This is a genomic window from Sphingomonas sediminicola (assembly GCF_049991885.1).
Lineage (GTDB): Bacteria > Pseudomonadota > Alphaproteobacteria > Sphingomonadales > Sphingomonadaceae > Sphingomicrobium > Sphingomicrobium sediminicola.
This window is the reverse complement of the sequence record NZ_CP178916.1, coordinates 1,165,690-1,279,197: the sequence shown is the minus strand read 5'-3', so window position 1 is coordinate 1,279,197 and position 113,508 is coordinate 1,165,690. Positions and strand designations below refer to the sequence as shown.

General features: G+C 61.3%; 110 protein-coding genes (2 of these 110 cut by a window edge). 47 read left to right on the top strand and 63 right to left on the bottom strand.

The annotated features are described in order from the left end of the window. Both ACMC5O_RS06605 and ACMC5O_RS06600 read left to right on the top strand, forming a co-directional pair. Positions 1-158, top strand: the 3' portion of a protein-coding gene (locus tag ACMC5O_RS06605; protein WP_187709429.1) for a Gfo/Idh/MocA family protein. 871 nt of this gene lie to the left of the window's left edge; 158 of the gene's 1,029 nt are visible here — the last part of the coding sequence; its start codon lies beyond the left edge, outside the window; the stop codon is at positions 156-158. Beyond that, on the top strand, positions 155-997 hold the full coding sequence (locus ACMC5O_RS06600; RefSeq protein WP_187709430.1) for a hypothetical protein: 843 nt from the start codon (positions 155-157) through the stop codon (positions 995-997). The genes ACMC5O_RS06605 and ACMC5O_RS06600 overlap by 4 nt, the downstream gene beginning before the upstream one ends. Here the strand turns inward: ACMC5O_RS06600 and ACMC5O_RS06595 are convergent. From ACMC5O_RS06595 to ACMC5O_RS06550, 10 genes are all read right to left on the bottom strand, one after another. Next, positions 994-2,046 carry a Gfo/Idh/MocA family protein gene (locus ACMC5O_RS06595; protein ID WP_187709431.1) on the bottom strand — a complete coding sequence of 351 codons (1,053 nt, stop codon included), beginning with the start codon at positions 2,044-2,046 and terminating at the stop codon, positions 994-996. The two genes, ACMC5O_RS06600 and ACMC5O_RS06595, sit on opposite strands and share 4 nt — an antisense overlap. Next, positions 2,043-3,050, bottom strand: a complete 1,008-nt coding sequence (locus ACMC5O_RS06590) for a methyltransferase domain-containing protein (RefSeq protein WP_222949925.1) — start codon at positions 3,048-3,050, stop codon at positions 2,043-2,045. The genes ACMC5O_RS06595 and ACMC5O_RS06590 overlap by 4 nt, the downstream gene beginning before the upstream one ends. Then, positions 3,047-3,961 (bottom strand): glycosyltransferase, encoded by a 915-nt coding sequence (locus ACMC5O_RS06585; RefSeq protein ID WP_426693469.1) that lies wholly within the window; start codon positions 3,959-3,961, stop codon positions 3,047-3,049. Before ACMC5O_RS06585 ends, ACMC5O_RS06590 begins: the two co-directional genes overlap by 4 nt. Next, positions 3,962-4,858, bottom strand: a complete 897-nt coding sequence (locus ACMC5O_RS06580) for a hypothetical protein (protein ID WP_187709433.1) — start codon at positions 4,856-4,858, stop codon at positions 3,962-3,964. It abuts the gene before it with no gap. Then, positions 4,858-5,577, bottom strand: coding sequence for a polysaccharide deacetylase family protein (locus ACMC5O_RS06575; protein WP_187709434.1), 720 nt, complete (start codon positions 5,575-5,577; stop codon positions 4,858-4,860). Before ACMC5O_RS06575 ends, ACMC5O_RS06580 begins: the two co-directional genes overlap by 1 nt. A gap of 1 nt (position 5,578) precedes the next feature. Next, the gene (locus ACMC5O_RS06570) at positions 5,579-6,781 is read right to left on the bottom strand and encodes a glycosyltransferase family 4 protein (protein ID WP_187709435.1); all 1,203 of its coding nucleotides are present in this window, start codon (positions 6,779-6,781) and stop codon (positions 5,579-5,581) included. Beyond that, a complete protein-coding gene (locus tag ACMC5O_RS06565) occupies positions 6,781-7,974 on the bottom strand; it encodes a glycosyltransferase family 4 protein (RefSeq protein WP_426693468.1) in 1,194 nt (397 codons plus the stop codon). The genes ACMC5O_RS06570 and ACMC5O_RS06565 overlap by 1 nt, the downstream gene beginning before the upstream one ends. Beyond that, positions 7,971-8,822, bottom strand: coding sequence for a hypothetical protein (locus ACMC5O_RS06560; RefSeq protein ID WP_187709437.1), 852 nt, complete (start codon positions 8,820-8,822; stop codon positions 7,971-7,973). The genes ACMC5O_RS06565 and ACMC5O_RS06560 overlap by 4 nt, the downstream gene beginning before the upstream one ends. After that, positions 8,815-9,843, bottom strand: coding sequence for a Gfo/Idh/MocA family protein (locus ACMC5O_RS06555; protein WP_281389429.1), 1,029 nt, complete (start codon positions 9,841-9,843; stop codon positions 8,815-8,817). Before ACMC5O_RS06555 ends, ACMC5O_RS06560 begins: the two co-directional genes overlap by 8 nt. Before the next feature lie 552 nt (positions 9,844-10,395). Continuing rightward, positions 10,396-11,178 (bottom strand): class I mannose-6-phosphate isomerase, encoded by a 783-nt coding sequence (locus tag ACMC5O_RS06550; protein WP_426693467.1) that lies wholly within the window; start codon positions 11,176-11,178, stop codon positions 10,396-10,398. A gap of 342 nt (positions 11,179-11,520) precedes the next feature. On the opposite strand from ACMC5O_RS06550, the gene ACMC5O_RS06545 reads away from it, so the two are divergent. The 3 genes from ACMC5O_RS06545 to ACMC5O_RS06535 all read left to right on the top strand — a co-directional run bounded on the left by ACMC5O_RS06545 (position 11,521) and on the right by ACMC5O_RS06535 (position 15,809). Beyond that, a complete protein-coding gene (locus ACMC5O_RS06545; protein WP_426693466.1) occupies positions 11,521-11,829 on the top strand; it encodes a hypothetical protein in 309 nt (102 codons plus the stop codon). Positions 11,830-11,935: 106 nt separating this feature from the next. Continuing rightward, a complete protein-coding gene (locus ACMC5O_RS06540; RefSeq protein WP_426693465.1) occupies positions 11,936-14,539 on the top strand; it encodes a M10 family metallopeptidase C-terminal domain-containing protein in 2,604 nt (867 codons plus the stop codon). A 253-nt stretch (positions 14,540-14,792) separates the two neighbouring features. Beyond that, positions 14,793-15,809 (top strand): glycosyltransferase family 4 protein, encoded by a 1,017-nt coding sequence (locus ACMC5O_RS06535; RefSeq protein ID WP_426693464.1) that lies wholly within the window; start codon positions 14,793-14,795, stop codon positions 15,807-15,809. Here the strand turns inward: ACMC5O_RS06535 and ACMC5O_RS06530 are convergent. The 20 genes from ACMC5O_RS06530 to ACMC5O_RS06435 form a co-directional block, all read right to left on the bottom strand. Next, a complete protein-coding gene (locus ACMC5O_RS06530; RefSeq protein WP_187709440.1) occupies positions 15,770-17,107 on the bottom strand; it encodes a capsule biosynthesis protein in 1,338 nt (445 codons plus the stop codon). The genes ACMC5O_RS06535 and ACMC5O_RS06530 overlap by 40 nt on opposite strands. Then, on the bottom strand, positions 17,104-18,699 hold the full coding sequence (locus ACMC5O_RS06525) for a capsule biosynthesis protein (protein WP_426693463.1): 1,596 nt from the start codon (positions 18,697-18,699) through the stop codon (positions 17,104-17,106). The genes ACMC5O_RS06530 and ACMC5O_RS06525 overlap by 4 nt, the downstream gene beginning before the upstream one ends. 384 nt (positions 18,700-19,083) lie before the next feature. Beyond that, positions 19,084-20,349: a polysaccharide biosynthesis/export family protein gene (locus tag ACMC5O_RS06520; RefSeq protein ID WP_426693462.1), complete on the bottom strand. Its 1,266-nt coding sequence runs from the start codon at positions 20,347-20,349 to the stop codon at positions 19,084-19,086. Next, on the bottom strand, positions 20,297-21,424 hold the full coding sequence (locus ACMC5O_RS06515; protein WP_426693461.1) for a glycosyltransferase family 4 protein: 1,128 nt from the start codon (positions 21,422-21,424) through the stop codon (positions 20,297-20,299). Before ACMC5O_RS06515 ends, ACMC5O_RS06520 begins: the two co-directional genes overlap by 53 nt. Further along, positions 21,414-22,313, bottom strand: a complete 900-nt coding sequence (locus ACMC5O_RS06510) for an NAD-dependent epimerase/dehydratase family protein (protein WP_187709442.1) — start codon at positions 22,311-22,313, stop codon at positions 21,414-21,416. The genes ACMC5O_RS06515 and ACMC5O_RS06510 overlap by 11 nt, the downstream gene beginning before the upstream one ends. Positions 22,314-22,364: 51 nt before the next feature. Next, positions 22,365-23,399 carry a GDP-mannose 4,6-dehydratase gene (gmd, locus tag ACMC5O_RS06505; RefSeq protein WP_187709443.1) on the bottom strand — a complete coding sequence of 345 codons (1,035 nt, stop codon included), beginning with the start codon at positions 23,397-23,399 and terminating at the stop codon, positions 22,365-22,367. Between the two features lie 166 nt (positions 23,400-23,565). Further along, entirely contained in the window at positions 23,566-24,228 is a 663-nt protein-coding gene (locus ACMC5O_RS06500) for an acetyltransferase (protein ID WP_426693460.1), read from the bottom strand. Between the two features lie 14 nt (positions 24,229-24,242). Then, on the bottom strand, positions 24,243-25,544 hold the full coding sequence (locus ACMC5O_RS06495; RefSeq protein ID WP_187709444.1) for a glycosyltransferase: 1,302 nt from the start codon (positions 25,542-25,544) through the stop codon (positions 24,243-24,245). Then, positions 25,544-26,842 carry a glycosyltransferase gene (locus tag ACMC5O_RS06490; RefSeq protein WP_426693459.1) on the bottom strand — a complete coding sequence of 433 codons (1,299 nt, stop codon included), beginning with the start codon at positions 26,840-26,842 and terminating at the stop codon, positions 25,544-25,546. Before ACMC5O_RS06490 ends, ACMC5O_RS06495 begins: the two co-directional genes overlap by 1 nt. Next, positions 26,832-28,037 (bottom strand): hypothetical protein, encoded by a 1,206-nt coding sequence (locus ACMC5O_RS06485; RefSeq protein ID WP_426693458.1) that lies wholly within the window; start codon positions 28,035-28,037, stop codon positions 26,832-26,834. The genes ACMC5O_RS06490 and ACMC5O_RS06485 overlap by 11 nt, the downstream gene beginning before the upstream one ends. Positions 28,038-28,070: 33 nt before the next feature. Continuing rightward, on the bottom strand, positions 28,071-29,171 hold the full coding sequence (locus ACMC5O_RS06480) for a DegT/DnrJ/EryC1/StrS family aminotransferase (RefSeq protein ID WP_187709447.1): 1,101 nt from the start codon (positions 29,169-29,171) through the stop codon (positions 28,071-28,073). Between the two features lie 82 nt (positions 29,172-29,253). After that, positions 29,254-30,045 (bottom strand): ABC transporter permease, encoded by a 792-nt coding sequence (locus tag ACMC5O_RS06475; RefSeq protein ID WP_426693457.1) that lies wholly within the window; start codon positions 30,043-30,045, stop codon positions 29,254-29,256. Positions 30,046-30,132: 87 nt separating this feature from the next. After that, entirely contained in the window at positions 30,133-30,768 is a 636-nt protein-coding gene (locus ACMC5O_RS06470; protein WP_187709448.1) for an FkbM family methyltransferase, read from the bottom strand. A 14-nt stretch (positions 30,769-30,782) separates the two neighbouring features. Beyond that, positions 30,783-32,159, bottom strand: a complete 1,377-nt coding sequence (locus tag ACMC5O_RS06465) for a glycosyltransferase (protein ID WP_187709449.1) — start codon at positions 32,157-32,159, stop codon at positions 30,783-30,785. Between the two features lie 47 nt (positions 32,160-32,206). Continuing rightward, positions 32,207-34,090: a glycosyltransferase gene (locus tag ACMC5O_RS06460; protein WP_187709450.1), complete on the bottom strand. Its 1,884-nt coding sequence runs from the start codon at positions 34,088-34,090 to the stop codon at positions 32,207-32,209. A 196-nt stretch (positions 34,091-34,286) separates the two neighbouring features. Continuing rightward, entirely contained in the window at positions 34,287-34,865 is a 579-nt protein-coding gene (locus ACMC5O_RS06455) for a DUF4214 domain-containing protein (protein ID WP_187709451.1), read from the bottom strand. Beyond that, positions 34,862-36,124, bottom strand: coding sequence for a glycosyltransferase family 4 protein (locus tag ACMC5O_RS06450; protein ID WP_187709452.1), 1,263 nt, complete (start codon positions 36,122-36,124; stop codon positions 34,862-34,864). Before ACMC5O_RS06450 ends, ACMC5O_RS06455 begins: the two co-directional genes overlap by 4 nt. Next, positions 36,121-36,774 carry an ABC transporter ATP-binding protein gene (locus ACMC5O_RS06445; RefSeq protein ID WP_187709453.1) on the bottom strand — a complete coding sequence of 218 codons (654 nt, stop codon included), beginning with the start codon at positions 36,772-36,774 and terminating at the stop codon, positions 36,121-36,123. Before ACMC5O_RS06445 ends, ACMC5O_RS06450 begins: the two co-directional genes overlap by 4 nt. Before the next feature lie 11 nt (positions 36,775-36,785). Then, positions 36,786-37,550, bottom strand: coding sequence for a hypothetical protein (locus ACMC5O_RS06440; protein WP_343070237.1), 765 nt, complete (start codon positions 37,548-37,550; stop codon positions 36,786-36,788). 433 nt (positions 37,551-37,983) lie between these two features. Continuing rightward, on the bottom strand, positions 37,984-39,018 hold the full coding sequence (locus ACMC5O_RS06435) for a mannose-1-phosphate guanylyltransferase (RefSeq protein ID WP_426693456.1): 1,035 nt from the start codon (positions 39,016-39,018) through the stop codon (positions 37,984-37,986). A 531-nt stretch (positions 39,019-39,549) separates the two neighbouring features. On the opposite strand from ACMC5O_RS06435, the gene ACMC5O_RS06430 reads away from it, so the two are divergent. From ACMC5O_RS06430 to amaB, 4 genes are all read left to right on the top strand, one after another. Then, the gene (locus tag ACMC5O_RS06430; protein WP_187709454.1) at positions 39,550-40,314 is read left to right on the top strand and encodes an outer membrane protein; all 765 of its coding nucleotides are present in this window, start codon (positions 39,550-39,552) and stop codon (positions 40,312-40,314) included. 169 nt (positions 40,315-40,483) lie between these two features. Further along, complete coding sequence (locus tag ACMC5O_RS06425; protein ID WP_187709455.1) at positions 40,484-41,572, top strand: CaiB/BaiF CoA transferase family protein; 1,089 nt, start codon at positions 40,484-40,486, stop codon at positions 41,570-41,572. A 17-nt stretch (positions 41,573-41,589) separates the two neighbouring features. After that, positions 41,590-42,723: an aminotransferase gene (locus tag ACMC5O_RS06420; RefSeq protein ID WP_426693455.1), complete on the top strand. Its 1,134-nt coding sequence runs from the start codon at positions 41,590-41,592 to the stop codon at positions 42,721-42,723. Next, positions 42,720-44,186: an L-piperidine-6-carboxylate dehydrogenase gene (amaB, locus tag ACMC5O_RS06415; protein ID WP_187709456.1), complete on the top strand. Its 1,467-nt coding sequence runs from the start codon at positions 42,720-42,722 to the stop codon at positions 44,184-44,186. Before ACMC5O_RS06420 ends, amaB begins: the two co-directional genes overlap by 4 nt. Here the strand turns inward: amaB and ACMC5O_RS06410 are convergent. Together ACMC5O_RS06410 and ACMC5O_RS06405 are read right to left on the bottom strand one after the other, a co-directional pair. Further along, on the bottom strand, positions 44,145-44,996 hold the full coding sequence (locus tag ACMC5O_RS06410; protein WP_187709457.1) for an EAL domain-containing protein: 852 nt from the start codon (positions 44,994-44,996) through the stop codon (positions 44,145-44,147). The two genes, amaB and ACMC5O_RS06410, sit on opposite strands and share 42 nt — an antisense overlap. Further along, positions 44,993-45,379, bottom strand: a complete 387-nt coding sequence (locus ACMC5O_RS06405; RefSeq protein ID WP_187709458.1) for a response regulator — start codon at positions 45,377-45,379, stop codon at positions 44,993-44,995. Before ACMC5O_RS06405 ends, ACMC5O_RS06410 begins: the two co-directional genes overlap by 4 nt. 135 nt (positions 45,380-45,514) lie before the next feature. On the opposite strand from ACMC5O_RS06405, the gene ACMC5O_RS06400 reads away from it, so the two are divergent. Next, positions 45,515-46,216, top strand: coding sequence for a PilZ domain-containing protein (locus ACMC5O_RS06400; RefSeq protein ID WP_426693454.1), 702 nt, complete (start codon positions 45,515-45,517; stop codon positions 46,214-46,216). A 40-nt stretch (positions 46,217-46,256) separates the two neighbouring features. Beyond that, complete coding sequence (gene msrA, locus ACMC5O_RS06395; protein ID WP_187709461.1) at positions 46,257-46,805, top strand: peptide-methionine (S)-S-oxide reductase MsrA; 549 nt, start codon at positions 46,257-46,259, stop codon at positions 46,803-46,805. Positions 46,806-46,808: 3 nt separating this feature from the next. On the opposite strand, the gene ACMC5O_RS06390 is transcribed toward msrA, so the two are convergent. The 3 genes from ACMC5O_RS06390 to ACMC5O_RS06380 all read right to left on the bottom strand — a co-directional run bounded on the left by ACMC5O_RS06390 (position 46,809) and on the right by ACMC5O_RS06380 (position 49,305). Continuing rightward, entirely contained in the window at positions 46,809-47,846 is a 1,038-nt protein-coding gene (locus ACMC5O_RS06390; protein ID WP_187709462.1) for an SDR family oxidoreductase, read from the bottom strand. A gap of 190 nt (positions 47,847-48,036) precedes the next feature. Further along, complete coding sequence (locus ACMC5O_RS06385) at positions 48,037-48,144, bottom strand: hypothetical protein (RefSeq protein WP_426693516.1); 108 nt, start codon at positions 48,142-48,144, stop codon at positions 48,037-48,039. 237 nt (positions 48,145-48,381) lie between these two features. Next, a complete protein-coding gene (locus ACMC5O_RS06380; RefSeq protein ID WP_426693453.1) occupies positions 48,382-49,305 on the bottom strand; it encodes an L-threonylcarbamoyladenylate synthase in 924 nt (307 codons plus the stop codon). Positions 49,306-49,352: 47 nt separating this feature from the next. On the opposite strand from ACMC5O_RS06380, the gene ACMC5O_RS06375 reads away from it, so the two are divergent. Further along, positions 49,353-51,044 (top strand): acyl-CoA dehydrogenase family protein, encoded by a 1,692-nt coding sequence (locus tag ACMC5O_RS06375; RefSeq protein ID WP_187709463.1) that lies wholly within the window; start codon positions 49,353-49,355, stop codon positions 51,042-51,044. Here the strand turns inward: ACMC5O_RS06375 and ACMC5O_RS06370 are convergent. Further along, complete coding sequence (locus ACMC5O_RS06370; RefSeq protein ID WP_187709464.1) at positions 51,041-51,397, bottom strand: GntR family transcriptional regulator; 357 nt, start codon at positions 51,395-51,397, stop codon at positions 51,041-51,043. The two genes, ACMC5O_RS06375 and ACMC5O_RS06370, sit on opposite strands and share 4 nt — an antisense overlap. 31 nt (positions 51,398-51,428) lie before the next feature. Continuing rightward, positions 51,429-52,016 carry a nitroreductase family protein gene (locus tag ACMC5O_RS06365; RefSeq protein WP_187709465.1) on the bottom strand — a complete coding sequence of 196 codons (588 nt, stop codon included), beginning with the start codon at positions 52,014-52,016 and terminating at the stop codon, positions 51,429-51,431. Between the two features lie 110 nt (positions 52,017-52,126). On the opposite strand from ACMC5O_RS06365, the gene ACMC5O_RS06360 reads away from it, so the two are divergent. From ACMC5O_RS06360 to ACMC5O_RS06305, 12 genes are all read left to right on the top strand, one after another. Beyond that, a complete protein-coding gene (locus ACMC5O_RS06360; protein WP_187709466.1) occupies positions 52,127-53,938 on the top strand; it encodes a peptide MFS transporter in 1,812 nt (603 codons plus the stop codon). A 37-nt stretch (positions 53,939-53,975) separates the two neighbouring features. Next, on the top strand, positions 53,976-55,325 hold the full coding sequence (locus tag ACMC5O_RS06355; protein WP_246444749.1) for an amidohydrolase: 1,350 nt from the start codon (positions 53,976-53,978) through the stop codon (positions 55,323-55,325). 11 nt (positions 55,326-55,336) lie between these two features. Further along, entirely contained in the window at positions 55,337-56,704 is a 1,368-nt protein-coding gene (locus ACMC5O_RS06350; RefSeq protein ID WP_426693515.1) for an amidohydrolase family protein, read from the top strand. Further along, positions 56,701-57,360, top strand: coding sequence for an NnrU family protein (locus ACMC5O_RS06345; protein WP_187709468.1), 660 nt, complete (start codon positions 56,701-56,703; stop codon positions 57,358-57,360). Before ACMC5O_RS06350 ends, ACMC5O_RS06345 begins: the two co-directional genes overlap by 4 nt. Before the next feature lie 40 nt (positions 57,361-57,400). Next, positions 57,401-58,741 (top strand): phosphoglucosamine mutase, encoded by a 1,341-nt coding sequence (gene glmM, locus ACMC5O_RS06340; protein WP_426693452.1) that lies wholly within the window; start codon positions 57,401-57,403, stop codon positions 58,739-58,741. Positions 58,742-58,784: 43 nt separating this feature from the next. After that, positions 58,785-60,005, top strand: a complete 1,221-nt coding sequence (thiD, locus tag ACMC5O_RS06335) for a bifunctional hydroxymethylpyrimidine kinase/phosphomethylpyrimidine kinase (RefSeq protein ID WP_426693451.1) — start codon at positions 58,785-58,787, stop codon at positions 60,003-60,005. 63 nt (positions 60,006-60,068) lie between these two features. After that, positions 60,069-60,740 carry a ribonuclease HII gene (locus ACMC5O_RS06330; RefSeq protein WP_426693450.1) on the top strand — a complete coding sequence of 224 codons (672 nt, stop codon included), beginning with the start codon at positions 60,069-60,071 and terminating at the stop codon, positions 60,738-60,740. A gap of 150 nt (positions 60,741-60,890) precedes the next feature. Continuing rightward, on the top strand, positions 60,891-62,033 hold the full coding sequence (locus ACMC5O_RS06325) for a site-specific DNA-methyltransferase (RefSeq protein WP_426693449.1): 1,143 nt from the start codon (positions 60,891-60,893) through the stop codon (positions 62,031-62,033). A 21-nt stretch (positions 62,034-62,054) separates the two neighbouring features. Beyond that, a complete protein-coding gene (glmU, locus tag ACMC5O_RS06320) occupies positions 62,055-63,413 on the top strand; it encodes a bifunctional UDP-N-acetylglucosamine diphosphorylase/glucosamine-1-phosphate N-acetyltransferase GlmU (protein WP_426693448.1) in 1,359 nt (452 codons plus the stop codon). Between the two features lie 105 nt (positions 63,414-63,518). Next, a complete protein-coding gene (gene glmS, locus ACMC5O_RS06315) occupies positions 63,519-65,342 on the top strand; it encodes a glutamine--fructose-6-phosphate transaminase (isomerizing) (protein ID WP_426693447.1) in 1,824 nt (607 codons plus the stop codon). A 2-nt stretch (positions 65,343-65,344) separates the two neighbouring features. Continuing rightward, positions 65,345-65,872: a YcxB family protein gene (locus tag ACMC5O_RS06310; RefSeq protein ID WP_187709469.1), complete on the top strand. Its 528-nt coding sequence runs from the start codon at positions 65,345-65,347 to the stop codon at positions 65,870-65,872. After that, a complete protein-coding gene (locus ACMC5O_RS06305) occupies positions 65,869-66,594 on the top strand; it encodes an aspartate/glutamate racemase family protein (RefSeq protein WP_187709470.1) in 726 nt (241 codons plus the stop codon). Before ACMC5O_RS06310 ends, ACMC5O_RS06305 begins: the two co-directional genes overlap by 4 nt. Here ACMC5O_RS06305 and ACMC5O_RS06300 read toward each other — a convergent pair whose 3' ends face one another. Continuing rightward, on the bottom strand, positions 66,595-67,509 hold the full coding sequence (locus ACMC5O_RS06300; RefSeq protein ID WP_187709471.1) for a LysR family transcriptional regulator: 915 nt from the start codon (positions 67,507-67,509) through the stop codon (positions 66,595-66,597). It lies immediately after the preceding gene. A 151-nt stretch (positions 67,510-67,660) separates the two neighbouring features. Here ACMC5O_RS06300 and ACMC5O_RS06295 point away from each other — a divergent pair, with 151 nt between their 5' ends. From ACMC5O_RS06295 to alr, 3 genes are all read left to right on the top strand, one after another. Beyond that, entirely contained in the window at positions 67,661-68,008 is a 348-nt protein-coding gene (locus ACMC5O_RS06295) for a UrcA family protein (RefSeq protein ID WP_187709472.1), read from the top strand. An 89-nt stretch (positions 68,009-68,097) separates the two neighbouring features. After that, complete coding sequence (locus tag ACMC5O_RS06290; RefSeq protein WP_187709473.1) at positions 68,098-68,484, top strand: GFA family protein; 387 nt, start codon at positions 68,098-68,100, stop codon at positions 68,482-68,484. Between the two features lie 9 nt (positions 68,485-68,493). Further along, entirely contained in the window at positions 68,494-69,522 is a 1,029-nt protein-coding gene (gene alr, locus ACMC5O_RS06285) for an alanine racemase (protein WP_426693446.1), read from the top strand. Here alr and nth read toward each other — a convergent pair. From nth to ACMC5O_RS06255, 6 genes are all read right to left on the bottom strand, one after another. Beyond that, entirely contained in the window at positions 69,440-70,162 is a 723-nt protein-coding gene (gene nth / locus ACMC5O_RS06280) for an endonuclease III (protein ID WP_187709474.1), read from the bottom strand. The genes alr and nth overlap by 83 nt on opposite strands. After that, on the bottom strand, positions 70,159-70,869 hold the full coding sequence (gene dapB / locus ACMC5O_RS06275; RefSeq protein ID WP_187709475.1) for a 4-hydroxy-tetrahydrodipicolinate reductase: 711 nt from the start codon (positions 70,867-70,869) through the stop codon (positions 70,159-70,161). Before dapB ends, nth begins: the two co-directional genes overlap by 4 nt. Before the next feature lie 60 nt (positions 70,870-70,929). Then, complete coding sequence (locus ACMC5O_RS06270) at positions 70,930-71,364, bottom strand: hypothetical protein (protein WP_187709476.1); 435 nt, start codon at positions 71,362-71,364, stop codon at positions 70,930-70,932. Positions 71,365-71,458: 94 nt separating this feature from the next. Continuing rightward, positions 71,459-71,899 (bottom strand): hypothetical protein, encoded by a 441-nt coding sequence (locus ACMC5O_RS06265; RefSeq protein ID WP_187709477.1) that lies wholly within the window; start codon positions 71,897-71,899, stop codon positions 71,459-71,461. A gap of 133 nt (positions 71,900-72,032) precedes the next feature. Then, positions 72,033-72,791, bottom strand: a complete 759-nt coding sequence (locus ACMC5O_RS06260) for a DUF72 domain-containing protein (RefSeq protein ID WP_187709478.1) — start codon at positions 72,789-72,791, stop codon at positions 72,033-72,035. 29 nt (positions 72,792-72,820) lie between these two features. Continuing rightward, positions 72,821-73,759, bottom strand: coding sequence for a sensor histidine kinase (locus tag ACMC5O_RS06255; protein WP_426693445.1), 939 nt, complete (start codon positions 73,757-73,759; stop codon positions 72,821-72,823). A gap of 206 nt (positions 73,760-73,965) precedes the next feature. On the opposite strand from ACMC5O_RS06255, the gene ACMC5O_RS06250 reads away from it, so the two are divergent. After that, positions 73,966-74,673 (top strand): NAD-dependent deacylase, encoded by a 708-nt coding sequence (locus ACMC5O_RS06250; RefSeq protein WP_187709481.1) that lies wholly within the window; start codon positions 73,966-73,968, stop codon positions 74,671-74,673. Here the strand turns inward: ACMC5O_RS06250 and era are convergent. Genes era through lepB form a run of 3 tightly spaced genes read right to left on the bottom strand, consistent with a single transcriptional unit; the run spans position 74,670 to position 77,013 of the window. Next, complete coding sequence (gene era, locus ACMC5O_RS06245) at positions 74,670-75,572, bottom strand: GTPase Era (protein ID WP_187709482.1); 903 nt, start codon at positions 75,570-75,572, stop codon at positions 74,670-74,672. The two genes, ACMC5O_RS06250 and era, sit on opposite strands and share 4 nt — an antisense overlap. Beyond that, entirely contained in the window at positions 75,569-76,231 is a 663-nt protein-coding gene (gene rnc / locus ACMC5O_RS06240) for a ribonuclease III (protein ID WP_426693444.1), read from the bottom strand. The genes era and rnc overlap by 4 nt, the downstream gene beginning before the upstream one ends. Beyond that, positions 76,228-77,013: a signal peptidase I gene (gene lepB / locus ACMC5O_RS06235; RefSeq protein WP_426693443.1), complete on the bottom strand. Its 786-nt coding sequence runs from the start codon at positions 77,011-77,013 to the stop codon at positions 76,228-76,230. The genes rnc and lepB overlap by 4 nt, the downstream gene beginning before the upstream one ends. Positions 77,014-77,155: 142 nt before the next feature. Here lepB and pgi point away from each other — a divergent pair, with 142 nt between their 5' ends. Together pgi and gorA are read left to right on the top strand one after the other, a co-directional pair. After that, positions 77,156-78,655: a glucose-6-phosphate isomerase gene (gene pgi, locus ACMC5O_RS06230; protein WP_246444486.1), complete on the top strand. Its 1,500-nt coding sequence runs from the start codon at positions 77,156-77,158 to the stop codon at positions 78,653-78,655. Positions 78,656-78,739: 84 nt separating this feature from the next. Continuing rightward, positions 78,740-80,080, top strand: a complete 1,341-nt coding sequence (gene gorA / locus ACMC5O_RS06225; protein WP_426693442.1) for a glutathione-disulfide reductase — start codon at positions 78,740-78,742, stop codon at positions 80,078-80,080. Here the strand turns inward: gorA and ACMC5O_RS06220 are convergent, their stop codons facing one another. Next, positions 80,081-81,412 (bottom strand): S41 family peptidase, encoded by a 1,332-nt coding sequence (locus ACMC5O_RS06220; protein ID WP_426693441.1) that lies wholly within the window; start codon positions 81,410-81,412, stop codon positions 80,081-80,083. It abuts the gene before it with no gap. A gap of 160 nt (positions 81,413-81,572) precedes the next feature. Between ACMC5O_RS06220 and ACMC5O_RS06215 the strand changes: the two genes are divergently transcribed. After that, a complete protein-coding gene (locus tag ACMC5O_RS06215) occupies positions 81,573-83,159 on the top strand; it encodes a phytoene desaturase family protein (RefSeq protein WP_187709484.1) in 1,587 nt (528 codons plus the stop codon). Then, positions 83,156-84,355, top strand: coding sequence for a CaiB/BaiF CoA transferase family protein (locus ACMC5O_RS06210; protein WP_426693440.1), 1,200 nt, complete (start codon positions 83,156-83,158; stop codon positions 84,353-84,355). The genes ACMC5O_RS06215 and ACMC5O_RS06210 overlap by 4 nt, the downstream gene beginning before the upstream one ends. A 1-nt stretch (position 84,356) precedes the next feature. On the opposite strand, the gene ACMC5O_RS06205 is transcribed toward ACMC5O_RS06210, so the two are convergent. The 6 genes from ACMC5O_RS06205 to ACMC5O_RS06180 form a co-directional block, all read right to left on the bottom strand. After that, the gene (locus ACMC5O_RS06205; RefSeq protein WP_187709485.1) at positions 84,357-85,046 is read right to left on the bottom strand and encodes a hypothetical protein; all 690 of its coding nucleotides are present in this window, start codon (positions 85,044-85,046) and stop codon (positions 84,357-84,359) included. A gap of 23 nt (positions 85,047-85,069) precedes the next feature. After that, complete coding sequence (locus tag ACMC5O_RS06200) at positions 85,070-85,774, bottom strand: hypothetical protein (RefSeq protein ID WP_426693439.1); 705 nt, start codon at positions 85,772-85,774, stop codon at positions 85,070-85,072. Position 85,775: 1 nt separating this feature from the next. Continuing rightward, positions 85,776-86,297 (bottom strand): hypothetical protein, encoded by a 522-nt coding sequence (locus ACMC5O_RS06195; RefSeq protein WP_426693438.1) that lies wholly within the window; start codon positions 86,295-86,297, stop codon positions 85,776-85,778. Positions 86,298-86,356: 59 nt separating this feature from the next. Next, positions 86,357-88,279, bottom strand: a complete 1,923-nt coding sequence (locus tag ACMC5O_RS06190) for a hypothetical protein (protein ID WP_426693437.1) — start codon at positions 88,277-88,279, stop codon at positions 86,357-86,359. 70 nt (positions 88,280-88,349) lie between these two features. Next, positions 88,350-89,075: a hypothetical protein gene (locus ACMC5O_RS06185; RefSeq protein WP_187709490.1), complete on the bottom strand. Its 726-nt coding sequence runs from the start codon at positions 89,073-89,075 to the stop codon at positions 88,350-88,352. Continuing rightward, positions 89,072-90,277: a toxic anion resistance protein gene (locus tag ACMC5O_RS06180; RefSeq protein WP_426693436.1), complete on the bottom strand. Its 1,206-nt coding sequence runs from the start codon at positions 90,275-90,277 to the stop codon at positions 89,072-89,074. Before ACMC5O_RS06180 ends, ACMC5O_RS06185 begins: the two co-directional genes overlap by 4 nt. A gap of 229 nt (positions 90,278-90,506) precedes the next feature. On the opposite strand from ACMC5O_RS06180, the gene ACMC5O_RS06175 reads away from it, so the two are divergent. From ACMC5O_RS06175 to ACMC5O_RS06165, 3 genes are read left to right on the top strand one after another with little or no spacing between them, the layout of a single operon-like run. Beyond that, positions 90,507-91,790, top strand: a complete 1,284-nt coding sequence (locus tag ACMC5O_RS06175) for a pilus assembly protein TadG-related protein (RefSeq protein ID WP_187709492.1) — start codon at positions 90,507-90,509, stop codon at positions 91,788-91,790. Continuing rightward, positions 91,787-92,245, top strand: coding sequence for a TadE/TadG family type IV pilus assembly protein (locus ACMC5O_RS06170; RefSeq protein WP_187709493.1), 459 nt, complete (start codon positions 91,787-91,789; stop codon positions 92,243-92,245). Before ACMC5O_RS06175 ends, ACMC5O_RS06170 begins: the two co-directional genes overlap by 4 nt. After that, on the top strand, positions 92,242-92,646 hold the full coding sequence (locus ACMC5O_RS06165; RefSeq protein ID WP_187709494.1) for a TadE/TadG family type IV pilus assembly protein: 405 nt from the start codon (positions 92,242-92,244) through the stop codon (positions 92,644-92,646). Before ACMC5O_RS06170 ends, ACMC5O_RS06165 begins: the two co-directional genes overlap by 4 nt. Here the strand turns inward: ACMC5O_RS06165 and ACMC5O_RS06160 are convergent. Next, complete coding sequence (locus ACMC5O_RS06160; protein ID WP_187709495.1) at positions 92,639-93,403, bottom strand: enoyl-CoA hydratase-related protein; 765 nt, start codon at positions 93,401-93,403, stop codon at positions 92,639-92,641. The genes ACMC5O_RS06165 and ACMC5O_RS06160 overlap by 8 nt on opposite strands. A gap of 93 nt (positions 93,404-93,496) precedes the next feature. On the opposite strand from ACMC5O_RS06160, the gene fsa reads away from it, so the two are divergent. The 4 genes from fsa to ACMC5O_RS06140 are packed head-to-tail and all read left to right on the top strand — an operon-like array spanning position 93,497 to position 97,369. After that, positions 93,497-94,150 (top strand): fructose-6-phosphate aldolase, encoded by a 654-nt coding sequence (gene fsa / locus ACMC5O_RS06155; protein ID WP_187709496.1) that lies wholly within the window; start codon positions 93,497-93,499, stop codon positions 94,148-94,150. Positions 94,151-94,203: 53 nt separating this feature from the next. Beyond that, positions 94,204-95,838: a tetratricopeptide repeat protein gene (locus tag ACMC5O_RS06150; protein ID WP_187709497.1), complete on the top strand. Its 1,635-nt coding sequence runs from the start codon at positions 94,204-94,206 to the stop codon at positions 95,836-95,838. A gap of 53 nt (positions 95,839-95,891) precedes the next feature. After that, positions 95,892-96,461: a DUF484 family protein gene (locus tag ACMC5O_RS06145; RefSeq protein WP_187709498.1), complete on the top strand. Its 570-nt coding sequence runs from the start codon at positions 95,892-95,894 to the stop codon at positions 96,459-96,461. Further along, positions 96,458-97,369, top strand: coding sequence for a tyrosine recombinase XerC (locus ACMC5O_RS06140; protein ID WP_187709871.1), 912 nt, complete (start codon positions 96,458-96,460; stop codon positions 97,367-97,369). Before ACMC5O_RS06145 ends, ACMC5O_RS06140 begins: the two co-directional genes overlap by 4 nt. Before the next feature lie 3 nt (positions 97,370-97,372). Here the strand turns inward: ACMC5O_RS06140 and ACMC5O_RS06135 are convergent, their stop codons facing one another. Beyond that, positions 97,373-97,699: a hypothetical protein gene (locus ACMC5O_RS06135; RefSeq protein WP_187709499.1), complete on the bottom strand. Its 327-nt coding sequence runs from the start codon at positions 97,697-97,699 to the stop codon at positions 97,373-97,375. Positions 97,700-97,747: 48 nt separating this feature from the next. Next, on the bottom strand, positions 97,748-98,149 hold the full coding sequence (locus ACMC5O_RS06130) for a DOPA 4,5-dioxygenase family protein (RefSeq protein WP_426693435.1): 402 nt from the start codon (positions 98,147-98,149) through the stop codon (positions 97,748-97,750). A gap of 25 nt (positions 98,150-98,174) precedes the next feature. Between ACMC5O_RS06130 and ACMC5O_RS06125 the strand changes: the two genes are divergently transcribed. Genes ACMC5O_RS06125 through ACMC5O_RS06115 form a run of 3 tightly spaced genes read left to right on the top strand, consistent with a single transcriptional unit; the run spans position 98,175 to position 100,852 of the window. Next, entirely contained in the window at positions 98,175-98,954 is a 780-nt protein-coding gene (locus ACMC5O_RS06125) for a type III pantothenate kinase (protein WP_426693434.1), read from the top strand. After that, positions 98,955-100,592 carry a ribonuclease J gene (locus tag ACMC5O_RS06120; protein WP_187709502.1) on the top strand — a complete coding sequence of 546 codons (1,638 nt, stop codon included), beginning with the start codon at positions 98,955-98,957 and terminating at the stop codon, positions 100,590-100,592. Further along, positions 100,592-100,852 carry a DUF1467 family protein gene (locus tag ACMC5O_RS06115; RefSeq protein ID WP_187709503.1) on the top strand — a complete coding sequence of 87 codons (261 nt, stop codon included), beginning with the start codon at positions 100,592-100,594 and terminating at the stop codon, positions 100,850-100,852. The genes ACMC5O_RS06120 and ACMC5O_RS06115 overlap by 1 nt, the downstream gene beginning before the upstream one ends. A 9-nt stretch (positions 100,853-100,861) precedes the next feature. Here the strand turns inward: ACMC5O_RS06115 and ACMC5O_RS06110 are convergent, their stop codons facing one another. Next, the gene (locus ACMC5O_RS06110) at positions 100,862-103,159 is read right to left on the bottom strand and encodes a hypothetical protein (RefSeq protein WP_187709504.1); all 2,298 of its coding nucleotides are present in this window, start codon (positions 103,157-103,159) and stop codon (positions 100,862-100,864) included. A gap of 44 nt (positions 103,160-103,203) precedes the next feature. Between ACMC5O_RS06110 and ACMC5O_RS06105 the strand changes: the two genes are divergently transcribed. Genes ACMC5O_RS06105 through ACMC5O_RS06095 form a run of 3 tightly spaced genes read left to right on the top strand, consistent with a single transcriptional unit; the run spans position 103,204 to position 106,852 of the window. Beyond that, entirely contained in the window at positions 103,204-104,457 is a 1,254-nt protein-coding gene (locus ACMC5O_RS06105) for a hypothetical protein (RefSeq protein WP_426693433.1), read from the top strand. Between the two features lie 24 nt (positions 104,458-104,481). After that, entirely contained in the window at positions 104,482-105,537 is a 1,056-nt protein-coding gene (locus tag ACMC5O_RS06100; RefSeq protein WP_187709506.1) for a DUF2336 domain-containing protein, read from the top strand. Further along, on the top strand, positions 105,518-106,852 hold the full coding sequence (locus ACMC5O_RS06095) for a PAS domain-containing sensor histidine kinase (RefSeq protein ID WP_426693432.1): 1,335 nt from the start codon (positions 105,518-105,520) through the stop codon (positions 106,850-106,852). The genes ACMC5O_RS06100 and ACMC5O_RS06095 overlap by 20 nt, the downstream gene beginning before the upstream one ends. 4 nt (positions 106,853-106,856) lie before the next feature. Here ACMC5O_RS06095 and ACMC5O_RS06090 read toward each other — a convergent pair whose 3' ends face one another. Together ACMC5O_RS06090 and gltX are read right to left on the bottom strand one after the other, a co-directional pair. Continuing rightward, the gene (locus ACMC5O_RS06090) at positions 106,857-108,143 is read right to left on the bottom strand and encodes a citrate synthase (RefSeq protein WP_187709509.1); all 1,287 of its coding nucleotides are present in this window, start codon (positions 108,141-108,143) and stop codon (positions 106,857-106,859) included. Then, positions 108,140-109,540: a glutamate--tRNA ligase gene (gltX, locus tag ACMC5O_RS06085; RefSeq protein WP_187709510.1), complete on the bottom strand. Its 1,401-nt coding sequence runs from the start codon at positions 109,538-109,540 to the stop codon at positions 108,140-108,142. The genes ACMC5O_RS06090 and gltX overlap by 4 nt, the downstream gene beginning before the upstream one ends. Positions 109,541-109,989: 449 nt before the next feature. On the opposite strand from gltX, the gene ACMC5O_RS06080 reads away from it, so the two are divergent. Further along, on the top strand, positions 109,990-110,262 hold the full coding sequence (locus tag ACMC5O_RS06080) for a DUF4242 domain-containing protein (RefSeq protein ID WP_187709512.1): 273 nt from the start codon (positions 109,990-109,992) through the stop codon (positions 110,260-110,262). A gap of 7 nt (positions 110,263-110,269) precedes the next feature. Here the strand turns inward: ACMC5O_RS06080 and ACMC5O_RS06075 are convergent, their stop codons facing one another. From ACMC5O_RS06075 to ACMC5O_RS06065, 3 genes are all read right to left on the bottom strand, one after another. Beyond that, entirely contained in the window at positions 110,270-110,620 is a 351-nt protein-coding gene (locus ACMC5O_RS06075; RefSeq protein ID WP_222949933.1) for a VOC family protein, read from the bottom strand. 2 nt (positions 110,621-110,622) lie between these two features. Then, positions 110,623-111,270, bottom strand: a complete 648-nt coding sequence (gene lexA / locus ACMC5O_RS06070) for a transcriptional repressor LexA (RefSeq protein ID WP_187709514.1) — start codon at positions 111,268-111,270, stop codon at positions 110,623-110,625. A gap of 77 nt (positions 111,271-111,347) precedes the next feature. After that, positions 111,348-113,279 carry a peptidylprolyl isomerase gene (locus ACMC5O_RS06065; RefSeq protein WP_187709515.1) on the bottom strand — a complete coding sequence of 644 codons (1,932 nt, stop codon included), beginning with the start codon at positions 113,277-113,279 and terminating at the stop codon, positions 111,348-111,350. 124 nt (positions 113,280-113,403) lie between these two features. Between ACMC5O_RS06065 and tpiA the strand changes: the two genes are divergently transcribed. Next, positions 113,404-113,508, top strand: partial view of a triose-phosphate isomerase gene (gene tpiA, locus ACMC5O_RS06060; protein WP_187709516.1) — the 5' end (the start) only. The gene runs 660 nt beyond the window's last position; the window shows 105 of its 765 coding nt (coding positions 1-105); it begins with the start codon at positions 113,404-113,406; its stop codon lies beyond the right edge, outside the window.

Below are 113,508 nucleotides of genomic sequence, written 5' to 3'. Positions count from 1 at the left end.
CGCTGGACCTCTTTGCCGACGCGACCGCACGCCTCTTTCGGGATTTCCTCGACGCGATCGGCGAAGGGCGAGAACCGCCCAACGGCATCGCGGAGGCGCGGAACACGCTTGATCTGGTCTATCGCTCCTATGCGGAGGCGGAGGCACGACGGTCTTGACCGACTTGGCCCTCGCGATCGCTACCAAAGGCGAGTGGGATCCGGACGCATTGCTGTCTGCCATTCGAAAGGCGGGAGTCCCGCCTTCCGTCGAAATCCATGTCGCATGCGATCCCAAATTTGTGCCTGCGACTTCTACAACAGGACTGACGATCCACTTGCGAGATGGCAAATCGCTGTTCGAGCTGTGGGGTGTGGCGATCGACCGAACCAAGGCCGGGTGGGTCGCCATCCTTCACGCTGATGCGCTCCCGGCACCTGGCTGGTTTGCCGCCATGGCAGAAGCGATCGAGCGGGAAGGTTGGAGCGACGGCTATTGGGGCCCCGTCGAGCCTGATTTCGGCCCAGATGATCCTCGTACGGTCGGGTACTTCACCGAGTACGTCCAGTTCCGCTGGCCGATCCCGATCGACATGAAAGAGGTCCCTGGAAGCAATCTCGTATTGCCTCGACAAAGACTGGGATTCCCGGGCGACGATTTTTCCAAGACCAAGCTGCTTGGCGAAGGCTTTGCACCGAAGCTCGTAGAACAGGCTCGCGTTCGATACGCCCGTTCCTACCGGTTCGCCGAATATTGCGGGCGCCGTTTCCGCCATGGCCGCGCCTATGCGGCCAAGCGCACGCCGAAGCTCTCGCTTCTGAAGACCATCCCGATGACCCTTGTCCTGCCGGCGGTACGGACGGACCGTATTCTTGCCCACGCTTTTCAGCATCGGCAGGGCGGCCTCTCCTGGCTGCGTTGGTTCCCTCGGATCTTGATCGCCGAGACCTGCTGGTCGGCGGGCGAGCTGGTCGGCTACGTCACCGGCCGCCCGGGCGATCCGTCCCAGCTCGACTAGGGTAGGGCGGGCAATTTGACGCAGTCGCGGGTGGCTTCGCTCGCATAGGTCGCCTGGGCGATCTGGACGGCGCGCAATCCATCGGCAGCGACCGCCAGTCGCCCACTGTGCGGCTTGCCATTCGCGGCTGCCACGAAGTCCGCGAGTTCCTCGACGAACGTCTGGATGACCGTGCTCTGCCAGCCCTTCACCTTCTCTCGAAGGATGGCCTTCGGATAGAAATGGCGCTGAACCGATTTGCTGCCGCCCGGTTTGTCGAGCTTCACGACGGTGGCCATCATCGGAGCATAATAAGCTCGCGCCAATCCGCGATCGCCGTAGGCTTCGATGTGGAAGCGGTAGCCGCGCCATTCGTGCCAGCTGGCTTCGATCGAAGCGGTCGTCCCTTCCGCAGTCCGAAGCAGTGCGATGCCCTCGTCCTCGACGCCCAGCTTCCAGACCTTGTTGGTAGCGAAACCGAAGACCTCGGTCGGATCTCCGATCATGTAACGGACGAGATCGATCACGTGCGTGCCATTGTCCATGAGCGCCCCGCCGCCCATGACTTCCTTGTCGTACATCCAGGGTGCTTTGAACTCAGCGAGCCCGCTGTGCCCGGTGTAGGCGCGGACATGAGAGAGCGTTCCGATGTCGCCGGATGCGACGACGTCCCTGACCAGCTTCAGCGCATCGAAGTAGCGGTGGTTGTATCCAACGGTGAGCAGCGTGCCAGCCTTGCGCGCCGCGAGGATCATGCGTTCGCAGGCATCGGGAGTGGCGGCCATCGGCTTTTCGACCAGCACGTGCTTCCCCGCTGAAGCCGCAGCGACCGCCAGGGGTTCGTGAAGTGGAGGAGGTGTGGAGATGATGATTGCGTCCACGTCCTTCGCGGCAACCAACTCGTTGGCGTCAGCGTAATAAATTGCCTCCGGCGCGGCCGAGCGGGCTCGGGCCCCATCAAGGTCACTGACCGCTACGAGCTCGCAAGAATTGGATTTTGTGAGGGCGTCCGCACGGATCTTTCCGATCGCCCCTGCTCCGATGAGCCCGAACCGCATGACTTCGCTCAACTGGCTTCTTCCTTCACGAACAGGGATTGGAACACGGGTCCGGCCACGACCAGGACTGTACGAAGCAGCGGCACTTTGGCGAGCCCGGAGTACAGGCCTGCTGCAAATCTGAAGAGCCTCGAGCGGCCTTTGAGCCCGGATGCGTCGAATTCCAATGGTCTTCGATCGACCTGCCGAAGCCCGGCTGACTTCGCCATCCGCCGAACCGAGCCGGGACTCACGAAGCTGACCGCGCGAAGGATATCGACGCCGTGGCGGCGATTGAGCATGTTTGAGCGCAATCCGGCGGGTACCAGGCCTGCCGCCCAAACGCCGGTCGCCGGATGGGGCCCGACCCACCGCCGGTTGCTCGACGAGACGTAGAGACGGCCACTCTGCTCCATTACACGACCAGACTCGCGCATGGCGGCGTCGGGGGAGCGCGTGTTTTCGAGAAGGTCGCTTGCCATCACATGGCTGAAAAGCTGATCGCGGAAGGGTAGGGCCTCGGCGTCGGCACAGACGAGCAGGGCTTCGAAGCCGAGATCTTTCAGCCTCTTCTGGGCGATGACTAGCCAGCGTAGCGCGATGTCGACGCCGGTTCGCCGTTCGAAACCGTCCTTTGCGGCAACGAGCGCGCCACCGCTCCCGCAACCGAGGTCGAGGAGCGAACGCCCTCCGGCCGGTGCGAGGAAGTGCATTGCGGGCGCAGCACGATCGGCCGCTCCCATGACGTAGTTTGTGAAATGCTGCGCGAGCCGGTCGGGGACATCGTCCGTGATTGAGTAATAGAAAGCGACCAGTGAGGCGAAGTCATGATCCAGAGCATAGGCGTGAAGCTTGCCGGCCTTCGCCCTTTCGTCCTCGAGCGACAGATACTGATCCCCGCCCAAGCGAAAATCGGGGATCCCGAACAACACCGGGAAGTCGCGATTGCACGGGCCGCAGCGGTAAGCGCCGTCCTTCGCTTCAACAGGCGAGCGGCACGCGGGGCAAATGAATTCGATCGGTGCCAGCGCGGTCATTCGATCATCGCGAGGGCGTCGCCCGGGCCGCGAAGCGCCCCGACGCTCTCGCCGAGGGCCCAGACGCAATAGAGCGTGAGGAGGTAGGGGGACGCCCGCAGCATTTCCTTGCCGAGACCCTTGGCCTTGGCGGCTTTAACGGCTCGCATGAGCAGTAGGGGCGGCAGCGCTAGCGACGCAAGCGAGGCCAAAGCCCGCTTGGGCAATGCCGCATGGCCGAACCGTAGGCCGGCGAAATAGCGCGAATAGATGAAGCGCTGGGACGCGAAGAGACGCCACGAGAACCGCTTCTTGTGTAACATCACCAGCTCGTTGAGTGACAGGAAGCGTCCGCCCTTTTCGAGCAGGAGCGGATGGACCGTCGTTTCCCAGAATCCGCTCGTCAGCAGCTCGCGCGGAATGCCTTCGAGCGCGCTGCGCCGGTAGGCGACGTTCATGCCCGGCAGAATCGCGCTGTCGCCCTGCGCAACGGGCGGAGAGAAGAAGCTGTATTCGCAAAGGTAGGTTGCCCAATCGAGGCCGGTGTCCGTGACGCCGTTGACGACGCTTCCCCCGACCGCGACGAGTTCGGGCCCGCCCTGGTCGAAAGCCTGCTTGATAGTACGCGCCCAGCCCGGAGTTGGAACACAATGGTCCTCGGTGACCGCGACGATCGGCGCGCTGCTCGCTTCGTAGGCCAGGGTTCGCATCTCGGTCAGCGTCATGCCGGGTGGGCAATCGATCAGCCGTACATGCGGATAGACTCGCCGGATGACGTCGGTGAGCTTGTCCTGCAATCGGTCGGCGATGACGATTTCGCAGCGCTCTCCGCTGACCACGGGATCGAGCGCTTCGATCGTCTCGATTACGCGGTCCGTGTCCTCGGTGCTGACGCGCCCGAGCACGACTGCGATGCTTTCCCCCGAACTCATTCAAGCGTGCCTTTTCGACGGGCCAGCGGCGTTGCCGCGCAGCTTTCTGGTCAATGTTGAAGCGTAACCGCCGGCTTCACCTGCCGACCAAGCTAGGGTGAACCAGAATAGCCACGGAAATCCGGCGAAAAGCTTGCCGCGATAAGCCCTCTTCTTCGCAATCCTGGAGATGATGCGCGCCAGCAGGAGAGGCGGCACCAGCAGGCTCGAAAGTAGCAGGAGCAAGTTGTGCGGGAAGCTCCCGCGCTCCGCGCGCTCGACCCCGTAGGCGCGTCCATGGAGGAAGCGCTGACGTGCAAAGCTAACGGTCGAAACCGTGCCATGGTGCACGACGACCAAACCAGGATCGATTGAAAGCTTCCGTCCCGCAGCATGGAAGCGGCGATGAAAGGATGGCTCCCAGAATCCTTCCTCCAGCAGGTCCGGATGCTCGAAGATGGCGGCGCGGTCATAGATAGCATTGTCGGCGGCGATCTCGTTCGTTTCGCCCGCCTTGAGAGGAGGTGCGAACGCGGAATAGCGCAGGAAGAAGATCGCCCAGTTGCGGGCGGACGACCGGGGATCATTATCGATCACTCCGCCCACTCCGGCCCAGCGATCGAGATCCGCCGACTGCAAATGATAGATCCAGCGAGGATCGGGGACGAACTGCGCGGTTGTAAGCGCGACCCGGCCGCCGCGGGCACGCTTGATCCCCTCGCTCCACAGCACTGGGACCAGCGTTTCTTCGGGAAACGCATGGCAACCTATTCCACTGCTGGCGTCTGGCATTGATCCGGCGCAGCAAAGGATTACTTCCGTCTCGTCACCGCGGGATTTGATGGCGTCGAGCAACGCCGGGACGTTTTCCGCTCCGTCCTTTACCGCCAGGACAATGCTGAGCGTTGGCTCGGTCATCAGTAGCCACGCAGTCGTCGGAGCGCACGCCGCAGTGCGATGTACGCGTGCGCAGGCCCGCCGGCCAACGCACGAACGAAGGTCGGAGACCGCAGATAATGTGTATCCAGCCGAGGCAGAGCGTCCGCGGCCGAGCGAGGATCGAGATAATCGAGCTTGGTCGTGAAGGAGCCGCGGTAACGCTTGCTGGCGATCGCTCGGACCCGGCCGTCATAATAACCGTAGGGATAAGCGAAATAGCGCGGGCACCTGCCCAAACGAGATTCGATAGCGGAATCCGCTTCCTCCATCTCGGCGTCGATCTGCGCATCGGTCAGTTTGCGCAGGTCAGGATGGCTTGCCGTATGCGCTTCTATCCTGAAACCGCCGCTCTGGATGGCCTCCAATTGGCTCCAGTCCATGAGGTTGAAGGGTGTCGCGCGATCGGGTTGACCTGGCCAGCGATTGTCGCCGCCAACCCAGTTCGTGATGACGAAGACATGCGCCGGCAGCTTGCGCTCGGCGAGGATCGGCATCGCCGTCTTGAAGACGGTCGAAATGCCATCGTCGAAGGTCAACGCGACGCCATTCGCGTCCGGATCGGCAAGGAGTTCGTCGAGATCGAGTACCGGCAATCTCGCCTCGTCCAGCGCATCGAGCATTCGTTCGAGGCCGGCTGGCGAATAGGATAGTGGGCCGGGCAGGTCGTCGATCGAGTGGAAGGTGAGAACTGCGCGCATCTCAGTTTCGCTTGCCCAGCACTTCTTCGACGTGCGCAAGATAGTCCGCGACGTGCCGTTCCCGAGTATAGCGCGTTTCGTAGCCAGCGCGTGCCAGGGCGCCCAGCCGATCGCGAAGTGGGCGGTCACTGACCATCTGGCGAATGGCCTCGGCGAGCTCCTCGTCTCCGTCGTAGAGTAGGCCGCCGCCGGTGACCTGGACGATCTCGGCCGCGCCTCCGGTTCCCTTGCCGACGATCGCGGGCGTTCCGCAGGCGGCCGCTTCGACGAGGGTTAGTCCGAAGGTTTCCGGCACGATGGACGGGATGACGATTGCTGCGGCACTCGCATAATGTTCGGCCAAGGCTTCCTGATCGATCTTGCCAACGAAGCGGATATTTGAATGGCCGGCGTATCTGGCCGCGAGGTCGGACCTCAACTCGCCTTCGCCGATTACTACCAACTCGATATCGGGCATGTCCGCGGCGACGCGGACCAGGCTGGCGATGCCCTTCAGGGTCATGACCCTGCCCGCGAAGACAATCCGGTTTGGTCGGACTTCGGGAGGTTTCGTCGGACGGTCGACGGAGGAAAAGAGCGGCAGGACCTCGATTGGTGCCCTGATGCCGTTTTCCCGGTGCATCTCCGACGTGAAGCGGCTGGGCGCGAGCAGTCGGTCCATTCGCTTGAGACACCGATCCCTCAGGCCCGTGTATCGCCAGAGTTGCGGCGGAAGCCCGGAGCGGATCGAGCATGAAAAGCAGGTCCGGCGATCGCAGGCGTGGCTCCGGTTTTTCCAGAGAACGTGGGTAGGACAGATCAGCCAGTGGTCGTGGAGGGAGAGAAGGCGGGCCCGAGCTTTGCCCATGCCGAGCACGCCCGGAGCGCCCATCAACGAGATGTTGTGGAAATGGAGGACGTCGAACGGCTCGGCGAAAAAGGACGCCAACGCCGGGGCGTTCAGCGCAGGACGGCCGGTCTGATGACTTACGAGCGGCGCAAGAATTCCCGCGGGATGGCGAAGCCGGTGTACGCTGATCCCATCCTCGACAGTCGTGTCGGGCTGACCCTGGTCCGAACTGCGAACGAAATAGGCGTCAGTGGAGGCGATGACTTCGACCTCGTGGCCCAGTGCGGCGACGCTCTTCGCGAGGCTGCGCACGTAGGTCGCGTCGCCGCCGTAGCTGAATGGCGGATAGAAGGTGGTGACCATCCCGAAGCGCATCAGGCTCTCCCCCTCGCGTGTGCTTCGAGGAGGTCCATCATTGCTGACGCGCTGTGGCTCCAACTCAGCTCGGCGGCACGCGGCAGGCACTCCATCTTGAGATGAGCAAGCAGTGCTGGGTCCCCGGCAATCTTCGCAATCGCTTCTGCAATGTCGTCCGGATTGCGAGGGTCGAAGAACAGCCCCGCTCGTCCGACGACTTCCGAAACTGCTCCGCCTTCGGTTGCGATCACGGGCGTTCCGCAGGCGATGGCTTCCGCCGCAGGAAGTCCGAAGCCCTCGCTGAACGCCGGCATGGCCACGGCGACAGCGCCGGAATAAAGCGCGGGCAACACCGGTTCGGGTACGAAGCCGGGAAAATGAACGCGGTCCTCCAGCCCGTGTTCGGCGATCAGGGCGCGCAATTCCTCAACATTGGAGTGAAAGCCGCCCCCCTTGGGATCGCCGGCGAGGACCAGGTCGAGATCGTCCAGCCCGCCGTTCCCGATCGCTCTGGCGAAACCTTCGATCAACCCGGCGAGATTCTTGTGAGGCGCTAGGCCGCCGACGTAGAGGAGGAGGCGTCGATCGAGCGGAAGCCCGAGGTTCGACCGCGCGGCTCGCAGCTCTTGCTCGTCCGTAATCGGATGGAACTGCTCATCGGCGGCCTCGAGGATGACGCTGATCTTCCGCCGCGGGATGTGGAGATAGCGGACGATCTCCTCGCGGGCCGCTTCGGAGACGGTCGCAATGTGCCGCGCAGATCGCTTCGCCAGCCAGACCTTCAGATTCCAGAACAGTCGTCCGCGCAGCGTGGGAAGGACGAGCCTCGTGAAATGCTCGGCGATCGCGTCGTGAAACGTCACAACGGTCGGAATTCTGCCGCTGACCGGGTACCAGGAATAGACGGCAGGAAACCAGAAGACGTCAAGCGGCCGGCTCGATGCCTCCCGCCGAAACGAGAGCAGGTCTCCGACACTGCGGCTACCGTCCGCAACCGCCGAGTCCGTGACGGTCGCGGACGTTTCCACTCGAACGATATCCACGTTCGGGCGGATCATCTCGTCGACTGGTTCCTGATCGACGAAGAGCACGAACCGGTGGCCGCGCGGATCGTCGAGCATCGCTCCAAGCTGGCCCCGCGTGAAGCGGCCAAACCCGCGCTTGTTCCACCACGTCGTCGCGTCGACGCCGATGGACAGGTGGCCGGTCACTGCCAATGCTCCAGACCCTTGTGGGACGGGCCCGCCAGAGCACCGGCGAACTCGCCCGCCGCCCAGGCTGTGTGCTGAAGCGCCAGCCAGCCGAGCGTTGGAAGGGAACGACGTTCGGCGGCGGTTGCGGTCTTAAGGCTGCGAAGCGTCAGGACGAGTGGAAGGAGGAAGGCCTTGCCGGCCCTGCCGATGCGGCCGGCGAGCTCCGCATGCTCTGCCTCTGCGCTGCCGTAGATGCGGCCGTGATCGAACCGCGTCCGGAGTCGGGCGCCTTCGGGGTACGCGTGGGCGTAGGTCACGGCCATATCCGACGACCAAACGACCCGACCGTCCTTGCGCAATTCGCGGAAGACGATTTGATCGACGAGACCCTCTGAACCCTTCATCGTTTTCAAAAGGGCATCGCGGCGGAACGCGAAGTTGCAACCGGGCAGGGTAAGTGTCTCGCCAGCCGCTTTGCGGTCGCTGAAGCTCCCGTATTCGGAGATCGCTAGAGCTCGCGTCGAAGCCGGAAGGCCGGCAGAGATTCGGACTGGTCCGCCGCAGGCCGCTGCTCGCTCGCCACCGAGCTTTTCGACCGCCGCGTTCGCCCAGCCCGGTGCGGCAATCACGGTGTCCTCGACCAGCGCGACCAGCCCGGTTGTCGCCAGCTCCACGGCCCGTCTGCGTTTCGATGGAATGTCTAGGCTGTCGGCTCGTCCGACCACGCGGCCGGACGCATCTGTGATCGTCCCGCCGCGCTGAATGATGAGTAGGGCAGGTGCCTGCGATCTCGCAGCTTCCACGCAGCGCGCGAGCGCCTCTCCTCCGACGAGAGCGACGATGATGACGGTGAGGTCGTCAGCCACTTCCGGACAACTCGATAAGGCGGTCGCGGGCGGTCGCCACGGCAATCGCCTGCTCGGCAGTGATCGGAGGCGCGACCGTCCGCGGTTCTCGAACTGCCCGGTAAAAGACATCGACCAAGTTCGTCAGTCCGGGATAGGCCAATTCCGACCGGATCGCGCGGAGGACGAGGTTTCGCCCGGCAGCGAACAGCCCCAGCCCGTCGCGGATGAATGGCGCGGCCATCTTCTGCGCCCTCGAGACATTTCCGGGCAGAAGGACTGCGTAATCGTGAAAGTTGTCGAGCTCGACCGTGCCCCGGTCTGCCGTCACTGTCGTTCGGAAGCGGGTTGGGCGTCCGCTCATGCTCATCGCGATCGTCAAAGCGACATCTCCGGACTGGGCAAACATCTGCCATTCGCCCGGGCCCGTCCGGAAACAGGACCATTCGAGCGCGCCGACATCGGAAGTCGGGAGGAGCGTCTGAATCATCGCTAGCGGATGCGGCAGAATTTCCCCGACCAGCTCGTCGAGATCCATTCCACCGCGATCTGCGCCGGCCGAGCAGATGTCGAAAGCGATGTGCCGAACCGGGCCGAGCCGCGGAAAGCTTTCGATCGCCGAACAGACGCTACGCTGGAACGCATATTGGTGGGTTGGGCAGGCGAAGCGCCCGGCCGAAGCGAAATTGTCGAGGACGAGCCGCGTGTCCTCGGCCGTTGCTGCGAGCGGCTTTTCGATGAGCGCGTGAAGTCTCGCGTCGGCAGCTAACTGGGCGAGTTCGACGTGTGTGCCAGCCGGCGTGCAGATGTGAACGACATCCGCCTCGCTGGCTCTGACGGACTTACGGAAGTCGGCAAACGGCCTGGCAGATCTGAATTGACTCGCAAGCGACGACGCAGCTTGCGCATCCCGATCGACGATGGCGACGATCGCTGCACCAGCGGCGGCCGCGGCGCGCGCGTGATAGCGTCCCATCAGCCCTGCACCGACGAGAATCGCGCGCGATGGCCTTTGGGGTTCGGAGCTCCCTTCCTTCGTCACGGCCCAACACTACTCCGCCTGCAGTCGCCTCGCACTCGTAACAAGTTGTTGCGCGTGCCTAAAGCAAGTCAGCAAGTCGCGGTGCTGGCACCGGTTTGTCCCAGAACGGAACTGCAAGCGCTTTACGCGGTTAGCCGTTTGTGGAGGGGAGAATGCCGTTGAACCGTTCAATGCCTTTGCAACTGTTGGCAGCGCATGCCTTCCGTCTCAGCCTGTATCTCGCCTACTGCTCAAGTCTCCTTGACTACCTTAAGACAACCGCCGCTGGTGAGCTCAACGCCCGCCGCCGGATCCTCGGTTAGCGGCCCGGCCGAGGAGTTGCGTCTCCTGTTTTCAACGCCTGTCCGCCTCATGGAAGTTGATCGTTAACGGCCCCGGAGGGGCAATGCTGGTCCTATTCGGTGAGATGGAGAGCGACTTCTCCAGGCCGGGAATTGAGCGGAAGCTATTCCTTCAAGGAGTTGTTCGACGTCCGAACGTTGGGTAAAGATTTCAGAGGCGGTCAGATTATCGCGGGAATGCATGCATTTACGGATTGATAGTGAATGAAACTCAGATCCGCCCCGCAACCGCGACCAAGACAAGCGCATCGGGCGACAACGATAGCGGCGCCCTCGGCTGAAGAAGCAGGCACTCGCCAATCGAGGCTCCTTCGGTACCGGAGGAAGCGGATCCGTGAAGCGGCATTACCCATCGTTGCCGCGATGCCAGCGATTGAGGAATGCCTTCGGTTGAACTGGCGCGAATCACACTGAAACTGGCCTCATCGACTAGAATACGATCATTGGAGGTGCTCGAGTTGATTATCGAGTGGCCGACGTACGGCTTCCGTTGCGAAACGCTGACAGCGTCGTCGAGGTGGAGCTCGCGCGGCCGTCCGTAATCGTAAAGTCGGTAGGTCACATCGGCGTTCTGCTGTATTTCCATGAGTGCGATTCCGGCGCCAATCGCGTGGATCGTGCCAGCAGGAACATAGAAGAAATCCCCGGCCTCGACGGGCCGCCAGTCCAGCATCTGTTCGATTGAGCCATTGATTGCGGCCGCCCGCAATTCATCCTCCGTGACCGCTGCCTTCAGCCCCAAGCCCAGTCGCGCGCCGTCATCGGCATTGAGGATGTACCAAGATTCGTTCTTGCCGCTGGCCAGGCCGCGAGCGCGGGCTTCATCATCGCTCGGGTGGACCTGAACCGAGAGGTTTTCGCTAGTGAAGATGTACTTCACGAGCAGCGGCGGGTCCGCGAGTTCCGCATGAGTGAACCATATTTCGCCAACTCTCTGCGCTGAGGATGTACCGAACACGGGATCGAGATCCGTTCGACCCCATGGCTTTTCCACTGCGCTTCTCTGTAGCTTCACAATAGGTCCTTCCAATGCTCGCTTGGCGGATGGCGATGAGACGAATCCGAGCCGCGGTCCAGATGTTAGCCCTTTCCGATCTGAAACGATTTGGGACAGCGCAATCAATCCGGATGCGCCGAGGCCTGTATCAGCATAAAAGTCTGCAATTCTAGGTTAATTTTACAGTGCATAAGTCATTGACAGAATTACGATTGTCGGCAATTTGAACAATGGGGACGAGGTCGCGGTGAGGGTGGAGGATCGATGCTCGGAAGGTTGGCAGCTTTGGCCAGCGCCGCGTTGCTCACGGGCGGAAGTGCCTGTGCGATGAGCACTTCCATGCCATCGACTGCCGGTTGCCGCGTGATCGATGGTGAGCTCCTCCCTCCCAATTCAGGCGGTGAGACCGCTCTCTGCGACGCAATTGCGGTCGCCGCGGCTAAGCACGCTCCAGGCGTGGGCTACACCGTCGAAGTTCGGGTTCTGCCGAGATCGCGTCTGTCGGCGGCGATCACGATGAGCGACGGTCGCAAACTCCCGGAGAAGAACTTCGTGAGGATGGACAGGCCCCTGTCGATGGGGGCTTTTCAAAGCTTTGCCTCGGCAATCGCGATGGAACTGGCGAAAGCCGGGTCCGGCAAATCATAGTTCCGGTGCTGAAGGAAACGGAAAGCACTTAGGAGCAATCTATTCGGAATTTGGTGTCGCCGAATAACCGGACAAATCCCGTCGGCGCTTGTGGGGAGCAGAGAACTTGGTCGATACTATCGCGGGCAATGCGTCGACGACCGCAACCATTTCGGTTGGCGGGTCAGTCACCAGCACGATTGACACGATCGGGGATCACGATTGGTTCCGGATAACCCTAACGGCAGGCCAAGCAATCACCGTTTCGCTGAACGGAGTGACGTTGAGCGATCCATACCTTCGAATTCTGGATGCTGGTGGGAATGTCGTCTTCAAAAACGATGATTTCGGGGGTCTCAACTCGCAGATAAGCTTTCAGGCGACGCAATCGGGGACTTACTACATAGATGCCGCTGCGTGGGCGGATCCGCAAAATCCAAATGCCAGTTATCCGGGCGTTACCGGCGACTATCAGCTGAACGTCACCGCTTGGACCCAACCTCCCGTTTGGACCAATGATCAGATCGCCCAGCAGTTGGTTTCAGGTTATTGGGGCGACGGCATGCATCGCTTCGTCCTAGACCAAACTAGGACGATTACAGTCAACATCAGTGGAATCTCAGACCTGAACGGTCAGAATCTCGCTCTGACAGCTCTTCAGCAATGGAGCAGCATCACTGGCATCAATTTCGTCCAGACTTCCGGTGCAGCGCAAATCACTTTCACCGATAATGATCCGGCAGGGGGCGCATTCACCGATTCCAACTACTCGGGCGCAGACATATCGGACTCGCACGTCAATATCGATGCTGGTTGGCTGTCGACGTACGGCTCAAGCGTGGGGGGCTACGCATATCAGGCCTATCTTCACGAAATCGGGCACGCACTCGGTCTTGGGCACGCCGGGAACTATAATACGACTGCAAATTATCCGTACGACGCGCTTTACCAGAACGACGCCTGGTCGACGTCGGTCATGTCGTACTTCAGCCAGACCGAGAACACCTACTTCGCGGGTCAAGGCTTCGACAGCGCGTACCTGGTTACGCCGATGGTAGCCGACATACTGGCTATGCAGCAGATGTACGGGTTGTCGACGACCACCCGAAATGGGGACACGACCTACGGCTTCAACTCAAATGCGGGCAATCCGTATAACGCTGCGGTTCTCTTCAATGTCGCCTACACCATCTTCGATACTGGCGGCACGGATACGATGGATTTCTCTGGGTACGACGTCGCCCAGGTACTCAATCTGAATGCCGAATCATTTTCGAGCGTCGGTACTCTCGATGGAAATGTCAGCATCGCCCGAGGGACGACCATCGAGAATGCGATCGGTGGCGGAGGCAATGACAGCATCATCGGCAATAGCGTCGCAAATGTACTGACTGGCGGCGATGGCAGCGATACGATCACCGGCGGCGCCGGCAACGACACCTTCCGGGATTTAAAGAGCGGCCTTAACGGCGATACGATCACGGACTTCGGGGTTGGTGATAAGATCGTGTTCACCGATGCGGTTCTGAACGGGTTCACTTTCAACCTCTCCGGCAACACGCTTACCTACTCGGGCGGCTCGCTGACGCTGTCCGCGCCGGTCAGCGGAACGATAGTTGCCAGCGCTGCACAGGGGGGTGGGGTTCAATTGGCCATCCAAGTGACGCCATTCAGCGCCGAGAATTTGGTACTGACCGCGTTTGGTTACAGTGCAGGCGGCTGGACTTCGGACGATCGCTATCCGCGCGAGATGGCCGATGTGAATGGTGACGGCCGCGCGGATATCGTCGGATTTGGCAACGACGGGGTCTTTGTCGCGCTCGCTAACAACAGCGGCTCATTCCTGCCGTCGCAAGTCGCTTCACTTAACTTCGGTTTCAACCCGGGTGCGGGAGGCTGGACTTCGGACAATACCTATCCGCGCGAGTTGGCCGATGTGAACGGCGATAATCGCGCCGACATCGTCGCTTTCGGTGAGGGTGGCACCTATGTCGCGCTGGGGCAGGCTAATGGTACGTTTGGGGCGACCTTCGTCGCAACGGGCCAGTTCGGACATTCGGTCGGAGCCGGGGGATGGGCTTCGGACGATCGGTACCATCGCGAATTGGCTGACGTGAACGGAGACAATCGGGACGATATCGTCGGATTTGGCAATGACGGCGTCTACGTTGCTTTGGCCAATTCCAACGGGACGTTCGGCGCTGCCCAGGTCGCTTCGGTAAACTTTGGTTACAACGTGGGTGCCGGAGGCTGGACCTCGGACAACATTTATCCACGTACGCTTGCCGACGTGAACGGCGATGGTCGAGCGGACGTCGTCGCGTTCGGTGAGGGAGGCACGTATGTTGCGTTGGGGCAGACAAACGGCACTTTCGGAGCGGCCTTCGTCGCGACTGGCGAATTTGGTCGGTCGGCGCCGGCTGGCGGCTGGACTTCGAACGAGGTCTATTATCGCGAACTTGCGGACGTAAACGGTGACGGCCGTGCCGACATTGTCGGCTTTGGCCAGAGCGCGGTCTATGTCGCTCTCGGCCAGCAGAACGGCACCTTCGCTGCTTCCCAGGTCGTTTCGGGGAACTTCGGGGCCGGTCCCGAGGCCGGAGGATGGGGAAGCCAAGACACCTTCCCGCGGCACCTCGCCGACGTCAACAACGACGGCTTCGTTGATATCGTCGGATTCGGGGCAAGTGGCGTTTATGTCGCGTTATCAAACTCGGACTACTGGCTCTAAGACTTTGCTGAAGGGGCGGGCTGCTTTTCGAGGCTCGGCTTTCACAGTGCCTTCAAACCTTCTTTGGAGTGGTGGGCGTCCGCTTCACACCACAAGCAACGCAAAGACTTAGTGAGGAAATCTGTTAAACGATGCCCCATTCTTGCTGGATGTAACGCGGCTTGTTTGGCGCCGATGGGTCGGCCGGCACCCCACGGGTGTCGACCGGGTTTGCCTAGCCTATCTCGAACACTTTGGGACCCAGGCCCAAGCCGTGGTTCAGCACAAATACTATCGCGGCATCCTTGACGTCGATGCGTCCAAAGCTCTGTTTTCCTTACTTTCCGAAGGGTCCGATAACTTTCGAGGCCGGCTTGCTTTGGGAGCTATTCGTCGTGGGATGTCAACGGCTTGCGGGGCGCGGCGGCGGCCCTATCTGAACATAGGGCATACAGGCCTCAACGACCCAGGCTTTCGGCGTTGGGTCGTCAGTTCCGATGTCAGGCCGATCTACTTCGTTCACGATCTGATACCGATTACGCATCCGGAATACTGCCGCGCCGGAGAGGCTCGACGCCATGCATTGCGGATGCAAACCGTCCTGGAAACTGGCGAAGGCATTATTGCGAACAGCCAGGCGACGCTCGATGAATTGTCCATCTTCGCCCGGCGGGAGAACCTGCCCAATCGACCGGAGATTGCCGCTTGGCTTGGGTCGACGAAACTACCGTGTAGCGAACCTAAGCTCTCCGCACGCCCCACGTTCGTCATGCTCGGGACGATCGAGGCTCGGAAGAATCATTTGCTACTGTTGCAGGTTTGGACGCGCTTGGCGCGGCAAATGGGGTCCGATTCACCTCGGTTGCTGGTGATCGGGCAGAGGGGCTGGGAAAGCGAGCAGGCAATTGATCTCCTCGAACGCGGCGCGTTCGGTGACTCTTTAGTCGAGATTGCCGGTTGCGGAGATGCGGAACTCGCAAGCCATCTTGCTTCGGCTCGCGCGTTGCTATTCCCAAGCCTGGCGGAGGGGTTCGGAATGCCGCTGATCGAGGCGCTTTCGGCAGGGGTGCCGGTAATCGCGAGCGATCTGGCCGTCTTCCGAGAAATTGGCCAGGGTATTCCCGAATTTGTCCATCCGCTGGATGGCCCAGCTTGGGAGCGTGCAATTCTATCTTATTCTGAGAAGACGAGCGTAGCCCGCCGCACTCAATTGGAGCGGCTGAGTAAATTCAAACCCCCGACATGGACGGATCACTTCGCGAAGGTCGAATCCTGGTTGGCAGGGCTCTGAAAAGGGGATCTCCCGCAAAGCTTTTCGATCATGCTTTGAACAAGCGTCTTCACCGCGGACTCGCTAGCCAATCCTCCGCGGACCAAGCAGCGATCCACGATCACTCGACGGAACGCGCCGTACAGACCGGGGCACGGCGGCTCTGGGTCATCCCAGAAATCGTCAAGATGCCCATCGAATGTCAGGCCCGGGACATTGTAGACTGCATCGCCTAACGTGCAGACTGGCGTCCCTGCTGCCAACGCCAGCGTCGCCGAGGTACTGTTTACGCAAACCATGCCTTCAGCACCTGCGGCAAGATTGTCGAGGTCGCCGCCGTCAATGTAATAGACGCGGTCAGCGATCCCAAGTCCGTGCGCTCTCTTCTGAACAAAACGACTCCAGTTAAAGAACGACGAGTCGAGCGGATGCGCCTTAATGACCAGCCTTGCTTCGGATGGGGCGTGCGCAGCGAAGCTTTCCAATACGTAGGCGGCCGCCGCCGGCATGTCCGGAAAGGGAGAATGATTCCGAATCTGATAATCGCCGGAGAGCTGAAGTGGCAGAAGGAAGAACGAATGGCCATTTAGCCGATCCAGGGTCATGTCCGTCGTATTCCTGCGGCGCTTGGACCTCAGATATTTCCAACCCCATCCAACAGCCTCAAGCAGCGGAGATTCGGGCCGATGAGTGCGATGGAATGGATAGGCAATCCTTCCCAAATGAACGGCGACATAGTGTCGGGCAGAATCGCGTACCCGACGACGAAAACTCGATGTCACCGGCGGCAGGAAAGGCTCTGGAGGAAGTAACTGGGCTTGTTCGAAAAACCAATCCTTGTCTCGGCGGAGCCGCGAATATCCGTTCACGCCTTCAAGTTCGAGAGTCATCCAGTGTGGACGCAGATAGCCTTCTTCGAGCACGTGGGTTCGAATGCCTCTAAGCGCCGCAATCCGCCGCGCGGATACGTGATATGGGCGGCAATCGCCGAAGAGGAGGACATCAGTAATCTGGTGCTTACGAAGGAAGTTGTCGAAAAAGACGGGCCAGTCGCGGAAACGACCGCGAAAATTGGTTGCCGCTTCGGGCCAGTCGACGCTGTCACCCGCGCAGATGTTGATCCGCTCAACGAAGATTCCTTTGCCGCGCATGGATTGAGCGAGTTGATGAAAGAGCGGACCTGGCGGACCTTGGAGAAATACAAACGCGCGGTGATCGATTAGCCGAGATGCAGGGCGCGGGCGGACACGTTCCGACTTCCGCTGCTCAACGATGGCATCACTGGCCGGGCCGTGGAAGTCGATCAGCGGCTTGTTCATCGCACCAGTTCCCGAAAACGGCGCATGACCTTGCCTTGGATACGACGCATCGAAACTACTAGGCTATCCTGCGCGGCTGAGCCATCGACGAGGCGGCGAACCACGGTTTCTGCCGGGCAAGGAAGACCCGTTACCGGATCAAGATAGCGCGGATACAAAAGAAGCACTGCGGCAACGAGTTCGTCGAGCGACAGTTCGGTGCTGCGGCGAGCGGGAACGGGGCCAAGGTCAGTTGTGAGGCCCCAACCCGCGTAAAACGGCACTCCGTATGTAGTGACCAGTTTCTCGCGCATCAAAGCCTCGAACCCGGCGAGCGAGGTGTTGACGTGAACCTCGTCACACATCTGGATAAGCGGTACGATCGGTTGATCGATCACTACTTCGTCCGCGAATTGCAGAACCATTCGTTCCGGAATGGAGCCATTTCGGTGACCGGCGATGACGTCGGGATGAGGCTTGTAGATGATGAAAGCATCGGGAGCATGCTTTCGAACCCGAACAAGCAAGTCGATATTCGAATTCAGTCCACAGCCGCCTAGCAAAACGGATCGATCGTCTTCGACTTGCCCCGGGACCAGAATATGGCGGCGGGCTCGAGCGGGGCGGTCCAGCGGAAGTCCGCCGGCCTCGTACTTGCCGAGACCTGCGTTGACGATAACCTCTCGAAGGGATCGAGCACGTCCGAGCAGCTCCTCGCTGAAGACGCCAAACTGCAGTAAGTTTTCGAGTTCACTCGGCTTTGAAGGGTCGAAGTGAGGTCCGAGGCGATCTACCGTGATCGACAGTGGCGGGACGCAATCGGCACCAAGACCTTTCGACCGTAGAAAGCCATCCTCGACCTCTATCAATGGTGTCTTGGAGTGCTCCAGCGCCGCGGCGCTTTCGTTGGGCACCTTGGAGCGCCAGATCGCAACTGGTTGCCCATTGGGGCCATCCTTGGGTTCGTCAAATCTTACGGGGCCGGAGCCACTCCAAAGAAGTGGAGCGACGTTCTCCCGCTTCCAAAACGCAAAGCCGAGGGCACAAGATATAGGCCTGTTTGAGTCAATCAAATTGCGCCAAAAGCTGCAAAGCTCGATCGCGTCTTCGATGCCAAGGTCCGTGCCCGTGAATGGATCGGTGAAGATCGTGTTCCGGAGCGCCAGTTGCAGCCTGGAAGCCGCATCCCGCCCCTCCAGTTCGAAGTCACGCGATTTGCCCCGGACGTAGGTAGGCACCCCTAAGATCGCTGCGATCGTCAGGATTTCGTTGTCCTCGTCGTTAGTGAACAAGCCCAGCGCCCCAGAGAGCATGTGCCAGGGATCACAATCGCCCGTTACGGTGAACCCGGTGTGTGGCGTTTTCTGGGTGCTCCAAAGCACGATAGGTGCATCGCTAAGAACACGTTTCGCAGTAGCGAGCGCGTCTGGCGTTCGTGCCAGCACATAGCTTGCTGAAAGTCGTGGTTGAGCTGCCCAGTACGTTCCGCCAACCCGCGCTTTACGGATGCGGTCCACGAGCGCTTCAACCCGACCACGTCCCAACTCAACATCCGCTGCCGGACGGGCGAGATTTGAAGTCATTGCGCCGGGAAAAGGCGGGATGCGCAGCAAGTGCCGGTTCTGGCTCCGCATTCGCCCCCCCTCAACCCCGTCTTGAGCGCCGGAAATTTGGTCAAGCAGGGCTGCCCCGCCCCCAGCACGAAGACGCTCACGTCGTAAATTATCGCGCACGCTCAAAGCGATAGCGGTGGCAAACGCAACCATGGTTCCCTCACCCGAGCCGCACCACCCCTAAAGCTCAAGTAGGTGCAGTCAAGGCCCTGCCCCGGACCGAGGGCTGACAACGCAAGCTAACAATAGGAATTACCAAAAGTTAAATGTGCAGATGTGTCCTCGATGCAACAAAATGAACGAAGCCACTAAAGATTTCCTGAACGGGCGGATCAAGGTCCGGAGATTTGCCAGTCTCAGTCAGATCGTTCCGTCGTCAGAACGTTATCGGGTGACCGACGTGCCCAAGTTCACGATAGTATAGGTCATCGATGAGATGATGTTCACGAACTTCACGAAGTCCGTGAGAGGTGCATTCGCAGTGTAAAGGACATCCTTGTTCTTGATCGGAAAGTTCTGCGCGACGAGGAAAGTCGCCGGATTCGTCATATCTACCCGATAGATCACTGGTACTCGACCATCAGGGGTCGTTCTGGCTCCGGCCAACAGCGAAGGATCAAGAGCTCGCGGATCTTCAAATCGGAAGACAAATACACCTTTTACATCGGCACGATTGTCTTGCAGGCCGCCAACGCGGCCGAGGGCCTGAGAGAGGCTTACTTCAGTGGCTTCGAGCGGAACTTCTGCATTGCTTCCAGTCGCACCGAGGGCGGTGAACGTATAAGGTTGGTAGAAGACGGTTACGACATCGCCCGGCTCGAGAATGACGTTCTGTCGTGAGTCGCTCACGACTGTTCGGAGGGGCAGTGCGAGGGTTCGATCGCCCCGCGTGACCTGGACTACACTCTTTGCGATGGGCTGGGTCGAGCCGCCGGCTGTCGCAAGGACGTCAAGCAGGCGTTCGCCCTTTGCCGATAACGGAACGCGCCCGCTTTGCGCTACTTCTCCAAGTACCGTCACCGTTGAAGTGGCGTTTGTGACTCGGCGGACGACCACCTGGGGGTCATGAGCCTTGCCGCGGAGCCGAGCTCTGATATCGCGCTCGATCTCTTGCGGGGTCCGTCCAGTGGCCTGAACCGATCCGGCGAAGGGAACGGTAAGCCGGCCGTTCTGATCAATCATTTGCTGCGGAAGCTGAAGGCCGCTCGATACGGTGGTTGGCCGAACGGCGTCGTTGGTGGACAGTTGAGTGCTCTGGAGCGTGCCGAGGAAAAGCACGGCTGGGGGCGCTTCGATGATGGAAATATCCACCACGTCGCCCGGCCCAATCACCGTCGGTTCGGCAACGCCTTCGCCGAGCGCTTGAGAGAAGAGGGGGGTCTGGTTTGCATTCAAAACTTGACGCGCGACGGTATCGTTCACGTCGACGATCTTGATGCCCGCGGACTCGATCGTCTGCTCGCCAGCCTTCATGATCTGGTTTCTGGACGGCCCGGAGGCACCAACGGAGGCGCAGGCCGTCAGCGAGACTCCCGCCATCAGAATCGATGCTCTTCGAAAGTTGCGAATCGAGAAATTCAAGGACGCTCTCATGAGTTCACCTGTCGGCCAATTTACCCATAACTTGTTGATAAACGCCGACAGTTTCATCGACACATCGCTCCCATGTGTAATCCTTCACAACCTGAATGCCAGCTGAAATCGCTCGCTGTCTCCAAGGCTCATCCTCCAGCGCCCGAGCAATATCGTCTGCAAATGCGTCTATATCGTCGGGCTGGCAAAGCATTGCTGCGCCCTTCGTCACTTCTTCCAGGCACGAGGATGAAGCAACCATCGTTGGAACGCCACTAGCCATGGCTTCAAGCGGCGGCAAACCGAAGCCCTCGTAAATGGATGGAAAGACGAACAGCGTCGAACCTGAATATAGTGCGGGAAGATCTTCGTCCGGGACGAAGCCAAGCGGAATTACCCATCCTTCCCGCGTTCCCTCCCGGATTTCATCATGAAGAGTCTCATTCTTCCAGCCACTTGCGCCTGCGATTGCCAGGGGGATCCGATCGCGCACGGGACGAGGCAGAAGTCGCCATGCGCGGAGGAGGCTTGCAATCCGCTTGCGAGGCTCGAAGCTGGAAAGAGTGAGGCCATAACCACCCGCCGGAAGACCGTGGCGCGCGAGGACCGCCTGCCGAACTTCCGCAGGCACGAGTTGAAAGTTGCTCGAAACCCCGAGCGGTATTGCGGTTACATGGTCGGGTGAAAATCCAGTAAAGTCGATGACCTCCCGGCGAATGGTTTCACAATCCGTGATAAGATGACTTGCCCTGTCGATGCTTGCGCGGAGGCCGCGTTCGAAAGCGGAAACTCGTTCGGTTGGATGAAGCTCGGGGAACCTGAAGACGGACAGGTCGTGGACCGTAACGACCCCCTGCTCCGCCCAATCCGGCAGGAAATAGTTAGGGCCGTGAAACAGGTTGATACGGTGTCTGGCTAAGGCTCGCGAGACCTGGCTGACGAGGCGATGACCCCGTCTGCGCCGTAGCTCCATACGCGTTAGCGTCTCGACATCGCTGAGGGTTTCGAGACCACGAAAAAGTGTCAAAGACCTGATCGAGCTGTGCCGCGGGAGCCGCCGCGCGAGCTCAAGCGAATATCGTCCGATGCCGGTAAGTTCAGGCTCAACGGCTTCGACTGAAAGACCTAATCGAATGGACAGGCTAGGCCTCAATCATCCACTTCAGCGTGGTTTCCAGTTGCGGCATTTCCAGATCGCCAATCGCCGCGACAAGCCGTTCGTTGTCTCCATAAAGGGTTTTAACCTCGTTGCCGCGAACCAGCGCGGGATCTGTCTCAATTTGTAGAGAATGGCCTGAGAGACGTTGCGCGAGCTCGATAACCTCGTTCAGCGTGCGCCCCTTGCCCGAGCAAACGTTGTATGTCTGGCCGATTGCTGCAGGGAGAGCGAGAAGACGCAGATAGCAATCCACCACGCCCCGGACATCCGAAAAGTCTCGCTCAACGTCCAAATTCCCGAGTTGGATCGTGGCTTCTCGGCGGCGGACATGATCAATGATTTTTGGGATTACGAAATCAGTCGATTGACCGACCCCAGTGTAATTGAACGGTCGCGTCACGATAATCGGCAGGCGGTCCATGAAAAGCTGAGCAACATATTCCATCGCCAGCTTGCTGATGCCATAGTCGTTCACTGGCTGCGGCGGAGTGTCCTCGCGCAATATGCCTTGTCGCTGATTGCCATAAACGTTCGCACTGCTGGCTAAGAGGACTGCGCCAGGCTGCACCTTTGCGTCGGTGAGGGCCTGGAGAAGATTGCGGCTACCAACCAGATTGGAATCGTAGATATCGCGGATGTTCGAGTGGGCGACGAACGAGATCCCGGCCAAATGAATGACCGTGTCAGGTTGCACCCGTTCCACAAGTCTAGTGAGCGTATGCAAGTCGGTCAGATCAACATCATGCAAATGCAGATTATCGGGAGACGGCCCAGCCACGCCGGGCCGGGCCGTACCATGAACCTCTACTCGCCGCTCGACCAGGCGAGGCACAAGGTAGCGCGCCGTGAAGCCATGGGCGCCAGTAACGAGCACGCGTTTCATCTGCGCTCTATGCTAGCGGGGCGATCAGGAATTCAACCGGCACGCGGACAATCAAAACGAATAGCCGGTCTGAACCCGCCTCAGGTCTGCCTCGACCATCATCCGGCAAAGTTCTTCTAGTGCGGTCTTCGGCTTCCAGCCTAGGGTTTCGGTCGCCTTGGACGGATCGCCGATCAACAGCTCAACTTCCGCTGGACGATAGAAACGTGGATCGATCCGAACTACGGTCTTGCCGCTCGCCGTGTCGATCGCTGTCTCTTCGCTCTCCTTGCCGGAGAATTCGATGCTGATGTCTGCGGCCTTGAACGCCATCGTGACAAAGTCGCGGACGGTCTCGGTGCGATTGGTCGCAAGCACGAACGTATCTGGTTCATCCGCCTGAAGCATTCGCCACATGCCGTCGACATATTCCTTAGCGAAACCCCAATCGCGCTGAGCGTCGAGGTTACCAAGCGCAAGGCTCTCGATCTTCCCGAGCTTGATCCTGGCGACGCCGTCCGTGATCTTGCGAGTCACGAACTCGCGACCACGAAGCGGGCTTTCGTGATTGAATAGAATGCCGCTGCTTCCAAAAATGTCGTAGCTCTCGCGGTAGTTGACCGTAATCCAGTGCGCGTAGAGCTTGGCGACGCCGTAAGGGCTGCGCGGATAGAAGGGCGTCGACTCGTTCTGCGGGACGGCCTGAACCTTCCCGAACATCTCAGACGTGCTTGCCTGATAGAAGCGGATGCCACGATCGACGATCCGAATTGCTTCAAGTAGGTTTAGTGCACCTACACCCGTTATTTTCGCCGTTGCCACAGGCTGGTCGAAGGAAACGCCTACGAAGCTTTGAGCTGCGAGATTGTAGACTTCCTTCGCGCCAGTTTGCTGCAGTAGTCGGATAGAGGACGCGAGATCGAGCAAATCATGTTCGACCAGGTGAAGATTCGCGTGATCGGCGATCCCAAGCTCCTGGATGCGCCAGAAATTAACCGAACTCGTACGGCGATAAGTGCCGTAGACCTGATAACCCTTTTCAAGAAGCAGTTCAGCAAGATACGCGCCATCCTGCCCAGTAATTCCAGTAATGACTGCCGTTTTCATTCGAACTGGACGCCTTTACTCAAAGATAAATGATAAATGAATGTGGATAAATACGCAGGCAGGAGCCAGCGACTTACATTCAATTTGAATTGAAGTAGGATTCATTCATCCTGCCGCGCGGCGATAGCAGATCGTCCCGGAACGTCAAAGCACTTCGTCCCCAACTTTAAGACGATCGGACGCGGGCGGGCACACCGAGAGCAGTGACTAGGTCGGGCAGGTCGCGAACGACGACGCTTCCCGCCCCGATCATGCAGTCTGCGCCAATGGTTACGCCCGGGATCACGGTCGTGCCGGCCCCCAGGAAAGTGCGATTTCCGATCTTGACGCAGCCCGCCAACGCGCTGCCCGGAGCCACATGCGCCGCCGTTCCAACCACGCAGTCATGATCCACCGACGCATTGGTGTTGATGATCGCAAGATCCTCGATTTGGGCGTCGGCATTTATGACTGCCCCGCCAAAAATGGCGACACCTCGACCTAACTTTGCAGTCGGAGATATCGAGCAATTGGGGCCAATAGCAGCCGGCAATTCGAAGCCTTCATTGAGCAAATCTTCCCCTCTGGCCTGGCGAAGATTGTTGTTACCAAGCGCAACGAATGCGTAACGAATTCCCGCTGACCTTAGGTCCGGAAGTATTTCATCTCCTCCCAACAATTCAGCGCCGACCACGGTTCGAGGAGAGGGGTCGAAGTCCGTGCAACCAATCACTCGCCAGCCGGAGAACCTAAGGGCCTCGATAGCAACCTTCGCGTGTCCTCCAGCGCCAATGACCACCACAGCACTGTCAAGGTCGGATCCCAGACTGTGAATCACTTCGGACTTCATTATTCCCTTCATTTCTATCGATGCGCCGAAGAAAGTGCTGCGCTCGCATAATTTCGGGCCACGTTCGACCAGTCCGTCCCCTGCAATCTGGAGTAGATGTCTTGCTGCGCCGTCAGCACGTCCACTCGGGACTCCATTGTCTTGCAAATCAAGTCTGCAAGCCCGTCACAATCATTCGAGTCAAAGCAAAACTGCGAGATCGAGGGCTCGCTCTCGACAAGTTCAGCGATGTGCGGGCCCAGGGCCATAATGCAGGGCGTACCTACGCTCACGGCTTCATAAAAAGGGAACGGAGCGTGCCCGCCCTCGTAAATCGATGGGTGCACAGCTAGCGACGCGCAATGCAGGAACGCCGCATGAGCCTGCCGCGGAAGGTCCGGGATGGAGACGACGTCAAACTGGGCTTGGGCTTCCTTCACTATTTTCGGAAGCACAGCCCATCGCTCAACGTACGACAAAGGGGCCGTAGTCAGGAGTTTCAAGCTCTTCCGGCGTTCCCTCACCAGAACCTGAATAGCGCGGCCTATCAGCTGGATGTTCTTCGTTACCCGATCCTGAGTTGAAACCGCGACATATGGAACTTCTTCGAACGGAAAGTCGCCCAAATACGAGTCATTGCGGTTTCGGCACTCCTCTCGGAGGATTTCGGCTGCCTGTCGGAGGCTTTCCTGGGTTCGCTGACGACCGTCCATGAAAGGAAGAAGCGGTTTCAGGTCCGGTGCTGCATGGGAGACCACTCTGAGGCGGTCGGCCGGGAAATTAAATATTCCGCCGACATGCTCGCGAGCTACGTGGTTCGAAAACGTGACCACGGCCCGGGCACGCGCAAGCAAGTGTCGAACGTCATTTTCCCACCGAAAATGAGCTCCTTCTTCACCCCACGCGTCATCGCCGAACTGGTGAAAAACCTTAGGAATTGCGTCGGGGAATATTACCGTAATCGGAGCGTTGAGTTCTCCCGCTTCGGCGAAATTTGGAAAGAGACTTAGCCAACCTTCGACATTGACGTATTGATTGGCAAAAGTCGGCAAGTCGGAGATATCTCCACCACGTGTCGAATAATCACGAGGTGAGTGGAGCGTAAAATCACGGCCGATTTTGGCATTCAAGGTACGGAGGTCCGATTCGGCCGCGTCGCGGATACTATCCGGCAGGACTATCCTAAATACGTGAGTCCCGGCTTGCGCAATTCCTTCGACGAGAAAACCTAGAAGCCTCGTCATCCCCTCATTGGTCCAACGACTTCCGTCCGGCCATTGGGCCCAGATACCAATCGCCGGCCGGTCGTTGTTCATGGAGATTCGATCGATCATCATCAGCAGGCCGACCTTGCGACAACGCCCGAGAGCGCTGCCTGAGCATATTCTGTCGCTACTTCCGACCAACTGCGTTGAACCAGTCGCCCGAATACCTCCGCCTGCGCTTTGACATAGGTCTCGCGGTTCGAAGCTACGTCCACGATCAAATCCGCCAATCGATCGATATCATAGGGGTCGTACACAAAAGGTTCGATCGTCGGCTCCGTTTCGAGCAGCTCATCGATGTGTGGCCCTCGAGCGAGAAGGCTGGGTGTACCGACGCTGGCCGCTTCATAGAAGGGAAGTGAGCCGATGATTCCTTCAAAGAAGCTGCTGTGAACAACAACAGTCGCGCAGTGGAAAAGCGCTGCGTGAACGTCTCGCGGCAGGTCTGGCAGTGACATTAGATCGTGGTGGAACTGACCACGCCGAACAATTTCCGGAAGCTTTGTCCACGTCGCCCCGACGTGAAGGTGTGCGGTCATGAACAACTTCAAATTCCCGCGCCGTTCGCGAACTACTCTCCGCACTGCTTCAGCGGTCAGCCCAAGATTCTTCGTCGGCCGGTCCTGCGTAGCAGCCGCAACGAAATTGACTTCCTCAAATGGAAAACCACGAAGGTAATCTAGACTCTGCTCGGTCGCATGCTTCCGCAAAATATCCGCGGCCCTTGAGCGGCTTTCGGCCGTCTGCTGTCGGTTTGTGACGAAAGGCAGAAGTGGAGCGAGATCCGGTGGCGCCAACGGTATCACGCGGACTTTCTTCAAAGGAACGTCGCAAAGGGGGCCAGCATGCCGTTCGGCGACGTGCCTGGAGAAGGTGATTACCGCAGCGCTCTCGGCCATGACGTTTGTGGCGGTGCGTCGCCACTTCGGCCAACTACCGTCCGGCCCCCACGCATTTTCTTCATTCCAGCCAAGCGGGAAGTCGTAGGGCAGGGCATCCGGATAAAGCGTCGCTTTGGGTTTGGTGAGGTGCAGGGAGCCGGAGAAATGAGGGAACGTAACGATCCAAGCCTCAACCGGCACGTTCCGATTCGCGAAATCGGCGAGCTCGGAAAGTGCTTCCCCATGCGCAGGTGCAGGCGGCTCCCAGACAACCCAGTCCCGGTCTTCAACCGCAGAGAGCTGCCGCAAGTCCTCCCTTACAGTTTCGCCCATCCCGTGCGGAACGAGGATGTGGAAAGTGTATTTGCGGCCCGCCGCTGCGCCTTCGATAAGGAAGCCTACGACGCGCGAGACGCCCTCGTTCGCCCAGCGCGCGCCCGGTCCGAGCTCAGACCAAATCCCGACCGGGACCCGCCCTTCAACCCCCACCGTGGGGATCCAGCAGGCGCTCAAGGAGTGCTCTGATTTCAGCACGCTTCGACGTGAGGTCCTGGGGCCTTGTGCCTACTGCCGGCGTATCGATTCGCTTCTCAATTTCATGCAAGGCGTCTGCTATCGCGAGCGGATTGTTCAGTTCATAAAGAACGGAAGGTATTATTTCGGACTGCAGGGGTTCTCGGTTCGCGCCGTAATTGGCGCCAACGAATGGAATGCCAATCTCCGTCGCGAGCGATGGTGCCTCGCCTTCGCCGCCAGCGAGGCGACTTGACCAGATTGCGGAGGTCCGCCGGAGTAATCTTATGAGTTCCCGCTCCGAGCCTACGGTTTCGCTCGGAAGGCCGTAGAGAAAATCCGCGACCGACTTGGGCAGCCCCTCTTCGTAGAACAAGGAGGCGTCAGCACCCTTCGTCCGAACCGCGTCGATTACGAGAAGAGGCTCAAGCCCGCCTCCCTCGGAAATATAGGTTCGCAATCCCTTGGCGGCATTCTCTACGTCACTGATCGCTGCAGATTGAATCAGCCACGCGAGGGCCTGGGATCGATTGCCGACAGGATCCGAAGGTTGAGCGATACCGGTGTCCAGAAGCTTCGGGAAGAGAGACACTTTCTCTCGGCGAACGCCCGCAAATCCGACGATGTCCTCGATCGTGAAAGGATCGGCGGTCGCGACACCGGCCTGTCGCCAGATTCGGAATGCATCGGTCTGCCTGGTCCAATATTCGTCGTCGATCGACTTGGCTGCGATCTTTGGAACGATCCGTACAGCCAGGTCTGGGCAGTAGAACAAGGTCGGAACGAGCGGCAGAACGGCGCCCAATCCAGGATCCGCGAAGACGATCTGGACATCGCAGTCCTGAAAATTCCAGCCCCAGTCGCGGGGAACGACGACGTCTTCGATACCGCTTAGATCGAGTGAGGGCGATAGTTTCGCGAACATACGCCGGGCGTTCTCAACCGGCACGGTCTCCCACTTGAGATGCCGGACAATCGCGCTCGGCTCGACTCCGCGTAGCTCACGCTCGATCGCGCGCCAGCCCTCCTCGGAGTCCTCCGGCACTCCGATCGCAACCGACCAGGATGTGCCGTCCGCATCCTCAATGCCGGCGATTATCCGCGACAACCGCTGGGCGCGGCGAAGGAGACCCAAGTCAACTGCCGACGGGAGCAGTACTCCGACTTTCATTCGTTATGGGTCCAACGTTGAGCGAGCGTGAGGCTAAGCGACTGCGACGTCGCGTTGCGCAAGAACTTTCAGCAAAGCGTCGGACACCTGCGCAACCTGATCGTCCGATAAGCCCGGATACGATGGCAAGGAAATTCCCCGGGCCGTGATGTCTTCGGCGACGGGGTAGGGCTTGTCCGAACGGTACATAGGCATCTGATGCGCACAGAAGAATACCGGGCGCGTGTCTATTCCAAGATCGGTAAGTCCGGCCATCACCTGATCGCGGTCGGCGCCCTTGGGAAGGAGCAGCGTGACGAGCCACTCGCTGCTCTTTACATAGGGCGCGACGCTCTGGAACTCGACGCCCGATCCTCCGAGTGCGTCGCGGTACATGCTCGCGATACGCGACTTGCGATCGAGGATTGAGTCGATGCGTTCCATCTGCGCTGTTCCAATCGCGGCGCAAATGTTCGTCATGCGATAGTTGAAGCCAAGCTCATCGTGCCAGTAGCGCCGTGTGAGCGACTGTCCCTGGCCTTTGACCTTGCGCAGCCGCAACGCGAGCGCGTCGTCGTTGGTTGCCACGGCTCCGCCTTCGCCCGTCGTAATGGTCTTGTTTCCAAAGAAAGAGAAGGTTGCGACATCGGCGGTGGTTCCGACATGATGATCGCCGATACGGGTGCCAAGAACCTCCGCACAATCCTCAACGATCTTGATCCCATTCGAACGTGCAATCTCGTTGATACGGGAATCGCAGACGCCGCTGTAGAGATGCACAGGCATTATGGCCTTCGTGCGCGGAGTGATCAGTGCTTCGACCTGATCGGGATCGAGAAGCCAGTCTTGCGGTCTCACGTCTGCCAACACCGGTGTGGCGCCCGTCTGCTTAATGGCGTTCACCGAGGCAATGTAGGTGAACGTCGGGACGATCACCTCGTCGCCCGGTCCCACATCGAGGCAATGGAGCGCCAGATGGAGAGCGACGGTACCATTTGAGACGGCGACCACATGCCGCGTGCCGATAGTATCGCGCAAGGCGGTCTCGAATCGATCGATGTAGGGACCAAGACTGCTGATCCAGCTCGTTGCGACAGCGTCATCGGCATAACGACGCTCGTTTCCTCTAAGATCAGGCGAATACACAGGAATCATGTCAATTATCCAACGCAGAAGAAGAGAAATCCGACCTGGTGCGGCTAACCAAAAGCTTTAGGCCTGGCAAACGCAATTGCCGTCATTCGGGGATGATTGTTCGGCTAATCTTACGAATTTGAGCCATGGCCATTAGAAGGATGACCGAATTGCAAAGCGCCATATATCCCATGTCGTAGTGCGCAATGACTCTCGATCCGAAAAACCCCTCTCTGAGATACTCCACGCCGTTCACCATCGGGAGGTAAAGGATTAAGTTCTGAGCCTGCGGTGGTAGGACATCCACAAGGAAGGCAGCGCCCGAAAGAGGGAACAAGAGGTAAGATGCGGGGTGCCACAGTTTTTCGACGATCTCTGAGTCTTCGGAAAGACTGCCCAGAAAGAGCGCGAGGGAGACACCGAACCATGCAAGCATGATCCACCCCCAGAACACCTGGAGTAAATCTTCAGGGGGCTGGATCAGACCGATTGCAATGAAGACAACCGAAAGAACCACGAAAGACGTGGTCGCGCCTCCGCCCTCCAGGATTAGGCGGGACACGTAGATGTCCATAACCTTGACGTTGCGATGATACATCAAGGCCAGGTTTGGCTCGACCGCTCCGATGCAGCGTGAAGGCATGTTTCGCCAGAGGAGCACACTGGAGTATCCACTTAGCGCGAATGCGGCGATCGGCAGGTTGGAGCCGTGAAGATTCTTGGTGATGGTCCAAAGCGCGGTAACGCCGAGCGTAAAGATCATCGGCTCGACGAACATCCACATGAAACCGATGTTGTGACGGCCGAAACGGGTCAGGATTTCGCGCATCAACAATGCGTGAATGATCCGCCCCTCGACCCGCATCGAGTGTCCGGTCCCATAGATGGCGCTCATCCTTCCGCGCCGTCCTTCTGTTGTCATTACAGTCTCTTACCAAAATTGGAGGAAGCGACTTCCAGTTGCTCGCTCGATATCTTTGTTTCAGAGTTTGAGCACGAAGAAGCTGTTCACGTGCAAACTCGACACGAATTCAAAGCCCAGCTCGAGAAGCTTGCCCTTCAGCAGTTCTATCCCAACCTGACCATGCTCAACACACAGGACCTTCGGAAGGACGGCCGCTCCTGCCATTCCGTCGATAACCGCGATCTCATGTCCTTCCACGTCGAGGACGAAAAGGTCAATGTTCCCAGCGGTCTGCAGAATTTCACAGTCGCGCCAGGCGCAGGTTTGGACCTGCCATTCTGTCACAAGCATCCTCTCTTGGGAGATTTCAGCTGCCTGAGCCGGCTGATGCTCTAGCGAGCCCCATCCCAGAAAATCCCCGTGAACAGCGTCGCTGACGTGTCGAAAAGTTGCGGTGCCAGAATTCCGTGACAGTGCGATTTGAAGATTCGTCGAGTTCGGCCTCTGTTTCTCCAGCAACGGAAATATGACCGGCGACGCCTCAATGTTCACGCCAGTCCACCCCAGCGATTCTTCAAACATCAGGCAGCTGCTGTCGTAGACACCGTCGAAGGCTCCGCACTCAACGAAGAATCCGGGATCCTTCTTCTCGATGAAAAACGTCTCCCAAAGGTATTGGTCGAGGGGAGGTTCGAACTGGCCGTGGAAGCGCACGACGTAATGCCCGATCAGCCGATCACCGCGGAACGCCCGGCCTTCTTCCTTGGCGACGGCTTTCTGGATGCAGCATTACCTTCGAACATCCGCTCAACAAGCTCCTTGAGCGACGCCCGAAACAATACGGTGTTCACGCCGCCAACCTTTCGAGCGGGCAATCTCTTGGACTTCAATTCCATGGCGCGGATTTTCGTCGCCGCCTCAATCGGGTCGCGGGCGTCAAAGAAGGTGCTGCCTACCTTGAACTGCTGGTCGATGAACTCAATCTGCGGATACGAACTAGATAGCACCGGCGTGCCGACACTCGATGCTTCGATGATCGAGAAGGTCCCGTTGTCGTAGATAACGTTGTGCCAGAGGAACTGAGCATCCTTCAGCAACGACAGATAAGTATGGTCGCTCAGATAGCCAAGAACCTTCACATTATCGTTGTACGAGGTCCACTGCCGGAGTTCCTTGTAGACCTTTGCATGATATGGGCTCTCGAGCTGGCCCGGAATCAGCATGTCCGTCACTGGGCCGCATATCAGACACTTTAGCTGTCCACCCAAGGATTCGTAGTAATGACGAAGCGCCCGAAAGGCAGCTACGTGGTTCTTATGGGCCGACGCATTCGTCACCCATAGGAAGTACCCGCGACGTTCGACCTTGAACGTCTTGTTCGAAATCAGGTCCATCAGCTCGTATGACTGCCGGGCGGGCTTCCCGGGGCCGCGTTCGGTGTCCTGGCGGTCGGCGATGTCCATCGCAAACATCGGGAACAACATGGTCTTGTCCGGGTCAGCGCCCGCGTAATGCAATGTGTCCTTGAGAGTTTGTTCCGTTGTCGAAAAAACGCACGCAGCTTCCTTGATGGCGGCGCGCTGATGCCGATCCATCTTCCAGGGCGGAGCCTGATAGTTGGCTCCGGCGTCGCTGTAGATCTCCGGCACGTATCGCTGGATCAAATCTGCGATGTAGACCGAGTAAGGTTTGCGGCTGACGAAGACCCCTTCGAAATAGAGAGCCGACAGCAACACATAGGCGTCGACCTCGCCGATCGTCCCCGTGTCTCCGTAAGGGAGGGTCTTGGCGGGCGTTACCAATGGTAGCCCGCTAAGGCGCTCGACCTTGTTGGGATCCACGTATCGAGTGTCGTACAGATCGACGGCCTCGTACCCGATTTGCTCCACAGTCACGCCTCTGTTGAGTAGATACGCCTCCGTGCACTCATACTCGGCAGGAACCCCCAGAATTACGCGGAAGCGCGAGCCATCGACTTCTATCTCATCGAGTGCGTTGCAGATCGCCGCCGCGACACGGAAGAACCCACCCTTCCACGGGTGGGGCATGACGACCATGATCGTCTTGTCGCGGTAGTCGATGTGGGTCGGTACGAAACTGGACACAAATCCATCCTTATTTGGAGGAACATTCGAGAGTGGGCCGGAGAAAATCAGCTTAGGCTCTGTTCGAAATCGGGATGCAATGTCGGGCTACGGAATAAACTCGCTGCCCTCGCACTGACTGCCGAGCCGCTCTTCAGCGCTTTGCCGCCGATTCTTAGTTCGGGAATGATGCCCTGGTTCCAGGTCAGCCTTACCCAGCCAATGCGCTGAGCGCCGCCCAAAGCCGCGACGACTCCCGTTTGCTGGGCGACTTCCCGGAATATTTGCGGCAAGCCTTCGAGTCCGTCGAAGCGGAAAGTATGGCTGTCTGCGACTCTATACTCATTGTTCAGCCACGACCCGACTTCCGCGAAGAGGCCCAGGTCCGCCGGATTGAGGGTCGGTCGACGCTCGCCGATCCCAGCCAGGAAGTAGGAATCCCCTTTCGGATGATTGGATCCGAGATATGCTGCCCAATGTAATGCGGGCGCGTCCTCTCCGTCAGCTTCCGCACTGCGCTCCAGCTCGAAAGAACTCCACAGACGGGTCTGAATCAGCGACCCTGTATCGGCGAAGGCCTCATTCGAAGGCGCGGCGAACAGACCTTTCAGCAATCCCTTGCGGATCGGCGCAAAACTGCTTTGTCGAGAAGTTACGACAAATTCGGCCGATTGCGGTTTGACTTCGCGCGCCTTGTCAAAGGCCTCCGCATGAAGCTTGAAGAAATCCTTCAGACTGTGCTTGCGAAGCTGGGAAAGCACGTCTCGTTGTGCGCTGATAAAGTCGCTGCGCCGTTCCTCAACCTCGGCGACCTTGTCGATGAGCCCGGTCTGCGTCGCATTGTAGAAAACCCAGGGATGCAGGGCCGGATCTAGATAGTCCGCGTAAGCGCGACTGTACGGCATAATACAAGGGGTTCCGACGGAAACGGACTCTGCAAAGGGCAGGGGCAAGTTTCCTTCGAAGGTCGACGGGTGGATCGTCAGCCTCGCAAATTTGTAAAGGAGCGCATGCGTCGTTTCGCTCACCTTGCCCACGCTCATGAAATCGCCGAGCAGAAGTTTGGCTCTTAGGAACTGCTCGAGCGCCGAGGAGCCAGCGACGTCGACTAGCGCCGTCGTGAAGATCGAATATTGGAAATACCGTTCACGAAGGAGTGCGGCGTGCGCCTGCGCAAGACGCAGAAAACCCTTGTGCTCGCGATTTTGCGACGAGACGAAGAAGTAAGGGACTTTTTCGAACGGATAGGACGAAATGTGATGGAAGAAGAGCTCCGCGTGGGCAGGGGAGCACCATCGCCTCAGGTTTCCCTTCAACTCGTCGCGGATAAAGTCGCCGGCATCGCGCGGATCGGCGGAAGCTCCTTCCAGTGCAGGTAGCCCATCGATCGGCGAATTGAGGATCAGGGCCGATTGTTCGCGAGGAATGCCACAGAATTCGTGGCCGTGCTTTTCCTTTACGTAGGGCGATGTGAATATGAAGAAGGCGCCGGCAGAGACGAAGTCCTTCACATTGCTTTGGAATTCCAGGAACAGCTTCCGCGGGTAGCTTTGCGGAAACTCGACGAGAAGGAAGTCGTGAAACCAAACCAGTTTAGGCCGTATCAGGTATTTGGCCGAGCTCCACATGGGATTCGGGACCAGCCAAGTATCAACTTCAATATTGTTGGCGAAGCTCGCTTGGCGAACCGCCTCGTTGGCGTCGTGAACATCGGACCGGCTGCCGAATTCGTCGATTTCAACCTTTTCGCATAGCTCAGGCGGTAGATCGGAGAGAAACTCTCGAATTTCGCTTGCGAACCGCGCCGGAGCAACAAATCGGAAGCGCGTCCTCGTGCCGTCAGACGAGATGATGAAGCGCTTTATAACACGCCAGATACCTTCGTACGCCGCACCAAGGCGATCGACACCTTCGATCCAGATGCCGACTGTTCCTATTGATCGAGACTTCATTGGGCTCGCTTTATCACCACTTGTCAGCAGCGTGCGGCTTTCAGCGCCCCTCGTTTCACTGCTCTGACTCTCAGTCCACATTAAATTCTCCGACGCGTTGACAAGGTTCTGGCTCAATGGACTTTGAGCGTTGACCGAAACGATTGAATTTCTGCAGCATAGCCAGTCGCCCTCTTTAAGCGCTCCGGCATTGACCTCAGCTTCGTCGAGCTACCTTCTCACTGCCCTTAGGAGGAGGGATTCGCTTAAGCCGGTCCTCGATGCGTTTAAGCGAGGCTTCAACCCGCACCATTCTCATCAGCAGATGGTCGACCATTCCGAATTCCGTTCGGGCACCGACACTCGCTGACGGGAAGTTTGCATGCCGGTCTCTCGCGTCGACATCCGTCATTGTCCCTGCTTCAGGATTGATTGCGGCGAGATGATTCACGATCGCGCGTCGCGTTCGTTCTTGTCCAGTGTCTCCAGCGCGACCGGTAATCATTCGAACGATACCACCTGTGAAGGGCCGTATAGCCTGCCGATGTTTTCTCAGGGCATCGTCCAAGCCATCGACCTGGTGGTCCTGAGCGCGACCTTCTTGAGACTCGCTAAGTCGAAGCAGGATTGTGAGCTTCGACACACCGGACCTGATTTGGTTTAGGTAGTGAGTTCCTCCGTCAGGATCAGGTGCGCGGCCCAGCAGGGTCCAATAAGCCTTCTCGACGAACTCGCTGTCCCAACTGGACAGGAGTTCGGCAAGGTTATTGGCGCCCGGCTTCCTCTTCTCACTCATCGACCAGGCCTTTCAGTTTCGGTCTGGGTACTTGGAGAAATAAGTAGATCGGATAGCATCGCGGCTGCTTCGGTCCAGCTTGCGGTGCGGCGCAGTACAGCGGTTCCATCACGAGCATTCTCTTCCAACCAATTTACGATCGCATTGCCCAGTTGCGCCCCGGTGCGGCCTTCGAAGAAACTGACGCCCGGACCTTCAAGCTCACGAAAGACCGCGAGATCACGCGCGAGAACTGGTTTGCCGTGCGAGAGTGCCTCAACAATTGGAAGTCCAAAGCCTTCGCCCTCGCTGGCGACGAGCAATCCCGACGCGCGGCGATAGATATGTTCCAGGAATTCGTCGCTGGCAGAATCGATCCATCGGAACTGTCTGTTGGCCTGAGATAACATTCGCATCTTCTGCTGCAGTTGTTCGGTTTTCCAGCCGCCTCGCCCGATCACCAGGAATTGAGTTGCTTTGTCTCCTTCGCGCTTTAGCCATTCGAACGCAGCGACTGCCTGCTCGTAACCTTTCCGAGGCTCGATGGTCCCGACCATCAACAGAGTGCGGCCCTGCCTCATCCATGACAGGACAGATTCACTGTCTCCCGGCAAGCCTTTGCTGGGTAGAGAGGCGGAGATATCGCTGCCCAATCGTGCCGTCGAAACAGGGATGTTGCGGCGCGCGCGAATGCGCGGACGGCGCTGCCAGGCAGCAAACTCATTCGCAACGGATTCCGAAATAGCCACGATTCGGTCTGCGCGACGCTCGACGAGATTGAGCCACCGGCGGAAATTGCGCCGCATCTTCATGGTGAACCACCGCCCATGCGTCAGCGGGAGCAGATCGTACAGGACCAGCCGGATCTCCACGCCCTCACTGCGCCACGCGGCCAGCCTGTCCTCGTGATGAGGAAGGATTGACGAAGTGAAATCGAGACCAAAGAATATATCGCCCCGGCGCACTCGAACTGGCGGGTGATCGAGTAGTCGGAGTTCCCGGCCGGGCCTTGCTTCTTGGAGCCAATTGTCGGGGAGGCGCCGGTAGAATGTTGTTTTATCCGCCGCGATTAGCCTAACGGAAATTCCTTGGAGGTCTACATGTTGGAGTGCGGCCACAACAGCTCTGACAACCCGCTGGATCCCGGTGCGAGCGTCGTTCTTCGCGATGTTCGAGACGTCTAGCAGTAGCTGACGGGACGGCGCTGGCGCCACCTTTGCGGCATCGCCCAAGCCCACCTTTTCGTCCGCGGGCCAGCGATTTTTGGCCGCGAGATTCACTGCTGATGTTCCCCGTAGAACTGATAGGCTTCTTCAACGCTCGCAAACTGATGAAGATGACCACCGGTCAGCACGGCCGCCTGCTCGCAATGCTGACGGATGAATTCGCGGTCGTGTGAAACGATTATCATTGCTCGGTCGCCGCGCTTTTCGAAGAGTTCGTGACGGCACTTCTCGGTGAACCGGGCATCGCCGACCGCAACGATTTCGTCGATGAGGAAGCAATCAAATTCGACAACCATCGAAATAGCGAACGCAAGGCGGGCGCGCATGCCCGAAGAATAGGTTCGAACAGGTTCGCGGAAATAGGTGCCAAGCTCTGAAAAGTCCTCGACGAAGCCGACTTTGTCTTCCGCGTTCGCCCCGTAGACACGCGAGATGAAGCGGAGATTATCAAGCCCGGTCAATGCGCCCTGAAACGCACCGCCGAATGCGAGTGGCCACGACACGCTCATACGTCGCTCGACGCGGCCCGAGGTCGGCATTTCCGCTCCGCTGATTAGGCGAATGATCGTTGATTTTCCGGCGCCGTTTCGACCTAGGACGCCGACCTTCTGGCCTGCAGTTACACTCAGATTCACATCACTGAAGATTGTGACGGGCCCGGTACGGGTCTCATAGGTCTTGCTGACGTTGGTAAGTTTGATCACGGCGGCTCGGACTAGTCCCGATGCTCGCGAATGCCGGCAAGCAACATCGACAGAATGCCCCAGGCAACGAGACCCAGGATGAAGGTCGCCAGAATTCCGCGAAGTCGTCGAGGCTCGGTCGCCTCGTCCGGAGTGTTCGGTCGGGAAATCCTCTCTACGTACGCTTGCTTTCGGCGAGCTTCATTCTGCGCCTCGAGCAGCGAACTCATTGCCGCGGCCAGGTTTTTGTCGGCGAACTGACTTTCGAGTGACAGACGCTGATACTGGGCAGCAGTCCCAGCCAGCGAGCGCTGGCTCCCAGCAACCTTGGCTGACTCTTCGCCGATTTGTCGCTGGAGACTTCCGATCCGGATTCGGAAGGATTCAACCTGCGGGTTCTCAGGCGCGTAGCGCTGCAATTCGGCAAGTTGAGTTCGCGTGGCAATGAGCTCGTCCTGAAGCTTCGAAACCATCTGCAATTGAACTGCCGCTTGCTTTTCCGGGTCGACCACACCGGATTGGTTGCGGAACGAGGCGAGCTTGGCAGCGGCCTCTCTGGATTCGATTTTGGCCTGATTGACCTCCGCCTGCGCGAACCCGATGAGGTCCTGCCGACCGCGCTCGTTCAGCCGATTGACCGTATGCTCGGCGAGCTGCAGCAGCTCTTCATTAAACCGGTACGCGTCTTCAGAATTATAGGCGCGTACGGTCAGCTTGGTGATCGAATTTGAACTGTCGAAGTTCACGTCGACCTTTTTGCGGAAATAGTCGAAGAGGTCCTCGAATGATCCACGCATTCCGGTCGGATTGAAACGATCGAAGACGGAAATGTCGGGCGCAGAGTAGGAAGCCTTGAAGGCGCCCCCCTTGTTTATTGCACGGAGGGCATCTCGCGAACGGATGAAATCCTGCGCGGCAAACACTTCATCATTTGCATTGCTGAATCCGGCGCTCTTCAAGAGCACGCCAAATCCGCTTGTCGAAGGTTTATCCGGGCTCCGCACGACGAAGCTGGATTCAGAAACGTAAACGTCCGAAGCAAGCAATCCGTAGTATGCGATCGCAACACCGGTCGGCACGACAACAGTGGCTAAGAATAGCCAGTTGATCTTCCGAATTCGTTCGCGAACTCGCAAGGTGGAAATCGACCACCTTGAGGTGAGGTCTTGATACACGTTTATTGAGGTGTCCTCCGCACCGATGCTCCGCAGCAAAATGCCACGCCTTTAGTTAGGCAGCTGTCGACTCCATCGCCGACAACAGCTGTTTGACTTCTTGCGAACGGCCTCGCGGAAGCACCAGCAGGCGCCGCCCCGAGGCCACGACGATCAAGTCTCGCAAGCCGAACGCCGCGATCTCTAGCCCGTCGCTGCGGATGTAACAATCATCACACTCCAGCGCCGTGACGTGCCCGGAAGTAGAATCGGAGCCTACGAGGTCCGCTAGTGCGTCCCAGCTTCCAAGGTCCGACCAACCAGGCGACATTGGAACAACCGCGACATTCGATGCGTGTTCCATGATTGCATAGTCGATGGAATCGCTCGGGCATTCCGACAAAATAGCGACGTCCGGCGTGATCCGGTGTCCTTCTCTGATCGCAGCGCCGATGGCACCTTTCGCGCACCGCGCGATCTCTGGTGCCACTCGCTCAGCCTCTTCCAGCAGAGTGCCCGCCCGAAAAAGAAAAATACCTGCGTTCCAGAGATGATCTCCGCTGGCGACCATCGATTCCGCGACATGGAGAGTCGGCTTTTCTACGAACCGCACGACCTCCATCACGCCTGGCTCGAGCTCGGCTCCCATATGCAAATAGCCAAAGCTGATATCCGGACCGGTAGGACGGATACCAAACGTTACCAGGCGGCCTGCAAGTGCAGCAGGAACTGCCTTTGAAATCGCATCATGGAAGGCGCCGACATCTTCGATCACGTGATCGCTCGGCATCACGAGCAGGAGCGCGTCCGGCCCATGCATCTCGTCGACCACCATCGCTGCCATAATGATTGCGGGCGCCGTATTTCGTGCACAAGGCTCCAGGACAAGTCTCGACTGTTCGAAGTCGGACAATTCCTGTTCGCAGTGCTCAGCGTGGCGAACACTTCCGACAACGATGGCTGACGCGAACCGGCCTTTATCGCTCACCCTCGCCAATGCCTGCTTGAAAAGGGAACTGTCGCCCACGAGCGGCAGGAATTGCTTGGGCATTTCGGCCGTCGAGAAAGGCCACAGCCGTGTTCCGCCCCCGCCGCTCAACACCACAGGCACGATGGGCGCCACGCGAGACGACGAGACGTCACCGCAAAGGGAACTCTCTTGCCTCTTGTCGGTATTCGCAACCATCCCATTAAGACTGTCGAAATTCATGCCCGTCCCAAAATCTTAACAACTCTGCATGCACAAGGCTGAAGCAGGTTAACGTGACAATGTCGCTGACCCGACACAGAACGCACCAGTTTACAAGGCCTTAAACATAAGATGGGCGGCTCATATCGCGGAACTTCGCATACTGCAATTAAGGGATATGCAGTTGTTGCGAACCCGCAACATACCCGTCTAAATCAAGCGCCACTCACGGAACCAAGCTTGACTACGGAGGGTCTATTCTGTTGCCATTTAGTTGTAAGGAGGTCCATTCTTCACGAGTTATCATCTTGAAGAAGTATTTCGTCAGTTGATCATTAAACTTCCGTTATCATATGATGAAAATTAACGCGACGGATAGGGAACATAGTGAACGTTCCCGATTTTCCGACGGGGAACTCCAATTAATACGTATCCACACAGAAAGGGGATAAGATGAAGCTAGTTCGCGTAGGCGCTTTCACGGCGCTAGCCTTATTCGCCGCTCAGCAGGCGAACGCGCAGTCTCTGCACGGTATTCGCGCTGAGGCGGATGTCGGCATTGATCGCTTCTATTCGGAAGGAAATCACGACAACCATGTCGGATGGGGAGGCGAAATCGGCGCCGACTTCGATCTCGGCGGGTTCATTGTGGGTCCGTATGGCAGCTTCTGGAATGCGCGCGGTGAGAACGTCACTCGTGACGGACCGGGAGTTGCGTACCGCAAGTCATTCGAAGAGTGGGGCGCAGGCCTTCGCGCCGGCACCCTGATCACTCCGTCGACCCTTCTTTATGTCAAGGGCGGCTGGGTCATCAACGAGCAGCGCAAGTATTTCAACGCCGATCCCGTCGCCACTCCGGGCATCCCGGTCAACGACGCATACGGTGATTACTACAACCACTACCGCACCCGCGGTTGGCAGGTTGGCGCTGGTATCGAACAAGACGTCAGCAACATGTTCTACCTGAAGGGCGAAGGCCGGTACTCAAACTACCGCACCAACTCCTCGCGTCTTGCGTTCCTGATTGGCGCGGGTGTCCGCTTCGGCGGTCAGGAAGCGGCTCCGCCGCCGCCGCCGCCGCCGCCGCCGCCGCCGCCGCCGCCGCCGCCGCCTGCTACTCAGACGTGCCCGGACGGTTCGGTAATCCTGGCGACCGAGGCCTGCCCGGCCCCGCCGCCGCCGCCGCCGCCGCCACCGCCTGCTCCAGAGCGCGGCTAAGCAGCAGCGAACTAACGGAGGGGAGCCGGCTTCTGCCGGCTCCCCTTTCGTTTGCCTACCTGACTTCAGTTCGAAGGCATTTCATCGTTGCATTGAGCAGAGGTGACGGACGGGAGGCGGCGTTCGTAGCCTTGCAAACGACACTATCTGACGTGCATGCACGCCAGCCATGGCAGGGCCGCTGAAGGGCGTCAGGATAGTCGAGCTGGGCGGTATCGGGCCGGCGCCCTTTGCCGCGATGATGCTCGCGGATCATGGTGCTGACGTGATCCGCGTCGAGCGTGCCGGGATGATCGGTTTCGAGAACGATCCCCTTCGACGGTCGCGCCGAAGCATTTCACTCGACCTCAAGCAGCCGGGAGGTTGCGAGATTGTGCGGCGGCTCGCTGCGAAGTCCGACGGTCTGATCGAAGGATATCGGCCAGGCGTAATGGAGCGGCTCGGCCTTGGCCCGGATGAGTTGCTTCGGACGAATCTAAAGCTGGTCTATGGCCGCGTCACGGGCTGGGGCCAGACCGGCCCTCTCGCTCAGACTGCCGGCCACGACATCAATTACATTGCACTGAGCGGGCTTCTTCACGGCATCGGCCCGCAAGAGCGGCCCGTACCGCCGATCAACTATCTCGGGGATTATGCCGGCGGCGGAATGATGCTGGCGTTCGGCATGGTCAGCGCGCTGCTAGCGGTTAAGGGCGGCGCTGACGGTCAGGTTGTCGACGCGGCAATGAGCGACGGAGCGGCCCTGATCGGGGCGATGACCTACGGCCTGCTCGCCGCTGGGCTCTGGAAAGACGAGCGGGAGGCGAACCTTCTGGATGGTGGGACCGCGACCTACGGGATTTATCGCTGCTCTGACGGTAAGTTCCTGGCGATCGGGGCGATTGAGCCCCAGTTCCAGCACGCCCTTTTCAAGGGACTGGCGCTCAATCCAGGCGCGACACGAGAAGAAATCTCAACCGTGATCAAGAGCCGGACGCGCGATGCCTGGGTGAACCACTTCGCCGGGACTGACGCCTGCGTCGCGCCCGTGCTCGATCTCGGCGAAGCGCCGGTTCATCCGCACAACATCGCCCGGCGCACCTTTCTTGACGTGGACGGCGTCTTCCAACCCGCGCCGGCGCCTCGATACTCGGCGACGCAGATCGACCGACCCGATCCGCCGAGGAGCGAGGGGCAGGACGGAGACGTCATTCTCGGCGAGCTGGGATATTCCGGGGACGAGATCGCGCGGTTGCGGACGGAGGGTGTGCTGCTTTGAACCCGCTCTATGAGAATATGAAAGTCAGCGTGTTCGAGCGCATGAGCCTCGCCGCCGCGAAGCACGGCGCGGTGAACCTGGGGCAGGGCTTTCCCGACTTCGGCTGGCCGGACGAAATCCTTGATGAAGCGGCGCGGGCACTGAAGGAGACCTCCAACCAATATGCCCCGTCGAGTGGGTTACCCCAGCTCAGGCAGGCAATCGCCGACCATTACGGGCGCCATTTCGCCCAGCAGCTCGACCCGGATCATGTTTGCGTGACCAGCGGCGCAACGGAGGCACTTGGCGCGATGATCCTGTCGACGGTCGAGCCGGGTGATGAAGTGATCATCTTCACGCCCGCGTACGACAGCTACGCTCCGATGATCCGGAGGGCAGGAGGGAAGCCTCGCGAAGTCGCGCTTCAGCCGCCCGGATGGAAGATCGACCGGGGCGCTCTTCGCGCGGCGGTCACCAGCAAGACGCGCGCAATCATCTTCAATAATCCTCAGAACCCCACTGGCCGGCTGTTTGGACCAGACGAACTCCAGATCGTCGCCGACATCGCGATCGAGCACGACCTGATGGTGATCAGCGATGAGGTCTGGGAGCACGTCCTGCTTCATGATGAGCGCTTCACGCCGCTCGCGACGCTTTCCGGGATGGCTGAGCGGACTTTGAAGGCGGGATCGGCCGGGAAGATCTTCTCGCTAACCGGTTGGAAAGTGGGCTGGATCATCGCCTCGCCGGAGAATGCGGCGGTTGCGGCGCGGGCGCACCAGTTTCTCACGTTCTCGACGGCTCCGAACCTACAGTCGGCCGTGGTTTTCGGTCTGCAAGGGGGTGATGCGTGGATTGAGCCCATGCGGCAGCGCTTCGCCCGAGCGCTTGCGCGGATGCGCACGGGATTGATCAACGAGGGCTATGCGGTTCTCGAGCCGGCTTCGACCTATTTCCTGTGCGTTGACCTAAAGGCGTCGGGCCTGAACGCGGACGACGAGACGTTCGCCACGGCAGCGGTCGAGCAAGCGCGCGTTGCCACGATACCCGTGTCTGCTTTCGCCGAGGACAATCCATCACGACATCTTGTCCGGCTCTGCTTTGCCAAGCGTGACGAAACGATCGACGCGGGCGTAGAAGCGATGGCGCGCGCAAGGGAGCTTTTCAAATGAGCCCGGCAGAGGAAGCCGCATCGATCCTGAAAGAATTGGGAGTGAATGCCGACGGCGGCGATCTTGTCAGCTCGTCGCCGATCGACGGGAGTGAAATCGGCCGAGTCCGCACTGCCGATCCGGCCGAGGCTGCACGTGCGGCCGTAGAGGCCTTCGAGCGGTGGCGAACCGTCCCAGCTCCGCGACGCGGTGAGCTCGTTCGCCTGCTGGGCGAGGAGCTTCGCGCGGCCAAGGAGCCGCTGGCCAAGCTCGTGACTCTTGAAAGTGGCAAGATCCTCCAGGAGGGCCTCGGCGAGGTCCAGGAGATGATCGACATCTGCGACTTCGCTGTCGGTCTTTCGCGCCAGCTCTACGGCCTCACCATCGCCAGCGAGCGTTCCAACCACCGGATGATGGAGCAGTGGCATCCGCTTGGGCCGGTGCTCGTCATCAGTGCATTCAACTTTCCTGTCGCCGTCTGGGCTTGGAATGCCGCACTTGCGTTGGTCTGCGGCAATCCGGTCATCTGGAAGCCGAGCGAGAAGACCCCGCTCACGGCCGAAGCTGTGACTGCGCTTATGAAACGTGCGCTCAAGCGGTTCGGCGATGCACCGGAGGGGCTGGTCCAGCTGGTTCAGGGCGGCCGGGAGATTGGCGAGCAGCTGGTCGACGATCCCCGCATCGCACTCGTCTCCGCGACCGGCTCAACGGCAATGGGCCGCGCCGTCGGGCCACGCGTCGCACAGCGGTTTGGGCGCGCGCTGCTCGAACTTGGCGGGAACAATGCGATGATTGTCTGCCCGTCGGCTGATCTAGCGCTGGCGGAGCGGGCAATTCTGTTCTCGGCGGCGGGAACGGCGGGACAACGTTGCACGACGCTCCGGCGCCTGATCGTCCATGAAAGGGTCGCAGACCAACTTGTCGCTCGGCTCAAGCAGCTTTTCGCCCATGTGAAGGTTGGCGACCCTCGCGAGCACGACACTCTTGTCGGACCGCTGATCGATGAATCCGCCTTCGACGGAATGAAGCGGGTGCTCGGAGAACGGATCGAGCGTGTCGACGCCATTTCGGGTGGTTATTACGTTCGCCCTGCACTCGTGGAGGCGGAAGCGCAGGCTGGGACGGTTCTCCAGGAGACCTTCGCGCCAATCCTCTATGCCTTGCGGTATCGAGAGTTCGATGAAGCGCTGAGGCTGAACAATGAGGTGCCGCAGGGCCTGTCGTCCGCGATCTTCACCAACGATCTGCGCGAGGCCGAGCGCTTCCTTTCGGCAGCCGGATCGGACTGCGGCATCGCCAATGTCAACATCGGCCCGTCAGGGGCCGAAATCGGAGGCGCGTTTGGCGGCGAGAAGGAGACGGGCGGGGGCCGAGAGAGTGGTTCGGACAGCTGGCGAGCCTACATGCGGCGGCAGACCAATACGGTGAACTACGGGACCGACTTACCTTTGGCGCAGGGTATCCGCTTCGACATCGCCCCATAGCTCGAGGCTTTCGTCGGAGAGAAGGGCTGGCCAGAGCTTCTTGAACTCGCGGTCCCACCCGATCAGGTCGTCAGGATCGAGCGGTGGCGCAACCAGAAAGCCCTGAACGACATCGCAGCCGAGCTCGCGGACGCAACGGAGCTGCTCGATCGTCTCGATGCCCTCTGCTGTGGCAACCAGGCCTAGTCCGTGTGCAAGGTCCACGATCGTCCGCACGATCAGCCGTGAATCATGCGCTGAGGGAAGGTCTTTGACGAAACAGCGGTCGATCTTCACTTCCGTGAACGGCAGTTGGCGAAGCTGCAGGAGCGATGAATAGCCTGTCCCAAAATCGTCGATCGCCAAGCCCATACCCTTGATCCGGAACCGGGTGAGCGTGTCCATCAGGCGAACGAGCGGCTGGGTTGCGCCCTCCGTCAGTTCGAGCACCAGCCGATCGGTCGGAACGCCCACTGCGCGGCACATTCGCTCGACAAGGTCGGGGAAATCGAGGCTCTGAAGGCTTACGGCGGAAATATTGAAGGCGAGGCGCGTCTCGAGACCCTGCTCGCGCCACTTTCGCCATTGCTTGAGTGTCGTCCTCAACCCCCACTCTGTCAGCGGGTCGATCAGTCCGTGCTGTTCGGCGAGAGGAACAAACCGGGAGGGTGAGACAGGACCGAGCTCGGGATCGTCCCATCGGACGAGCGCCTCAACTCGTGTAAGCCGACCATCCTTAAGACTGACTTTGGGCTGATAAACAAGGCGAAGTTTCTGGGTCGCCAGAGCGCGCCCGAAACTTTCAAGCAGCTTGCGGTCGGCTGCCGTCATGAAGGCACAACCGGCTTGAGGCGCTTGAGCAAGTCCTCAAGCTCCTCGAGCCGGACGGGTTTCTCGAGCGGTCCGGCCATGTTGAGGCCCTGGGCCTCTCCAAGCCGGAACGCAGACTCCAGGACGCGGCGGTCGAAGCCGCTGATGATGAGGACCGGACCTTGGAAGAGCTCGTCCGAAAGGAAGCGCAGAAGTTCGACTCCATCGACGGGCATGCCCAAATCCATCGCAACGGCGTCCGGCCGCCCGGCGCGGAATTCATCCCGGAAAGCCATGTCATTCGAGGTGACAGTAGGATCGAAGCCGCACTCGCGTGCCGCGTTCGCAACGAAATCGGCAAGCGCCGGCTCGTCATCAATAAGAAGCAGCTGAGGCCGCTTCATCGGCGAAAACTCCTGCCGACACCGTGACCGCAAGTGTGCGCTCGAATGCCCATGGACGTCAAACAAATGAAACCGGTTCTTAACCGCAAGTTAGTTACATTCGTCGCTCGAAATGTGCCGTTTGGAGGCGCTTGAATGTTCGGATCGCTCATTCGCCGGAAAGAAACCCGCCTTCCAAATCCGGAAGACGGCAGTTTCGATTCGACGACTTTCTCGCTTAGCACCGCCGTTCCGCGCCCAAGCGAGCGCCGCACTGAAGAGCGGGTGGCGCCCATGCTTCGCGTTGCCAAGCTCGATGGTCCTTCGGGTGTGCAGCTCATTCGCGTCCGTAACGTCTCAGCTGGCGGCCTGATGGCCGAAATCGGCCAACCGGTCTCGGTGGGCGACATAGTTACCGTCGAACTCTCTTCGCAGAAGATCCCCGGATCGGTTGTCTGGATTCGCGACGGAACGGTCGGCGTGAAGTTCGACCAGAATATCGACCTTGGGGAACTGCTCGCGGGCCGCAAGCCGCGTCATGGTTTCCGCGCCCGCCCGCCGCGGCTGGACGTCAGCTGCAAGGCGTCGCTCCGCGTCGACAAGACTTACTACACTGTGGACGTTCACGACATTTCGCTCGGCGGAATGAAGGTCGAGCCGATTGACGAATATTGTCTCGGCAAGAAGGTCGTCGTGGTCGTCGAGAGCCTCCGCCCTATCCGTGGCGAGGTCCGCTGGTACTCGAATCGCAAGGCAGGCATCGTCTTCGACGACGCGCTGTCGTTCGAGGATCTGGCCGAGTGGGTCGGAAAGCGGCTGGAGCTCGCCAGCCTGAAGGCGGCTTACCAAAACAGCTGACGCTTCCTATTTTAGACGCTCCAATCAGCAGGAGCGGATCATGGCCGAACAAGTCGCTGTCTTTGCAGGTGGGTGCTTCTGGTGCACCGAAGCCGTGTTCAACGATGTCGTTGGCGTGAAAAAGGTCGAGAGCGGCTACACGGGCGGATCCGTCCCGAGCCCCAGCTACAAACAGGTTTGCGGCGGAGACACGGGCCATGCCGAAGCCATCCGCATCACCTTCGATCCGGACGTGCTCAGCTACGCCGACCTGCTCGACATTTTCTTTGCGACCCATGATCCGACCCAGCTCAATCGCCAGGGCAATGACGTCGGAACCCAGTATCGCTCGGCGATCTTCCCGCAGGACGAGGAGCAGGAGCGGGAGGCCCGCGCGGGCCTCGATCGCGCAAATGCCGACCTCGATGGCCGCGTGGTGACGACGATCGAGCCGAAATCCGAATGGTGGCCTGCGGAGGACTATCACCAGCAATATTGGGAAGGCGAAGGCCAGCGGAATCCCTACTGCATCGCGACGATCCCGCCGAAGCTTCAGAAGCTCCGCAAGAGTTTCCAGGCGCGCGTGAAAGGCGCAGGCGCTCCCGCTTAACCTCTACGGCGCTGGCGACGCTTCAGATCGGAAGAAGTTGAGGTACCAGGGCAAAGCGTCATTGAGGCCCTGCGCGAGGTTGTGCGTAGGCGAATAGTCCAGGAGGCGCCGCGCCTTCTCGATCGAGGCCTGGGTGTCGCGGACGTCGCCGCGCCGGAACGGGCCCATCACCGGGTCGCGATGATAGTGAACCTGGTGCTGAGCAAGGCCGTGCTGCAACAGCTGGAACAGGTCGAGCAGGCTGGTGCGGTCACCGACCGCTACGTTGTAAACCTCTCCTTGCGCTTCGTCCGGCGCAAGCGCGGCCCGAATGTTCGCCTGAACCGCATTCGCGACGTAACAGAAATCCCGGGTCGTCAGTCCGTCGCCATTGATCGTGACGGTGTCGTCAGTGATCATCGCCGAGACCCATTTCGGGATGACTGCTGCATATGCGCCGTTCGGATCCTGCCTCGGACCGAAAACGTTGAAATAGCGGAGGCCCGTCGCCTTGAACCCATAGGTTCGGGCGTAAACGGCAGCGTATTGCTCGTTGACCAGCTTGGTCAGGGCGTACGGCGATAGGGGCTGGCCAATCCGGTCTTCTCGTTTCGGGAGCTCGGTGGAATCTCCATACGTCGAGCTCGAGGCTGCGTAGATGAAGCGCTTGACCTCCGCCTGACGCGCCGCGTCCAGCATGTTGACGAAACCGGTGACGTTCACGTTGTGTGACGTCACGGGATCGTCGATTGAGCGTGGTACGGAACCAAGCGCCGCCTGGTGGAGGATGAAGTCCACGCCTTCAACGATCGATCGGCAGGTCTCCCGGTCCCGTATGTCCCCTTCGACCATCCGAAAATTGCCAGCATAAACTTCGGGAAGCAGCCGTTGAAGCTCGTCGAGGTTGCGCTGATGCCCGGTCGCAAAATTGTCGAGGCCGACCACCTTCTGGCCGCCCCGCAAGAGGACTTCGACCAGGTTCGAACCGATGAAGCCGGCGGCGCCGGTTACGAGCCAGGTGGCGTTCTCGCGAGCCAGTAAGTTTTGCAGGGTTGCGTTCAAAACTGTCCCGCTCCGTTCTGGCCTCAAAGGCTCCAATAGGTGATGTCGGATCTGAGCGATGCCGGGTTAACGCACGATTTCACGTCGATGAACACTCCTCCATGTTCGATCATGCCTGATGCTCTCGCCCGTTATCGAATCAAATTTTGCATGCGGTACGGCAAGTATGAGCGCCGACAAGTCGGCAAATTCATCGATCGCCTCCATTTCGATGCCATACGCGATTGAGATCGTCCGGGTCGGCCGTCGGGTCGTGAACGATGGGCTCTGCACCGAGTTTGCGTAGCTCCGTGTGAATATCGATGACCTTCGAATTCCGGATATCGGGTACGTTCTCTTGAACGTGAAGCCGAGGATTCCGACGCGCGCCTGAGGTGGTGGCTTACCGCTCGCTGCAAGCAGCTTGGCGACGCCCTTCGCTCCAGCAGTGCCCATTCTGTCGTTCACCCGCCGCCCCGACAGGGTCACCTCCGGGAGGTAGCCGACCTCCTCGGTCGCTCATTGCCGCGATACCTCGCGACAGGACGACGCTCCGTCAACCACGTGGGGCCGCGGCGCGGCGCAGGCGGTCGTTGATCGCGGCGCCGAGACCTTCATCGGGAATCGGAGCGACCGCAATCCGCGGTTTGGCGGAGCCGTCCGCGACGTGAAGCAACTCAAACAGGCGTGCCGCGGCTTCGACCGGATCGCCATTCGCGCTGAGATTGACGTCTCCGCCCGCCTTTCCGAAGCCGATCATGAATTCGTCTTGCGTTGCTTCGGCCGCGTTCAGCCTCAGAGGCTTCGACGGCGCATAATGGCTGGCGAGTTGGCCGGGTGCTTCGATCTCAGCAGTTACCGCTTCAATCGCGCCCGCGACCGAGACCGGCCCGCGCCGCAGTAGCCTTATCTGCCCGTCCGTCGCTGCAACGATGGTGGACTCCAGCCCGCGCTCGGTCGGCCCCGCGTCGACGATCAGCGGAATGCGGCCTTCGAGGCTTTTTAGAACATGCTCTGCCCTCGTTGGACTGATCCTTCCGCTGGCGTTGGCAGAAGGGGCGGCGAGAGGTCTGCCAGTCCGTCGAAGCAGGGCCTGCATGGCGGGATGAGCAGGCACTCGAAGGGCGATGGTCGAAAGGCCGGCCGTGACGAGCGAGGAAATGCCGGCGTTGGCGCGGAGCGGAACGACCAAGGTCAGGGGCCCCGGCCAATATTGATCCGCAAGCGCCCGCGCCTCGTTGCTGAATTCGCCAATGCGCTCGGCAGCCGTGAGATCGGGCACGTGCACGATCAACGGGTTGAAGCTTGGCCTTCCCTTGGCTTCGTAGATGCGAGCGACTGCCTCAGCATTGGTGGCGTCGGCGGCAAGGCCGTAAACAGTCTCCGTCGCGATCGCGACTGGAAAACCTTCGCCGATCAGGCGTGCAGCGGCGTCGATGGCCTCGTCGCTGAACGTTAGTATGCGGGTGGCCTCGGGCATAGCGCCGCCGCTATAGACGCTGTGAGCCAACAGCCAAGGATGCGTGAATGAGCTTCGCCTGTCCCGTCAGCGACCAACGCCTCGTGTTGAACCATGTTGTTCGCGTTTCCGAGCTGGCGAAATCGAACCGGTTTGCCGAAGCGACGCCCGAGACGGTCGATGCCTTGCTCGAAGCTGCGGCGGAGTTTGCGGAGGGCGAACTTGCGCCACTCAATGAGATTGGTGACCGGACGGCATCGCGATGGTCGGACGGCATGGTCACCACACCTCCGGGTTTTCGGGAGGCCTATTCAAAGTTCGTCGAGGGCGGGTGGATGGGCCTGTCGGGGCCAGTCGAAGCTGGCGGGCAGGGACTTCCGAACAGCCTGTCGGCGGCGATGATGGAGGATTTCAACGCGGCCAACGTCGCGTTCGCGCTTTGCCCGATGCTGGGCCTCGGTGCGGTCGAGGCGATCGAGGCCCACGGCTCAGAGGAGCTGAAGCGCCAATATCTTCCCAGGATCGTCAGCGGCGAGTGGACGGCGACGATGAACCTCACAGAGTCGCAGGCGGGGAGCGACGTGGGAGCTCTCAAGTCACGCGCGACGCCTACGGGTGACGGCAGCTGGCGGATCACCGGCACGAAGATCTTCATTACGTACGGTGAGCATGACTTCACAGACAACATCATCCACCTGGTGCTTGCCAGAACGCCAGGCGCACCGGACGGGACGAAAGGCATCTCGCTCTTCCTCGTTCCGAAGATACTGCCGGATGGCGAGTCCAACGATCTCCATTGCGTGTCGATCGAGCACAAGATGGGCATTCACGCGTCGCCAACCTGCGTGATGGGCTACGGCGAGAATGGTGGAGCGACCGGCTGGCTCGTTGGCGAGGAACTTGGCGGCATGCGTGCGATGTTCACGATGATGAACCATGCGCGCCTCAACGTCGGGCTGCAGGGTGTCGGTCTGGCCGAGCGGGCGACGCAACGGGCGGTCGCCTATGCGCTGGAACGGAAGCAGGGGCAGCGCTCTGGTCTTCCGATCCGGATCGCCGACCATCCCGACGTGCGACGGATGCTGGTGCGAATGCGCGCGCTCACCATGGCCGCACGAGCGCTCGCTTACTACGCATTCGGCCAGCTCGATCGCGATATCCTCGGCGACCGCGAAGCTGGCCTTCGTGCGGATGTCCTGACGCCGCTGGTGAAAGCGTGGTGCACGGACGTTGGGTGCGAAGTCGCCAGCCTCGGAATCCAGGTCCACGGGGGAATGGGCTTCATCGAAGAAACTGGCGCTGCGCAGCACCTGCGCGATGCGCGCATTGCTCCGATCTATGAAGGAACCAACGGTATTCAGGCCGCCGACTTCGTCCAGCGGAAGATTGGCCTTGACGGTGGCGGTGCCTTCGACGCCCTGATGGCGGACATTCGAGCGGAATCTCTTCATGAAGAGCTTATCGCGCTTGCGGACGAGGTGGAAATCCTGGTCGCAACGGCCCGCAATGCGGAGCCCGGCGACCGGCTGGTCGCGAGCTATCCTCTCATGACGATGGCCGCAGTTCTTACGGCCGGATGGCTGATCGAACGACTGGGCCGAGCAATCGACGCTGGAGAAGCGGACGCCGGCAATGCGGGGCGCAGCGCAGCAGTCGCATATTTTCTGTCGATCGTTGTTCCCGAAGCTCTCGGACTTGGGGCGGGGGCGGCAGCCACGACGGAGCTTCTTTATCGCGCCCCGGCGGAAGAGCTCGCCTAAGCGCTCTCGCGGTCCAGCAGTTCGACGGGATTGATTCCGAGGCGAGCCATGCGGTCGCGGATCGCCGGCCATTCCGTTTCGACGAAGCGCTTGCGCTCGCCGTCGCGCAGGCGAGTGCGGGCGCCCGGCGCAACAAACAGGCCGACGCCGCGCCGTACAGTGACCAGACCTTCATCCTGGAATCCCTGATAGGCCTTCGCGACCGTGAGGGGATTGGCCTGCTCCTCCGCCGCAAGCGCACGAACCGACGGAAGCGGGTCCCCGTCCTTGTACTTTCCGGAGAGGATCGCGTCCGCAATCGTTTCGCGAAGGCGGACGTAAACCGGCTTTTCGTGGCTCGTCTTAAGCGTCATGCTGTTCTAATACAGCACTGCGCAGTTTGGGTCAATCGGAAGGTGGGTCCCATTTCCGAACAATTTCCGAGGGATCGGGCCTCGGCCGCTCCTCCAACTCGCGTCCGGGCGAGCCGAAATAGATGAAACCTGCGATACGCTCGCCGGGCTTCGCAAAGGCTGCATTGACCTTCGGCGAATAGGCCTCCCAGCCGGTAATCCAGCCACCGACGTAACCCATCGCATGCCCGGCGTGCAGCAGGTTCATGGCCGCGGCGCCGGCGGACAATTCCTGCTCCCAGACCGGGATTTTGTGCTCCGGGACCGGCGTGGAGACGAGCACGACGAGAGCCTCGCCCTGACGTGCAAACTGATCCGCCTTTTCGTGGTGCGCAGGGCCTGCGCAGGGGTCTTCCTCCTGGAGCGCCCGGCGCAGGAGTAGCGCGAACTGCTCACGCTGGTCCTTTCCGACGATCACGAAACGCCATGGCGCGAGTTTACCGTGATCGGGGACCCGCATTGCGATTTCGAGGATCTGGCGAAGCTCGTCGTCGGACGGGCCGGGGGCGACCATCTCACGCGGTCGGCCGGAGCGGCGGGTCTTGAGGAGCGACAAAGCTGAGGAACGGTCATTCAACATGTGGCCGGTCATCTAGGGGAGGGGCACGCCTGCAACAATCCGCTTCACAAGCCGTATTTGCCCGTTAGGGTCGCAAAAATTTTTTCGCATCCGCGAGGGGAGACAACCGGATGGTCGATACACCGGCCGTAGAAGAACCTTTTTCGCCCGCATCGGGCCGAACCAATCCCGCCGATAAGAAGACGTGGTTTGGTCATCCGCGCGAGCTCGCCCGCCTGTTCACCACGGAGATGTGGGAGCGCTTTGGCTACTACGGCATGCGGGCGTTGCTTACGCTCTATCTGACAAAGCACTTTCTCTTCTCGGATCAGCAAGCAACCGGTCTCTACGGTGGTTACACGGCGCTCGTTTACCTGACCCCGCTAGTCGGCGGCTTCATCGCCGACCAATATCTGGGCTCCAAGCGATCCATCAAGTTCGGCGCCATCCTGATGGCGATCGGCTATTTCACGCTCGCATTCGGAGGGTCCCCGGCAAAGCCGTACGCTGAGGTCAATGGCCACCGCTATGAAGTCGTCGTCGATAATTTCGTCGACCGGCCAACGAGCGATCCGAACGAGGCTCGCTTCCTCGTGGAGAACGGGCAGAAGCTGCAGATCCGTGGCAATGAAGACGGGTCGGTTTCTCTTCTGAACAGTGGGCAGGAGGCAAAGCGCCTTCCCAAGGGCTCGATCGAGTTCGGCGGCGAGCGCGATCAGATGACGTTGATCATAATGCTGGTTGCACTGTCGCTGGTGTCGGTCGGCAACGGCTTCTTCAAGCCGAATATCTCGACCATCGTCGGCGCGCTCTACGACCAGGGCGATCGCCGTCGCGATGCCGGCTTCACGATCTTTTACATGGGTATCAACCTGGGATCGATTGGCGGCCAGTTGCTCTGCCCATTCCTCGCGGACTGGTTTGGCTGGTGGGCTGGCCTCAGTCTCGCCGGTGTCGGCATGTTGATCAGCTATGCGCTCATCCAGTTCGATGGCGGACGCCTGGCCGGTTACGGCGAGCGGCCCGAGACCGCAAAGAATCGGGACATCACGATCTACATTTGCGCATTGCTCGCGGTGCCGGTGTTCGTGTTTCTGTTCAGCAACCTGATGAATGCCACCGAGGCGGAGGCTGGTTCGGGCTTCATCGGTTACATCGCCTCCCTGCCTTTGATGGGCAAACTGTTGTTCGGAACCTTCATCGTCGCAGTACCCGGCATCCTCGCTTGGTCCTTCGCCAAGGGGACCAAGCAGGAAGCGCAGATGATGACGGCGGCGATGATCCTCATCGTCTTCAACGTCTTCTTCTGGACGCTCTTCGAGCAGGCCGGTTCATCGCTGACCCTGTTCGCCGACCGTAACACGGATCGCGACGTGTTCGGGTTGTTCACTATGTCCGCGCCGCAGACGCAGAACTTCAATCCGATCTCGATCGTCGTCTTCGCTCCGCTAATGAGCCTGCTTTGGCTGGGCCTGGCCAAGCGCGGTCTCGAGCCGTCGATCCCGGTCAAGTTCTCGATCGCCTTGATGGGCGTGGGTGCTGGCTTCCTGTTCCTCGTTCTCGGAACCACTTTCGCCGGACCTGAGAACAATTGGCAGGTTGGCCTTTGGTGGCTCGCTGGGCTCTACCTGATCCATTCGCTCGCAGAATTGTGCATATCGCCTGTCGGATTGAGCATGATCACCAAGCTATCCATTGCCAGGGTCGTCGGCCTGATGATGGGCGTTTGGTTCCTCTCGATCTCTGTCGCGCAATATGTCGCGGGTGTCGTCGCTCAGTTCGCGAGCGTCGAAACGGTCGGTGGCCAGGTGACGAACTTGAAGGTCAGCCTGGATACCTACACTTCGACATTCACGACGATTGCGTGGATCGCTATTGGCGCGGGCGTCGTGCTGTTCCTGCTAAGCTGGCCGCTCCAGAAATGGATGCACGGTGTCAAATAAATGGGTGACGGCGGCGATTGCCGCCGTTTCCTTTTGTATTTCCGGGTGCGCGACCGAGGCGCCGAAAAAACTGGCGCCGCCGGTCCGCATCAACCAGGACCCGTATCCTTCAACCTATCATCGCTATCCGGGGGCAGTGACCGCCATCCTCGGCGCGACTGTATTCGATGGTGAAGGCGGCCGCGTTGATAACGGGACGGTCGTACTGGCCGACGGCGTCGTGCAGGCGGTTGGCGGACCGGACACGCCAATTCCCGCGGGTGCATATCAGATCGACGGCGCAGGCAAGTATGTAACGCCGGGCGTTATCGACGTGCACAGCCATCTTGGAGACTATCCCTCGCCCGGCACTCAGTCGCAGAGCGACGGCAACGAGGCGACCAGTCCGGTTCGTCCTGAAGTCTGGGCAGAGCATAGCGTTTGGCCGCAAGACCCGGGCTTCAGCCGAGCGCTGATGAATGGCGGAATCACGACGCTCCAGATCCTGCCCGGCTCCGCGAACCTCTTCGGCGGCCGGTCGGTGACGCTGAAGAATGTGCCCGCACGGACCATGCAGGGGATGAAATTCCCAGGGGCGCCCTACGGCTTGAAAATGGCCTGCGGCGAGAATCCGAAGCGTGTCTACGGCTCGAAGGGACAGATGCCGCAGACGCGCATGGGCAATATTGCGGTCACTCGCGCCACCTGGATCAAGGCGCAGGCCTACAAGCGCAAGTGGGACAAATATAACAAGATCGGCGGTGACATGCCGGAGCGCGATCTCGCGATGGACACGCTGATGGGCGTGCTCAACGGGCAGATCCTGGTTCACAACCACTGCTACCGCGCCGACGAGATGGCCATCATGCTCGATGTGGCCAAGGAGTTTGGTTACAAGATCACGGCCTTCCACCATGCCGTGGAGGCGTACAAGATTGCCGACCTGCTGGCCGCGAACGGGACGTGCGCGGCGATGTGGGCCGACTGGTGGGGCTTCAAGATGGAGGCCTATGACGGGATCAAGGAAAACATTCCGCTGGTCGACAAGGCGGGGGCCTGCGCAATCGTCCATTCGGACGATCCGAACGGCATCCAGCGATTGAACCAGGAAGCCGCAAAGGCGCTCGCGGACGGTCGCCGCATGGGCCTCAACATCAGCGAAGAGCACGCTTGGACTTGGCTAAGCTACAATCCGGCGAAGGCGCTCGGGATCGCCGACAAGACCGGCAGCCTGAAAGCCGGCAAGATGGCTGACGTGGTGCTGTGGAACGCGAATCCGTTCAGCACCTACGCACGGCCCGAACGCGTGTGGATCGACGGCGCGCTCATGTACTTCAGCGGCAATCCGCATTTGCGGCCGGTCAGCGACTTCGAGCTTGGCCAGCCCGGTGAAGGAGACGTGAAGTGATCCGCTCCTTCATGGCCGCACTGCTTTTTGCCACCGCTTTGCCGGCCGCAGCGCAGACGATCGCGATTACCGGCGGCACGGTTGCACTGGGCGATGGGTCGGACCCGATACCCGGCGGCACGGTCATCATCCGAAACGGCCGCATCACCGCTGCAGGTACCCATGTCAGCGTTCCTCCCGGCGCGCAGGTTATCGATGCGCGCGGCAAGTGGGTTACGCCAGGAATCGTCGCGGGATTCTCCCGGATCGGCCTTTCCGAGATCGATCTCGGGGACGACGGAGTCACGGACGACAAGGCAAGCGGCGGGCCGTTCGGAGCAGCAATCGACGTCGCTCCCGCGGTGAATCCCGCAAGCTCGACGATCGCAGTAAACCGCGCCGACGGCGTAACGCGTGCGGTCGTGGCCCCCAACGCCGCGAAGAGCATCTTCGCGGGGCAGGGCGCGGTCATCGACCTCGGTGCCGACATGGAACCGATTACGCACGCGCGTCTGTTCCAGTTCGTCGAGTTTGGCGAGACCGGCGCCGATACAGCGGGCGGCTCCCGAGCGTCTGCCTATGTCCTGTTCCGAAATGCGCTGAAGGAAGCATCGGAGCTGCGTCGCTACGCGCCGTCAATTTCCTCGACCCGTGGAGGCGAAAGCCGGCTTCCGCCGGAAGTCCGCAATCCAAACGAATCTCGCGAATACGGCCCTGACGCCCGGCGTAGCGAGGATGTCATGCTGACCCGGTTCGACGCTGCCGCGCTCGTGCCGGTGCTTCAGGGGCGCCAATATCTCGTGATTCATGCCGAGCGAGCCCGTGACATCCTCAACGTGCTCGACCTCAAGCGCACCTATCCTTCGCTGAAGCTGGTGCTGGTCGGCGCATCGGAAGGCTGGCTTGTCTCGGACAAGATCGCGGCGGCGCGAATTCCCGTGATAGCATCGGCTGTGAACGACCTTCCGGCGACATTCGAGCAGCTCGCAGCGACGCAGTCGAATGTAGGCCGCATGCGCGATGCCGGGGTGCATGTCGCGATCGGCATGATCGACGACAACGACACCCGCTATCTCTTCAACGAGCGCCAATATGCCGGAAACCTCGTCGCACTGACCGATGTACCGGGCGCAAGCGGAGTCCGCTGGGGTGAGGCGCTGGCGATGATCACTTCGCGACCTGCCGAGGTTCTTGGACTCGACCGGGAGATTGGCAGCCTCGCACCGGGCCGCCGTGCAGACGTCGTCATATGGTCCGGCGATCCGTTGCAGGTTACAAGCAACGCCGACGCTGTTTTCATCGACGGGGTTCAGCAGCCGTTGGATACCAGGCAGACCAAGCTTCGCGAGCGGTACAAGGACTTGAGCCGCGACGTGCTTCCGGAGGCCTATCAAAGGTGACTCCGCAGGCCGGCCTTTTCCTGTCGGCCATTGCCTTCGTCGGCCTGCATTTCCTCCTGTCCCATCCGCTCCGCGCTCCGCTCGTCGGAAGGCTGGGAGAAAAGGACTTCCAGGGATTCTATTCCGTACAGTCCCTGCTGACGTTCGGCTTGATGATCTATTTTTACCGGGCCATCGGGCGAGAGCAGCCGGTCTGGACGGCGGGTGAGTGGGTATGGGCAGTTGCCGTGCTCGTAATGTGGCTGGGCGCGATCCTGTTCGTCGGCTCTTTCCTTGGTAATCCTGCGCTCCCCGGCGCGAAACTGGACCGGGGCAAGGTGCCCGCCGGCGTTTTCGCAATCACGCGCCACCCGATGATGTGGGGCTTTGCGACCTGGGCCGCCGTGCACCTGGCGGTCATCGGGACCGCAAAAGCGATGGTCTTCGACGGCGCCCTCATCTTCCTCGCGATCGCCGGGTCGATCGGGCAGGACGCCAAGAAAGAAAAGCTGATGGGCGAGCGCTTCCACGAGTGGGCCGCCCAAACTGCGTTCGTGCCGTTCAGCCGGGGCGTAGCGTGGCCGGGAACGGCCGCCTTCATTGGCGGCACCCTCCTGTTCCTCGTTGCGACCTGGCTGCATCCTTTCCCTGTCGGCATTTGGCGTTGGATCGGCTGACCACTCGCGCTGCCGGCAGCGGCGCGCTAAACCGTCATCAATGACACGGAAATTCTTCGGCACGGACGGCATTCGCGGCCTCACCAACAGCGAGCCGATGACGGCGGAGACTGCGCTTCGCGTAGGGCAAGCGGCGGGCGCTCACTTCCTTCGTGGAGATCACCGCCATCGCGTTGTGATCGGCAAGGACACCCGCCTGTCTGGCTACATGATGGAATCGGCGATGGTCGCCGGGTTCACCTCGGTCGGCATGGACGTCGTATTGCTGGGTCCAATGCCGACGCCTGCAGTCGCGATGCTGACCCGGTCGATGCGTGCCGACATTGGCGTGATGATCTCCGCGTCGCACAATCCGTTTGCGGACAATGGCATCAAGCTGTTCGGGCCGGACGGTTACAAGCTCAGCGACAAGACCGAGCAGGCGATCGAGAGCAAGATCGAGAAGGGGGTAAAGCTCGTTTCGGCGGAGAAGATCGGTCGCGCCCGCCGCATCGACGACGCCCGCGGTCGCTACATCCACCATGTCAAGTCGACGTTCCCGGAGCAGCTACGCCTCGACGGCCTGAAGATCGTTGTCGATTGCGCAAATGGAGCGGCCTACCATGTCGCGCCCGAAGCGCTTTGGGAGCTCGGTGCGGACGTCATCCCGATCGGAGTGAAGCCGGATGGCCTCAACATCAATGCGGACTGCGGATCGACCAAGCCTCAGCTACTCCAGGAAACAGTCGTCGCGAGTGGGGCCCACATCGGCATCGCCCTCGACGGAGACGCGGACCGCCTGATCCTCGTCGACGAAAAGGGCCGCATCATCGACGGCGACCAGATGATGGCGCTGGTCGGGCTCGACCTGCAGCGGCGCGGCGAGCTTCGTGGTGGGGCGGTTGTGGCTACGGTCATGTCCAATCTCGGGCTAGAGCGGCGGCTTCAGCAGGAGGGGATCGGTCTGATCCGCACCGCGGTGGGCGACCGCTACGTGCTCGAGGCGATGCGCGAGAAGAAATGCAACGTCGGGGGCGAGCAGTCCGGCCACATCATTCTCAGCGATCACTCGACAACCGGCGATGGCCTCGTCGCCGCGCTTCAGGTGCTCGCGGCAATCGTCGATAGCGGCAAGCCTGCGAGCGAAGTGCTGCACCTGTTCGACCCGGTACCGCAGCTGTTGAAGAACGTCCGGTTCAACGGCGGTAACGCACCCCTTGAATCCGACAAGGTCCAGAAACGCATCGCTGCCGCCGAGGCAGAATTGAAAGGCCGCGGTCGCCTGGTGATCCGCAAGTCGGGCACCGAGCCGCTCATCCGCGTCATGGCCGAGGGCGATGATTCCAAGCTCGTCGAACGACTGGTCGACGACATCTGTGAGGCCGTGAAAAGCGCGGCGTGAACCCTTTGTTCGCAATTTGCCGCGAAACCCCAATGTTGTGCGCATGGACAATTTCGCCCCGTACGGCGCCCGAAGTGCCGCGATGACCGCGAAACCCGCGCGAGTCCTCGTCATCGCCGGTTCCGACTCCGGCGGCGGCGCAGGCATTCAGGCGGATATCAAGACGATCACCATGCTCGGCGGTCACGCGATGACCGCCGTCACCGCCGTCACCGCCCAGAACACGACTGGCGTCACGGCCGTGCATCCGGTCCCGGCCGAAGTGATCCTCGCGCAAATCGATGCGGTGGTCGACGACATCGGCGTAGACGCAGTGAAGATCGGGATGATCGGAAGCGTCTTCGCGGCCCGGCAGATCGCGCTGAGGCTTGAGAGGCTGAAGGCGGAGAATCCCGACCTTCCGATTGTCTTCGATCCCGTGATGGTCGCGACCAGTGGCTCCTTGCTCGCGGATGAAGCGACGATTGCCGCTTTCGGTCCGCTGATGGACCTTGCAACCATCACCACCCCAAACCTTCCGGAGCTCGCTCGGCTCAGCAACAAGGAAGACCCCGTGGCCGCTGCGCTCGGGCTTGTCGGAGAGCATGGCTGCGCGGTGCTCATCAAGGGCGGGCACGACGAGGGTGATACGCTTGCCGACGCCCTGATCGAGACAGACAATATCACCAGTTGGCAGGGACAGCGCATCGACACGAAGAGCACGCACGGAACCGGCTGCACTCTAGCGAGCGCGATCGCCTGCCTGCTCGGTCAGGGCGATAGCCTGACCTCGGCGGTAGAACGCGCGCGCACGTTTGTTCGCGTTTCCCTCTACGCTGCTCCGGACCTAGGGCATGGCGCCGGACCCGTTGGATCGACCAACGTCCGTCTCGATGTTGGTCCCGGACCGCGGCTGAATCAGGTCACGCTGACCGTGAAGGATTACGCCAAGTCCGTCGATTTTTACTCGAAGCTGGGTCTGAAGCAGATCGTCGATAGCCCCGAGAATTCGTACGCGCGTTTCGAGACGTACGGCGGTGCTACTTTGTCGATCCAGGCTGACCCGGAAGAGAAGATCTCGCCGACTACCGCAGTCTATCTCGAGTGCGACGACCTTGACGCGCGCGTCGAGCGGTTGGCGCGCCTTGGAATTTTGTTCGAACACGCGCCGCGTAACCAGCCGTGGATGTGGCGCGAGGCTCGCCTCCGTGACCCGTCGGGGAACATCATCTTCCTCTACAAAGCCGGGGAGGCACGGCGCTTCCCGCCCTGGCGCGTCGAATAAATCCACAGTTTTGTGAGTCGTCGTCTGGCGACTCACCGAGGGTCTCCATAGGCTTAGGCGCAAATGCCTCGCCGCTGTTCCTTCAAGATCGAGCTGGATTTCCCCCAGCCGCTGGCCGGCGTGGATGAGGCGGGCTGCGCGCCGCTGGCAGGGCCGGTGGTTGCGGCGGCCTGCATCCTCGACCGCAACAAATTCCCGCGCGGGATCGACGATTCCAAGAATTTGCCGCTTGAGAAGCGTGAGGCGCTCTACGCCAAGATCACCAAGGTAGCGGCGTTCGGAGTCGGCATCGCCAGCGTCGAGGAGATCGACAGCATCAATATCTACTGGGCACGCATGCTGGCGATGACCCGGGCGGTAGAGGCGCTTGGCATCGAGCCAGCCTGGGTTCTAGTCGACGGGAATGCCACGCCGAAGTGGCAGAGGCCGTCGAAGGCTATCGTCGACGGCGACGCCAAATGTCGCTCTATCGCTGCGGCATCGATCATCGCCAAGGTCACTCGCGACCGGATGATGGCAGCTCATGCCGAGACTTATCCTGGTTACGGATGGGAGCGAAATCGCGGCTATCCGACCCCCGATCACCGTCGCGCCTTGCGTGAGCTTGGACCGACGCCGCTGCACCGCCGGAGCTTTGGCCTGGTCCGTGACATGATCGCCGCAGCCGCCCAACCGGAGCTCGAGCTTCCGGAAATCGCCGTCGCGAGTCCTTTGAGTCACACCACCACAGGTTGAGTCTCGTGAGTCCGGGCGGACTCAACATCTTGTGGTCGAGTCTTCGCGGACTCTCTTCGTTCCGTCGTGTCCCCAAAGCGCGTTAACCTCTGTTCGCTTGACCGCGAGTCGGGCCTGACTCACCCTTCGACGCAAAGGGGGCACAGTCGCATGAATCTTATTGCCCGCATCGCGGAGACCAAGGGCGCTTTGCGCCCGCGTGCAAGTACAAAGCCGAAGCGCGAGCTTCCTTTCGACGAGATTTTGATGGGTGACTGCATCGCCGAAATGGCGCGCCTCCCCGACAAGTCCGTCGACATGATCTTCGCGGACCCGCCTTACAATTTGCAGCTTGGCGGCGACTTGTTCCGGCCGGAAGGAAGCCGCGTCGACGCTGTCGATGATGAGTGGGACAAGTTCGACAGCCTCGCCGCCTATGACAATTTCACCCGCGAATGGCTCGCCGAGGCGCGCCGTATCCTGAAGGACAATGGCACGATCTGGGTGATCGGCAGCTATCACAACATCTTCCGCGTGGGCTCACTGCTTCAGGATGCCGAATTTTGGATCCTGAATGACGTGATCTGGCGCAAGGCCAACCCGATGCCGAACTTCCGCGGCACTCGTTTCACCAACGCCCACGAGACTTTGATCTGGTGTGCGAAGGATGAGAAGGCGCGCTACACCTTCAACTATCGCGCGATGAAGGCGCTCAACGACGACCTTCAGATGCGGTCCGACTGGGTGCTGCCCATCTGCAGCGGCCAGGAGCGCGTTAAGGACGACGAAGGCATCAAGGCCCATCCGACGCAGAAGCCGGAGGCTTTGCTCTATCGCATCCTGCTCGCCTGCACGAAGCCGGGCGATATCGTGCTCGATCCATTCTTCGGGACCGGCACGACCGGCGCGGTTGCGCGGCGTCTCGGCCGCCGCTGGATAGGCATCGAGCGCGAGCCGTCCTATGTGAAGGTTGCTCGTGAACGGATCGCATCGACCCTGCCCCTTGACGAGAGCGCGATGCAGGTGGCTCCCGACAAGCGCTCTGCGCCGCGGGTCGCATTCGGACTTCTTGTTGAGTACGGCATGGTCGCACCCGGAACGGTGCTTACCGACAGCAAGCGCCGGTGGCAGGCGAAAGTCTGCGCCGACGGATCGATTGCCTGCGAGGCACATGCGGGCTCAATCCACAAGGTCGGCGCTGCATTGCAGGGCGCTCCCTCCTGCAATGGCTGGAGCTTTTGGCATGTCGAGGAAGCTGGGGCGCTTCAGCCGATCGACGCGCTTCGGCAAAGGCACTTGGCCGGTCTGGGCTAAGGTGCCATTGCTCCGACCCGCATGAGCGACACACCCAATTTCGCAGTCGTGATCCTCGCGGCGGGTCAAGGCACCCGCATGCGCTCGGACACGCACAAGGTCCTGCATCCGATCGCCGGCAAGGCGCTGCTGATGCACCTGCTCGACAGCGTCGACCGTCTGGGTGCCGAGAAACGCGTCGTCGTCGTCGGCAAGGGCCGGGACCAGGTCGAGAAGGCGCTGAAAGGTCGCGATGTCAGTATCGCGCATCAGGTGGAGCAGAAGGGCACCGCCCACGCTGTCCAGCAGGCGCAAGACGCGCTTGCAGGTTATGAGGGTGCGGTCCTCATCCTCTATGGCGACACGCCTTTTGTTGAGCCCGAGACGCTGAAGCGGATGCTTGACCGCCTTGATGGCGGAGGCGGGCCTGGCGTCGTCGTCCTGGCTTCCACGCCGGACGATCCGCTGAAATACGGACGCATCATCCTCGGCGAAGGCGATCACATCGCCAAGATGGTCGAGTTCAAGGACGCGACCGAAGAGGAGCGGACCGTCCGCCTCTGTAACAGCGGTATGATGGCGTTGCGTTCGAAGGATCTGTTCCGCTGGCTCGACCAGGTCGGGAACGACAATGCGGCGGGCGAATATTACCTGCCTGACGTCGTCAACATCGCCGCCGCGGAAGGCCGCGACGCGGTCGTCATCGAAGGCGATCCCTACGAGACTGCCGGCGTGAACAGTCGCGCCGAGCTCGCCCATCTCGAGCTCGATTGGCAGCGCCGCCGCCGTGAGCAAGCGCTTCAGGACGGCGCCACCCTGATTGATCCCGAGAGCGTCTGGTTCGCGGCCGACACCAAGCTCGGCCGCGACGTCACTGTCGAACCGCATGTCGTCTTTGGCCCGGGCGTCGAGGTCGCCGACGGAGCGACGATTAAGGCATTCAGCCACATCGAGGGGGCGACTATCGCGACCAAGGCGGTGATCGGGCCGTTTGCCCGCCTCCGCCCAGGCGCGAAGATCGGCGAGAAGGCGAAGGTCGGCAATTTCGTCGAGGTGAAGAAGGCGGTGCTGGGCCCCGGCGCGAAGGCCAACCACCTGTCCTACATCGGGGATGCGGACGTCGGCGCGGATGCGAACATCGGCGCTGGAACGATCACCTGCAATTACGACGGTTTCGGCAAGTACAATACGGTGATCGGCAAGGGCGCGTTCATTGGCTCAAACACCGCGCTTGTCGCACCGGTGACGATAGGTCCGGGCGCAATCGTTGGAGCTGGCTCGGTCATCACCAAGGACGTCGCGCCCGACAGCCTTGCCGTCGAACGCAGCGAGCAGAGGGGGATCGCCGGCTGGGCAAAACGCTTCCGCGATCGAATGCTGGCGAAAAGGGCCGCAGGCTAATGCCGAGCTTGGAATAATTTCAGGCTGCGCCCACTGGTTTACTTACAAGCCGAAAATACTAGGGCGGTGGCGACCGGGTCGGACGTGATCGTCCAGTGAGGGATTATGTGCGGAATCGTTGGAATTGTCGGCAAAAGTGAGGTCGCTCAGCGCCTGTTCGATGGCCTGAAGCGCCTCGAATATCGCGGTTATGACAGTGCCGGCATCTGCACGATTGACCATGGCGAGCTGGTTCGGCGTCGAGCCGAAGGAAAGCTCGAAAATCTTGCGCGCGAACTCGCGCAGGAGCCGCTCGGCGGGACCATCGGCATCGCCCACACGCGTTGGGCGACGCACGGCGCGCCCACAGTCGACAATGCCCACCCGCACATCGTTGGGCCTGTCGCGATCGTCCACAACGGGATCATCGAGAATTTCAAGCCACTCCGTGAGGAGCTCATTGCCGACGGTCGTGAGTTCAAGAGTGAGACCGACACGGAAGTCGTCGCGCACCTTGTAGCCCGCGAGGTCGAGGGCGGAGCCTCGCCGCAGGACTCAGTCGCGACCGTGCTGCCTCGCCTGCAGGGCGCCTTCGCGATCGCGTTCCTGTTCCGCGACCATCCCGACCTGATCATAGGCGCTCGCATGGGCGCGCCGCTGACCGTGGGTTACGGCGACGGCGAAAACTATCTTGGGTCTGACGCGCTTGCCGTAGCGCCCTGGACCCAGCGCATCGCCTATCTCGATGAGGGCGACTGGGCGGTTGTCCGTCGCGAGAACATCGAAATCTTCGACCGCGACAACGAGCCGGTCGAGCGCGAGATTGTCGAGTCCGGCGCATCTTCGGCCCCGGTCGAGAAGGGCAATTACCGCCACTACATGCAGAAGGAGATCTACGAGCAGCCGATCGTAGTTGCCCAGACTCTCCAGAGCTACGTCCGTCCCTTCGAAGGCGAAGTCGCGCTCCCCACCGGCGATCTCGACCTCGCAACCGTCGGCCGAGTCACGATCGTTGCCTGCGGAACCAGCTTCTACGCCGGAATGGTCGCCAAATACTGGATCGAGCAATTTGCTCGCGTTCCGGTCGACATCGATGTCGCAAGCGAGTTCCGGTACCGCCAACCGGTGCTGGAGCCGGGCGGCCTGGCGCTCTTCATAAGTCAGTCTGGCGAAACTGCAGACACACTGGCAGCGCTTCGTCATGCCCGTAGCGAGAAGCAGCGCATTGCGGTTGTGGTGAACGTGCCGACAAGCTCGATGGCTCGCGAGGCAGATCTTCTACTTCCAACGCACGCGGGGCCAGAAATCGGCGTCGCGTCGACCAAGGCCTTCACCTGTCAACTTGCGGTTCTTGCGGCCCTGTCCGCAAACCTGGCGCGGGCCAAGGGTCGCCTAACACGCGAAGAAGAGCAGGATATCGTTGCGCACCTGCAGGAGGCGCCGGCAGCGCTGAACGCCGCGCTTGGCCACGACGACGACATTGCGGCGATGGCCCACCTCATCGCGCCCGCCCGGGACGTGCTCTACCTTGGCCGCGGGCCCGACTATCCCCTGGCTCTGGAAGGCGCGCTGAAGCTCAAGGAGATCAGCTACATCCACGCCGAAGGCTATGCGGCCGGTGAGATGAAGCACGGCCCGATCGCCCTGATTGACGAAGCCGTGCCGGTGATCGTGCTCGCGCCGTCGGGGCCCCTTTTCGAGAAGACCGTCAGTAACATGCAGGAGGTCCGCGCGCGCGGCGGCAAGATCGTGCTGATCAGCGATGCCAAGGGCCTGGAGGATGCCGGGGAGGGGTGCATTGCGACGATCGAGATGCCGGAGGTCCATCCGCTGATCGCGCCGCTGGTTTACGCGGTTCCGGTGCAACTTCTCGCCTATCACACGGCGGTCCTGAAGGGCACGGACGTCGACCAGCCGCGCAATCTCGCGAAGAGCGTCACGGTCGAGTGAACATGGCCGGCGAGCCTCAGACGCTGCCGTTCAGATATGACCGTTCCGATTTCGTCGCGCTCGCGGAGCTCGGCCGGCCCCGCATCGTAAGCTGGCTCTTTCGTCTGGCGTGGGCGCTGTTTGCCCTGGCGGGCGTGCTGATCGCAATTTGCCTTCTTGCAGGCTCCTCGCGCGTCCTGATTTATCTGCCCGTTCTCGCAATTATCTTGGTCGCCTACCTGCTGCTCTATCGCTACGGGGCACACATCGGCGCCTGGGCGATCGATCGCGTCGCGAGGCGCGACGACCTGCTCCGTGAGCAACGACTGACGGTGGCCGACGACTGCTTCCGGGCGGAATCGACGCGCGGTAAGACTGAGCTTCGTTGGTCGGCCATTCCCCGCATCCACGTCGAAGAGCCGCGCCTCTTCGTCTATTCGACCCGCCGCCAGGCCTTCATCATCCCGCGACGCGCGTTCGCATCCAGCGCGGACTTCGATGCCTTCGTGCAGACAACACAGGAACTTTGGAAGAGGCACCACCGGCTGTGAAACATATCGGCATTCTGGCTCACAGCTTCGAAGGCGCGACCCTTTGTTTTCATTCCGCCTGCCTGGAGGGCGTCGCCCGGCTCGGGCCGCACATGCATCCCGAGATCATCATGACCTGCTCGCCGATGGCGCTGGTCCTCGATGCATGGGAAAGCGGCGACAATGAAACGCTCCGCTCATTCTTCATGAAGGATGCCAAGAAGCTCGCAGCGGCGGGCGCGGATTTCTTCGTTCTTCCGGACAATACGGCGCACATCGCGATGGAATCACCCGGAGATGCCTTCCCGATCCCCGGCCTCAATATCGGCGAGGTGGTGGCCGACCAAGCGCTGAGGGAAGGTCGCATTAAGGTCGGCATCCTTGGAACCAAATATACGATGAACGGTCCGGTCTATCCCGGTGCGTTCGGACGCCGCGGCATCGGCTGGGCCGTTCCCTCGGCGGAGGACCAGAAGCTCGTCAACGATGTCATCTTCGACGAGCTTTGCCTGGGCGTTTTCACCGAGCGCTCGCGCGACGCCTACGTCCGCATCATCGAGAAGCTGCGGCGGGATGGCTGCGATGCGGTTGCGCTTGTCTGCACGGAGATTCCGCTGCTGGTGACGAAGGACGTCTCGCCGCTCCCGACGCTGGAATCGACGCAATTGCTCGCGAAGGCCGCGGTGGAAGTCGCAATCGGTGAGCGGCCGATGCCGACCTGGCGCGGCGGACCGATCGAGTAGTCAGGCGGCTTGGCGCGTCGCCTCGAGCTTGCGGACGTGCTTGCTGAGTTTGTCGTAGAGAAAGTCGACAACGGCCCGAACCCGCGGCGTATGGCGTACCCGCTCATGCGTGAAGAGCCACAACAGGCGTCCGTGATCGCTGCGCGGCGTCAGGCATTGGACGAGGTCCGGATCGCCATCGGCGACTACGCAGGGCAGCACTGCTATTCCGAAGCCGGACCTCACTCCGGACAGGAGACCGCCCGAGGTCGCATGGTGCATGGCGACCTGTTGCTCCAGCCCAAGTTGCTGCAGCCAGTTCTGATAATGAATCCACAGATTGCCGCCGCCGCCGCCAATGAACGAGTGTTTCTTCAGCTGCGCCCTGTTCCGCGGGACGCCGTTTCGAGCCGCATAGTCACGGCTGCAGTAAAGCGCCCAGTCGTCGATGCAGAGCTGGCGGCCGACCAGGCCGGCTGACAGCTGAGACTCGGCCTTTGTGCTTCGTAGCGAGATGTCTGCCTCTCCAGCACCGAGATCGCGGACGGACTGCGACGTATCCAGTTCGATAACTATCTCCGGGAAGGCCTCGTGAAGCTCGCGAAGCAGGGGTGCGAGGATGGTAATCGCATAGACCTCCTCGGTCGTGATCTTCACGGTGCCGCTGACATCTCGCGAATGGGCCGAGGCGGCATCGGCGAAGCTGTTGAGGGCGGATTCGACCGTCTTGGCCTGGCCAAGCAGGCTCTGCCCTTCAGGCGTCAGAGTGTAGCCGGCTTGGCGCTTTTCGAAGAGCCTAACACCAAGCGCTTCCTCCAGCGCCGTGATCCGTCGGGCAACTGTCGTCTGGCTCACTCGCAGCGCCCGCGCTGCCGCAAGCGTGCTGCCGTCACGGGCAACAGCGAGGAAATAACGGAGGTCGTTCCAATCGAGCATGGGCTGCAATTTAGCGCCTAAAGGCGCTATTTCCGTTCTGCAATTTTGCAGAATCATAGCACGATATCGTTGCTTACACGAACCGGTTTTCGGGATTAGTTGAAGGGTCGCGCCGGTAAGCTCCGGTCCCAGACAAACAAGGGGTAGCGACATGAGAAACCCATTCGTTCTTGCGATTGCATCCGCGATCATCACCGCTGGTCTGATCAAGGCAGTTCCGGCCCTCGCCGAGACACCGGCAGTCGAGCAGACCTACGTCAGCTATGTGAAGACAGCCGACCTCAACCTCACCAGCGAGCGTGGTCAGCAGGCTCTCGATCGCCGGCTTGCCCAGGCGGCACGCGAAGTCTGCGGCGTTCCTTCAGACTCCGATCTCGTCGGCCAGAACAAGGTCCGCCAGTGCCGCGACGAAGCGATCCAGCGTGCCGCCGCCGAGCGAGAAGCGTTGCTCGCCGCCGCGAACCGCGGAGCGGTCATCGCGATCACTGCCAGCCGTTAAGTTTCACGAGCTCTCCAAGAAGGGCGTCCCGGCCTCCCCGGGGCGCCCTTCGCCTTGTCTGGTGCAGGCGCCACACTTAGAGCCGACACATGATCGAGGTTTCAGGCGGCTGTCATTGTGGCACGGTGCGTTTCACGGCGAGGATGCCCGACGCGCCGGTGCACGCACTCGACTGCAATTGCTCGATTTGCTCGATGACGGGCTTCCTGCACGTCATAGTCCCGCACTCGGAGTTCGAGTTGCTGACCGGACGCGACGCCTTGGCGAGCTACCGCTTCGGCACCGGCTCAGCGGAGCACCTCTTCTGCTCGAATTGCGGGGTGAAGAGCTTCTATCAGCCGCGGTCTCATCCTGATGCGTGGAGCGTCAACGCAAACTGCCTCGATGAAGCGGTCGAACTCGAAATCGAACAGTTCAACGGGAGGCATTGGGAGAACGCAAAGGCGCGCCTCGACGGCGAACAGGCGGGCGGCTAGGCGCGTCGGATGCATCGTCCGCTACGCCTGACCATCGATAGCTCGGCCCTTGTTCATAACTGGCGCTGGCTCGCCGATCGCGCCGGAGTTCCGGCGGGAGCGGCGATCAAGGCGGACGCCTATGGCCTTGGCGCGCGGGAGACGATGCGGGCGCTTCACGGTGCTGGATGCCGCGACTTCTTCGTGTCCGTCTGGCCGGAAGCGGAAGAGCTTGGAGCGGTTCCAGGCGACGCGAGCCTTGTAGTGCTGCACGGTGTTGGCCCTGACGACGTCGAGGCGGCTCTGGCCTCTACCGCGCGGCCAGTTCTCAACTCTGTCGAGCAAGTTTCGCGCTGGAAACAGGCTGCGCCTGGTCGCGTCTGTGACGTGATGATCGACACGGGCATGAACCGGCTCGGCCTTCGGCCGGATGAGATCGCAGCCCTGAACGGTCTCTCCATCGATACGCTGCACAGCCATCTCGCTTGTGCCGACGAGGATCACGACTTGAACGCGGCTCAGCTGCAGCGCTTTCGCGAGGTGGCCGCACAGGTGCCGGCCAAGCGTTACAGCCTGGCCAATTCTGCCGGTACCTGTATCGGCCCCGACTACAGCTTCGACCTCGTGAGGCCGGGCTTGGCCCTCTACGGCGGCATTCCTCGCCAGGAGGCCGAAGGACAGATCCAGCAAGTCGCGCACATCGAAGCGCAAATTGTGCAGCGGCGCACAATCCGGGCTGGCGAAAGCTGCGGCTATGGCGCGACCTTCGTCGCCGATGCGGACACCGAGGCCGCGATCCTGAACATTGGCTATGCTGACGGCTATCTCCGAGGCTTCTCCTCGAAGGGTACGGCATTTGCTGGCGAATTCGCGCTGCCTGTGCTCGGCCGGGTTTCGATGGACCTGATTGCAGTGCGTTGTGATGCGACCCCTGATATTAGGGAAGGCGAGTGGGTCGAGATCGATTACGACCTGCCTACGGCGTCCGAGGCTTCTGGGCTTTCCCAGTACGAACTGCTGACGACCTTGGGCTCGCGTTTCGAGAGGCGCTGGCCTTAGACCCCGGTTCGGGCGTTTTCGGCTTGTATCGGCAGAGGTCGATCACCGGGCACCGCCAGCATTCTGGCTTTCGTGCCTTGCAGATGTAGCGGCCGTGCAGGATCAGCCAGTGGTGCGCGTTAAGCCGGAAGGGTTGGGGGACAACCTTCTCGAGCTTCAGCTCGACCTTGAGCACGTCCTTGCCAGGCGCAAGGCCGGTTCGATTGCAGACTCGGAAAATGTGCGTGTCGACCGCGAAGGTCTCTTCATGGAAGGCCGTGTTGAGCACCACGTTAGCGGTCTTCCGGCCGACGCCGGGTAGCTTTTCCAGCTCTTCGCGACTGCCGGGCACTTTGCTCCCGTGGTCGCGGATCAGCGCTTCCGAAAGAGCGATGACGTTCTTCGCCTTGGTGTTGAACAAGCCGATCGTCTTGATCGCGTCACGGACCTTCGTTTCGCCCAGCGAAACCATCTGCTCCGGCGTCTTCACGTGTTCGAACAGCGGCCGGGTGGCGATGTTCACGCTGGCGTCGGTCGCCTGGGCGGACAAGACGACGGCGACGAGCAATGTGTACGGATTCTCGTACTCAAGTTCAGTGGTTGGCGAGGGGTTCTCCTCGGCAAGCCTGCGGAAAAACTCGAAAACCTGCTCGCGCGTCACAGTGCGTCGATGACGTCGCGCATCGAATAGATGCCTGCTGGCTTGCCGACGAGGAACTTCGCGGCAGCAAGCGCGCCCCGCGCGAAGATCATGCGATTCTCGGCCCGGTGCGAAAGAATCAGGCGCTCCTCGGGGCCGGCGAAAATGACATCGTGGTCGCCGGCGACCGTACCGCCGCGAAGCGAGGCGAAGCCGATCGCGCCTTCCTCCCGCTTGAGGTTGGTGCCCTTACGGCCACGTTCTGCATTCAGTTTCGTTCCGCGCCCGCGGGCCGCGGCGTCACCGAGTGCCAGTGCAGTCCCCGACGGTGCGTCGGTTTTTTGCCGATGGTGCATTTCTAGGATCTCGATGTCCCACTCGGGGCCAAGTACGCTCGCCGCGCGCTCGACGAGGTCGGAAAGCAGGGCGACGCCCAAGGAAGTGTTCGCTGCGCGGAGGACGGCAATGTCCTTTGCCGCCGCTGAAATCCTTCGGCTCGCGAAATCGTCTAGCCCAGTCGTTCCGACCAGGATCGGGACGGCCGCTGCGAGCGCGCGATCGAGGCTCGCCTGCAGCGCAGACGGAGCCGAAAAATCGACGATTACGTCGCCATGGTCAGCATCGATCTCGAAGCCAGGATCGTCGGCGACCGCGGTCGCAATGGCGCGGCCCATTCGGCCGTTCGGTGCGAAGAGGCTGATGCGGGTCGGCTGCTCGTCAGTGCGCATGCTGGCACTGATGGCTCAGCGCCGGTGCCCGCGCAACAGGCGCCGGCGCCGCGGTTCGGCTCAACGCTTGAGCATCTCCACGTAAAGAGCGCTGCCCATCAACTTGCGCATCTTTGTCCGGTCGCCGCTGGCGGCGTCGGCGCTCTTGTCCGTCTGCTGCATGCGCTGGTTCATCATCGCGTTGCGGCGCTCTGATTCCGCCGCGGACGGGACGTCGTTAAAGCGGGTGAGCAGGATGACGTTTGGCTCGCCGTCCCGTGGATTGACGCTGTTGAGAATATGATATTCCAGCAGCCAGCCCTGAGATTTCGCGTATTCTTGGTTGGCTGTCCAGGTCTTCGACAACCAGTCCATGTAATTTTCGAACTGCCCGTCTTCGACGTAGATGCGGTTTGCTTGCCAGAACGGACCGGCCTTGACCGCGCTGTCCTGAGCGAACGCAGGAAGCGACCAGGTTAGGGCCAACGCTGCAGCCCCGATAAGATATTTACGCATATTTGTAATCCCCTAAGTTGCCGGCAGATGACCGGCGCTCACGCTAGACAGGCTGTCCCGGACCCGACTGAAACCGGTTCCGGGCCCGCAAGACCTACTTCCGGTAGACCAGCTCCTGGAGCAGCATGTTGCCGCCGAGCTTGCGATACTTTGCGCGTTCGCCACTCTGGCTGTCCGACTGGCGTGCGCTTGATTGGAGATAAGCGTTGGTTTCTTTTGCGCGCGCGTCGTCTTCCGCCGGAGTGGTGGGCCGATCGGCGATCGTCACCAGGTAAAGGTCCGGCTCTCCGGCGCGCTTGTTGACGTTCGAAAGGATGTAGGAGGCCTTGATCCAGCCCTTGGACTTCTGGAAGTCGATGGACTTGCGATAGAGGCCGGCAAGGTGGTCGGCGTAATCGCCGAAATGGCCGTCATCGATGGTGATTTCGGCAACGGTCCAATAGTCGCCGCCCTTGACTGGGAAATCCTGCGATACGGCAGGGGTAGATAATAGCATTGCAGCCGCACCGAGTGCGGCAATCATAGTCTTACGCATTGAGATGCTCCCCGGTCCGGAAACCCGAGTGTTTCCGGCTAATGGGAGCGGCGTCGCCTATCGGCGGAACGCCTGGACGGCGTCGCTCCGGCGCGCCTCATAGACCTCGTTACCGAGTCGGTCCTAATGTAAATTAAACAACCAGGCGCTGCTGGAGGGCTGCGGCGGCGGCAGGTGCACGGACCTTGGCGCCGTTGATCATGAAGACATAGGCATCGTCGCCATTCGCGACCCAGTGCTGGACTCGTCCTGCAAAGCCGTCGAGCGCCTCGTCGTCGTACCCGGTCGGAAGCTCCTCGTGCATCCGCTGCAGGCGGGCGTATCGGAAGCTTGCCGTGTCCGCATCGATGCAGGGAAATTCGTCGTCGTCGCCGAATACGACTGCCACGTCGTGCTCGCGGCAGAGATCGAAGAAGCCGTCGTCCCGGAAGCTCTCGTGTCGCGGCTCAAGTGCGTGGCGCAACTGAATTCCGTCGAGCGCGCGGGGAATCAGCTTCAGAAATGCTGCGATGTCCTCGCGGTCGTACTTGCGGTGCTTCGCAAGCATCCAGAGGGTCGGGCCTAGCTTCGGTCCGAGCGCCGAAAGACCCTGGGCATAGAAGTTGCCGATCCCTTCGCCGGCATCACAGAGCTTCGGCCGGGTCACGCAGTAGCGGGACGCCTTCACCGCAAACTGGAAGTCGTCGGGCACCGCGGCCGCCCAGGCGGCCCAGCTTTTGGGGCTTTGGCGCGAGTAGAAGGTCGAGTTTATCTCGATCGCGCCGAGGTGCCGCGAGGCATATTCAAGTTCGCGCTTCTGCGGCAGGTCGGACGGATAGAATACGCCGCGCCAAGGCTCGTAGGTCCACCCGCCGATTCCAATCCTGATCCTACCTTGCTTCGCGCCAGCCATAATCGCCGGCTCTATAACGGCATGCCGGGCTAGGCGGCAGTGGGGATGGTGAAAGCGTGCGTAGTTCCCGTTTCGGTCGAGACCACCTCATGCCGGGCGCCGAGCTGTCGGGCGAAATTCTCGACGAGTTTCGTGCCGAGTCCGCCGCGCTTGCCCGTTGACCGACCTTTCATGCCGACGCCGTTGTCTGTGATCGTCAATTTGAGCTCACCGTTCATGCGGCCCTTCACGAAGACCTGACCCTCATCGCGGCCATCGAACGCGTGTTTGAGGGCGTTCGTGACGAGTTCATTAACGATGATGGCAATCGGGATTGCCTTGTCGGCGCTGGTCGTGATCTCCTCGACGTCGCAGCTGACGTTGACGTGCTGCCGGGAAAGTCCGCGTTCGATTTGCTCGCACAGGCCGCAAAGGTGGTCGTCCAGCCGGACGTGCTCGAGGTCCCCGCTGCGAAGGGCAAGGCGCTCGCTTGCATGAGCAATCGCCTGGATGCGATCGGCGACCTGGTGCAGCGCGGCCCTGACATTATCGTCGCTGGACCGTTGAGCCTGAAGCTGGACGAGCGCCAGGACGGTCTGGTGGTTGTTGCGGGTCCGGTGGTCGATTTCGTTGAGGGCGTGGTTCAACAGTTCCATGCGGCGTTCACGCTCCGCCGTGCCCTTGTCGACTTCGCGCTGATAAAGACCAATTACGAGGAGGACCAGGAGCTGGGAGAACGTGGCAATGATCAATCCCCCTGCACGTTCGGCGTCCGGAATGCTAAAACTCCAGGCCGGGGGAACGATCGCGTACCAGATGAGTAACTGACCCACGACCAAGGCAACCAGCCCGCTTCGCCAGCCGGCGAGCATGGCGGCGGTCACGACCGCGAGGAAGTTCAGTGCGTAAGGCGCACGATCGTTGGCGATGGGTTCGAGCTGAGCTCGGACCCAGACCATCAGAATGGCCGCGATGATTCCAATCGACAATTCGACGAGCAGCGGCGGGGCTCGATGGGCCCAGCGCTGCGGCAGACGCGAGTAAAGTATCTTGCGAATTGTCGCCCCCAGGAATGGCTCGAAGCCCGAACCGGAAAACGATTATTATCAGTCAGAAAGCGAATGTCACCGACGATCTCGTTAACTCTGCCGTCTAACCTATGTGAAAGTTCTGCCGCCGGAGATACGCCGCGATCATGAGCCGCGAAATACGCAACATCGTAATCCTGACCGGGGCCGGCGTGTCGGCGGAAAGCGGCCTCGCAACATTCCGGGCGGCGGACGGTCTGTGGGAAGATCACCGGGTCGAGGACGTTGCGACGCCAGAGGCCTATCGGCGCGACCCAGTCCTGGTGCATCGCTTCTACGATGCGCGGCGAGCGCGTCTCTGCGAGGTCGAACCGAACGCCGCGCACAAGGCGCTAGCGCGGCTCGATGCCGAATGGCCGGGGGAACTCCTGCTCGTTACCCAGAATGTCGACGACCTGCATGAGCGCGCGGGCTCGAAGCGCCTGCTGCACATGCACGGAGAGTTGACCAGCGGATGGTGCCTCGCGTGCGGCGAGCGTTTCGCCTGGGAAGGACCGATGGGCGAAGGCGCGTCGTGCCTGCAATGCGGAGAGGTGGGCCAAGTCCGTCCCGACATCGTGTGGTTCGGCGAGATGCCCTATGACATGGATCGCATCGACGAAGCGCTGCGGCGAGCCGACCTGTTCGTGTCGATTGGAACCTCAGGCGCGGTGTATCCGGCCGCCGGCTTCGTGCAGACCGCCCGCTGCTGCGGCGCCCGGACGCTCGAGATGAACCTGGATCCAAGCATCGGCAGCACGCTCTTCGACGAGAGCCGGCTTGGACCTGCCGGAAAGCTGGTGCCGACGTGGGTCGCGGAGATGATCGGACCCTAGTCAGACCACTCCAGGCCGATGTCTTCGTAGAGAGAGCGGTCCTCGCCCCAGCGTGGATTGACCTTAACGTGCAGGAACAGGTGGACCTTGCGGCCGAGATGCTCGCTAATCTCCGCGCGGGCCTTCTCGCCGATGGTCCGCAGCCGCGATCCGCCCTTGCCGATCACGATCGCCTTTTGGCTGTCGCGCTCGACGAAGATTTGCTGGTGGATGACGGTCGATCCGTCGGGACGGTCCTCCCAGCTCTCGGTCTCGATCGCAGACGAATAGGGCAATTCCTGATGGAGTTGGTTGAATATTTGCTCGCGGGTCATCTCCGCGGCAATCATTCGATCGGTCGCGTCGGAGACCTCGTCTTCCGGGTATAGCCAGGGGCCGTCCGGCATCGCTTCGGCGAGCGCTCCCTTAAGGTCGGGCACGCCATCTCCCTGCGCTGCGCTGATCATGAACACCTTATCGGGGTTCAGCCGCTCCGTGAGCGCAACCGACAAGGTCAGCAGGTTGGGCTTCTTGACGAGGTCGACCTTATTGAGCGCGATCCACAAGGGGTGGTCGCGATGCCCAAGATTGTCGATGATGCGCTCGACCTCACGATTGAGGCCGTCCGAGGCATCTATGACGAGCAGGATGAGATCCGCGTCCCCGGCACCGCCCCAGGCCGCGGCGACCATTGCCCGGTCGAGCCGTCGCCGTGGCTCGAAGATCCCGGGCGTGTCGACTAGCAGGATCTGGGACTGGTCCTGAATCGCGATGCCCATCAGCCGGGCGCGCGTCGTCTGAGCCTTGGCGCTGACGATCGCGACCTTCTGGCCGACAAGGGCATTCACCAGCGTCGATTTGCCGGCATTCGGGGCGCCGATCACGGCGACGAAGCCGGCGCGTGTGGTCTTCTCGGTCATTTCAGTTGGTCCAACAGTGCTGATGCGGCCGCGGTTTCCGCTTCCTGCTTGCTCGAGCCTTCGGCGGTCGCTTCGCCCACGTTCCGGATTCCGACCTTAACCGTGAAGCGGGGGGCATGGTGCGCGCCGCTCTTTCGGGCAATTTCATATTCGGGGGCAGCCCAGTTGCGCGCTGCAGCAAGCTCCTGGAGCGCCGACTTCGGGTGCTTCGGAGCCTTGCCCTGAGCGTCCACGAAAGGCGCCCAGGCCCGTCTTATGAACGCGTCCGCCTTCTTCAGTCCGCCGTCGATGAGGAGGGCTCCCACCAGGGACTCGACCGCGTCTCCCACGACATTCTCGCTCTGGTTCGCGCCGTCGTCGCGGGCCTGCTTGCCGAGCCTGATCCAGGCCGGAAGTCCCATTCCACGCCCGATCTCCGCGCAGGTTTCTCGCGACACGAGGACATTGTAGCGGCGGGAAAGCTTACCCTCGGGCTCTTTCTCAAAGCGCTCATAGAGCAGGCGAGCGATCACCAGCCCGACCACTCGATCGCCAAGGAATTCCAGCCGCTCGTAGCTATCCTTCCCGACGCTGGCATGCGTCAGCGCGCGCTCGAAAAGCGAGAGATCATCTGGATCGTGGCCCAGCGTCTCGCGCAGGAAGTCGCGAAGTTCGGTCATTGGGACTGTCCGTCGAGGGCGCTCGCGATGCGACCGCCGCGAAGTGCCGTGAACCAGGTCCACGGCTTTGCATATTCGGCAGTGCCGTCGGTGGACCAGAAGATGAATGCCGCCCGACCCACCAGATTTTCGATCGGGACGAAGCCGATGCCGCCTTCCTTGACGCTGAAGCGGCTGTCGAGGCTGTCGTCACGGTTGTCGCCCATCAGAAAGACGTGGCCGCCGGGAACCTTGATGGGCGCTACGTCGTCGCCGCGGGGGTTACTCACCTGGTCGATGACTTGATAGCTCCGCCCGCCCGGAAGCGTTTCCCGATAGACCGGATAAAGGCATGCCGAAGCGCCGCCGTCCGTTCGCCCGAACATCGGCGTCGCTCCCGCCACCACGCGGCAGGGGCTGTTTGCCGAAATCGGCATCGTGAAGGTCCCCGCCTGCTCACGGGGCACCGGCTTGCCGTTGACTATCAGCATGCCGCCCTGAACCTCCACCGTATCGCCGGGCAGGCCGACCACGCGCTTGATGAAGTCTTCCTCCGTGCCGGGGGCACGAAAGACGACGACGTCGCCCCGTTCCGGCAAGCTGCTGAAGATGCGGCCGTCGAAGGATGGGAAACCCCAGGGAAAGCTGTAGCGGGAGAAGCCATACGGCCACTTCGACACCATCACATAGTCACCGATGTAGAGGGCGGGCAGCATCGAACCGGAAGGGATATTGAACGGCGCGAAGATGAAGCTTCGGATCACCCAGGCCAGCAGAAGGACAGAGACGATAAGACGCGGCAAGCTGCCGCGGCGCTCCCTTCTGCTGGTTCTTGAGCCCGATCGCCGAGCATAGCTTAATGCCATCGCGCGTGCTTGTTTCCGCCTGTGGCCCAGCCGTCAAGCGGGGATGGTTTTTGTGGGTAGCCCGACTATGACGCCGGCCATGGCAGGCCAAGACTGGAACGCGATCGACGCGTACGAGGTGCAATCGCTCGAAGCTCTCTTCGAGCGCGATGAAGGAAGGCTTTCGGCGTTCTCGCTCGAACTCGGCGGTCTCTATTTCGACTGGTCGAAGACGCATCTCGACGCGGGATTGCTCGAACGCTTCGTCGCAATTGCCGAATCCAAGGACTTTGCCGCGGCCCGCGACTCCCTCTTTGCAGGGGAGATCGTGAACGCGACGGAGGGTCGGCCCGCCGAGCATGTGGCTGAGCGAGGAACCGGGGCGCCCGATGCGGTCGAGTTGGCGTCAGGCCGCCGCGGCCGGATGCGCGCCCTTCTCGATGCGATCGAAGCAGGCGCGTTCGGCGATATTACCGGCGTTCTTCACATTGGCATTGGCGGATCCGTTCTCGGGCCGGCTTTGCTCGTGGACGCGCTTGGCCGGAACGGTTCACGGGCCGAGGTTCGTTTTCTTTCAAACATCGATGGCGCGGCGTTCGACGATGCCGTCTCGACGCTTGATCCGGAAACGACGCTGATCGTCGCCGCCTCGAAGACGTTCACGACGGCCGAGACCATGTCCAACCTGAATGCCGCGATTGGCTGGCTTCGAGAGGGTGGCGTGGACGATCCCTTTGGCCGAGTGATTGCGGTGACTGCTCATCCCGAAGCCGCGGTCGAGGCGGGCGTCGACGAGACGCGCATTCTTCAGTTCAGCGAGGGGGTAGGGGGTCGCTATTCGCTTTGGAGCGCCGTCGGTTTCTCCGCCGCTCTCGCGCTGGGCTGGAGTTCGTTTGAGGAATTGCTTGAAGGCGCGGCCGAGATGGACCGGCATTTCCGATACGCCGAGCCCGCCAGCAATGCGCCGCTAGTTTCTGCATTCATCGACCGTCTCTACGTCCGCAAGTTCGAATGCCAGACGCGTGCCGCCTTCGCCTACGATGAGCGCCTGCGGCTGCTGCCGTCCTACCTCCAGCAACTCGAGATGGAATCGAACGGCAAGTCGGTGAGGCTCGACGGATCGCCGATCGGCCAACCGTCCGCGCCGGTGACCTGGGGCGGAACGGGCACGGACGCGCAGCACGCGGTCTTCCAGCTGTTGCACCAAGGCACAGTGCTCGTCCCCGTCGAATTCCTGGCGGTTACCGAGGCCGAGGATAGCCTGCCGCCCGATCACCACCGTCAGCTGTTGTTGAATGCCTTCGCGCAAGGCGCTGCGCTGATGCGGGGAAAGAAGAGCGACGATCCGCATCGCAGCTATCCCGGAAACCGCCCGAGCACGACCATCCTTCTCGATCGGCTGGATGCTCGGACGCTTGGCGCTTTGATTGCCTTCTACGAGCACCGCACGTTCGCGAACGCCATTTTGCTCGACATCAACCCGTTCGATCAGTTCGGGGTCGAGCTGGGCAAGGAAATCGCCCGCAAGCTCGACGAGTCCGCGGACGATGAAAGCTTCGACCCGTCAACAAAGACGCTCATCGAAAGAGCCGGGCTCTAGGTCGCAACGCATCGCACCGATGCATAGATGTCATTGGCGCGTCCGCTCGTTCTCCGCGAGAACGAGCCGCATCGGAGGAATGGAATGGCGGACTTTGACCTGTTCGTAATCGGGGCCGGATCGGGCGGCGTGCGTGCAGCGCGCGTGGCATCGAGCTACGGCGCGCGCGTCGCAATTGCCGAGGAGCACAAGGTCGGCGGGACCTGCGTCATTCGGGGCTGCGTCCCGAAGAAGCTGCTCGTCTACGGCGCGCACTTCGCTGAGGACCTCGACGACGCTGCCATGTTCGGCTGGGACGTGCCGGAAAAGCGCTTTGACTGGGCGGTGCTGCGCGACAACGTCCTCAGCGAGGTCGGCCGGCTGGAAGGCGCTTACACCGAAACGCTGACCAACCATGACGTGACGATCTTCAAGGAGCGCGCGACGTTGATCGGGTCGAATTCGGTTCGGCTCGCTTCCGGCAAGACGATCACCGCCGAGAAGATACTGATTGCGACCGGTGCGCGTCCGCTGATGCCTGAGCTTCCGGGCATCGAGCATGCGATCAGCTCGAACGAGACCTTTCATCTGGAGAAGCTGCCGAAGCGCATCATCATTGCCGGTGGGGGCTACATCGCGAACGAGTTCGCGGGGATATTCCATCAGTTCGGAAGCCATGTGACATTGGTGAACAGGACGGACGTCCTGCTTCGGGGCTACGACCAGCAGGTCGTCGACCGGCTGATCCAGATTTCCATCCGGAAGGGGATCGAGTTCAAGTTTCACGCGACGATCGAGGCGATCGAGAAGCGGAACGATGGCTCGCTCCACGTCCGCATGACCGGATGCGACGATATTCACACGGACCAAATATTGTTTGCGGTCGGACGGCAGCCGAACACCGAAGGCCTAGGCTGTGATGCGGCCGGAGTCGACGTTGGCGAGAAGGGCGAGATCAAGGTCGACGCAGACAATCGCACAAATGTGCCGTCTATCTTCGCGGTCGGCGACGTGACCAACCGGGTTCAGCTGACGCCAGTAGCGATCCGCGAGGGGCAGGCTTTCGCCGACACTTTCTTCGGCAAGAAGCCGCACCAGGTCGACTATGATTGCATTCCGAGCGCGGTGTTCAGCCATCCGCCGCTGGCAGGAGTTGGAATGACCGAGGGTCAGGCGCGCAACCGGCTGGGCACCGTAAAGACCTTCACCTCCGACTTTCGGCCTATGAAGAACGTTCTCGCCGGTCGGAACGAGCGCTCGCTCTACAAGCTCGTGCTCGACGGCGAGACCGACAGGGTCGTAGGCGTCCACATGATCGGCCCGGATGCTCCGGAAATCATGCAGGCCGCCGCGATCGCGGTGAAGGCAAGGCTCAAGAAGTCCGACTTCGACGCGACCGTGGCCCTGCACCCGACCATGTCGGAAGAGCTCGTCCTGATGAGATAATCAGGGGTTGCGGGCGGCAACCACCCTGCTGCCATCACCCCGGATCAGCTCCAGCTCGGTCGCGTTGTTTCCAGCGACCTTGAACTTCACGCGCTGCATCGGGTCTTCAGCGAAGGCGAATTCGTTGGGCCCAACCGCTACGAGCTTGCCCTTCGGTCCGCCTTCGCGCTGGAAAATGAGAGCACCGTCATCGTTCGTGATGTGGCGGACCCCATAGACGCCCACATATTGCGGCAGCGGCAAAGCGGTTGAGACAGGGGTGAGCTGCGCTTCGAGAACCTGGGCACTTCCCTCCAGCATGGTCTTGTCCGGTCCCGCCGCCTTTGCCGCGAGCTTCCGGAGGGCGTTCACCTGGGCGACTTCGAGCGCATTGTCCTGGCTCGCCTTGATCGTTGGAGCGATGCCGACCTTTTCCCAGTCCTTCCCCGTCGAGGCGAGCACGGCCCGTCCGACGGAAACGCTGATGACGTAGCCACCCGCGACCGGGAAGAACTCGTTCCGATAGCCTGCGCCGGCAGTGTTCTCGCCGACCAGTTCGCCGAGCTTAAAGCCGTTCACATGCCCGATGAATTCCTCCGCCGCGCTGGCGCTACGGCCGCCAGTCAGCACGTACAGCGGCTTCCCAGCCAGGCTGCCAGCCGGAAGCGAGCCGAGGCTCTTCCACGTGTCGCCTTTTTGGCCGCGCATGTAGAATGTCACGATCGGAGTGTTCGGCTGGAGGAAGTGGCTGATCATGTACTGGACCGCGTCGGGGCTTCCGCCGCCGTTCTTGCGCATGTCGATGATGATCGCGTCGCCCCCTTTGAGGAAGCGCATCGCATTGTCGTAGACTTCCTTGGTCTTATCGCCGCCCCAGAAGAAGCCGATCGTTTCCATGTAGCGGATGTTGCCGGGCAGCACTTTCAGCTGCAGAATTCCGTGATTGAGGCGGTCCGCGAACCGGATTTCCTCCGCGCTCGGCGGGGCGTCGTCCGCGCCGGCCCCGGCCGGGCGAGCGGCCAGCTCCGCCGATTGCTTGGGATCGAAGTGCATGCCAAGGTGATGGTCGTGCGCCACCGCCTCCAGGTCGGAGTTGATCCGTTCGGCCAGCGCCCCCGCGTCGGTCACGTCGTACCGGCCGTCGTCCAGGCCCTTCGCAAGGGCGGCATCGAGTTGAGGCCGAAGTTCGGGCAGGACGTAGTTTTCGTTGAGGATGCGCCGGACATCGGCGACGACCGCTTTCGCATCGATCGAGGGTTGCGTTGCGGTCGTCGCCTCCTGCGCCTGCGCGCCGGCGTTCGCTGGGATCAGTGCGAGCGCTGCCGCGCCGGCCAGTGCCGTCATAATCTTCATTTCCCGCTCCGAAATCGTGTCTGGCGTATTATTAGACTAATACGCCTGCGCGTGGTGCGCAAAGACAGGCCCGACCGTGCCAGATTTTGGCACGGAGACTTCGACTGGCGGCGGCGCGGGGGCCTCACTATAGGCTCTGGCGAACACCGGTGGGGATCTGATGCACGACGTTGTAATCATCGGCGCGGGCCACAACGGCCTGACCTGCGCTTACTATCTCGCAGCGAAGGGGCTGAAGGTTGCCGTCCTCGAGGCGTCCGACACGGTCGGTGGTGCGGCGGTCACGGACGAATTCCTGCCCGGCTTCCGCAACTCGGCCGCGAGTTACACCGTCAGCCTGCTGAACCCAAAGGTCATTCGCGACCTCGATCTGGAACGCCACGGCCTCAAGGTAGTGCTCCGCAAGACTGATAATTTCCTACCTGGCGACGGCGACTATCTGCTCTCCGGCCGAAATGGCCTGACCCGCAAGGAGATCGCCCGCCACTCGAGGAAGGATGCAGAAGGGTACGACCGCTACATTGCGGACCTAGATGCGGTCGTCGATCTTCTGAAGAAATGGCTCCTGCGTTCCCCGCCGAATGTTGGTGCAAGACTCAGTGCCATTCCGAAGATCCTGACGCTCGGCAAGGACATGGCCGGGCTGTCGCTTGGCGAGACGCGCGTCGTTCATGATTTCGCCCTTCGAAGCGCGGGCGAGGTCCTAGACCGCTATTTCGAGACCGACATCGTGAAGGCCCTGTTCGGTTTCGACGGTGTCGTCGGCAACTTCGCGTCTCCGTACGCGGCTGGCAGCGCCTACGTTCTGCTGCACCACCTTTTCGGCGAGGCCGCGGGCGTTCCAGGAGCATGGGGTCATGCGATCGGCGGCATGGGCTCGATCACCCAGGCCATGGCCCGTTCTGCGCGTGAGAAGGGCGCGGACATCCTGCTTGGCACGCCAGTCGAAGAGATCATTGTCGAGAACGGCAAGGCCGTCGGCGTCGTGGCGGGAGGCAAGGCCTGGCGCGCCGATACGGTCGTCGCCGGAGTCAACCCGAAGCTGCTGTTCGACAAGCTCGTTCCGCAGGGAGCGGTCGATGCGGACGTCCACAACCGCATGCATCACTGGAAGGGCGAAAGCGCGACTTTCCGGATGAACGTGGCCCTGTCGGAGCTGCCCAAGTTCACGGTGCTCCCGAAGAAGGGCGATCATTTGACCGCCGGCATCATCATGGCGCCGAGCCTCGGCTACATGCACAAGGCCTGGCTGGATGCCGAGAACAACGGCTGGACCAAGCAGCCGGTCGTGGAAATGCTGATCCCGTCGACGCTTGACTCCACGCTGACGCCGAAGGGAAAGCACGTCGCGTCGCTATTCTGCCAGCATTTTCGCTTCAACCTCGGCCCGGGCCGAAGCTGGGACAAAGAACGCGAAAAGGCGGCGGACGCGATCATCGCGACGGTCGATTCCCATGCGCCGGGCTTCGCCAAGTCGGTCATCGGAAGGCAAATCCACTCGCCGCTCGACCTAGAGCGCCGGTTCGGATTGGTCGGCGGCGACATCTTCCACGGCAAGATGAGCCTCGACCAGCTGTTCAGCGCTCGGCCGATGATCGGTGCGGCGGATTACCGCATGCCTCTGAAGGGCCTCTATCTCTGCGGATCGGGCGCGCACCCCGGGGGCGGCGTTACCGGGGCTCCCGGCCACAACGCCGCGCAGGCCGTTCTCGCCGACCGCAAGCCCTGGAGCAGACGGAAACCGTGACAGCGCCGCTTGCAGGCATCCGGGTCCTAGACCTCTCGCGCGTTCTCGCGGGGCCTTGGTGCACGCAGCTTCTCGCCGATCTCGGCGCGGAAGTGATCAAGATCGAGCGGCCGGGTGCAGGCGACGACACGCGGCATTGGGGTCCGCCGTGGCACGGTGAAGGCGAGGAGCGGGTCGCGGCTTACTTTCTGAGCGCCAATCGCGGGAAGAAGTCGGCTGCGATCGACTTCGCCAAGCCGGAGGGCGCCGCGCTCGTCCGCAAGCTCGCCGAGCGGAGCGATATCGTCGTCGAGAACTTCAAGGTCGGGGGCCTGAAGAAGTTCGGGCTCGACGCCGAAAGCCTTCGGGCAGCCAATCCGCGCCTGATCGTCGCGTCGATAACCGGCTTCGGTCAGGATGGGCCCTACGCCGACCGCGCCGGATACGATTTCATCATCCAGGGGATGGGCGGGATGATGAGCATTACCGGCCTTCCTGACGGGCAGCCGGGCGGCGGGCCGCTGCGCGTGGGCGTTGCGGTGGTCGACCTGTTCACCGGCATGTACACCGCGACCGCCATCCTGGCGTCCCTGTTTCGCCGCGAGCGCACGGGCGAGGGCGCGCATGTCGACATGGCTCTGTTCGACACGCAGATCGCAGTGCTCGCCAACCAGGTTTCGAACGCGCTGGTGTCTGGCAAGGACCCGCCGCGGCAGGGCAATACGCACCCGAATATCGTTCCGTATCAGCCGTTCGAGGCCGCCGACAAACCTTTGATCGTCGCCGTCGGAAATGATCGGCAATTCGGGAAATTGGCTGAACTGTGCGGCCATCCGGAATGGACGACGGACGAGCGTTTTTCGACCAACGCCGCCCGCGTCGGCAATCGCACCGAGATGGTGCGGCTGATCGGCGAGTGCATTCGCCAGAAGCCGGCGACCGAGTGGTTCGAGCAGCTCGACGCGGCGGGCATCCCCGCCGGTCCGATCAACACGATCAGCGAGGCTCTCGCGGACGTTCAGGCTCGGCACCGGCACATGATCCGTACCATGACGGGAATACCGCTCATTGGCTCACCCATGCGAATTGATGGAGACCGCACGGATACCGATCTGCCACCGCCCGCGCTCGGCGAGCACACAGAGGAAGTTCTTGAGTCGTTGGCGCTGGACGGCTCGGAGGTCGAGCGGCTCCGGTCGGCTGGAGTGGTCGGCTAGCCTATTCGCCGTCGCCGAGCTCGGCGACCAGAACGTCCAGCTGGTTCTGGCAGCCGCGCTGGATGAGCGCTTCGGCGGTATCCACTGCGTCGGACGGGAGGGCAGGCATCAGCGAAAATCGGACGCTCTCGGGGCTTGGACCGTCCTTCAGTGCCAGCTGATAATCCACGCCCTCGCTAATCGGCAGTGCAGCGGGCCAATCTATCGTCGACTTGCCGGCCGGCCAGTTGACCGTCGTTGCCTTGCCCGACGAAAGCGTGATGATGAGCTTCGCGGCGTCCTCCGACGACGGCCGCCACATCTTGAGCGGGCTGCCCTTGGCGATGCAGATCGTCCCGCTCTGGCTGATGTCGAGGTTCCACGGGCTCGGATTGAGAGCGAGGTCGCCGGAGCGCATGGCGCCGAAGCGCGTGCGGCGGGCGGCCGCCATCGCAAGCCCTTCCGCGCTCGATGAGGACGCCGGGAAAGTGCCGGGCCCACGAAGGGTCTTGGTGGCGTTCGGGCCGAGAATCGTGACGCTGTCGCCGGGCTTCAGCGAAATCTTGGCGCTGTCCGGCAATGCCTTGCCCGGCGGGTAGGCATTTGCTGACGGACCTGCCGAGCGGACGACCAACGCCTTCGACAGGGCAGGGGCCGCGATCGCCACGCAGCAACCCGTCGTCCAAGCAGTCAGAAGTGTTCGCCACGTCATCGTGCGCCTCCCCCCGCGACGCCTCACTGGGCGTTCGCGACATTGTACTTGATTGTTTCCTTGGCGGTCAGGCAGCGTCGGGTTGACCTGTCGGCGTCCGATGCGACCGCCTTCTGCTGGTACATCACTTCGGTCAGCAGTTTTCGCGACACGCCCATCTTGATGAGGAAGTCGTTGTCCTCGCTCGCGAGCATGGCCGAGTCCTGCTCGACATCGCCGATCAACGCCGTCGCTTTGTCGGCCCCCTGAGAGATCTCCGCATGGACCGCATCCTTGTCGGCGAGATGCGTGAACATGTGGACCACGAACAGGCCGCCGTCGTCGATGAAGCGGATCGGCCCGCCCATGAACATGAAATTGCAGGCCGAGAAGCAAGCCCACCCGGGTGGTATCCTGGTCGGTATGCCCTGCTTGCGGATGATCGTACCGGCCTTGTTGCCGACCCGCGCGTCACCGCCCGGCGATCTAAGCCAAATTTCATCGACCGGTTCATATTGCTTCAGCGCGTCCGCAAGCCGTGTCGCGGCATCCGCGTCGATCATGCCTTCCGCCCTCAGGATCCGACGTGCTTCCGTCTCGAACAGCGAAAAGCGCATCTGGCGATAGGTCGACCAGTCGAGAACCTTTGGGCAAGTCGGGTTGAGCGGATCGCGGGGCGTCGAACCCACCGCGGCCTCCGCGTTCGCACTTGCGAGCGCCGCCGCGATCAATAACGAAAGCGCTGCCAAGTCACGCCTTCCTGTAGCCGCTGTCGCCCTTTCCGCGGCACATCTTCTTCGGAACGGTGGTTTCTTCACCATCGATGATCACCACGTCCGTCACGGTCATGCACTGGCTACCGTCCGCCAGCTTTTGAGAACCCGTAACCTTGGATGAGCCGGTCACGTTCTTGCGTGACTCGCTCTTCCATTTGATTTCGGTGCCGACACCCCCCTCAATGGCCTGGTTGGTCGCGTCCGCGGCCTGTTTCTGCTCCTTGCAGTCGAGCAGCTTCAGCAATTCGTCCGCGACGATCGAGCTTACCGGGACCAGGCTGCTTGCTATGCCACCCGCACGGCCGAGAATGCCTCCGGCAATGCCTCCGAGGACGTTGCCGAACATAGACCTTTTGGCTTTTTTCTGCGGATTGTCGGCGCATTGCTCCTGGCCGGGCTCCTGCCCGTCGGCCTGGGCAATCGCGGCGCCGACTGGAATCGTCAGCGTCGCTGGGGCAGCCAGCAGCAGAGCCGCAATGATGGATACGCGAAACATGACTCGGGACCCCCAGAGCAGACGGCAAACTATGCCTCGGTTATAACCCGGTCAATCGATTAGCGATTAACGGTTTTTTCCCTTTTCGGAGCAAACCGGGGCGGCCCTTTCGAAAGCTGCGCTTCGATTGCCTCGATCCTCTCGATCAGCGATTTTTCACGCAGTTCACGTCGAGTGACGATCCGCACGGCCCTGGTGATCGGGGCCGCCACGTCGACCAGCGCATTCTGCTCGTCCTTGCTGAGCAGCGAGCCGTCCGGGCGCGGTCCGACGAGGAGCCATCCGATCCACTCGCCGTCGTCCGCTCGCGCCTGGAGTGGAACACGCACGGGAAAGGTCTTGTCCGACGTGCTGCACAGAGCATCGCGGCAGGAGTCCGGGTCGAATTCCTTGAGCCACTGCTTCACCGATTTGGCGTCTATCCCGCGCGCGGCAGCGACCGCGCCGTCGACAAGCACTGCAATGCGCGTCGTCCGAACCCCGGACTCGATCCGTTTAAGCGTGTCGTCGAGCAGTTCCTGGATCGAGGCGCTCTCGCGAAGTTCGCGCAGAAACGATGGGAGGTCTTCCCTAAGCCTGACGAGATTGCGCTGGAATCGCTGCTCGGACCAGCGCTGGATGCGCTCCTGCGCCGGGGTGACAAGGACAGTAGCGACGGCCGCCGCAAAGATGCCCGGAGACTGTCCCGCGTTCGGCCCGTAGAGGCCCTGGATAAAGACCTTCACGGCCTCGTTGCTCGCCGCAAAGATCCCGCCGATGAACACTGTCACCAGCGCGAACGTTGCCGACCGGCTGATCACGACCTCGGCGTCGTAGAGCCGGAACCTCAGCAGCGCGACCATTAGCCCGAGCTGAAGGCAAAGGAAGGCGAGGCCGAAGCTGAGGCCACCGAGGAGCTCCAGCAGGAGTTGGCTGCCAAACGATCCGACCTGGAGCTTGAAGGCGTCCGCGGCCAGGGCCGATGCAAGGAAGACCGCATAGCCGGAGAAGCCGAACAGGGCCCATTTGATCTGCTGACGGGCATCACCGGGTGGCGTCTCGCGGAGCCGGGCGAACAAGGTCGCTACGGCGACCGCCATGAACAGCATGAAGACCGCCCGGTACCATTCGCCTTCCAGCAGGAAGAGGACCGGCAATAGGGCAAGTGGAACGATCACGAAGCGCGGACGAAGCTGCCCGAAGGGGAACAGCAGCACGCCCGCGAGCAAACAGATGTTGCCCACGTCGTAGAGCGTGCGATGGGCCCATTCCGGCAGGTGTAGGACGAACGTCAGGAACCCGGCGCTTGGCTGTTCAGCGGCAATCGTCAGGAGGATCGCGAGGGACAGGACCGAACTGATCAGGTCCTCCGGCTTTCGCCGATGCAGGATCCACGCCGCAAACAGCAGGAATGGGTAGGTGAGCAGGTGCAGAAGGTCGACGACGCTCAGGAGGACCGGCGGAAAGCCGACGGAGCTGGCGGCCTGTCCAATGTGATCCTCACCCGGTCGAACCCGAAAGTTCTTTTCGCTACCGTCCCGGGATCGAAGCCGGATCGTATAGTCGGACTCATCTCCGCCCTCGATGATCGGGGTGAACAAGGCATAGTCCATGTCCGTCGCATCGTGCGGCTGAGCGAGCCCGCGCTTCGAGATGGGAACGACCCTCGCGACCGGCGTGCCGTCGATCGCAACGATGTCGTCTCCGGCCTTCACACCCGCGGCCTTCGCAGCCTTGCCGATCGGGAAGCGGACCTTGGTCAGGTCGTCTTCGGAAAGTCCAAGTCCAATGCGACTGCCGACTATCAGCGCGGAATTCTCGCCCGACTGGTCAAAGCGTAACCATATGCCGGCAAGTGGCCCAGCAACCGCCAGTAGCAGAGCCGGAATCCAGATCAGCTGGAAAAGAATAAGCCCACGACGGCTCAGATCCGGGATCTTGTCGGGCAGCCGCGCCGGGGAAAGGCGGACAGCGTCGGCGCTAGCTACCGAATCTGTCGCCATGCCAGTGTCATGCCCCCATTACCTGCCCCAGAACCTCAATAGCACGAGGCCCGCGGGGGAACAGCAGGCCTTAACTGTCGATGCGCTCCTGGCCGTAGCGGCTCTTGATGAAGCGGCCCTGCGTTTCGAGGGCTGCGACATCCGACCGGGCAAGCTTCTCGGAAATCTCCTCGAGCGCGCCGCGGCCCGCGTGCAAGCCCTCGACCAGACGTTCGTCGACGCTCACGTCTTCGCCATCGCGCTGGTTGCGGTAGGCGGGCGGCACGTTGACGTAGCGGTCGATCAGGCCCGGGAGGTGCATGGACATCAATCGCCGGGCGTCCTGCGCATCCGGGTTCAAATCGTCGATCCGCTCGAGTGTCTGTTTCAGCGATGGCAGGATGCGGCTGATCGCGTCCAACTCCGCGCGTGCGGGCGCAGGGAGAGCCGGACGCTGCCGGTAGATATAGGAATCGAAGCGCTGGACCATCTGGCCATTCGGCAGATCCGCCGTCGGTGCCGTCGCATTGCTCTTGCCGCTCGGCATGAAGGCCAGAAGTGCGGCAATTCCGATCGCGACGCCCACGGCCGCGAGAAAGCCGAACATTCCGATCGGAGTGATGATTCCAATGACAATAGTGAGGAGGCTGATCACGCCGATCGCGACGCCAACTCGCCCGATCCGGCGCATCATGTCGGCATTCACCCGCTCGCGCTCACGCCGCGCGGCTTCCCGTACGGCGCCGTCGCGCTCGTCGAGCTGCCGCATGACGCGGTCAGCGCGTGCGATGACCTTGTCGAAGCGTTCTGTGCTCATTTGCTTTCAATGGGCGTGAGCGGCGAGGGGGCACCCTCGAGCTTCGCCTGGTTCACTCCCTCTGCGCGGGCGATGTAACCCTTCGACTTCTCGACTTCTGACGAGAGCGTGTTGACCGTCTGCTTCATGTTGTCGAGCGCCTGGAGCTTGAACCGGTCGATCTGGTCCATTGTCTCGTAAATGTTCTGGAAGGCGCGCTGAAGGGTCTCGATCGGGATAGTCGACGAGGCTGCCTGCTCGTGGATCGCACCAGTCTGGGTGCGGAGCATCTCGCCGGTGGAATCGATCATTCCCGCGGTCGTCGTGTTCAGCGCCGTGATCTGCTGGAGGACGAGCTTCTGGTTCGTCATCGCCTGGGCGACGGTGACGGCCGTGCGAAGCGCGGAGACGGTCGTGGTGGACGCGCGGTCGACACCCTTCACCAGCTCGACATTGTTCTTCTTGACCAGGTCGAGAGCGAGGTAGCCCTGAACGGTGACCGCCGTCTGCGTCAGCAGGTCGGTCGTGCGCTGGCGCGTATAGAACAGCGCGCTTTCGCGAATGGCTTTCGCCTTGGCCGGATCGGTCGCGTCGAGCTCGTTGGCTTTCTCCTCGAGCTGTTTGTCGAGACTCTTGGAGATGTGAACCATCTGCTCGAGCTTGTGCATGGTCTTCCACAGGCCCGCGCGCTCGGTGTCGATCGCCGCATTGTCCATCAGCAGCTCGTCCTTGCCATTGGCGAGGCTGCCGAGGATCTTCGAGATGTGCGTCTGGGAGCTGCGATACTTGTCGAAATATCGATCGACGCTGTTGCCGAAGGGAATGATCCCGAGGAGCTTGCGGGTTTTGGTGGCTTCTTTCGGGTCCAGGGACTCGACGGTGCGGCGGAGCTCGGTCAGGTCCGCTCCAATGCCCGTGTCCTTGTCGATCGCCTTCACCGGCCGGTCGAGGAAACGGTTCGACGCGCCTGCCGCTTCGGAGATCTCCTTGCGGCCCATCGCCGTCAGCTGGTCGACCTTCTTGCCGAATTCGGGGCTGTTGGAGTCCAGCGCCGCCAGCTCGGCAACGAATTGCGCGACCCGCTTGTCGAGCTCGGTCGTCTCTTCAGCCTTTAGTGGAACGAGCCCCGCCGCCTCCGCTGGCGCAATCGGGTTTAACGCTTCCGGCGGATCGAGCTTCAGCGTCGTGTCCGTCTTGGTCTCGGTCGTGGGTTCCGTGGCCATCTCAAGTTCCTCGTCATCCAGTCGCCGGCGCGAGTGGGCAGGGTGTGAACATCTGCCCTACGCCGCGCAAGCGACAACTTCCACTGTATTATAGGCATAATACGCCGCTCTTCAAGCGACGCTGGAAGCACAACAGAGTTAGCTCTCGTTAACCGAAACTTTGAACGTTTCGATCACCGTGACGGTCGTAGAGGCGTGGAATGCGCACCGATTGCCTGAGGATCTTCGAATGATCTCGTCACTCAAGCGCCTTTGGCGCGACCGCCGCGGGAACACTCTGGCTATTGCAGGCGCTGCGCTCCCGCTCGTGCTGGGTTCCGCAGGTCTGGCGAGCGATACGATCCAGTGGACGCTCTGGAAGCGGCAGCTTCAGCGCGCGGCGGATTCCGCTGCTGCAGCGGGCGTCTATGCCATTGCCTCCGGAAAAGCGGTCGGCACCTGCGCGGACATTGCTGGTTCGACCTACGCAAATCCGGTTGCCTACGACCTGAAGAAGAACAATCAGGTCGGCATACCGACAACCTGCACGGTCACGAATCCTCCATCGGTCGGCGGCTACACGGCCGACGCAAATGCCGTCCGGGTCGCGCTCGCAATCCAGAAGAAGCTGAGCTTCTCCGGAATGTTCATGAACGCGGCTCCGACAATCACTGCAACGGCCACGGCGACGATCGTCCCGAGCGGCGACTACTGCGTGAAGAGCCTCGTGAACCTGCCGGTGACCGGAATCGATGCGACGGGCAGCACCGTAGTCAACCTGGGCTGCGGCATGATTACCAATTCGACATCAATGTCGGCCGCCGTTGCCACGGGCAATGCGAGCGTAGCAGCAAGTCCGATCGCGGCAGTTGGAGGCATTCCGGCCAGCGACAACTGGGGCACGGGCACGGTTCTTCAACCATTTACGCTGGCGCAGGATGATCCGTTCGCGAACGTGCCGGCGCCTTCGGCGTCAGATTTCCCGGCGGGCGCCTGTCCGAGCGTTACGGTAAATCCGAACAACAGTGCGACCTTGGACCCTGGCTGCTACAGCAGCTTGAACCTCAAGGGAAATGTGACTCTCAATCCGGGAGTCTACATTCTCGATGCCGGCTCAATCACGACAACCTCGCAAGCCAGCGTCAGCTGCACTGGTTGCACATTTGTTTTGACGAACCGCGACCCCAGCTCCACCGCCACCATCGGCGGCGTGCAAATGAACGGCGGGGCGAACATCAATATCGTGGCACCCACGTCAGGGACTTACAAAGGAATTCTATTCTACCAGGATCGGCGGGCCACGCTAAGTAACTCGCAGACCGTGAACGGTAACAGTGCGTCCAAGTTTGAAGGTGCATTGTACTTCCCGCGGGCGGACCTCACCTTCAACGGCACGTCCGGAATGAATACGAACTGCCTGCAGATCGTGTCCTGGACGGTCAAGTTCACGGGGAATAGCGCAGTTTCGAATACTTGCCCCGCCGGGTCCGGAGCATCCTCCTTCACCGGCAAAAAGATAAGGATGGTCGAATGATCCGCTTCGCACGTCTCGCGCGCGATGACCGCGGCGCCTCGATCATCGAACTTGCGCTTGTCGCACCCATTCTGGCCTCGCTGCTGATCGGCATGGTCGATCTCAGCCGCGCCTATTCCTACAAGCTCAAGCTGGAGCAGGCCGCGCAGCGTGCGATCGAGAAGGTCCAGGCTTACCAGACAAGTACGAGCACCTACGGCACACTGCAGAGTGAGGCTGCCACGGCCGCGGGCGTGCCAACGAGCAATGTCACCATCGACTTTTGGCTCGAGTGCGATGGAGCGCGCGCTTCGAACTACGAGTCGGTCTGCACGAGCGGCCAGACCTACGCCCGCTGGGTGACGGTCTCCGTGCGGGGCACCTTCACGCCAATGTTCCGGTCGAAATATTATCCGCGTGCGAACTCCGACGGGACGTTCACGATCACGGGCAAGACAGGAATGAGGACGCAATGATGAAGTTCTTGCGCCTGAAGCGGGACGACCGCGGTGCCGCTGCCATCGAGATGGCGCTGGCATTGCCCATCCTCGTCTCAATGATCTACGGCCTCTTTCAGGTCGGCCTGCTCTACCAGGCGAATGCCGGCATGCAGCACGCCCTTGGTGAAGGCGCGCGCATGGCAACGCTCTATGAGCGCTACACGGCGAATAACGTGCCGACCGACGCTGCGATCAAGTCGCGGATGACGACGAAGCTGTTCGGCAAGGGAGACGGCGCCTTCACCGTCGCCGATCCGGTTACCGGTGCGGGATACAAGGATTTGTCGATCACCTACACGAAGAAGATGAACTTCATTTTCTTCAACGGCCCGACGGTCACGCTGACCCGCTCGAAGCGCGCTTACACCGTCAGCTGACGGGCTTCGCCCTCGCGGCGAAGAAGGCGTTGATCGCGTCGCGGACTTCCGTCGAGGTCAGACGTTCCGAAAAATGACCGTTCTCGAGCTCCATTCGTTCGAGCAATTCGTCGGTATTCCCGCGCCGAAGTAGGCGCTGCGTCAGGCGGAGCGCTTCCGCCGGCTTGGCTTTCAGCTTTGCCACCAGTTTTTCGGTGATCGATTGCAGCTGACCGGCGGGAGCGACGTGGCTGACCAGGCCGAAGTCAAGCGCTTCCTCCGGTCCAAAGGGCTCGCCGAGCAGCAAGTAGCGCGCCGCCCTCCGACGTCCCGCCAGTCTCGGTAGGATCAGCGAGCTCGCGGCTTCCGGAACCAGACCCAGGTCCACGAACGGCATCAAGAAACGAGTGCCTTCCTCTGCGATGACGAAGTCGCAATGGAACAGCATCGTCGTGCCGATGCCCACCGCATTGCCGTGGACCGCCGCGACGATCGGCACCTGGTTCTTCGCCAGCGCCCGCAGCAGGCGCCAGACAGGAATGTCGGATCCGTCGCGGGGCAGCTCGGCCATGAAATCTCCGAGGTCGTTGCCGGCGGTGAAGTCCTGTCCTTCGCCACGAAGCGTGATCAGGCGAACATTGTCATCGCCAGCGGCGCTTTCGACGGCGTCGGCGAGTGCTGCATACATGGCAACGGTGATCGCGTTGCGCCGATCAGGCCGGGCGAGGATTATCGCGAGGACGTCGCCTTTTCGCTCGACCAGGACGTGCTCGCTCATTGGGCCCTCCCGCGCCGGTCCGAATCGGGTGACGGACCCGACTTCACCGGCTATGCGGCCCCAAATTCACTAAAGCCGGGATTGAAGCAAATCATGAAGTTCTTCGCCGACACCGCCGAGATTGCAGAAATCCGCGACCTTGCAGCCACGGGACTGCTCGACGGCGTGACGACGAACCCGTCGCTCATTCACAAGTCGGGGCGGGACTTCCTGGAAGTTGTGAAGGAAATCGCGGGCGTGGTCGAGGGCCCCGTCTCGGCCGAAGTTGTCGCGCTCGATCATCAGGGGATGATGCGCGAGGCTGAAGTCCTTCGGAAAATCGCGGACAATATCGCGATCAAGGTCCCGCTGACCGAGGACGGTCTCAAGACCTGCAAGGCGCTCACCAGTGATGGGACGATGGTCAACGTCACGCTCTGCTTCTCGGCGGCGCAGGCGCTGCTCGCGGCGAAGGCCGGCGCGACCTTCATTTCTCCATTCGTCGGCCGCCACGACGACGTCGGCTTCGACGGAATGGCGCTGATCGCCGATATCCGGCTGATCTACGACAATTACGATTATGCGACTCAGATTCTGGTCGCGAGCGTTCGTCACCCGATGCACGTTGTCGAAGCGGCAAAGATCGGCGCTGACGTCATGACGGCGCCTCCGAAGATTATCCACCAGCTGTTCAAGCACCCGCTGACCGACAGCGGAATCAAGAGCTTCCTCGCCGACTGGGAAAAGACCGGCCAGAAGATAGGCTAAGCACTGACGGCAAGGCCCGCGCTATGATATCGGCGGCGCGGGAGGTCTTGCCGATGAACGCGCTTCTTCTCATCTCCGCTTTGGCATTTGCTCAGGCGGTTCCGCACGATCACGAGCACCTCCATTCGGAGCAGATCGGCCGAGTTAGCTTCCAGACCAGCTGCAGCCCGCAAGCGCACGCAATCTTCGAGCGCGGCGTAACCTGGCTTCACTCCTTCGAGTACGAGCAGGCGGAAGCCGCGTTCAACGAGGCCGCGGCGGCCGATCCGTCCTGCTCGATCGCGCATTGGGGCGCCGCGATGAGCCTCTACCACCCGCTGTGGGCGCCTCCGACGAAGGCCGAGATGGAGCGGGGCCGTGCTGCAGTCGCCGCGGCACAGGCAACACCGGCAAAGACCGAGCGAGAGCGCGAATATGTCGCCGCGATCGCCAGCTTCTATCGGGATTCAGACAAGCCCGATCACAAGACACGGGCGCTTGCCTACAACGCTGCCATGGCGGAAGTGCATCGGCATTACCCCGCCGACCGCGAGGCGGCAGTCTTCTACGCCCTCTCGCAGATTGCTGCCGGAACGCTGGACAATGATCCCAATTTCACGCGCGAGAAGGATGCTGCGGCGATCCTGAACGCCGTGCTGAAGGAGGAGCCGGACCATCCCGGCGTCGCGCATTACTTGATCCACGGCTTCGACTATCCGCCGCTTGCTGAGTTGGCGGTCCCGGCGGCGAAGAGATACGCGAGCATCGCTCCGGACTCGCCTCACGCGCAGCACATGCCTTCCCATATCTTCACGAGGCTTGGGATGTGGGATGACTCGATTGCGTCGAACCTGAAGTCTGAAGCTGCCGCCCGCGAGCTCATGAAGAAGAAGGGGTTCGTCGGGGCGTCCCGGGAAGAGCTGCACGCGATGGATTATCTAGCCTACGCCTACCTTCAAACGGACCAAGAGGCGAAAGCCCAGCAAGTCCTTGGCGATCTGAGCCGGATGCAGAAGGTCGATGAGCCGATCTTTTCGGTCGCTTACGCCGCGACGGCCATTCCAGTCCGTATCCTGCTCGAGAATCGACGCTGGAAGGAAGCTGCGGCCCTGCAGATACCCGACAACGTCCTAAAGCTTTCTCCGCTCGAGAATTTCCGGTGGGGTCAGGCACATATTCATTTCGGCCGTGCGATTGGTGCGGCTCGAAGCGGAGATGTTGCGCTTGCTCGAGACGAAGTCGGCAAGCTCAAGGCAATCGAGGACACGCTCGTCGTTCCCTCCGGAACCTATGACTGGCGGAAGCAGGTTTCCATTGAGCGCCAGATCGCTGGAGCCTGGACGACATATGCCGACGGCAAAAAGGACGAGGCGCTTTCAGCCATGCGTGCCGCTGCAGACCTCGACGACGCCACCGAAAAGCATCCGGTGACGCCGGGGAACATCCTTCCTGCACGTGAGCAGCTCGGTGAAATGTTGATTGAAGCAGGCCGCCCGGCGGACGCCTTGGTCGAGTATGAGGCGTCGCTGAAGCGCGCTCCGCGCCGCCTTGCCGGTCTTTACGGCGCTGCGCACTCCGCGAAGCTTGCGGGCGATACGGCGAAAGCCAGCCGTTATTACGCCGAGCTTGCGGACGTGACCAAGGGAGGCGAGGGCAAGCGTGCCGAGGTCGTCGAGGCCCGGGAAGCAGCCAAGCTTGCCGCTCGCTGACCTTCAAGGGCGGGTTGTAGGAAATTAACCGTCCCCAGCGTACCATTATGGGTATGGCATCGGTGATCCCCTTCAAGGACCACGCGTTGGCGCGTCTGCGCGCCCGTCTTGGCGCGGTCGAGGAAGCCAATCAGGACCTGATCGCGTTCGCGCGTGGTCATTCGGGCGCCGTTTCCGCGATTCATGAGGCGGTTCTCGCAGCGATCGAAGCGGACAGCGTCGACGATCTTCTTCACGTCGTCACGCAGGAATGGCCGCTGATCCTCGGCATCGATGCTGTGGCGCTAGCCCTGATTGTAGGGGACAAGGCCTTTCGCGCCGATGGCAATGGCATTCATGAGGTAGAGCCACAGCTTCTTCTCCGTTCGATTGAACGGGTCGAGGGCGTCTCGATGCGTAAGGTGGAGCATGGGCATCCCTTGTTCGGCCCTGCCTGCGACCTGATCCGCTCTGAAGCCCTCATCCGCATCGAATGCGACCCGCCGCTTCCGGTCGGTCTGATCGCGCTGGGCCAGCGTTCCGAGCTGGATCTCGATGCGCGTCACGGGTCTGAACTACTGATGTTCCTAGGCCGGAGCCTTGCCGCTATCATCCGCCGGTGGCTGGTGAACCCGGACAATTGACCGATCATCCGGCGCGCGGCCTGGTCGTGCGCTGGGAAGGGTATCTCCTCCACGATCGCAGGCGCTCGCAGCACACCGGCCGCGCCTACGTCGCGACCGCGCATCGGCTGATCGAGTTTCTCGGTACTTACCGCGGCGATGCGATCGGCGAGGGCGATCTGTTGACGATCAATGCTCAGGACCTGCGCGCATTCCTTGCCGAACGCCGCCGACAGGGTTTAGGCGCGTCCTCCACCGCTCGAGAGCTGTCGGCAGTTCGCAACTTCCTGACTTACGCCGCAGAGCAGCAAGGCGAATTGCCGCAACTGCCGCGCACTCGCGCTCCGCGCCGTCCGAGAACCTTGCCTCGCCCGGTCGCACCCGACGAGGCGGTCGCGCTCGCAGAAGATGCATCGGAGGCCGCTTCGGAAGGGTGGATCGGGGCGCGTGACCTCGCGATCCTGCTGCTGCTCTACGGAGCCGGACTCCGTGTGGCCGAGGCGCTTTCGCTTACCGGCGGGGTGCGCCCCATCGGCCAGGCCCTGAGAGTGACCGGCAAGCGGTCCAAGACACGCGTGGTCCCGATCATGCCAGCCATTCGCGAGGCCATTGAGGACTATGTGAGGCAATGCCCTTGGCCAATCGAGCGTGACGCGCCTCTTTTTGTCGGCGCCCGCGGCGGGCCGCTCAATCCTGATCTAGTCCGCCGGGCGGTCGCGGCAGCGCGCAAGCGGCTGGGGCTACCGGACACGCTTACGCCGCACGCCTTGCGCCACAGCTTTGCGACGCATCTCCTCGCACGGGGAGCGGACCTTCGGGCCCTTCAGGAGCTGCTTGGACACGCCAGCCTGTCTTCGACACAGATTTACACTGCCGTTGACGCTGCACGGTTGCTCGACGTCTATCGCCACGCCCATCCGCGCGCTTGAGAGCTAAGTCAGATCGAATCTGTCCTTTCGATCCGACGGGATTGCAATCAGGTACGGATAATATCGATTGGCCGGCTCGGAGACCGGCAGGATCTCCGGGTTCAGGGCATGCTTGAGATAGAAGCGGATCTTTCCGGCCGAAATAAAGGCGGCCCTCCTGCTCGATGGTGCTGCCTCCCATCCGACTGGAACGCTGCGTGTTAGCCGGTTGCGGACGGTAATCAGATTCAGCGCGTAATACGCGGCGTGGCGAAACCAGCGCTTGCGAATTCGAGTATTAGTGCAGGTGTAGACTGAGATCTCGTCGGTTCCGGACCGTGTCGAGCGCATTGAGGGCGAAGCGCTGGACAGCACCTCCATCGACGATGACCGCAAGCCTCAAGCCGCGGATCCGAAACGTTCGATACCCTTGTTCATTCCGGGCGGATCGAGTGTCGTGAGATCGAGGTCGAGAGGTTCCCCAAACCATTCCGCAAGACTGGTATGGTCGGCGAGATCGTCTTCAGTAAGCGGATGGACCAACGCCCGCGAGCCCGACGCGAGGATCAGTTCCCGAACACGTGCAAGCGACTGTCTTCGGAAATGCACTTCGAACTGTGGAAGCGGGTGAGGCCCGGACTTGTCCTGGATGACGCCCACGAAGATTATGTCCGGCTCAGCCTCAAATCGGCCTTTCAGTTCCTCGGCCGTGCTTTGCTGATCCGGCTTGAAGTAGATATGCGCATGATAGGGCGCGTCGTCGGGCAGGTTCATCTCGATCCACCGCCAAGTTGTGAACAATAGCCGGTGCGGCTAGGGCGCAACCATGCTGCTAGCCATCGACGCGGGCAATACGAATGTCGTCTTCGCGCTCGTCGCTGGGCGCGAGATCAAGACGCGTTGGCGGATTGCGACCGACCCCCGGCGGACGGGTGACGAATATGCTGTCTGGCTTCATCAGTTGCTTGAGCTCGAAGGCTATTCGAAGGCTGACGTCACGGCGGCAATAATCGGGACGGTTGTTCCACGAGCGACCCACAATCTCGAGGTTCTCGCCAGCAAGTATTTTGGTGTCGAGGCGCTCATCGCGGGCGAGGGGAGGGCGGCTTGGCCGATTGCGCTCGACGTCGACGAGCCGCAGAACGTCGGTGCCGACCGCGCTCTCAATGCCATTGCCGTACACGACAAATGTCCGGGCGACGTGATTGTCATCGACTTCGGGACGGCCACGACCTTCGACATCGTCGACTATAACGGTGCCTACAAAGGCGGAATCATCGCTCCTGGTATCAACCTGTCTCTGGATGCACTGGTGAACGCTGCGGCCAAGCTTCCCCGCATTGCCATCGAGGTTCCGGCGGATGAGTTTGTCATCGGCCGAACTACGGACAGCCAGATGCTGATAGGCATCTACTGGGGCTATGTCGCGATGATGGAAGGGCTGGTGGAGCGCCTGAAGAGTGAAATCGGGCGGCCGGTAAGAGTCATTGCCACTGGCGGGCTTGCGACGCTGTTCGACAAGCAAACCGATCTCTTCGACGCGGTTGAGCCCGACCTGACCATCCAGGGGTTGAGCCTGCTGCATCAAAAGGTTGCGTCGGCTTAAATGACTCCAGGCGAAGAGCTGTTGTTCTGCGCGCTCGGCGGGTCGGGCGAGATTGGCATGAACGTCAATCTCTACGGTACGCAGGGCCAGTGGCTGATGGTCGATCTCGGCCTGACCTTCGCCGATCCCGATTATCCGGGCATCGACCTCATCTTGCCAGACCTCGATTTCATCGAGGAGCGGCGGGACATGCTGGCCGGCATCGTCCTCACGCACGGTCATGAGGACCATATTGGCGCGATCCCCTATCTCGCGGCCGACTTGAAGGCACCGCTCTACGCGACGCCCTTCACCGCTGGGCTGATCGCCGAAAAGCTGGAGGAAGAGGGCCTCACCGGGCAGGTGAAGCTCAATGTCATTGCCCGCGATGCGAGCTTCGAGATCGGCCCATTCAAGCTGACCTACATCGCGCTCGCTCACTCGATTCCCGAGGGCAACGGGCTGCTGATCGACACTCCGCACGGGCGCATCTTCCACACGGGCGACTGGAAGATCGACGAAACGCCTGTCCTTGGGGAGCCGTCAAGCCATGAGACGCTGGAGCGGGTTGGCGAGGAAGGCATTCTTGCCCTCGTCTGCGATTCCACGAACGTTTTTCAGGACGCTCCGTCGGGGTCCGAGGCAGGCGTGCACGAAGGACTTCGCAACGAGGTTGCCAGAGCGCGGGGACGCGTCGTCATCACCACGTTCGCGTCGAACGCCGCCCGCTTGCAGACGATTGGCCGGGTAGCGAACGAGACCGGCCGAAGAGTCTGCATGGCGGGGCGGTCATTGGACCGCATCGTGCGCGTAGCGAAGGCTACCGGCTATCTTCTCGATTTCCCGGAGATCATCGGGTTCGATGAGGCCATGCGGCTGCCCCGCAAGGAAGTGCTGATCATGGCGACTGGCGGCCAGGGCGAGCAGCGCGCAGCGCTCGGCCGCATTGCCCTCGGCAACCACGATATCAAGCTGACCGAGGGCGACACCGTGATCTTCTCGTCGAAGATCATTCCCGGGAACGAGGCGGCGATCGGCCGCATCATGAATGCGCTTTCCGACCTTGGCGTGATCATCGTCACCGACCGTCAGGCGCATGTGCACGTGTCTGGGCACCCCGGCCGGCCGGAACTGGCGCAGATGTATGACTGGATCCGCCCGGAAATTATCGTCCCGGTCCACGGCGAGCCACGGCACATGGCGGAGCATGCCCGTTTCGCGCTCTCCCATGGAGTACCGAAGGCGGCACTGCAGAAGAATGGCGACGTCGTCCGCCTCGCGCCGGATGGTCCCACAAAATTGAGCGAAGTTCGGGTCGGGCGCCTGGTCCTGGATGGCGACGTAATCCTGCCCGCCGATGGTTCCACTATTACCGAGCGCCGGCGGCTCGGATTCAGCGGATTGATTTCAGTAGCCGTTCCGGTTGGCTCGAATGGCGAGCTTGCCGGGAAGCCAATCATTCGGCCTTTCGGCGTTCCGATCGAGGAAGACCGCGAAGACTTCATCATCGATGCGACGGATTCCGCCGAACGCGCTTTCAATCCGTCGGCATCGGAAGATCAGCTTCGGGAAGCGGTACGGCTCGCGGTGCGCCGATGCGCGACGGCCTGGACTGGCAAGAAACCGGTCGTGGATGTGATGCTGGTGCGTTCCAACTGATGAAGTGGACGTCGATCTCCGCCATCTACTTCCTGTTCTTCGCGGCGAGTGCCTTCTTTCTGCTCCCGTTCGGAGTGAGAACTCACGAAGAGGTGGGAGCGAAGAAAGTGCCGGGGCAGGCGGATAGCGCGCCGCACAAGTTCGATCTCAAACGCCACTTGCTCAAGGCGGCGCTGCTCGCCTTGGTGCTGTTTGGGATCTACTACGTGAACTGGACGTACGGCTGGATCACAGCCGACGATCTGGACTTCTATAACTAAACCAACGGCTTAGCGCTTCTTGTCCACGACCTGCGAAAGCGCTGCGTAAAGCTTGCCGGTGTCCGACGACATGAGCGTCACCGCGATGATTCCGCCGTCCTTGTCGGAGACCACTCGGCGCATCATCGCTTCGAAATCATGCACGTAGCGATTAACCGACTGCTGGAACTCCGCATCCGTTTCGTAATGCGCCCGTATAGAGCGAGTTTCTGAGCCCTCGAGCAAGCGAACCGCCCGACGCGTAAACACCCCGCGGTTGCCCTTGAGGTAGGAATCCCACGCCTTGTCGTCGACCTCGTCGGACAGGATCTTCCCCACGTCGATCGATGCCGAGTGCATGGAGTCGATGAGCATCGCCACGCGCCGCGCAAAGGCCTCGCTGTCCTTCTCGCGCTGCTCCGAACTGATCTGCTCCATATGCTGTTCGAGCGCCGTGGCGCTGCGGCCGAGCGTAAGCATCTGCTCGGTCAGGCGATCGGATGCAGTGCGGGCAGCTTCCACGGCGAGCGCGGCGGTCGTCTGAACGTCGGCGAGCCGCTGTTCGATCTCTTCGTGGATGACCTTTTGAAGTGCATCGCGGGTCGCTTCGGACAGGCTTTGCGCGCTCTGCGGCACCACGCTGGCGATCGCTTCCCGGGCGCGTTCGGCGGCATGCGCAGCGGCTTCCTTCACCTGCACCATCGCATCGATCAAGGCAGGACCGGTTTCCTGGCTCAGGCGCGATGCTTCGGTCTGTGCCTCGGAAATTGACGAAGCAAGCGAAGTCAGACGCTCGCCGGCCGTTCCCACACCTTCGTCGAGAGTCGCGAGCAGGGTCGTGAACCGGTCCTGCTGCTCGGCAATGCTGGTTGCAGACGCCCGAATGCGGTCGCTAGCCTCGATCGCTGCCTCACGCATCCAGTCGAGCTCCGGCCGGATGGTCTCGGTCGCTCGCATCAACCGATTCGCGCCAGCTTCCGCGTCGCTAATTGCCAGCGACAATTGCTCCTTCACGTCGCTGGTCAACTGACCAACGTGGTTCTGCAGGGCGGCCGCTCGTTCGGCTAGCGCTTCGACCGCATTGTCCTGCGCGCCGGTTTCCTGCGAGAGCTGTTGCAACTCGCCGCGCGCACGGCCGATCGACTGGGTGAAAGCGATCGCGCGCTGGTCGCCAGATTCGGCAAGATCGGCGAAGTGACGATCGAGCTCGGCGAGGGCGCGGCTGGTTTCGGCGACGATCCGCCGGGACGAACGCTCCTGCTCGGCGATGCGCGCAGTCAGGCCGTCGATCGCAACGTTGGCGCCGGTGACATTGGTCGCCAGCGCCTCTGCCGCTTCGGCACCGGTGCGACCGATACCGGCAGAAGACTGCTCGACAAGCGAGGCAACGGCGGCAGCCTGGGCATCGATCCCTGAACGAATCTGCTCGAGGGTCGCAGCGGCTCGGCTCATCAGGTCGTCGGCCGTGGTCGACAGCTTTATATTGGCTTCTCCGATCGAAGCTGAAGCAGCGGAGCCGGAGCTTTCGACGCGACCCAGATGCTCGGTGAGGCGTTGCACCGCGGTCGCGACAATTTCCTCAGCGGCCTTCGTGCTCTCCGAGAGCGTCGAAACTTGCTCGGCGTAGGTCGCAGCGTGCTGCTGCGCTTCGGAACCGGCGGCCCGCAATTGCTCGGCCATGCTCAAGGCGGTGGCTTCGGCCCGCGGCAAATCGTCGAGCAACACGGCAATGTCGTTCCGGGCGGACTCCGCTGCGCGATCAAGGGCGACGCCCTGTTTCGTCAGCTTGTCTGTGCTCGAATCCAGTTCGCGCGTAATTCCGCCAAGCTTGCCCGTGGTCTCGTCGCCAAGCTGCATGAGGTGCTGGGCCATCATCGTCAATTCGGTCCGGCTGTCCTGGATCCGTTGTGTCAGGACCGCGAGGAGACCTTCCAGCGACCGCGCCTCGGCCCGCATTTCGATGACCGATCGGGTGAATCGCTCGGCTTCCTTCCGCCGGGTGCGGCCGAACATGATCCAGACGAGACCCAGCAGCGCCAGCGGCCCAGCAGCGAGCGCCAGCCATTGGGCAATGGCTGGAGACGAAAGCGGCTGGCCGGACAACGCCTTGCCCGCTGCCCATGCAATGTAGCCGAGCCATAGTGCCGCGAGTATGACCAGCGCGCTGCCGAGGACCTGACGACCACCCGCTCCGCGAAACTCGGATTGAGCTTCCGATTCCCTCCAGGTGTAGGGGTCGAACGCGCCCGAGATCTCCGGCTCGGCGGGCGGATCGACGTAATCCTTAAGGGTTGTGGTCGTTTCGGCGCGCTGCGGGCTCGGGTTCATACAAGCAGTTTATCATCTTTGTCCCGGCGCGAAAGCCGTTACAGATGCGGTTCGGCGCTGCATTCCTGGATGCTGGCGACGGAAAGACGGGGAGGGGACGTTTGGCGCTCGGCGCTTTGATCGGAGCTTATCAGGAAGATGATTCCGGCGGTCTCACCGCTTTGCTTCCGCTCGCCGGCCGAACACTCGTCGAATATCAGGTCCGTTGCGCCGCCGCCGCCGGGGCATCTCCGATCGTCGTTCTCGTCGAGCGCATACCGGCCGCGTTGAATCAGGCGTTCGAGCGCCTGCGGCAGGAGGGCCTCAACCTCATCCTCGTCAGCGATGCCAATGAGGCGGCGACCAGGTTCGAGGCTGGCGAGCTGATCCTGGTGGTCGGCGACGGTGTTGCTCCGCCTCTCGACCTCCTGTCCGGCCTCGCTGACGAGGCGGATCCCTTGGTGTTCACGGTGCCCGACGATGCAGAGCATGAAGCGAATGAACGCATCGACGGCGTCAGCCGCTGGAGCGGAATCGCGCTTGTAGATGGACGCACGCTCGGTTCGACCGCGGCCGTTCTGGGCGACTGGGATTTACCGTCGACCTTGCTGCGGCGAACCCTTCAGGCCGGCGCCCGCCAGGCGCCCGTGCCGCCCGAAAGGGAGCCGCTGCTGGTCCATAACCCCGGCGATCTCCAGCTTTTCGAGCGCTCGCTGATCGCAAATAGCCGGTCGGAGCGGACAGACCTGGCTAGCAAGTATATCCTTCCGCTCGTCGAAGATTTCGCGACGGAGAAGCTGATGGAGACGGCGGTCCGTCCCACCTGGCTCCTTCACCTTACGCTCGGCCTAACTCTGGCGGCCGCCTTTTCATTCACACGCGGCTGGTTGTGGGCCGGCGTCGTCATGCTCCTGCTGTCGACACCGCTGGACCTGGTTGCGCGGAGGCTCGGGATGCTTCGTCTTCGACCGATTCCGCCCAACAATTTTTCCCAGCTGCTGTTGTGGCCCGCGGCAGGCCTGGCCCTTGTGGCGTTGAGCTGGTGGGAAGCCCGGCATGGAGGGGGCTGGGGAGCCCTTGTTTGCGCGATCTGTGGGGCCGCGTTTGGGCAGGCGTACCAACTAGAACGAGCCCATACGAACGTCACGCTCCCGCCGTGGCTCGTATCACGCCGCAATTCGATCTTTCTTTTGCTCCCGTTCGCGATCGGAAATGCCTGGACCGGCTTTCTGATCGCGGTCCTCGCCTACGCCGCTATCTCCTTATTCTTTGTCCAATATTTGGTGCACCGAATACGCACAGAATTGACGCCACATTAACCTCAATCGGATAATGCAAATCCAATGGCGGCAGATGAATGGCCAGTCGAGGCTCCGTCTGAGGATGACGGAGGTTATCCTGCACGACCCGCGGGCCGACGGCGCTTGCCTACCGTCCGCAAGGATTTTTTCCTCGATCCGCGAGACCGCCTGACCGAACAGGAGCGGGCGCTCATGACGGCAATGCTTGCCGAATTGCTCGGCACGATCGCCGATGAAATTCGCGCAGCGCTTCCGGCGAACCTGGTTCCGGCGAATGACGAAGACAGTCAGCAATTGCTGCGTGAGCTGAGCTCGGCCGGCTTGCTCGATCATGCCGATCTGATCGCTCTCTTGCTCCGTCGTGCTGATGAGGAGCGGATCGCCAACGCCATTCGCGCCCGCTCGAACCCGCGCGGCGGATTCCTGCAGGCTCTGATTGCGGACGAGGACGAGACGATCTCCGCGGCAGCAATGGCGCTGATCCTGTCCCGCGGCCGCCGCCGTGACAGGCTTGGTCAGCCTCGCATCGAGTTCGAGGACCTGCCGGTATCGCTCGCGCGAACGCTTGCTTATTCGGTGGCTGCGGCCCTTCGCCAGCATGTCCCGGGTCTCGCAGCCAAGGACGGACATTTGCCCTTTGGCAAAGCGGCGGCGGTGCTCGTGCAATCGCGGGCGGAAGCCAAGGCGATCGACCGGCTGACTTCGTCGCTCGTAAAGATTCTCAATCAGGCCGGCCTTCTCGACGAGCGCCTGTTGGAGGCCGCTGCGGACGAAGGCGACGTCGCTTTCCTCGCGAACGCCCTGGGAGAGCGGGCGGGAATCGGTGGGAGCGGCGCGTGGGATTATCTCGCCGATGGCGACGATGGCCGGCTCGTCCTCCTGCTGAGGCTCTCGGGAGTCTCGAGAGAGTTTGCAGCCAGGCTTCTCGCACTTCTCGGCGACCTCGTCGGGATTGCGGACCTTGGCACCGAGATTGGGCGCTTCGATGCACTGGACGAGGCGCAAGCGCGATCGGTTAACGAGTGGTTGATTCTGGATCAGGGGTATCGCGCAGCACTGCGGACCTTGGAGGGCGGCGGTGGCGACGGCACCCTCTGATCGCGGCCCAGTGAACGGGCGGCTTGACGCGATGGACCGGCTGATCTCCGCCGATCCGGATCTCGTTGCGCTGCAAACGGAGGCGGGATCGCACATCGGGTCGCAGCTTGCGCTGCCGCAGATCCTCTCGATTGCCCGGCTCTCCCGGAAGCTCGGCGTGCCGATCTATCGCAACGCCATTGCGGCCGGCGCGGATCATGATGTCGAGCTGTGGGTCCGGGCTTCTCCCGATGGCGATGAGATCGCTCTGACGCTGGAGCGCTGGATCTACCGTCCAGCCGCATCGCCGCGTCTCAACACTTTGGTCCCGCATGAGCAGCAGATCGATTTGGGAAGCGCACCGGAGGAATGGGCGGCAAACGAAGACCTCTCGATCGTTTCGATCTCCTCCGGGTTGGCGGAAAAGCTCGGCACGACGCCCGAGGAAGCGATCGGCAAGCCGCTGACACGTTTCCTGAAGCTCGAAGAAAATGAAGACGGAGAGCTGCCGCTTCTGGTCGCCGCGACTTCACGAAATGAGTTCGATGGTCAGCGGGCTCGGCCTCGTAGAGGCAGTGAGGAGGTCCTGATTCTTCGTGGGACGCCGGTGTTGTCACAGGACGGCCGGTTCGCCGGCTTTCAGGGGGAAGCGATCGGTGAATCCGGAGCGTCCCAGGCAATGCCGGGCGACATGACTGCCCAGCTCGACCAGATCATCGACGAAGCGCTGCGCTCGCCGCTGGACCGCATCATCGAAAGCGCGGACCGGATCGTCCAACAGTCCGACGGACCGCTGCGCACCGACTATGCCGATTATGCGAGCGACATCGCGGCCGCCGCGCGGCATCTCCTCTCCGTCATCCGATCGATGAACAATGAGGGTGAGCAGGACCAGGATCGCGTCGACCTGGTCGCTTTGGCGACGGAAGCGATTGGGCTCTTGGAATCCACTGCCCGAAATCAAAAAGTCACAATCGTTTCGGAACCGAGCCGCCAGGTCTCCGCGCATGGCGATGCTCGCGGTGTGATCCAGATCCTAGTGAACCTTTTGGGCAATGCGGTCCGTCACTCACCGCCGGGTGGGACGGTCACCATTACTTTCGATCGAACGGATGGATTCGCCCGCGCACACGTCGCCGATCAAGGACCCGGAATCGCCGCGGAGGACCAGCAGCGCATTTTCGAGCGGTTCGAGCGCGCGAAGGGTGCAGAAGGCGGCACCGGTCTCGGCCTGGCGATTGCTCGCCGGCTCGCTCACTCCATGGGTGGCGACATCAGCTTGGTCAGTGAGCCGGGGCAGGGCGCGCGCTTCACGCTTTCCCTGCCGTCAGCCTGACCCCTTAGCGCTCGTTGCAGGGGACATAGTCCCGCTGCGTTGCGCCGGTGTAGAGCTGGCGCGGGCGGCCGATCTTCTGCTCGGGATCGGAAATCATTTCGTTCCACTGGGCGACCCAGCCGACGGTCCGGGCGAGCGCGAACAATGCCGTGAACATGTCGGTCGGGAAGCCGATCGCGTTGAGGATCACGCCCGAATAGAAATCCACGTTCGGGTAGAGCTTCTTCTCGATGAAATATTCGTCGTTGAGCGCAATATGTTCAAGCTCTTGGGCAACGTCGAGGACCGGATCGGAGATGTTGAGTTCCTTGAGGACCTCCTCCGCCGTCTCCTTCATGACCTTCGCGCGCGGGTCGAAGTTCTTGTAGACGCGGTGGCCGAAGCCCATCAGCCGGAACGGATCGTCCTTGTCCTTGGCCCGGGCGATATATTCCGGGATCCGCTTCACGTCGCCAATCTCGCGCAGCATGTTCAAGGCTGCTTCATTGGCTCCGCCATGCGCCGGGCCCCACAGGCAGGCGATGCCCGCGGCAATGCACGCAAACGGGTTTGCTCCCGACGATCCGGCGAGGCGGACGGTCGAGGTCGACGCATTCTGCTCGTGGTCGGCGTGGAGGATGAAGATCCGGCGCATCGCATTCTCGATGATCGGATTGACCTCGTATGGCTCGGCAGGGACGCCGAACGTCATGCGCAGGAAATTGCCGGTGTAGGACAAGGAGTTGTCCGGGTAGAGGAACGGCTGGCCGATGGAATACTTGAAGGCCATCGCCGCGATCGTCGGCATCTTCGCAATCAGTCGGTGCGAGGCGATCATCCGCTGCTGCGGATCGGTGATGTCCGTGCTGTCGTGATAGAAGGCCGAAAGCGCGCCGACGACCCCGCACATGATCGCCATCGGATGCGCGTCACGGCGGAAGCCGCGATAAAACGTCGCCAGCTGCTCGTGCAGCATGGTGTGGCGGCTGATCGTGTAGACGAAGGTGTCCAGCTCGTCCTTCTTCGGAAGCTCGCCATGAAGGAGCAGGTAGGCGACCTCCATGAAGGTCGACTTCTCGGCCAGCTGATCGATCGGATAGCCGCGGTGGAGGAGGACACCCTTCTCGCCGTCGATATAGGTAATCGCGCTCTGGCAACTCCCGGTCGACGTAAAGCCGGGATCGTAGGTGAACATGCCCGTCTGGCCGTAGAGCTTGCGGATGTCGATGACGTCAGGCCCGACCGTGCCTTCCAGCACCGGATAGTTGAAGTCTCCGGCGGAGGTCTTCAGGGTTACGGACGTATCGCTCATTCGTTCGGCTCCAATATTTGATCTTCAATTCGCGCCAGGCTTTCGCCCTTACCGAGCAGCGCCAGCACGTCAAAAATTCCCGGGCTTGTGGTCCGGCCGGTCAACGCGGCACGCAGCGGCTGGGCAAGCTTTCCGAGCTTCACGCCCTGCGCTTCAGCCACCTCGCGCACAGACTGCTCGAGCGCGTCATGGTTCCATTCGACGGTTCCGAGCGCCTTGTGCGCGTGCGTAAGAAGCGCGCGGCTTTCCGGCGTCAGCAATGCGGACGCGGCCTCGTCGACGTCGAGGGGTCGCCTTGAAAAAAGGAAACGGGCGCCTTCCGCGAGCTGGTTCAGGTCGTGCGCTCGCGCCTTCAGCTCCGGCATTGCGCGCTGGAGAAGGCCCTTCTGCCCGGCGTCTAGGCCGAGCTTGGGAGCGACGAGCTCAGCGAGCCGCGCATCGTCCGCCTCGCGTATGTAGTGCCCGTTGAGGTTCTCGAGCTTCTTGAAGTCGAATCGCGACGGCGACTTGCCAACGTGGGCGAGGTCGAACCATTCGATCGCCTGCTCGCGGCTGATGATCTCGTCGTCACCATGGCCCCAGCCGAGGCGGAGCAGGTAATTTGATACCGCTTCCGGGAGCAGGCCCAGTTCGTCCCGGTAGGCGTCGACTCCCAAGGCGCCGTGACGCTTCGAAAGCTTCGCTCCGTCCTGACCGTGGATCAGCGGGACGTGTGCGTAGATCGGCTCGGGCCAACCCATCGCGCGGATGATGGCGAGCTGACGGAAAGCGTTATTGAGGTGATCGTCGCCGCGGATGACGTGGGTAACGCCCATGTCATGGTCGTCGACAACGACGGCCAGCATGTAGGTGGGTGTTCCGTCGGAACGGAGCAGGACGAAATCGTCGAGCTCCACATTCTGCACTGCAACACGGCCCTGGACCTTGTCCTCGATCACCGTCTCGCCGTCTCGAGGCGCCTTAAGGCGGATGACAAAGGGCTTGTCGCCCTGATCGTCGGTCACGTCGCGCCATGGACTTTCGATGCGGAAAGGACGGCGCTCCGCCTGTGCTTTCTCGCGCTGAGCTGCGAGCTCCTCCTGCGTCATGTAGCAGCGATAGGCATGCCCGCGCTCAAGAAGCTTGTGGGCGACCTCGGCATGGCGAGACCAGAACTGCGACTGGTAATATTCGTGGCCGTCCCAATCGAGGTCCAGCCAGCGCATCCCGTCCAGGATCGCGTCGATCGCCTCCGTGGTCGAACGCGCCTTGTCCGTATCTTCGATGCGCAACAGGAACTTGCCGCCGTGATGGCGGGCAAAGAGCCAGTTAAACAATGCGGTGCGCGCTCCGCCGATGTGCAGGAAGCCGGTCGGCGACGGGGCAAAGCGGGTGACTACAGAACTGCTTGCGCTCAAGCGCGCTTTCCTCTTTTTTCAATTGTGCAATGCAACGGACGAGCGCCCCTAACATAGCGGGTGCGCTTCTTCCACAGCGCGCTCGGGGCTATTGGACGGTACGTTTTCACGCAACGCGCGATGCTCGCATTAGACGAATTAGCGAGGACGGGCGCGAATATCGGCTTCTGGCAATGCGCTCGATGGCGCGGATCGACTGGCAGTCGCTCGTGAAAGCCTGTGCGGATGCCGACATCGTGGTGTCCGAGCGCTGGTTAGCCAAGGCCTGTGCACCCCGTTGGCTTAAGCTAGACCGCAAGGCGCTCGAGCAAACTGGCGGCGTCGCTATCCGCCTTGGGCAATACTCTCGCGTTGACAAGGTGTCCGAACATCTTGGCCGACATCCGTGGGCACTGACGCCGAAAGGAAAATCGGCTATGCCGCTTGGCCTCGTAAAGGGGAGACGGTGAATGCCTCAGTATGTAATTGAGCGGGACATGCCCGGCGTTGGGTCACTCGGGCAAAATGAACTCAAGGGCGCATCGCAGACCAGCTGTTCAGTGCTTCGTGAGCTTGGGCCGGAAATCCAGTGGGTGCAGAGCTACGTGACCGACGACAAGATCTACTGCATCTATCGGGCGCCCAACGAAGACATCATTCGCGAGCATGCTCAGCGTGGCGGCTTCCCGGCGAACAAGATCAGCCAGGTAAGGAACATGATCGATCCGACTACGGCGGAGTAGGGCGTCCTTACTCTTCCGCGGATTGCCAGACGGCGAGCTCGCTTCCTGACGGGTCGATGAAGTGAAATCGACGGCCGCCCGGGAACGAGAAAATCGGCTTCGCGATGATTCCGCCGGCTTTGGTGACAGCGTCGAACACTGCTTCGAGATCGTTGACGCGGATGACGGGGAGTGGCGCAGCAAGCGCTTCCTCCCGCTGCCCGTTCAACCCGACGTCTACGTCGCCAGTTGTCATCGCCGAATAGTCAGGGCCGAAATCGGTGAAGCTCCAGCCGAACGCCCTGGAGTAGAAGCCCCGCGTCAGCTCGTGCGCGGTCACGCTCGGCAATTCGACATAATCGATGCGTGGTCCGGCCATTCTCAATAGCGACGGATCAGGCCCGCCAGGCGACCCTGGATTGCGACACGGCTCTCGTCGTAACGCTGAGCCTCGTAGCGGGCGTTCGCCGGATCCAGTCGGACGGTCCTTCCTTCGCGCCGATAAGTTTTCAGCGTGGCTTCTTCATTGTCGATCAGCGCCACCACGATCTCACCATCACGTGCCGTGTCGGCCTTGCGGATGAGGGCGAAGTCGCCGTCGAGAATGCCTTCCTCGACCATCGAGTCACCGGAAACCTCGAGCGCATAATGTTCCCCCGGGCCGAGCAAGGCAGCGGGAACGGCAAATCCGTCCGTGCCCTGCAAGGCCTCGATTGGCGTTCCGGCAGCAATGCGGCCATGCAAGGGAATTTCGATCGTGTCGTTCGCCGCGGCGGGAACGACCGGACGCGGCACTGCGGGAGCAGGAGCAGCGGATTCCGGAAGCTTCAGCACCTCGAGCGCCCTCGCCCGATTGGGCAGCCGCCGAATGAATCCACGCTCCTCCAGCGCAGAGATCAGCCGATGCACGCCCGACTTGGACTTGAGGTCCAGCGCCTCGCGCATTTCATCGAAGCTTGGCGAAACCCCTGATTCATTCAGCCGCTGGTTGATGAACAGGAGCAATTCGTGCTGCTTGGCGGTGAGCATGTTGCTGCCAATCCCCCGTTAGAACATACGGGGAACGTGTAGGCAACAAAATGCCGCCAGTCAAGCGGCGCCCGGCCTTAGCTTCCGATGCCCGAAATGCGCGCCTTCGCGGCCTGGATGGCCTTTTCATTCCGCTTCACGCCAATCATGCCGCGCATCGCATTGAGGAACTGCTGGCCATATTCCTGCGAGAGCGGATCCGACATCTGCTGCTGGGTCTGACCGATGATGCTCGGTTGGTTCAGCGCATTGCCCGGGATGACCCTGTTCACCTTGACGACGTAAAAGCCCTCGCCCTGGCTGCCCGCCACCATGCGCGCTTTCCCTTGGCCGAGGCTGAACAGCATCGCGATCGGCGCCGGAACATTGCCTTGGAACTGGCTCAGCTGAATCCTGCGCGCGCTTACCGGTTCGACCCGGACCTGGGCTGAGCCCTTCGCAGCTTCGGTCAGCGCAACAGTGCCCGCCTTGTTGGCGATGTTCTGTGCCAGCTGCTGGGCGCGCTTCGAGGCCTGGCTGGCGATCCAATCCTCCGTGACTTTCTCGCGGATGCTCGCAAGCGGGGCGGGGGCCGCCGCAATGATGCGCGCCGGCGCGACCAGCACGTAGCCGGCATTGTTCGGCAGAGGATCCACGACCGGGGCGTCGTTCTCCGCAAGCTCGAAGCCACCCTTGAGCGCAGGGGCAAGATCGGCAGGCAGGCGATAATTCGGATCGGTCCGCGACGTTCCGCTACTGGTGAGGGGCGGGGTCTCGATCGGGGTGAGCTTTGCCGCGGCCGCCGCCTCGCTGAAGCTCGAACCTTCGTCGATCGCATTCTGCACAGTGTCGACGAGCGATTCAATCGCTTCCTTGCGTTTGTCGGCGACGAGCTTGGCGGAAATCTCCGCCCGAGCCGCATCGAGCGACTTGCCGCCTTCACGCAAGATGTCGTCGACCTTTATGACCCGCCATCCGAGATCGGTGTTCACCGGTCCGATGACCGCGCCCTTGCTGGCGGCGTAGGCGGCGTTGGCAATCTGCGATCCGGCAAGCTCGGTCAGCTCGGCCTTGGTCTGCGGGCCCACCGAAATGTCCTCGGCGCTCAGTCCGGCTGGAGCTGCCGCAGCGACGAAGCTCTGACCGCTTTTTACCCGCTGGGCGATCGCGTTGGCGACCGTCTGCGTTGGAACGACGGCCTGCGTGATGACCCTTGATTCCTTGGCTGCATAGGTCGGCTGGTTCGCCTTGTAATAGTCGGCGATTTCCTTGTCAGTCGGCTGGACGTTCGCGACCTGCTCGGGCCCGATCTTGGCAATCCGGATGATGCGTTGCTCGGGGACCATATAACGCCGCTGGTTCGCGGCGTAGTACGCCTGGATATCCCCCGGCGTGGGGTTCAGCCCGGCGCGGAATGCCGCAGTCGGAACGAACGCAACCTCGCCTTGGCGAGCCTCGAGCAGGATCGATGCGTAGGGCGTCGCCATGCCAACCGGAGCACGTGCGTTCACAACGGCCGGAGCGATCAACAACTGCTGGAGAAGGCCGTTGCGAACGATCATCCGAACTTCCTCGTCGGTGATCCGCTGTTGCTGGAGGAAGGAACGGTAGGATTGCTCGCTGAACTGTCCGTTCAGACCTTTGGCTCCTGGGATATTCGCAATTTGCGCATCGACGAGGCGCTTCGACAGGTTGAGCCCCAGCTTGGCGGCAAATGCCTCAAGCGTCTTCGCGTCGACAAGCGCGCTAAGCAGCTGGTCGAAATCGCCCATGATGGTCGGGTAATCTGCCTCGGGATTCTGCTGCCTGGCTTGCGAGAGCCGGCGCTCCATCGCCTTGCTGATTTCCCGGTCGGTGACCTTGTCGGAGCCGACCTTGACCAGTGTGTCGCTGCTGCCGCCGAAACCGCCGCCCGAAAGCACGCTCTGGATGTCGCCCATGGCGAAACCGACGAGGATCAGAATCAAGATAATCGCCATGATGGCGGTGCCGACGGTCGACTTTGACAGCCGGCGGAATGAAGCAAGCATTGAGGTCTCGCCTGAGGCCGATGTGGAAGTGCCGCTTTAGGTGCGGCTTTCCAGACCATCAAGCGTCGCTTCCCACAAGCTTTCGCCGCCGCTAGGTGCGACGGCTCGCAAGAAGGGGTGATGAATGGCTCGGCGGAAGTATGTCGTTGGCAATTGGAAGATGCATGGCGTCTCGGCCGACATCTTGGAGATTTCGGGCATTGCATCGGCTGCAGCCGAATCATCAAAT

What these genes read in the sequence shown, in the direction of transcription:
- ACMC5O_RS06290 (WP_187709473.1), top strand. Translation starts at nt 68,098, where the DNA reads ATGATCGAGGTTTCAGGCGGCTGTCATTGTGGCACGGTGCGTTTCACG.
- ACMC5O_RS06460 (WP_187709450.1), bottom strand. Translation starts at nt 34,090, where the DNA reads ATGAAGTCTCGATCAATAGGAACAGTCGGCATCTGGATCGAAGGTGTC.
- ACMC5O_RS06425 (WP_187709455.1), top strand. Translation starts at nt 40,484, where the DNA reads ATGGCAGGGCCGCTGAAGGGCGTCAGGATAGTCGAGCTGGGCGGTATC.
- ACMC5O_RS06475 (WP_426693457.1), bottom strand. Translation starts at nt 30,045, where the DNA reads ATGAGCGCCATCTATGGGACCGGACACTCGATGCGGGTCGAGGGGCGG.
- ACMC5O_RS06065 (WP_187709515.1), bottom strand. Translation starts at nt 113,279, where the DNA reads ATGCTTGCTTCATTCCGCCGGCTGTCAAAGTCGACCGTCGGCACCGCC.
- ACMC5O_RS06300 (WP_187709471.1), bottom strand. Translation starts at nt 67,509, where the DNA reads ATGCTCGATTGGAACGACCTCCGTTATTTCCTCGCTGTTGCCCGTGAC.
- ACMC5O_RS06400 (WP_426693454.1), top strand. Translation starts at nt 45,515, where the DNA reads ATGTTCGGATCGCTCATTCGCCGGAAAGAAACCCGCCTTCCAAATCCG.
- ACMC5O_RS06265 (WP_187709477.1), bottom strand. Translation starts at nt 71,899, where the DNA reads ATGCGTAAGACTATGATTGCCGCACTCGGTGCGGCTGCAATGCTATTA.
- dapB (WP_187709475.1), bottom strand. Translation starts at nt 70,869, where the DNA reads ATGCGCACTGACGAGCAGCCGACCCGCATCAGCCTCTTCGCACCGAAC.
- ACMC5O_RS06350 (WP_426693515.1), top strand. Translation starts at nt 55,337, where the DNA reads ATGGCCGCACTGCTTTTTGCCACCGCTTTGCCGGCCGCAGCGCAGACG.
- ACMC5O_RS06410 (WP_187709457.1), bottom strand. Translation starts at nt 44,996, where the DNA reads ATGACGGCAGCCGACCGCAAGCTGCTTGAAAGTTTCGGGCGCGCTCTG.
- ACMC5O_RS06375 (WP_187709463.1), top strand. Translation starts at nt 49,353, where the DNA reads ATGAGCTTCGCCTGTCCCGTCAGCGACCAACGCCTCGTGTTGAACCAT.
- ACMC5O_RS06325 (WP_426693449.1), top strand. Translation starts at nt 60,891, where the DNA reads ATGAATCTTATTGCCCGCATCGCGGAGACCAAGGGCGCTTTGCGCCCG.
- ACMC5O_RS06145 (WP_187709498.1), top strand. Translation starts at nt 95,892, where the DNA reads ATGGCATCGGTGATCCCCTTCAAGGACCACGCGTTGGCGCGTCTGCGC.
- ACMC5O_RS06495 (WP_187709444.1), bottom strand. Translation starts at nt 25,544, where the DNA reads ATGATGATCGATCGAATCTCCATGAACAACGACCGGCCGGCGATTGGT.
- lexA (WP_187709514.1), bottom strand. Translation starts at nt 111,270, where the DNA reads ATGCTCACCGCCAAGCAGCACGAATTGCTCCTGTTCATCAACCAGCGG.
- ACMC5O_RS06430 (WP_187709454.1), top strand. Translation starts at nt 39,550, where the DNA reads ATGAAGCTAGTTCGCGTAGGCGCTTTCACGGCGCTAGCCTTATTCGCC.
- ACMC5O_RS06360 (WP_187709466.1), top strand. Translation starts at nt 52,127, where the DNA reads ATGGTCGATACACCGGCCGTAGAAGAACCTTTTTCGCCCGCATCGGGC.
- ACMC5O_RS06110 (WP_187709504.1), bottom strand. Translation starts at nt 103,159, where the DNA reads ATGAACCCGAGCCCGCAGCGCGCCGAAACGACCACAACCCTTAAGGAT.
- ACMC5O_RS06190 (WP_426693437.1), bottom strand. Translation starts at nt 88,279, where the DNA reads ATGGCGACAGATTCGGTAGCTAGCGCCGACGCTGTCCGCCTTTCCCCG.
- glmU (WP_426693448.1), top strand. Translation starts at nt 62,055, where the DNA reads ATGAGCGACACACCCAATTTCGCAGTCGTGATCCTCGCGGCGGGTCAA.
- ACMC5O_RS06220 (WP_426693441.1), bottom strand. Translation starts at nt 81,412, where the DNA reads ATGAAGATTATGACGGCACTGGCCGGCGCGGCAGCGCTCGCACTGATC.
- ACMC5O_RS06125 (WP_426693434.1), top strand. Translation starts at nt 98,175, where the DNA reads ATGCTGCTAGCCATCGACGCGGGCAATACGAATGTCGTCTTCGCGCTC.
- ACMC5O_RS06185 (WP_187709490.1), bottom strand. Translation starts at nt 89,075, where the DNA reads ATGAGCACAGAACGCTTCGACAAGGTCATCGCACGCGCTGACCGCGTC.
- ACMC5O_RS06295 (WP_187709472.1), top strand. Translation starts at nt 67,661, where the DNA reads ATGAGAAACCCATTCGTTCTTGCGATTGCATCCGCGATCATCACCGCT.
- gorA (WP_426693442.1), top strand. Translation starts at nt 78,740, where the DNA reads ATGGCGGACTTTGACCTGTTCGTAATCGGGGCCGGATCGGGCGGCGTG.
- ACMC5O_RS06310 (WP_187709469.1), top strand. Translation starts at nt 65,345, where the DNA reads ATGGCCGGCGAGCCTCAGACGCTGCCGTTCAGATATGACCGTTCCGAT.
- ACMC5O_RS06440 (WP_343070237.1), bottom strand. Translation starts at nt 37,550, where the DNA reads ATGCGTGGATCATTCGAGGACCTCTTCGACTATTTCCGCAAAAAGGTC.
- ACMC5O_RS06150 (WP_187709497.1), top strand. Translation starts at nt 94,204, where the DNA reads ATGAACGCGCTTCTTCTCATCTCCGCTTTGGCATTTGCTCAGGCGGTT.
- ACMC5O_RS06205 (WP_187709485.1), bottom strand. Translation starts at nt 85,046, where the DNA reads ATGACGTGGCGAACACTTCTGACTGCTTGGACGACGGGTTGCTGCGTG.
- ACMC5O_RS06260 (WP_187709478.1), bottom strand. Translation starts at nt 72,791, where the DNA reads ATGGCTGGCGCGAAGCAAGGTAGGATCAGGATTGGAATCGGCGGGTGG.
- ACMC5O_RS06170 (WP_187709493.1), top strand. Translation starts at nt 91,787, where the DNA reads ATGATCCGCTTCGCACGTCTCGCGCGCGATGACCGCGGCGCCTCGATC.
- era (WP_187709482.1), bottom strand. Translation starts at nt 75,572, where the DNA reads ATGACCGAGAAGACCACACGCGCCGGCTTCGTCGCCGTGATCGGCGCC.
- ACMC5O_RS06270 (WP_187709476.1), bottom strand. Translation starts at nt 71,364, where the DNA reads ATGCGTAAATATCTTATCGGGGCTGCAGCGTTGGCCCTAACCTGGTCG.
- glmS (WP_426693447.1), top strand. Translation starts at nt 63,519, where the DNA reads ATGTGCGGAATCGTTGGAATTGTCGGCAAAAGTGAGGTCGCTCAGCGC.
- thiD (WP_426693451.1), top strand. Translation starts at nt 58,785, where the DNA reads ATGGACAATTTCGCCCCGTACGGCGCCCGAAGTGCCGCGATGACCGCG.
- ACMC5O_RS06500 (WP_426693460.1), bottom strand. Translation starts at nt 24,228, where the DNA reads ATGAAGTCCGAAGTGATTCACAGTCTGGGATCCGACCTTGACAGTGCT.
- ACMC5O_RS06365 (WP_187709465.1), bottom strand. Translation starts at nt 52,016, where the DNA reads ATGTTGAATGACCGTTCCTCAGCTTTGTCGCTCCTCAAGACCCGCCGC.
- ACMC5O_RS06545 (WP_426693466.1), top strand. Translation starts at nt 11,521, where the DNA reads ATGCCATCGACTGCCGGTTGCCGCGTGATCGATGGTGAGCTCCTCCCT.
- msrA (WP_187709461.1), top strand. Translation starts at nt 46,257, where the DNA reads ATGGCCGAACAAGTCGCTGTCTTTGCAGGTGGGTGCTTCTGGTGCACC.
- ACMC5O_RS06585 (WP_426693469.1), bottom strand. Translation starts at nt 3,961, where the DNA reads ATGAGTTCGGGGGAAAGCATCGCAGTCGTGCTCGGGCGCGTCAGCACC.
- ACMC5O_RS06485 (WP_426693458.1), bottom strand. Translation starts at nt 28,037, where the DNA reads ATGAAAGTCGGAGTACTGCTCCCGTCGGCAGTTGACTTGGGTCTCCTT.
- pgi (WP_246444486.1), top strand. Translation starts at nt 77,156, where the DNA reads ATGGCAGGCCAAGACTGGAACGCGATCGACGCGTACGAGGTGCAATCG.
- ACMC5O_RS06175 (WP_187709492.1), top strand. Translation starts at nt 90,507, where the DNA reads ATGATCTCGTCACTCAAGCGCCTTTGGCGCGACCGCCGCGGGAACACT.
- ACMC5O_RS06100 (WP_187709506.1), top strand. Translation starts at nt 104,482, where the DNA reads ATGGCGGCAGATGAATGGCCAGTCGAGGCTCCGTCTGAGGATGACGGA.
- ACMC5O_RS06380 (WP_426693453.1), bottom strand. Translation starts at nt 49,305, where the DNA reads ATGCCCGAGGCCACCCGCATACTAACGTTCAGCGACGAGGCCATCGAC.
- amaB (WP_187709456.1), top strand. Translation starts at nt 42,720, where the DNA reads ATGAGCCCGGCAGAGGAAGCCGCATCGATCCTGAAAGAATTGGGAGTG.
- ACMC5O_RS06135 (WP_187709499.1), bottom strand. Translation starts at nt 97,699, where the DNA reads ATGCGCTCGACACGGTCCGGAACCGACGAGATCTCAGTCTACACCTGC.
- ACMC5O_RS06370 (WP_187709464.1), bottom strand. Translation starts at nt 51,397, where the DNA reads ATGACGCTTAAGACGAGCCACGAAAAGCCGGTTTACGTCCGCCTTCGC.
- ACMC5O_RS06105 (WP_426693433.1), top strand. Translation starts at nt 103,204, where the DNA reads ATGCGGTTCGGCGCTGCATTCCTGGATGCTGGCGACGGAAAGACGGGG.
- ACMC5O_RS06420 (WP_426693455.1), top strand. Translation starts at nt 41,590, where the DNA reads ATGAAAGTCAGCGTGTTCGAGCGCATGAGCCTCGCCGCCGCGAAGCAC.
- ACMC5O_RS06115 (WP_187709503.1), top strand. Translation starts at nt 100,592, where the DNA reads ATGAAGTGGACGTCGATCTCCGCCATCTACTTCCTGTTCTTCGCGGCG.
- ACMC5O_RS06455 (WP_187709451.1), bottom strand. Translation starts at nt 34,865, where the DNA reads ATGAGTGAGAAGAGGAAGCCGGGCGCCAATAACCTTGCCGAACTCCTG.
- ACMC5O_RS06575 (WP_187709434.1), bottom strand. Translation starts at nt 5,577, where the DNA reads ATGCGCGCAGTTCTCACCTTCCACTCGATCGACGACCTGCCCGGCCCA.
- ACMC5O_RS06120 (WP_187709502.1), top strand. Translation starts at nt 98,955, where the DNA reads ATGACTCCAGGCGAAGAGCTGTTGTTCTGCGCGCTCGGCGGGTCGGGC.
- ACMC5O_RS06520 (WP_426693462.1), bottom strand. Translation starts at nt 20,349, where the DNA reads ATGAAACTGTCGGCGTTTATCAACAAGTTATGGGTAAATTGGCCGACA.
- ACMC5O_RS06580 (WP_187709433.1), bottom strand. Translation starts at nt 4,858, where the DNA reads ATGACCGAGCCAACGCTCAGCATTGTCCTGGCGGTAAAGGACGGAGCG.
- ACMC5O_RS06590 (WP_222949925.1), bottom strand. Translation starts at nt 3,050, where the DNA reads ATGACCGCGCTGGCACCGATCGAATTCATTTGCCCCGCGTGCCGCTCG.
- rnc (WP_426693444.1), bottom strand. Translation starts at nt 76,231, where the DNA reads ATGACCGAACTTCGCGACTTCCTGCGCGAGACGCTGGGCCACGATCCA.
- ACMC5O_RS06530 (WP_187709440.1), bottom strand. Translation starts at nt 17,107, where the DNA reads ATGAACAAGCCGCTGATCGACTTCCACGGCCCGGCCAGTGATGCCATC.
- ACMC5O_RS06165 (WP_187709494.1), top strand. Translation starts at nt 92,242, where the DNA reads ATGATGAAGTTCTTGCGCCTGAAGCGGGACGACCGCGGTGCCGCTGCC.
- ACMC5O_RS06080 (WP_187709512.1), top strand. Translation starts at nt 109,990, where the DNA reads ATGCCTCAGTATGTAATTGAGCGGGACATGCCCGGCGTTGGGTCACTC.
- ACMC5O_RS06330 (WP_426693450.1), top strand. Translation starts at nt 60,069, where the DNA reads ATGCCTCGCCGCTGTTCCTTCAAGATCGAGCTGGATTTCCCCCAGCCG.
- ACMC5O_RS06090 (WP_187709509.1), bottom strand. Translation starts at nt 108,143, where the DNA reads ATGAGCGATACGTCCGTAACCCTGAAGACCTCCGCCGGAGACTTCAAC.
- ACMC5O_RS06510 (WP_187709442.1), bottom strand. Translation starts at nt 22,313, where the DNA reads ATGAAACGCGTGCTCGTTACTGGCGCCCATGGCTTCACGGCGCGCTAC.
- fsa (WP_187709496.1), top strand. Translation starts at nt 93,497, where the DNA reads ATGAAGTTCTTCGCCGACACCGCCGAGATTGCAGAAATCCGCGACCTT.
- ACMC5O_RS06075 (WP_222949933.1), bottom strand. Translation starts at nt 110,620, where the DNA reads ATGGCCGGACCACGCATCGATTATGTCGAATTGCCGAGCGTGACCGCG.
- ACMC5O_RS06180 (WP_426693436.1), bottom strand. Translation starts at nt 90,277, where the DNA reads ATGGCCACGGAACCCACGACCGAGACCAAGACGGACACGACGCTGAAG.
- glmM (WP_426693452.1), top strand. Translation starts at nt 57,401, where the DNA reads ATGACACGGAAATTCTTCGGCACGGACGGCATTCGCGGCCTCACCAAC.
- alr (WP_426693446.1), top strand. Translation starts at nt 68,494, where the DNA reads ATGCATCGTCCGCTACGCCTGACCATCGATAGCTCGGCCCTTGTTCAT.
- ACMC5O_RS06405 (WP_187709458.1), bottom strand. Translation starts at nt 45,379, where the DNA reads ATGAAGCGGCCTCAGCTGCTTCTTATTGATGACGAGCCGGCGCTTGCC.
- ACMC5O_RS06480 (WP_187709447.1), bottom strand. Translation starts at nt 29,171, where the DNA reads ATGATTCCTGTGTATTCGCCTGATCTTAGAGGAAACGAGCGTCGTTAT.
- gmd (WP_187709443.1), bottom strand. Translation starts at nt 23,399, where the DNA reads ATGAAAACGGCAGTCATTACTGGAATTACTGGGCAGGATGGCGCGTAT.
- ACMC5O_RS06160 (WP_187709495.1), bottom strand. Translation starts at nt 93,403, where the DNA reads ATGAGCGAGCACGTCCTGGTCGAGCGAAAAGGCGACGTCCTCGCGATA.
- ACMC5O_RS06195 (WP_426693438.1), bottom strand. Translation starts at nt 86,297, where the DNA reads ATGTTTCGCGTATCCATCATTGCGGCTCTGCTGCTGGCTGCCCCAGCG.
- ACMC5O_RS06570 (WP_187709435.1), bottom strand. Translation starts at nt 6,781, where the DNA reads ATGCGCTTCGGGATGGTCACCACCTTCTATCCGCCATTCAGCTACGGC.
- ACMC5O_RS06215 (WP_187709484.1), top strand. Translation starts at nt 81,573, where the DNA reads ATGCACGACGTTGTAATCATCGGCGCGGGCCACAACGGCCTGACCTGC.
- ACMC5O_RS06250 (WP_187709481.1), top strand. Translation starts at nt 73,966, where the DNA reads ATGAGCCGCGAAATACGCAACATCGTAATCCTGACCGGGGCCGGCGTG.